The organism is Salinisphaera shabanensis E1L3A (assembly GCF_000215955.2).
Lineage (GTDB): Bacteria > Pseudomonadota > Gammaproteobacteria > Nevskiales > Salinisphaeraceae > Salinisphaera > Salinisphaera shabanensis.
In genome coordinates this window covers 1-115343 of the sequence record NZ_AFNV02000006.1, presented here as the reverse complement: position 1 = coordinate 115343, position 115343 = coordinate 1, and the positions used below count along the sequence as shown (strand labels likewise).

The window sequence follows — 115343 nt, the reverse complement described above, 5'->3', positions numbered from 1 at the left end:
ACTTCCACAGAATCGAGGCACAGCCTTCCGGTGAGATAACCGAGTAAATGCTGTACTGAAGCATCATCAGATGATCGCCCACGCCCACGGCAAGCGCGCCGCCGGAGCCGCCTTCACCAACCACGGTGCAAAGAATCGGCACCCGCAGGCGCGCCATCTCGAACAGATTGCGTGCAATGGCTTCCGACTGGTTGCGCTCTTCGGCACCGATGCCCGGATAGGCACCGGGTGTGTCGATGAAGGTCAGCACCGGCATGTTGAATCGTTCGGCGAGCTTCATCAGGCGCAGCGCCTTGCGATAGCCTTCCGGGCGCGGCATGCCGAAGTTGCGGTAGATTTTTTCCTTGGTGTCGCGCCCCTTTTGATGGCCGATCACCATGACTGACTGGCCGCCCAGACGTGCGGTACCGCCAATGATGGCCGGATCGTCCGCATAGGCACGGTCACCGTGCAGCTCGACGAAATCCGTGAACATGCCGTCGATGTAGTCCTGCATGTACGGACGCAGCGGATGGCGCGCCATCTGTGCGACCTGCCAGGTCGAGAGCTTGGAAAAGATCTGCTCGGTGAGGTTGCGACGCTTGCCCTCGAGCTTGGTGATCTCTTCGCTTAGATTGACCTCGCTGCCGTCGGCGACGAAACGCAGCTCCTCGATCTTTTCTTGCAACTCCGCAATCGGCTGTTCGAAATCGAGATAGTCGAGGTTTTTCTGCGCCATCGTGTATTGCTGCTGCGACCGCTGCGCGGTTTACTGGGAAAGAGACTGCCCGCGACGATAACGTACTTGCACGTGATCCGCACCCACCAGGTGCTTTAGATCGGCCAGCAATTCGTCGCACAGGCGCACCCGCGTCTCTCCTAGGGTGAGTACCGCGCGTGCCTGATCGTTGCTATAGCGCACGACGACATCGCAGCCGGCTTCTTCTGCGCGGTGGCGATCCACGCAACCGACGAGCGCATCGACATCCACATTCGGCGTCGCCCGCAACAGCACGCGATGGGCAAAGCGCGCCTGCGCGGTGTCGAAGTCCATCACGGTTTCGGCGTTCAGGCGAAAGCCGTCGCTGAAATCGTCGTACTGCAGCTTGCCTTCCACGACCACCAGCTTGTCGGCGGCGAGCAGATGGCCGTATTCCGCCGCCTTTTCTTCGAACAACGGACATTCGATCCGGGCACTGCCGTCGTCGAGCACGACGATAATGCGCCGGCCTTTCTTCATCCGGCGGACTTCGACTACGAGACCGGCCACGACGGCGCTACGCTTGTTACCACGCCGGCCGCGTCCGCCGCCCTCCTCCGGGCGTGGCATGGCCGCGACCTGTTCGGCGATCTTGCCATGGGTCATGAGCGCCAGCTCATCTTCCCAGGCCCGGATAGGATGACCGGTGAGATACAGGCCGAGGGTGTCGCGCTCGGCTCGGAGGCGCTCATCCTCGGGCCATTCCGGGCGTTCTTCGAGCGGCGGGCCCATGTTGTCGCTCGCATCTTCGGCCAGACCGAACATATCGTTCTGGCCGGCGCTGGCCGCGCTGCGATCCTGTTCCGCGGCGGCCAGTGCGCGCGTAAGCCCTTGCATGAGGCTGGCGCGGTTCGGCCCCAGCGCATCGAGTGCGCCGGCATTGATCAACGCTTCCAGTGCGCGCCGATTGGCCTTGGAGGTATCGATACGCCGACAGAAATCATAGAGGTTGGCATAGACGCCGTTCTGGCGACGTTCTTCGATCACGGTTTCGATCGCGCCGCGACCCAGGCCCTTGATCGCGCCCAGGCCGTAGCGGATCGCCGTATCATCGACCACCGAGAAGTTGTATTCCGAGGCGTTGACGTCCGGCGGCACTACGTCGATGCCCAGGCGGTGACATTCGTCGATCATGATCACCACCTTGTCGGTGTGATCCATATCCGCCGAGAGCACCGCCGACATGAAATCGGCCGGGTAATACGCCTTGAGCCAGGCGGTCTGATACGACACCAGCGCGTAGGCGGCCGAGTGCGACTTGTTGAACCCGTAGCCGGCGAATTTCTCGACCAGGTCGAAGATATAGGCGGCCGTATCCTCTTCGATGCCGTTGGCGACCGCGCCCTTGACGAAGCCATCGCGCTGCTTGGCCATCTCCTCGGGCTTCTTCTTGCCCATGGCACGGCGCAGCAGATCGGCGTTGCCGAGGCTGTAGCCGGCCAGTACCTGGGCAATCTGCATCACCTGTTCCTGATACAGAATCACGCCGTAGGTCGGCTCCAGCACTTCAGCCAGGCTGTCGTGCGGATACACCACCCGCGCCTTGCCGTGCTTGCGGTCGATGAAGTCTTCGACCATGCCGGACTCGAGCGGGCCCGGCCGATAGAGCGCCACGAGTGCAACGATATCCTCGAGTTCGTCAGGCTTGAGCTGTTTGACTAGCCGACGCATGCCGGACGATTCGAGCTGAAACACGGCGGTGGTATCGCCGGCCTTGAGCAGTTCGTAGGGTTTCTTGTCGTCGAGCGGGATCGAGCGGATATCGATCGGATCCTTGCCCGATTTTGCCAGTCGATCGTTGGCCACCTGCACCGCGCGATCGATGATGGTGAGCGTACGCAGCCCCAGAAAGTCGAACTTGACCAGGCCGACCGCCTCGACATCGTCTTTGTCGAACTGCGTTACGCGGTTGCCGCCGCCGGCTTCGCAATAGAGCGGCGTGAAGTCGATCAGGTTCGACGGCGCAATGACCACGCCGCCGGCGTGCTTGCCGGGGTTACGCGACAGGCCTTCGAGCGCGAGCGCGAGCTCGAGCAGATAGCCGACCTCTTCGTCCTCACGCGACTGGCGCAGTTCTTCCGACTCTTCCAGCGCCCGCGTGAGCGTCATGTCCGGCGCAAACGGCACCTGCTTGGCGATGCGATCGACCATACCGTAGGGATGACCCAGCACACGGCCGACGTCACGCACCACAGCCTTCGCGGCCATGGTGCCGTAGGTGATGATCTGGCTGACCTTTTCCTGGCCATAACGCTGCGCGACGTATTCGATCACACGGTCGCGCCCATCCATGCAGAAGTCGACGTCAAAGTCGGGCATGGACACACGTTCGGGGTTCAGGAAACGCTCGAACAATAGATCGTAGGCCAGCGGATCGAGATCGGTAATACCGAGCACGTAAGCTACCAGCGAACCCGCGCCCGAACCACGGCCCGGGCCGACCGGCACGCCGTTCTCGCGTGCCCAGCGTATGAAGTCGGCAACGATCAGGAAGTAGCCCGGAAAGCCCATCGACTTGATCACGTCGAGCTCGTGATCGAGACGCGCATCGTATTCCGGCTTGCGCCGTTCGCGTTCGTCTTCGTCCGGGTACAGTAATTCGAGGCGCTCGGCGAGCCCGGATTCCGACTCCGACCGCAGAAACGATGCCGCGTCGTGGCCGTCCGGCACCGGGAATTCAGGCAACACGTTTTCGCCAAGTGTGAGTTCGAGATTGCAACGGCGTGCGATCTCGACGCTGTTCTCGAGCGCTTCCGGCAAATCCGCGAACAGCTCGGCCATCTGTTCGGGCGTCTTGAGATATTGCTCTGGCGTGTAATTCTTCGGCCGGCGCGGGTCGGCCAGCGTATAACCGCCGTGAATAGCGACTCGTGCCTCGTGGGCATCGAAGTCGTCGGCATGCGGGAAACGCACATCATTAGTCGCCACGATCGGAATATCGCGCCGCAGGGCCAGCCCCACCGTTTCCGACAGCCAGGCGGCCTCGCCACTACGTTCGCAACGCGTGACTTCGAGATAATAGCGATCGCCAAAGATCTGTTGCCACTCCGCGGCGCGGGCATCCGCGATCTCGGGCTTGCCGGCCATGAGCGCAATGCCCGTATCGCCGACCATGCCGCCGGAGAGCGCGATCAGCCCGTCGGCCTTGTCGGCGACCCACTCGCGCTGGCATAGCACCTGCCCCCGATGCTGGCCATGTAGATATGCCTGGGTCAGCAGATCGCAAAGATTGCGATAACCTTCGCGGTGTTGTGCCAGCAGCGTGAGCCGCGACGGCGTTTCCTGCGGGCCTTCGTCAATCTGCAGATCCACGCCCACGATCGGCTTGATGCCGGCGCCCAGCGCAGTCTTGTAGAACTTGACCATGCCGAAGAGATTGACGTTATCGGTAACCGCCACGGCCGGCATGCCCGCCTCACGCGTCTGCGACAGCAACGGTTTGATCCGCACGATGCCGTCGGACAACGAGTATTCGGTATGGACGCGCAGATGGACGAATTCGGCAGGCATAGGCTCTTCGGTCGGTCAGTTTCGCCAGTATGGGCACCGGCAGAACGAGGCGTATCACAACGAGCGCGCGGCAGACCGTGCGTGTTGGATGCGGCCCTCAAAGGATCATTCTAACGACCAACACCCGGCGATTGTCAGACCGCTCGGGCACGAAACATTCACTTACCGCAGGAATGCCCGAGGCGCGGGCCTCTACTGGCTTACGTGGTCGATGAAATCGATCTGGCGGGCCTGTAATGCACGCGCGATGGGCGCGAAACTGCGCCGATGGATCGGGGTCACGCCATAGGCCTCGATCGCGTCGCGATGCGCGCGCGTGCCGTAGCCCTTGTGCTGAGCAAATCCATAGCCCGGATAGCGCGCGTCCAGTGCCTGCATCTGCCGATCGCGCGATACCTTGGCAATGATCGACGCGGCACTGATCGCCGGCACGCTGCCATCACCACCGACGACCGTACGCAGCGGCATGTTCAACGGCGGCGGCTGGTTGCCATCGACCCATGCCGCGAACGGGGTCAGCCGAAGTGCGGCGACCGCGCGCTGCATGGCGAGCAAGCTTGCTTGCAGGATATTGAGACTATCGATCTCGGCCGCCGACGCCTCGGCGATCGCATAGGCAAGGGCGCGCTGGCGGATACGCTCATCCATACGCTCGCGCTCGGCTTCGCCGATCGCCTTCGAATCGGTCAGACCGCGCAGCAACGGCTTTGCCGGCAGAATCACCGCGGCTGCCACAACCGGCCCCGCGAGTGGCCCACGGCCGACCTCGTCCACCCCGGCCACGAAGGGACAGGCGAAACGGCGTTCCTTGCGCCTCATCAACGCGCCTCGAGCAGTTGTGCGACAGCGTCGGCCGCCCGCTCGTCCGCATCGAGTGCGAGCTGTTGATGAATGCCAGCAAATGCATCGGTCTGGGCTGCACGCGCGGCTTGCGATTCGAGTAGTCGATCCACTTCGGGCCCGATCACCGATACGCGCGCCTGTTGCTGAAGACATTCAGGTACAAGCGCGCGCTTCGCGAGCAGGTTGGGCATGCTGACGTGTTCGGTCTTGATGAGATTGAACACACGCGCGATCGCGTAATTCATGGGCGAGAGCTTGTACGCCACCACCATCGGCGTCTTTGCCAGTAGCGCTTCCAGCGTGGCCGTGCCCGAGGCGAGCAGCAACACGTCGGCCGCTCGCATTATCTCGCGCGAACGTCCATCGACCAGGCGGATGTCCATATCCGCGCCCGCCCGCGCAATCTGTGCTTCAAACAGCGCGCGCACCGCCGGCGTCGCCATGGGTGCTACAAACCGAAGTTCGGGGTGGCGGGCACGCAGCCAGCGCGCTGTTTCTATGAACACCGGGCCCAAACGGCTGACTTCAGATCGCCGACTGCCCGGCAGCAGCCCCAACAGCGGCGCGTCGCCATCAAGCTCCAGCGCACGCCGCGCGCTCGCGCTGTCCGGATGCAGCGGCAGCTCGTTGGCCAACGGGTGGCCGACGAAGGTGACCGGAATATCGAAACGCCGAAAAAACGCTTCTTCGAACGGAAAGATCGCCAGCAACAGATCCACGGCCTTGCGGATGTTTTTCGTGCGTCCCTGACGCCAAGCCCAGGCGGTGGGACATACGTAGTGCACCGTGGTAATGCCGCGCGCGCGAACCCGCATTTCCAGGCCGGTATTGAACGCCGGCGCATCGATACCGATGAACGCATCGGGTGCGTTCTCGACAACGCGCTCGAACAGACGCCGACGCAGGCGCAACAGGCGCGGTATCTCGCCGATCACTTCGCTGATGCCGAACAGCGACAATTCTTCGATATCGGCCCGCGTTTCACAGCCGGCCTCGCGCATGAGCGGCCCGGTCACGCCCTCGAAACGCGCCTGCGGATAGCGTTTTGTCAGCGCGCGGATCAGCCCCGCGCCGAGCACGTCGCCGGACTGTTCGCCGGCGACGATGAAGAATCGCCTCGGGGCATCTGTCACGTGCTAGCGGATAATGCCGCGCTCGGCCTGTTCGAGCGATTCGAGCATCAAGCGTACCGCCTCGCTCGACTGGGCCGGCTCGCGAAGCGCTTCGCGCGCCTGTTCCAGACGTAGCTTGGAACGATAGATGGTGCGATACGCGCGCTTGGCCGCAGTCACTTCTTCTTCCGTATAGCCACGCCGGCGCATGCCGACGGAATTCACCCCGTGCGGCACTGCCGGCGCGCCCGCACTACGGACGAAGGCCGGTACGTCCTGCTGCACGCCGCTGCAATACGCCAGAAACGCCATCGTGCCCACGCGCCGGAACTGGTAGACCAACGCGAAGCCGGCGAGAATGCAGAAATCGCCGATGCGCACATGGCCGGCGAGACTCGCGCCATTGGCCATGGTGATGCCATTGCCCAGCACGCAATCGTGGGCGACATGTGTATACGCCATCAACAGATTGTCGTCGCCAATGATGGTTTCGCTCTGATCGATCACCGTGCCGCGGTGCACGCTGCAATATTCACGAAACGTATTGCGGTCGCCGATCGTAAGCCGTGTTGGCTCGCCCGCATAAACACGATGCTGCGGCTCGGCACCGAGCGATACGAACTGGAAAATCTGGTTATCGCGCCCGATCGTCGTATGGCCCGAGATGACCACATGCGGACCCACGCGCGTGCCCGCGCCGATCTTGACGTGCGGCCCGATAACGCTGAACGGGCCGATATCGACATCGTCGGCGACGTCGGCTTCGGGATGAACTTGTGCACTGGGATCAATTGGCATCGGGCTTCCCCGGCACCGCCATCATCTGTGCGCGACAGGCCAGTTCGTCGCCGACCCAGGCTTCGGCGTCGAAGCGCCAAATGCGCTTCTTGGCAGAGCCGACCACGAGCTTGAGCAACAATTGGTCACCCGGGACAACGCGGCGCTTGAACCGTGCCTTGTCGATGCCGGCAAAGTATACGATCGTGCCCTCTTCCGATTCCACCGTACGCATACCCAGAATCAGACCGGCCTGCGCCAGCGCTTCGAGGATGAGAACGCCCGGCATGACCGGCTCACTCGGAAAATGCCCCGGAAAGAACGGCTCATTGATGGTGACGTTCTTGATCGCGGTGATCGACTTGCCCGGTTCGCAGGAGAGTACGCGGTCCACCAAGAGAAAAGGAAACCTGTGCGGTAATTGCCGCATGATGGCTTTGATGTCGTCTTGATCGCTCATTCGTTGTTCTCCGATGATGGGCCGGCGCGCTCAACTCGCCGCAGGCGACGCTCGATCTTGTCGAGCTGTCGAAAAAGGGCAAGGCGCTTGCGCCAGCCGGTGGCCGGCATGGCGCGAAAAGTCGAGGAGTATACGCCGCCCCGGTCGATGTTCTTGGGGACCTGGCTTGCCGCGGTGATGATCACACCGTCTGCGATCGTGACGTGATCGCCGATACCCACGCCACCGCCGATCATGCAGTTCGAACCGATCGTGCAGGAACCAGCAATACCGGTGCAGCCGGCAATAACGGTGTGTTCGCCGATAACGCAGTTGTGAGCAATATGCACCTGATTATCGATCTTCACACCGCGCGCGATGACGGTGTCGTCGAGCGCGCCACGGTCGATCGTCGTGCCGGCGCCGATTTCCACATCGTCGGCAATCCGTACGCGCCCCATCTGTGGAATCGGCTCCCAGCCGCTGCCGTTGTGCACCAGCCCGAACCCACGCCCACCGATGACGGCATTCGCTTCGATCGACACACGGGCGCCGATACTCACATCGTCGCCAATGCTGCAGTTGCTCGCGATACGCGTATCCACGCCAACATGCACGCGGTCGCCGAGTACAGTATTCGCTCCGATAACCGCGCCGGCGGCCACCACGGCGTTTTCACCAATAACGGCGTTGCTAGCGATGCTCGCCTGGGGATCGACGGTTGCGGATGCCGCGACTACCGCACGTTCGTCTATGCCAGCGTCTGGCTTCGGCCGGTCGAAAAGTGCTGCAATACGGGCAAAAGCCAGCCGCGGCTGCTTTACAACAAGCGCGCTGATATTGACTTCATCGGCAACCGGTGCCGGGCAGACGACAGCCGTCGCTTGCGTATGACGAATTGCGTTCAGCTGCGAGGCGTTCTCGGCGAACGCGATACACCCCGGCAGGCCGGGGTCGAGCGCACAAACGCCGCTGATCTGCGTTTGCGGATCGCCGCGCGTAACAAGATCGAAACGATCGGCCAGCATCGCGAGCGTGACCGCAGGCGCCGTGCTCGCAGCCATGACTAGCGGTCCCCGAGTTCGGCCAGGATCTCGTCGGTCACATCGACCGCTTCGCTGCTATACAACACGCCGTCGCCCAGAATGAGGTCGTAGCCGTTGTCGTCCGCGTACTGGTCGATAATGTCCAGAATATCCGCGCGCATCTGCTCGAACTCTTTGTGTTCGGCATCGGACACATCGTCGTTGTATTTGCTGCGCTCAAGCTGCAATTCGCGCTGGCGATCACGGATCGCGCTTTGCAGCTTATCGCGATCGCCATCGCTCATGACCGCCCCATCCTGGGCAAGCCGATCCATATCCTGGCGCAAGGCGTTCGACTTGGCTTCGAGATCATTCTTGCGCTTGGCAAACTGCGTCGCCATGCTCGATTTGGCACGCGCGGCCTGGGGCGATTCGTTGACGACCCGCGAGACGTCCACCACCCCGATACGCAGGATTTCGCTGCCGGTTTCTGCGCTCGTGCCCGCCGCCCGCAGCGGCGCGGCGAACGCAAGCGCAAATGCCACGACGATCGTGACCGGTACTAGCCGTATCGAATACATGTCAGCCATCTCCTGAATCGCCTTCGTCCTGACTAGAGCCCGACGCCGAAGGAGAACTGGAAGCGATCGACATCGTCGTTGTCCGGATCGTCGACGTAAGCAGCGTAGCTTACGCGCAACAGCCCGAAGAACGGCGTGAACCAGTAAAAGGCAACGCCGGCAGACTTGCGCAGCTCCGAGGCTTCGAAATCGCTGGCGTCTTCATAGACGTTACCGATGTCGTAGAACGCTGTCAGACGCGTCGACTTGTTATCCGATTCGAGGAAGGTCGGGATGACCAGTTCGCTCTGCAACGTGGTCAGGAATTGACCACCGAACGGGTTGTCGAGCGAATCCCGCGGGCCAAGGCCGCCGTTGGAGTAACCGCGCACCGAACGCGCGCCGCCGGCAAAGAAGTTGTCATAGGGCGGGACATCCTCACCCTCGCCCCAGACGTCGGTCTGGGCCACACGACCATCCATCGATAGAACCATCTTATCGGACAAGCCCGGTACCCAGGCGCCCACTCGGAAATAGCGCTCGTGCTCGAAACTGGTGTCGTAATACTCCAGATCCGAACCCGGCCCCTTAATATTGAATTCGAACTGGGTATTGCTGCCACGAGTCGCGAAGAACGTGCGGTTACGCGTATCCCGCGACCAGCCCGTCTGCAGTTCATAGGTCGTGGCTTCCTTGCCGTTCTCGTCGATGAAGTCGGCCAGCTCGTCGGACAGCTGTTCCTCGCCGTCGCGGTTGACCGCCGAGTTGATCTCGTTGCGCTCCACGCCGAGACCGGCACGCAGCTGGGAGTACTCGGTGATCGGTAGGCCAAACGTCACCGCACCGCCGACCGAATTCAGATCGAACCCGGAGCCGATACGAATCAGCTGATCGGTATTGCGGTAGAAAGCCGAAATCGTGCGTGACACGCCTTCGTCGGTGAAATATGGGTCGGTCCAGCTGGCGCCCACGCTCTTGGCGTAGTCGTTGGTTTCTGCACGCAGGCTCAGGCGATTGCCCGTGCCACGGAAGTTGCTATGCGAAACGCTGCCGTTGATGAGAAAGCCCTGCGCGTCCGAGAAGCCGACACCGAATTGCAATGTGCCTGCGGCGCGCTCGGTGAGATCGTAGTCGACATCGACCAGATCTTCGCTGCCCGCCACTTTCTCGGTGTTGACCTGTACATCCTGCATATAGGGCAGACGTGCCAGTCGTGTACGTGAGCGTTCCACGCCGCGACGCGAGAACGGCGCGCCTTCGAACTGACGCATCTCACGACGCAGGGTTTCGTCGTTGGTCTTTTCGTTGCCGTTGAACGTGATCTGACGCACGTAGGCGCGCTTGCCGGGGTCGATAAAGAAGGTCAGATCGACGGTCTTGTCTTCGTCATTGATACGGGTCAGCGGATCCACATCGGCGAACGCATAGCCGAAATCGGCCAGACCGGAGCTGATGCTGTTGGCCGAGGCGTCGACATCGCCGCGCGAAAATATCTCGCCCGGCTCGACCGTCACCAGCCGCTGCAGGCTGGTCTGCGGCACGATCATGTCGCCGGCGAACTCGTAATCGCTGATCGTGTACTGATCGCCTTCATCGACGTTGATCGTCAAGAAGATATTGCGATTGTCCGGCGACAGCGACACCTGAATCGAGGACACGTTGAAACGGATATAACCGCGGTTCTGATAGAACGAGTTCAGTGACTCCAGATCGCCGAGCAATTTCTCGCGCGAATACCGGTCGCGGCTGCGCCAGAATGTCAGCGGACGGGTATAGGCCGGCGAACTGGCTTCCAGCTCAAACACATCGCGCAGTTCATCGTCGCTGAAATGCTCGTTACCGATGATGTTGATGTCCTTGATCGAGGCGACCTCGCCTTCGGTGACATCGATATCGATGGCGACACGGTTATTGTCGAGTTCCTTGACCTGCGTATCGATGTCTACGCTGTAATAACCGTTGGCGTAATACTGACGACGCAGCTCCTGCTCGAGCTGGTCAACGAGCGAGCGCTTGTAAAGCTCGCCCTGGGCCAGACCTTGCTGAGCTAGTGCATCCTTGAGTTCGTCACCACCGATGTTCTTGTTGCCTTCGATCGAGAAACTCGCGATCTCGGGGCGCTCGGTGACGTCGACGATCAGCGTATTGCCTTCGCGCTGCAGGGCAACGTTCTCGAACAGGCCGGTGTCGTAAAGCGCACGGATCGATTGCTGGGCGCGCGCTTCGCTAAGCCGATCGCCGACAGACAGCGGCAGGTACGTCAGCACCGTACCCGGTTCGAGTCGCTGCACGCCGACCACCCGGACATCGTCCACTCGAAAGTCGTAACCGGAATCCGGCGATTGCGCCTGCGCCCACGCGCTCGCAGCAAAAAGACACAGGAGCACGGCAAACGCGCGCGTCACACATACAGGCATATTTTAAGAACCTTACTTACCCGAGCAAGCGCAGGATATCGTTGTAGAAAGCCAGGGTCATCAGCATCAGGAGAGCGACCATGCCGACCTGCTGCCCCGCGACCTGTACCGCCTCCGAAAGAGGTCGGCCCCTTATCCATTCGATCGAATAATACAGAAGATGCCCCCCGTCTAACACCGGAATCGGCAGGAGGTTGAGCACGGCCAGACTGACGCTCACCAGGGCCAGAAAGCCGACGAACGCTTCGAGACCGATACTGGCCGTCTGTCCAGCATAGCTGGCGATCTGAATCGGACCGCTAACGTTTCGCAACGACACCTCGCCGGTGACCATGCGCGCCATGAGCCGAACCGTCAGTGCCGACACTTCCCATGTCTTTGCCACGGCCGCAGGAATCGCGGCAACGGGTCCGAGCTGGCGCGTGGTGCGCATGCTCTGCCAGGCTTCGGCGTCGACACCGATCTGGGCGCCAAGCCGTCCTTCGGCTTCGCCCGCGTCATTGTCGACCGATGCCAGGGACACGGGGATATCGCGAGTCTGTCCATCGCGTGCAACCGACAGAACGACCTGTTCACCGGGGCGGGATTTGATGCGCTCGACCAACGCCTGGGGCGTGTCGACCGTTTCGCCATCGACCGCCTTTATTTCATCGCCCTTTTCCAGTCCGGCCCGGCTGGCCGGACTATCCGCAAGCACATCCGCGATGAGCGGCGTGGCCGGCGGCTGATAAGGCATGAGCCCGAGTCGATCGAACATCTTTTCCGGGTCGGCCGGCACATCGGTAAGATCAAGTGTGACCTGGCGAACGTCCCCGTCTTCGGCGCGTACGCTCAACGCGATCGAATCGCCGTCGAGGCCGCGCTCGATCAGACCGAGGCGCAGGTCTTCCCAGTTTTCGATCTTACGGTCGTCGATCGCCACGATCTGTTCGCCAGCGCCCAAGCCCGCCTCGGCCGCGAGACTGGATTCGGGCGCGGCACCGATCATGGGCTTGATGCCCGCGACGCCGATCATGAATACGAGCCAGTAAGCCGCTACCGCGAACAGGAAATTCACGCCCGGGCCGGCGGCGACGATCGCGATACGGCGCGCCGGGTGCTGGCGATTGAACGCATAGGGCTTGTCCGCCTCCGCGACTTCACCTTCGCGCTCGTCAAGCATCTTGACGTAGCCGCCCAACGGGATCGCCGACAACCAGTATTCGATGCCGCTTTTTCGACCGGTAAAGCCCCAGACTCGGTTGCCGAACCCGATCGAATAGCGCAACACCTTCACGCCCATACGACGCGCAACCCAGAAATGGCCGTATTCATGTACCGCCACGAGCAGGCCGATTGCCACGATGAACGCCGGAACCGACATCAGCCAGTCAGACATGTAATTCACTTCTCCTGCGCGCCGGAATTGCGACCGGCTAGGATTGGATCACTGGATGGAACGCACGCTCGCGACCCGAGGATGCCTGCATAGTAGTCTACCTGTGCAGACCCAAGACCTGGCTAACGCTTCAAATTGCGCTCGGCAGCCAATGCAGGCCCGCAACAAACCAGGGCGCCGCCGCGAGCACACTATCCAGTCGATCGAGTACGCCGCCATGACCGGGAAACAGCGTCCCGCTGTCCTTGATACCCGCATGACGCTTGAACATGCTGATCGTCAGATCGCCCACGATGGAAATAACCGCCACCCAGGCGCCCAGCACGACGAAGCCGACCAGGCGGTCTCCACCATAACCCAACGCCCACGCGCCGGCGCCTGCGAAAACCATGGCCGCAACGATACCGCCGATGGCGCCCTCCCGCGTCTTGCCCGGACTGACCGCGGGCACTAGCTTGTGCCGGCCCATCGTGCGACCTGCGATATAAGCGCCGGTATCGGCCGCCCATACCAGAAAGAAGAAAGCCAGCAGTAACAGTGCACCTTGATCGCTCTGATGCAGATAGGTCACGGCTGCGACTGCTGCCACGAGCGTTAGAACGCCGGTCGCGGCGCCGATGTCGGTGCGCCCCATTACCCGCGCCCAGCCGTTCGGGTAACGCACGATCCACCCGATCGCGATCAGCCACCAGATACACGCCGCGCCGATGAGCAGGTTGTCGACAGCGACCAGCCACAACTGGCTACGAACGAGCGCGAACAGAAAAATCAGTAGCGCTGTAGCGAGCACCAGCAATACGTGTCCGGTATCGCCAAGGCGCAGCAGACCGGCCCACTCCCAGGCGCCGAGCAGCATCAACGTGGCGAACACCAACGTGATCGCAAACGTTGGCAAATACAACATGCCCAGTACGGCCAGAGGTACAAGAACCAGGGCCGTCGCAATGCGCGTGACGAGCATACGCCTTAAAGACCCGTCGCCGCAGCTTGCGGCAAACGCCCGAACCGACGCTGGCGCTGTCCGAACCAATCGATCGCACAGGCGAGGCTGTTGCCATCAAAATCCGGCCAAAGCTCGTCCGAGAAGTACAGTTCGCTGTACGCAAGATCCCAGAGCAAAAAATTGCTGACCCGACGTTCGCCGCCCGTCCGGATAAACAGATCGGGGGCCGGAAACTCGGCAAGCGCCAGGCGCGCGCCCAGGCTGTGCTCATCGATTTCGTCGGGATCGAGCTGATTGTCGCGGCAAGCGCATGCCAGCCGTCGCGCGGCCTGAACCAGATCCCAGCGGCCTCCGTAGTCGATCGCGATCACGAGATTGAGGGCCGCGTTGTCGCGCGTACGCATCTCCGCCTGGGCCATTTCGTGCCGAAGGGCTTCCGAGAAATGCGCACGCTCGCCAATGAAGCTCAGGCGTACGCCGGACTCGTTCATGGAATCGATTTCACGACGGATCGTGCGTCGGAACAGATCCAGCAGCACACGCACTTCAGTTTTTGGCCGCTGCCAGTTTTCGCTCGAAAATGCGAACAGCGTCAATGTTTTAACTGACTGTTCTCTAGCGCTTTCCACGATCGCGCGTACCGCCTGGGCGCCCGACCGGTGGCCAGCCGCACGCGGCATGCCGCGTCGACTCGCCCAGCGGCCATTGCCGTCCATAATGATTGCGACGTGGTCGGGCACACTCATATTCGCACCTGGCGCTCGAATCCGATCGACGGTCTGCTAAACCGTCATGATCTCCTTTTCTTTCTCGTCGAGCAGTCCGTCGATACGTTCGATGTGCTGGTCGGTGAGCTTCTGAATACGCGCTTCGCCGCCATGCTGGTCGTCGGCGCTGATCTCTTTTTCGCTGACCAGTTCCTTGAGCGTGGAATTCGCATCGCGACGGATGTTGCGAATCGCCACACGCCCGTCTTCAGCTTCAGCGCGAATCACTTTCACCAGATCCTTACGGCGATCTTCGGTCAGCGGCGGCAGCACCACGCGGATGACCTGCCCGGCGGTCGACGGGTTCAAGCCGAGGTCGGCTTTCATGATCGCCTTTTCGACGGGTTGGACCATGCTCTTTTCCCAGGGCTGGATCGTGATCGTGCGCGCATCTTCAAGCGAGATATTCGCTGCCTGATTGAGCGGCACTTCAGAGCCGTAGTAGTCCACGGTTACGTGATCCAGCAGACTGGTGCTCGCGCGCCCGGTGCGAATCTTGCTGAAATTGTCGCGCATGACGTTGATCGTCTTGTCCATGCGCTGCTGTGCGTCGCTGTATATCTCGTCAATCATCCGTTGCTTCTCGTCGTGTCGTTGTCGACCAGCGTACCCACGTCCTCGCCGGCGACGATACGGGCCAAATCGCCGGCCCGGTTGATATCGAATACCCGCAGCGGCATGCCGTTGTCCCGGCATAGCACGATGGCGGTGGTATCCATCACACTCAGGCGCTGGTCTATGACTTCATCGTACGTCAGATGCGTATACCGTTTGGCGCTACTGTCGCGCATCGGGTCCGCACTATAGATGCCGTCGACCTTGGTTGCCTTGAGCATTAGGTCGGCATTGATCTCGACCGCCCGCAGGCTCGCTGCCGAATCCGTGGTGAAAAAAGGATTGCCGGTACCGGCCGCAAAAATCACCACCCGACCTTTTTCGAGGTGGCGGATTGCGCGGCGTCGAATATAGTCCTCGCACACCTGATTGATGCGAATCGCCGACATCACACGCGCCGTCATGCCGGCATGCTCGATGGCGTCCTGCAGTCCGAGCGCATTGATCACCGTGGCGAGCATGCCCATCTGATCGCCGGTAACCCGGTCCATGCCGCGCCCGGCTAGGCCGACTCCGCGAAAGATGTTGCCGCCGCCCACCACGAGCGCGACTTGCACCCCCGACTCGATGAGTTCTTTTATTTCGGCAGCAAGCCGCTCCACGACATCAGCGGAAATTCCGTAATCGGCCTGCCCCATGAGGGCTTCGCCGCTGAGTTTTAGCAATATGCGTTTGCGGGTCGGCTTGTTCTTGCTCATCGGCTGGCGTGGCAGTACGACAACATGAAGCGGCTCCTGGCCGGCAACGATAATTTACGGCCCGATCATGCGATACGGGCCGGGTCAAAAAAAGCCGGCTGCCTAAGCAGCCGGCCGTTTGCCCTTAGGCTGTCTTTTCGGCTTGCGCCTTGACCTCGGCAGCGAAGTCTTCCTGTTTCTTCTCGATGCCCTCGCCGACTTCCACGCGCGCGTAGTCGGTCACGGTCGCGTTCTGCTGTTTGCACAGCTTTTCGACCGTCATATCGGGATCCTTCACGAACGGCTGACCCATGAGCGTGATTTCGCTCAGGTACTTGCGCAGACGGCCTTCGACCATCTTTTCGATGATGTCTTCCGGCTTGCCGCTATCACGCGCCTGCGCCATCAACAGTTCTTTTTCAGCATCGCGACGTTCTTGCGGCACATCGTCGGCCGACAGATGCGCGGGCGCGGTCGCCGCGACATGCATAGCCAGATCGCGGGCCAGCTCGCTTTCGCCACCGAGAACCGCCACAGCGCTACCAATACGCGCGCCGTGCATGTAGACGTCGAGCTTGCCTTCGCCTGCTTCGATTCGACGGAAGCGACGAATGGTGATGTTCTCACCCAGCTTCGCCACGAGCGCACGACGCTTGGCGTCGAGGCTCTCCCCGTCGACTTCGATCGCCGCCAACGCATCGGCATCGGCCGGCGCATTGTCGAGAGCGGCCTGAGCCGCCATTTCGGCGAAGTTCACGAAATCGTCGTTCTTGCCGACAAAGTCGGTTTCGCAGTTCGCCTCGAGCAGCACTGCAACCGTCTTGTCATCGGATACTGCGGTGGCGATACGCCCTTCCGCAGCCACGCGTCCGGCTTTCTTGTCGGCCTTGGCCAGGCCTTCGCGACGCATGTTGTCTGCCGCGGCGTCAATATCGCCATCCGTCGCCGTGAGTGCCTTCTTGCACTCCATCATGCCGGCGCCGGTACGTTCCCGCAGCTCTTTAACCAGAGCAGCACTAATTGCCATGATTCATTCTCCGCAAAGATTGGGTAGCGACCGAGCCGGCGTGCGCCTCGCACACCGGCTCGCCCGCGATTACTTGTCGGCCTGCTTCGGGTCCGCCTGCTCAGGCTTTTCCGACGGCACGGAAGCCACGTCGCCGAGCGACGCAGTCGCGGTCGGCTCGGCTTCACCCTGGGACTCCTGAATAACGGAGTTCTGGGTGGCTTCACTCGCGGCCTGTGCCTCGGCCGGCTTGCCCGGCTCGTGGTCGGCGCCCTGCGCCTGAACTTCCACGGTGCCGTCTTCCTGGCCGGTGAAGTCGCCCTTGCTACCACGGCCCGTGAGAACGGCGTCGGCTACCATCTCGGTGTAAATACGAATCGCGCGGATCGCGTCGTCGTTACCCGGGATGACCACGTCGATGTTTTCCGGCGAGCAGTTGGTATCGACCACGGCGATTACCGGAATGCCGAGCTTGCGCGCTTCGTCAACGGCGATCTTTTCGAAGCCGACGTCGATGATGAACAGCGCATCGGGCAGGCTGGTCATTTCCTTGATGCCGCCGATGCCGCGCTCCAGCTTGTCGCGCTCACGATAGAGATCGAGCGCTTCACGCTTATTGAGCTTGCGAATCGAGCCGTCCTCGATCATCTGCTCGAGATCGTGCAGACGCTGGATCGAGTTCTTGACCGTCTTGAAGTTGGTGAGCATGCCACCAAGCCAACGATGGTTGACGAACGGCATGCCGCAGCGCTGTGCCTGCTTGCCGACGGCTTCACGCGCGGCACGCTTGGTGCCGACGAACATGACGTTGCCGCCGTTGGCGGACAGACGGCTGATATAGTTGTATGCATCCTTGAAGAGCGGAAGCGTCTCTTCGAGGTTGATGATATGGATCTTGTTGCGATGGCCGAAAATATAGGGGGCCATCTTGGGGTTCCAGTAACGGGTACGGTGGCCGAAATGAACCCCCGCCTCAAGCAACTGGCGCATGCTGATCTGACTCATGGATTGTCTCCGGGTTGTGGCTTACGCGCATCCCATGAAACAACCGATCTGCATTTTGCAGACAGGCACCCCGTTTCATGTGTCGACACGCGTGCGGATTTTCGATGTCGAATACGGCCGTAAAATCGACCGCTTTTATAAGCGTTCTCGGCGTCACGTTGCCGCGAACGCGAGCGGTTTATACCATAGCGGCCCTTCCCAGGCTAGCACCGGCCGCAATTCGGCCGACTTTCATTGACGACTTTTCAAGGACCTATAACGCATGAGCGTGACCATCAAAACGCCCGAGGAACAGGACAAGATGCGCGAAGCCGGCCGGCTCGCCGCGCAGGTTCTGGATATGATCACGCCGCATGTTCAGCCGGGCGTGACCACCGACGAACTCAATACGCTGTGTCACGACTACATGGTCGATGAGCTGGGCACCACACCTGCGCCGCTCAACTACCACGGTTTCCCCAAATCGATCTGCACATCGATCAACCATGTGGTGTGCCATGGCATACCCGGCGAAAAGGCGCTCAAGAAAGGCGACGCGTTGAATATTGACGTCACCCTGATCAAGGACGGCTACCACGGCGACAGTTCGCGTATGTATTTCGCCGGCACGCCCTCAATCAAGGCGCGTCGCCTATCCGATATCGCCGAAGCCGCGCTCTACAAGGGCATTGAAGTGGTCCGCCCGGGCGCGACGCTGGGTGACATCGGCGCGACTATCCAGACGTTCGTCGAGTCTCAGCGCGCGTCGGTCGTACGTGAATATTGCGGCCACGGGATCGGGCTGGGCTTCCACGAGGAGCCGCAGGTGCTCCATTACGGCAAGGCCGGCCAGGGGCTGCGCCTGGAAGCCGGCATGACGTTCACCATTGAACCGATGGTCAACGCCGGCAAACGCCACGTCAAAGTGTTGCCGGACGGCTGGACCGTCGTCACCAAGGATCATTCGTTGTCCGCCCAGTGGGAACATACGATCCTGGTGACGGACGACGGCGTTGAAATCCTTACGCCCAGCCAGCTGAGCGCATAAGTGGGTTACACGGTCGAGATGCGCCGTCGCGCCCAGGCCGAACTCGGCGACTGGGACGATTTCATTGCCCGCGCGGCCAATAGCGAAGGCGCGTCGATCGCCCAGGCCCGCGAATATCTGGATACGGGTCGTGAACGTATTGAACGTGCCTTTCGTGCCGGCGCACACGTAGACGTTCTCGTTGGCGCACGCAGCATGCTGGTCGACGCGGTTCTGGCCAGCGCGTGGCGCGCGCTTGCCGACTCGTCGAATGCCTGCCTAGTCGCGGTCGGCGGATATGGCCGTGGCGAATTACTGCCGCACTCGGATATCGACCTGCTCATTCTCTATCGCCAAGACACGCTCGATAGCGTCGGCCCCGCGCTGGAGCGGTTTCTGACACACCTATGGGATATCGGTCTCGAAGTCGGCCACAGCGTACGCTCACCCACCGAGTGTGCCGAACAGGCAGAGTCCGATATCACGATAATGACCAATCTCATGGAGTCGCGCGCACTCGCTGGCGATTCGGCCTTGTTCGCCGCCATGCGCGCAGCGACATCGGTCGAACACATCTGGCCATCGGCCGCTTTCTTCAAGGCCAAGATCGAAGAGCAGCAGGCGCGTCACGCCCGTTATGACGAAACCGCCTACAAGCTCGAGCCGAATACCAAGGAATCCCCGGGCGGCCTGCGCGATATCCAGACCATCGCCTGGGTCGCCAAACGGCAATTCGCGGCGCAGACACTGGACGGGCTCGTCGACTACGGATTCCTGAGCGATCGCGAATTCACCGAACTCAAACGCGGCCAGGCGTTTCTTTGGCGCGTGCGCTTTGCGCTGCACACGTTGACCGACCGGCCCGAAGACCGGTTGCTGTTCGATCATCAGATACAGATTGCTCAGATGCTCGGCTACGAGGACGAGAAGAATAATCTCGCCGTCGAGCAGTTCATGCAGCGATATTATCGAAATATCAAGGCGTTGACTGCGCTAAACGATATTCTTCTTCAACTTTTTTCAGAAGCGATACTCCATTTCGGCGATGACGAGCGTGCCCGCTCCATAAACGAGCGGTTTCAGTCGCGTCACGGGTTCATCGAAGTGACCGCCGACGACGTGTTCGTCAACCACCCGAGTGCACTGCTTGAAATCTTCTATCTCATGCAGACCCGGCCGCGACTGACGGGTATTCGTGCACATACACTGCGCTTGATGCGCCGCGATCGGCATCTGATCGATAAAACGTTCCGCACGTCAATACATTGCAGGCGCCTCTTCACTGAAATTCTCAGGCAGCGCAGCGGTGTAACACGCGCGCTACGGCGTATGAACCGGTACGGCATCCTCGGCCGCTATCTGCCCAACTTCGGCAAGATCATCGGTCGCATGCAGTACGACCTGTTCCATACGCTCACCGTCGATGAACATACCCTGTTCGTCATCCGTAATCTTCGGCGCCTGGTGCTACCGCGTTTTCAGCACGAGCTCCCGTTTGCGAGCGAGCTCATGCAATCCCTCAACAAGCCCCAGATTCTGTATATCGCAGGGCTGATGCACGACATCGCCAAAGGCCGTGGCGGCGATCACTCAGAGCTGGGCGCGGTCGACGCGCGCAAGTTCTGCGCAGACCACGGTATTTCGTCGGACGATACTGAACTCGTTTGCTGGCTCGTACGCCAGCACCTGCTTATGTCGATGACGGCACAGCGTCGCGATATCAACGATGTACAGGTGGTTAATGAGTTCGCACGTGAAGTCGGCAACAGAGAGCGTCTGGACCGGCTGTTCCTGCTGACCGTGTGCGATATACGCGCTACTAATCCGAATCTCTGGAATTCATGGAAGGAAAGCCTGCTGGTCGATCTTTACACCAGCACGCGTCGAGCGCTCGAGCGTGGCCTGGACGATCCGCTCAACGAAGCCGAGCTGGTGGCCGAGACGCGCAGCGCCGCTGCAGCCATGCTGACGCGGACGCGCGTAAACACACCTAGATTCAAGGCGGTATGGGAACGTTTTGAACCGGATTACTTTCTGCGTCACAGTCCGGAGGAAATCGCGCGCCAGACACGCGCCATCGCGACCCACGATGGTGACGGTCCACTGGTATCGGTCGCCGAGATTTCCGATCAGGGCAGCACGCTGTTCGTTTACACCCGGGATCGAAATTATCTATTTGGCGTGGCCACCGGCGTGCTCGCGCAGCTGGGACTATCGATCCTCGATGCGCGTATCAACACCACCAACGACGACTACACCCTCGATACTTATGTGATCTGCGAAAGCGATGGCCATCCCATCAAGGACGCCTATCGCCGCCGCGAAATCGAAGACACGGTGCGGGCCGCTATTGCCAACCCCGAAGTCGAAAGCATCGATGTAACCCGGCGCGCGTCGCGGCGCAGCCGCTATTTCAACGTGCCAACACAGATCTATTTCAGCGAAACGCCGGAGCGTGCCTGTACGATCATGGAGGTCGTAACAGCCGACCGCCCCGGGCTGCTGTCGTTGATCGGCGATACCTTCTACCGCTTCGGCATTCTTTTAGAAACCGCCAAGATCGCGACCATTGGCGAACGGGCCGAAGACGTATTTTTCATTACCGACCGCGAGCATACGCCGATTCGCGATCGCGAAACGCGCTCCCGTCTTCGCGAAACCCTAACCAACGAACTGGACAAGAACGGCCCATGAATCCTCGTCTCGATACATTGCAGCCGTACCCGTTCGAACGGCTGGCGGCCCTGCTGGTCGATACACGCGCCAACACCCGCCAGCCGCCTATTTCACTTGCCATTGGCGAACCGCAGCATCCGCCGGCAGAAGTCGCGCGCACCGCATTAATCGAAGCGCTCGACGGAATCGCTCACTATCCGCCGACGAAAGGCAGTGATGCACTACGTGAAGCGATCGGTGACTGGCTGGCACGACGCTTTAATATAGCCCGCCAATCGATTGACGATAAACGACATATTCTGCCCGCAGCGGGCACACGCGAGGCCTTGTTTTCGTTTGCCCAGGCGCTCGTCGACCCCAGCCGCCCGGGCGCGGCGGTGGCCATGCCCAATCCCGGCTACCAGATCTACGAAGGCGCGGCCCTGTTGGCGGGCGCGGAACCGTTGTATTTGCCGTGCCTGCCCGATACCGATTTCCTGGCCGATCTCGATGCGTTGAGTTCGGCCGACTGGGATCGAGTGCAACTGTTGTATATATGCTCGCCCGGCAATCCGACCGGGGCTGTCGCCGATCGCGCCTATCTCGAGCGCGCCCTCGAACTCGCAGACAAACACGACTTCGTGATCGCGTCCGACGAATGCTATAGCGAGATCTATGCAGACGAGACAGCACCGCCACCCGGCCTGCTCGACATCGCCCATGCCCAGGGGCGCGACGATTTCGCGCGATGCGTGGTCTTTCATAGTCTGTCGAAACGTTCCAATCTGCCCGGCCTTCGCTCCGGCTTTGTGGCCGGCGACGGCGCATTGCTCGGCGAATACCTGCGTTATCGGACCTATCACGGCGCCACGCTGGGCCATCACGTACAGGCTGCAAGCATTGCGGCATGGCGGGACGAAATTCATGTGCGCGAAAATCGTGATCGATATCGGGCCAAATACGCGGCCGTCATGCCATTGATCGAACCGCTGTGCGAGGTGACACGCCCGCCAGGTTCTTTCTATCTCTGGCCGGCATTCGATGCCAGCGACGAAGCACTCACGATCGCCGCATTGCGCGACGAAAACCTGCGCGTTGTGCCGGGCCGATATCTCGCGCGCGAGATCGACGGTTTCAATCCGGGGGCCGGCCGACTGCGGCTTTCCCTCGTCGCTTCGACGGACGACTGTGTCGAAGCAGTGACGCGCCTGGCTCGCGTCTGCGAAGCGTTGACGGTCTAGGTTAAACTCTCGCGCCCGAACACCCACTCAATCGCGCGCTCGTCGACCGCGCAGCAAGGAGTCGTAATGGCCGATATGCAGCAAATTATCGAAGACGCTTTCGAGAACCGCGCCGAGATCTCCCCGGACAATGCACAGTCTGCCGTGCGCGACGCCGTGCAAGGCGCACTCGCCCTGCTCGACTCCGGCGAGGCGCGTGTCGCTGAGCCCACCGCGAATGGCTGGGTCGTCAACGAATGGCTCAAGAAAGCGGTGCTGCTGTCATTCCGATTGCACGATAACGTACCGATCGACGGCGGGCATACCCGCTATTTCGACAAGGTGCCGTCCAAGTACGCGCAGTACGACGCCGAGGACTTCAAAAAACAAGGCGCACGCATCGTACCGCCGGCAATGGTCCGCCGGGGTGCGCATATCGCCCCCAATGCCGTGGTGATGCCGAGCTACGTAAACATCGGCGCCTATGTCGGCAGCGGCGCGATGATCGACACCTGGGCCACGGTTGGCTCCTGTGCACAGGTGGGCGAAAACGTGCATCTGTCCGGCGGTGCCGGCCTCGGTGGCGTGCTCGAACCGCTGCAGGCGGCTCCTACCATCATCGAAGACAATTGCTTCATCGGCGCGCGTTCCGAGATCGTCGAAGGCGTACGTATCGGCAAGGGCTCGGTAATCTCCATGGGCGTGTTCATCGGCGCCTCGACGCCGATCTACGATCGCGAAGCCGACCAGATCCTGCATGGCGAAGTCCCGGCCGGCTCCGTCGTTGTGGCCGGCAGCCTGCCGCGCGACAACGGCCGCTACAGCATCAATGCGGCGATCATCGTTAAGAAAGTGGACGAAGGCACGCGTGCCAAGGTCGGCATCAACGAGCTGCTGCGCAGCGCCTGAGCCGGATGATTCGTATCTACGGCATCGCGAGCTGCGACACCTGCCGCAAGGCGCGGCAGTGGTTGACGAGCGCGGGCATCGAACACGCGTGGATTGATCTGCGCACCGACGGCATCACCCGCGAGCGTCTCGAGCAGTGGCGCGAGGTATTGGGCGATGCCGCCCTTATCAACAAACGCAGCAAGACCTGGCGTGATTTCGATACCAAGCAACGGCAAGCCACCGAGGCCGACCCGTTGCCCGTGCTCGTCGACCATCCGACGCTGATCAAACGGCCGATTCTGGAAACACCGACCACGACGCTGGCCGGTTTCTCGGCCGCGCGGTATGAAGCGGCCCTCGCGGGTGCGGACTGATGGCTGGCGACGCGCTTGCGTTGGCACGCACGCTGATCGAGCGTGAGTCGGTCACCCCGGCCGACGCCGGTTGCCAGGAACTCATCGGCGAACGTCTCTCGGCTGCCGGCTTCGCGGTAGAACGGCTGCGGTTTGGCGAAGTGGACAATCTTTGGGCGGTGGCCGGCGACAGCGGGCCGTTGCTCTGCTTTGCCGGGCATACCGATGTGGTCCCGACCGGCCCGCTCGAAGACTGGTCGCATCCGCCCTTCACCGCCACGATCGAGAACGACTGGCTGATCGGCCGCGGCGCTTCGGATATGAAATCCAGCGTTGCCGCGATGGTCTGCGCGGCCGAACGATTCCGTGCGAACTACCCGGAGCACGGCGGACGGGTGGCGTTCTTGCTCACCAGCGACGAGGAAGGCCCGGCCGTCGACGGCACGCGTGCGGTCATGGAATGGCTGGCCGCTCGCGGCATTGCGATCGACTACTGTTTGGTTGGCGAACCCTCCTCAACCGATACGCTCGGCGATACCGTCAAGAACGGACGACGTGGCAGCCTTAATGGCCATGCACGGGTGCGCGGGCGCCAGGGTCACGTGGCTTACCCGCACAAGGCCGATAACGCCCTGCACCGTCTACTGGCGCTGCTCGCAGATCTGGCGGCCCATCACTGGGACGACGGCGACGAATTCTTTCCGCCAACGTCGTTTCAGGTGTCGAATCTCGAAGCGGGCACCGGCGCCGAGAACGTCATTCCCGGCGTTGCCGAGGCGCGCTTCAACTGGCGCTTCAATCCCACTCAGAATGAAGCCAGTATCCGTGCCCATGTGGAGGAGCGCTGCGAAGCCCACGGCATCGCAACCGACGCGATCCAATGGCGATTGTCTGGCGCGCCGTTCATCACCCGCGAAGGCGCGTTGATCGATGCCACGCGCGCGGCGATTCGCGAACATGCCGGCATAGACACGCTTCTGTCGACCGCTGGCGGGACGTCCGATGGACGCTTCATAGCCCCGACTGGCGCTCAGGTACTGGAACTCGGCCCGTTGAACGATACGATTCATCAAGCCAACGAAAAGATCGCGGCTGCCGATGTCGAGCATTTGAGCCGTATCTACGAAGGTATCGTGCGACGCCTGCTGGTCTAGTCGATTCGGTTGGCCACCACACGCGCTCGAAACGCATCACGGCGCGTGCCGAGCCATTCGTCGAGCTTCTGATCAGCATGGTGATAGGCACGAAAAACGATCTCGTCGAGTTCGTCCCAGTCGAACATGCTGATACCACCGACCGGCATGTGCAGCACCAGATCCGCCCGCGCATCGATATCGCGGCTTTCCCGCTCGCTTGTGAGCGTGGCGGTATGAAACAGAATCTTGAACATGTTCAGATGGCGTGCGCTGGAGCCCAAAGCCAGTAACGAGGTGGTTTCGGCATCTTCGGCCATCTCGACGCGCAGGTCCGTGGCGCGGCTGACGTCGGAAACAATCACCTGCCCGCGCCCCATCGCGGCCATCACGTCGAACGGAATGGCGTTGAGCAAGCCGCCATCGACCAGTAGATCACCACGATGCACCATGGGCGGTGCAATGCCCGGAACGGCCATGCTCGCCCCGACCCAGGTGGCAAGCTCGCCCTGGTCGTGCACGACCGGCACCCCGCGGGTGAGGTTCGTACTCAAACAGTAGAACGGTATATCCAGCTCTTCGATATGCCGCTCGCCGAACAGGGTCTTCAACTGCCGCCGGAACTTCTCGGCGCTGATCAGCGAGATACGCGACAGCGAATAGTCGTTGAGAAAGCGCCCGGTCACGAATGTTTCGCGCATGCGCGCCAGCATCTGTTGCGCGTCCGAGCCCATGGCAACCATGGCCGCGACCATGGCGCCCATACTGGTACCGCCCACGGCATCGATGGGAATGCCTTTTTCCTGCATCGCGCGAATCAGGCCCAGATGCGCAAAACCACGCGCGCCGCCACCACCCAGCACAAGACACACAGCCCGGCCCGAGATCATGCGTGCCAGCCGCGCCATTTGCGCTGCGGGCAAGTCGATACCAACACGGTGCTGCGCCACTGCACCGGCCGTATCGCGCCATGCGCGGGCCGAGTAGCCGCCGCCTTCAGGCACCAGCATCACCATCTCCTGCGGCGCACGCAAAGCCTGCTCTCGAATCCAGGTCAGGTTGCGCGATGCAAACGGGCGCTGATCACCATGCGCGACGAGAATCACCCGATCCGCCTGACGCAGACAGCGCCGCGTCCAGGCATCGGGCTGCGTACTGGCTTCGTAGACGATATAACGATACCGATCCTCGAGTTGAGTCAGCCAGCCCGATACCGTGCGGTTGCGTTCACCGATATTGAAGTCCACCGAGGCCGCGCCGCTTCCGAGCGCCGTATCGACACGCTCGGCGTCCAGTCGCAATGTCGACGCGGCCTGACCCAGTTCGCGGCTCAAGGCACGCGAAAACGCCGCGACATCAATACCCGGATGGGCCGGCACTACTGCATAGGTACGCGCGCTGCGAACGCTCTCGCGTTGCGGCGCCGGCTTGATCGCACGCAGTCGTTCGACGATCTGGCGCGTGACGCGCAGCATCGCCTTGGGATAGCGCTCGACGAGTTTTTCGAACACATCGCGCGAGATACGTATGAGCGCCGTATCGCGTAACGCGAAAGCGTCCGACGAATGCGCCTCCGCCGTGATCAGCGTTATCTCACCGACGGTTTCGCCGGCGCTGCTCTCCCCGAGCAGCAATGGGGCCGCATTCTCTTCCGGCTGCACCACACGAATACGTCCGGACACCACGAGATAAAGCGAATCGCTGGCTTCGCCAACGCGAAACAGATACTGGCCGCCCCCGAGTTCCAGCCATTCGGCACTTGCGGCAACCGAACGTAGCGCACGCCGGTCCAGCTCACGAAACAGTGTGCTCGCCTTGAGTGCGGAAACGATATCCATACGATGCGTGTCAGCGCGCGGCGCACAAAAAAGCCCGGGCAAGCCCGGGCTTTCAAGATGCGCTTACATTACGCCTCAGGCGGCCTGTTCCATATCCGCGCTGTATTCGCCACGTGCAGCAGCGCCGTTATTGCGCGCACGCTTGAGATACGCCTGCTGCGCGGCCGCGATATTCTCGTCCTTGCCGCCCCAGGCAGCCAGCGCCGGCGCCTGCAGCGCGCGACCATAGGAAAAGCTGAGCTTCCACGGCTGCGGGCCCATGCGGTTCATCGCATCCAGATGGGCGGTGGCAAGCTCATCGCTTTGCCCGCCGGACAGAAATACGATGCCCGGCACCGCGGACGGCACACGACGCTTGAGGCAGCGCAACGTGGCCTGGGCTACCTGCTCGACACCTGCCTGTTGCGGGCACTGCTTGCCGGCGATGACCATGTTCGGCTTGAGCAGCATGCCTTCGAGCATGACATTCTGCTTCTTGAGTTCGGCAAACACTGCATCGAGTACACGATCGGTGACTTCCTCGCAGCGTTCGATCGAGTTGGCGCCGTCCATCAGCACTTCCGGCTCCACGATCGGAACGATGCCCGCTTCCTGACACAGCGCGGCATAGCGCGCCAAGGCATGTGCGTTGACGTGAATGCAGTAGTCGGTGGGCTGGTCGTCCGCGATATCGATCACGCCACGCCACTTCGCAAACCGCGCACCGGCGGCGGCGTACTCGGCCAGACGTTCACGCAGGCCGTCGAGACCTTCGGTCACTTTTTCTTCCGGGCTACCGGCCAGCGGCTTGGCGCCCTTGTCGACCTTGATCCCCGGGATGACACCCTGGTCGGCCAGCAACTTCGGAAACGGCGTACCGTCGTCGGCCTGCTGGAACAACGTCTCCTCGAACAGGATGACGCCGCTGATGAAGTCCTGCGCACCGTCGGCAGTGAACAGCAAATTGCGATACGTCTGCCGAGTCTTTTCTGTCGACTCGACACCGATGCTGTCGAGACGCTTCTTGATGGTACCTGTCGATTCGTCGGCGGCGAGAATCCCCTTGCCGTCGACAACGAGCGCGTTCGCCGTATCGATAAGTGCTTGTTCGTGCATGCGCGAGTCCTGGTTGGGCCAATTTTTCCGGGATTTTACCGCAAATCATCGCGGAGAGAGAAACCCCAAATCGCACGCGGTCGGATCGTGGCCGCAAGACACGCAATAGCAGCCAGGAATGGCGGAGAGGGTGGGATTCGAACCCACGAGGGGCGTGAACCCCTGCCGGTTTTCAAGACCGGTGCATTCAACCGCTCTGCCACCTCTCCGGCGTGCTCGGCGCAGCGCATTGTCCGAGACACGCCCTGCCCAGCGCAAGCCCGGCATCGAAAACTGCATGGGACACGCAATGGCATCGCTTTTGCTTTAACCGCTTTCAGGGGATGCCGGCACGACCGTATGCACCGCTTTGGCACACGTTTTCCGACGCCCGCCATGTGCTCGAGCACGAGTGCATCCATTCACTTTTTTGGGGACATCATGAAATCAAGGCTCACAGTCAGCCTGCTGTTACTGGCAGCGCTATTGTCTGGGTGTAACGATTCCGACAGCGACGACACTGTCGGCGTAAATGACGGCGACACGTCAACGCCGGCGGAACCGGCAACCTTCAATTTCGTCGAGGGCACGATCGCCCAGGCCCATGCGGCGATGCGCGCGGGTACGCTAACCTGCGAAGCGCTCGTACAAGGCTATATCGATCGCATCGAAGCCTACGACGACACCGGCCCGACGCTGCACGCCGTTATCAATCTCAACCCGCGTGCCCTGGACCGCGCCCGCACACTCGATCGCAACTATGCGGTCGAGGGCCCGAGCGGACCACTGCACTGCGTGCCGGTGCTTCTCAAGGACAATTTCGATACCGCCGAAGTCACCACCACAGCCGGCGGCACGGCGTTGCAATATAACCGCACGCCCGACGACGCATTCTCGGTAGCCGGGATCGTCGACGCCGGTGGCATCGTGCTCGGCAAGGCCAATCTCGATGAATTCGCTTTCGGCTTCCAGGGCAGCAGCTCGATCGAGGGGCAGGTCAAAAATGCTTACGATCAGAGCAAGGGGCCGGGTGGTTCGTCCTCCGGAACGGGCGCTGCCATTGCCGCAAGCTTCGCAATGACCGGTACCGGCAGCGATACCGGTGGTTCGGTTCGTGTGCCTTCCAGTCTGGAAGGGCTGGTCGGCATTCGACCGAGCCTGCGCCTTGTCAGCCAGGATGGCATCGTGCCGCTGGCGGCATCTCAGGATACCGGCGGGCCGATGTGCCGTACCGTCGAAGACTGCGCCCTCATGCTCGACGCGATGGTCGGTTTCGACGACGGCCCCTATGCGAATCAGCGCGCGGCGTTTGCTTATGATTCCGCGGCCATCGAAACTGTCGATGAGTACGAGGCGATCACCAACGTGCCCGCCACCTATACGGATTACCTGAACGCGGATGGTCTTCAGGGTGCCCGTATCGCGGCCCTGCAGCCGCTGTTCGGCAACGGCAACGGCGAAAACGCCCACGTTCAAGCCAGGCTCATGGAAGCCATCGAAGCCATGCGCGCTGCCGGCGCCACGGTGGACATACTCAGTGAAGACGACCTGGCCGAGCGCAACGTCTCGCTCGATGCCCTGACCGACTTTGCCAGCAATTCGCGCTTCGAGTTCCGGAACGACCTCACCAGTTACCTGATGAGTTGGCCCTCAAATCTGGACGGACACCTGCGCAGTTTCGATGCGGTAGAAACCAACGGCGGCTATGAAGCACGCAATATCGGCACCTTCGCCTTCTACGGTGCAATCGGCCGCGCGATCGAGGACGAAAGCGATACCAGCGACGAGGCGATTGGTTATCGCCAGGCCTACCAGCGCAACCTGGAAGAGCGTCCGGCGATTGTGCGCAATGGCCTCATGCGCATCCTCGATAACCGCGACGGCAACGACACGAGCGCCGCTGCCCTGGGCGCACCATACGATGCGCTGTTGTATCCGTCGGTGCTCAGTCTGGCGCCCGCGCTCGGTAGTTCGCCGAGTACCGGCAGCAACAATCGCTTGAGCCCGTTCTCGGGCTTTCCGGCACTCAGCATGCCGGCCGGCATGGTGCAGCCGGCAGGTAACGACAGCGCCCCCGCGCTGCCGGTCGGTATGGAGCTTCTGGCTCGCGAATTCGACGAACCCATGCTTATCAAGATCGCCTACGGCTATCAGGAGACGGTTCAACCGCGCGCCGCGCCCACCTTTACACCGGAGCTCGCGGCCAACGACGACTAAGCTCACACCCGCCTGAAAAGCGGCCCGCCCTCGCGGCGGGCCGCACTCGATCGCTTTCGACGCCCGCCGCCTCGACAAGATCGCAAGCAATCATTGTTTGCTGCGACACGTTTCTCTATAATCCGCGCCTTGCCGAATCCGGAGCCGGGGTAGCTCAGTCGGTAGAGCAACTGATTCGTAATTAGTAGGTCGGAGGTTCGATTCCTCTCCCCGGCACCACTTGGCATTTATAATCAGGCAGTTAGGGGTTAATTGTTGGCTTACCCAACATTCCACCCAACACCCGATTCAGGCTCATACCTGGGCGGATCGCAGAGCGATCTGGTCCCGATAGCCGCTTAACTCTCCTCCTTGACCCGCCTAGGCGCGGCCATTGCCGCCCGACGCTGTAGCCTGATGCCGGGATTCAGACGAACCCGCTACAACCTTGTGCGGTAGTCCGAGTCTGCACGAGCAATCCGGAGATATTCTAGCGGGCAAACCGGCGGCGGCGCGCAGAATCGGTCGGATGCGGTCCCTGCGGCCGGGTTACCTAACCTAGCGCGCGCAGATTAACTCTTGCACCGAAAAGATAGGTTAGGTTCCTAATATACCGCGCGTCATTGCTGCGCGAGTATCTCGCCAACAGGGTCGGCAAATAGCTCAGTATCGAGGATAGCGATGTCTGCCAATTGCTTTTGCTATCGGACATAGTCCGTTTCGTTTATCGCGAGCGGTACCGGAAAGACTACGATGGCGCATAAATCGCGAGCGAAACCGAAGGGCTTGGACCGGCCATTGAATGGGATGGCCCCTAGCTCGTGCGAACATTGCCCGAGGCTAAGGCTTGAGCGTTAAGCGAGGCCCTAGACCCGCATTCTTTTATCGGCCAGCGAAGAAGACGTGTAAAACCGACGTCGCAAAGTCGCTAGTCCAACGGATTCGTGAAGTGCTAGCGTTACGGCATCGTGATGGGGGCGTCGGATGCTAGTCGATAATCGTAAGCACGGAAATGTCGGGGACCTGATCTCCGACCACCTTAGTGCGGGTTCAAGCTTACTGATGCTTTCGTCGTCCCTTTCAGCGTTTGCGTTCGACGCACTACGCAACTCACTAATACAGATCGAATCAGCGCGCGTCCTTGTCCCTGCGCTTGACGAAGATAGTTCGGTGGCCGATACGCTCAAGCTCGCCGGCGACGCCCATGAACGATCGCTGCGAAATCGATTGATCCTGCCTGCCGTGGCTCGCGAGTTCAGCGACTGGATTGAATCGAAGTCTTTAGTTCGATCAATGAAGCGGCCGGCTGGTCATAATCTCTTCGTTACCGAACGAGATGACCGTTCTCTATTTGCCCTGCATGGCAGCTCTTCCTTTGACGCTGTAGGTATCGGTCGTATCCCGGGTGACGGTTACGACCTGAACAATGCGAGCGACAACGCGGATGAAGCAGCTGCGCTGGCAGAGAGCTTTCAAACGATGTGGGCTGACGCTGGTGCTGCTCGCGACGCGAAATATGGCGTGCTGCAAGCACTCGAAAACCTTTACGCAGACAAATCCCCCGAGCAGATCTACTTCTTGATGCTGCACGCCCTCTTCGAGGACTACCTCGGCGAGCTGGATGAAGAAAACATCATCAAGACCCGTACGGGCATCAAGGACACGGTCGTCTGGAACAAGCTGTACCGCTTCCAGCGCGACGGGGTGCTGGGCGCGATCGACAAGATCGAGCGCTTCAACGGCTGCATCCTGGCGGACAGCGTGGGCTTGGGGAAAACATTCGAAGCGCTGGCGGTGATCAAGTATTACGAGCTGCGCAACGACCGCGTGCTCGTGCTCGCACCCAAGAAGCTGCGCGAGAACTGGACCCTCTATACCGTCAACGACACGCGCAATCTGCTCGCCGATGACCGCTTCAATTTCGATGTGCTCAACCACACGGATCTGACGCGCGAAGGCGGATATTCCGGCGAAATCAACCTCGAGACGGTCAACTGGGGCAATTACGACCTCATCGTCATCGACGAGTCGCACAACTTCCGCAACAACCCGCCCCGCAAGGATGGGCTCACGCGGTACGGCCGGCTCATGCGCGACATTATCCGCGCCGGCGTGAAAACCAAGGTGCTCATGTTGTCGGCCACGCCGGTCAACAACCGCATGAACGACCTGAAGAACCAGATCGCCTTTATCACCGAAGGCCGCGACGATGCGCTATACAACGAAGGCGTAGCTAGCATCGACGCCACGCTGCGCGGTGCGCAAAAACGCTTCAACGCCTGGCTTCGCGAGGACGAAGAGACCCGCTCCTCTGCCAGTTTGCTGGATGCGCTCAACTTCGACTACTTCAGCCTGCTCGATCGCCTGACCATCGCGCGCTCGCGAAAACACGTCGAAAAATACTACGACATGAGCGAGATCGGCAGCTTCCCGCGCCGTCTTTCGCCGCACAATCTCTACCCCGCCATCGACAGCGAAAACCAGTTCCCCGAGCTGCGGGAAATCAACCGCGATATCCGGCGCCTGAACTTGAGCGCCTACGCGCCGCTGAAATACGTGTTGGCCGAGAAATTGCCCGAGTACAGCCGTAAGTACGACATGACCATGGCCAGCGGCTCGGTTTTCAAGCAGATCGACCGCGAGGAAAGCCTGATCCACCTCATGCGCGTGAACTTGCTCAAGCGCATGGAGAGCTCGATCCACGCCTTCGCGCTGACCGTGAATAAGCTGTTGGAGGGCGTACGCGAACTCAAAGAACGCCTCGACAACCACGACGCCTCCGATATCGAGGAATGGAGCATCGAGGACATCGCCGTCGAAGACAACGCGTTTGATCCCTACCTGGTCGGCAACAAAATCAAGGTGCTGATTCGCGACGTGGACCGCATCCGCTGGCGCCAGGAGCTGGAAGAAGACGAAGCGCTGTTGGTGAAACTCGTACGCGAAGCGCGAGACATCGGCCCCGCCCGCGACGCCAAACTCGCCGCCCTGCGCGCGTTGATTGCGGATAAAGCCGGCAACCCGATTAACGCCTGCAACCATAAAGCGCTCGTCTTCACGGCCTTTGCCGACACGGCAGAATATCTCTACACCCAGATCGCGGATTGGGCGCAGAATGAACTGGGCCTGCACGTCGGCAAAGTCACTGGCCAGTCCAGCGGCAACCGCAGCACGGTCCCCGGCCTGCGGCGAGATATTCCGTCAATACTTGCCGCTTTCTCGCCCATATCCAAGGAGCGCGGTGGCAATCCGAATGACGACGCCATCGATATCCTCATTGCCACCGACTGTATCTCCGAAGGTCAGAACCTGCAGGACTGCGACCTGCTGGTGAATTACGACATCCACTGGAACCCCGTACGCATCATCCAGCGTTTCGGCCGCATCGACCGGCTGGGCTCGACCAACGACGTCATCCAGCTCGTGAACTTCTGGCCGAACATGGAGCTGGACGAATATATCGACCTCGAAGCACGCGTGGCCGGGCGCATGGTGCTGCTCGACATCTCGGCCACCGGCGAAGAGAACGTCATCGAAACCGCCGAAGGCGACGTGATGAACGATCTCGAATACCGCCGCCGGCAGATGCACCAGCTACAACACGACGTGCCGACCATCGAAGACCTGTCCGACGGCATTTCGATCACCGATCTCACGCTCAACGACTATCGGATGGACCTGGGCGAATACTTGAAAGAGCACGGCGATACGCTCGCCCGAATGCCGCTTGGCGCCTATGCGGTCACCGCCACCGACGACCTCATCGCCGACGAAGGCCTGGCACCCGGCGTGATCTTTTGCCTGCGTAACATGAATGCGCGTGTCCAGGGCGACCCGACCTATGCGCTGGCGCCGCACTATCTTGTCTACGTGGGCGATGACGGCAGTGTGCGGCGCAACTTCACCCATGTGCGGCCCATACTCGATGCGCTGAAGCGCTTATCGCTCGGCCGCGGGCGGCCGGACCGCCCCGCCGTCGCCCGCTTTAACGACGCCACGAATCACGGCTGGGAGATGGCGTGCTACCGCGAGCAGCTGGCGCGAGCGGTCACCGCTATAACGGGCAAGGCCGAAGAACAAGGCGTAGCCAGCCTGTTCCGGCCCGGCGGCACGGTGATCAGCCGCGATACATTCCAGGGCATCGACGATTTCGAAGTGGTGGCGTATCTCATCGTTCAAAACGAACCGCAAGCGGCCTGATGGCATTCGACTACGCCCCATTCGGCCTGCCCGACGCCGCCTGGCTGGGCAAGCGCGTTTACAAGAAGCTGTTTCTGGACAACGCCGACTTGTCGGCCGCTGATCGCCGCGCCTTTACCGAGGACGTGGATACCGTCACCTGGCAATACACGCTCAAACCCAGCACGATTAACGTCAACGCCTACCGCGACGACGAACGCGATTACGGCGAACTCGCCGTAGTACAAGCCACGCTCAAGAGCGCGAAGCACGCCGCGCGATTGGCCGAACGGATTCACCGCGCCATTCCGTATCCGCTGTTGCTGGTGCTGAACTACAATGCCCAATGGGCGTTAAGCACCGCGCACAAACGCGCCAGTCGAGCCGAAGCCGGCGTGACGATAGCCGAAGACATCCGCACCACGCGCTGGTTCGAGGGGGACACGCCCACGGAAGTCGAACAGGCGTTTGTCGCCAGCCTGGCACTTGACGAACTGCCGCAGACCGACTTCTATGCGCTCTACTCGGCCTGGCACCAGCGCCTGATCGCGCTCGCCTGTGCCCGGTTGAGCGGTCGGTTTCATCTACCGACAGAACACGAGACACTCAGCGCGCAACGCGAGCGGCTGGCCGAATGCCACCAGCTTGAGAACGACATCGCGCGGCTGCGAGCAGAGATCAGGAAAGAGACCCGCTTCAACCGACAGGTGGAGCTCAATACACGCATCAAGGGGCTGGAAGCGACGCTACGCGATACCGCCACCGCCCTGTAACGCCCGATAAGACACCCCATGGAAAAGCTGGACTCCAAAACCGACGGTGCTTCGCAAGACATCGTCGCCGACAACATCGACAAACTCCGCGAGCTCTTCCCGGACGCGTTCACCGAAAGCTCGGACGCCGACGGCCCCCGCTGGAAAGTGGACTTCGACGCGCTCAAGGCTTGTCTCGGCGAGTATGTAGAAGACGAGCGCGAGCGCTACAGCTTTACCTGGAACGGCAAGGCCCGCGCCCGGCGCATCGCCCAAACGCCGTCGACCGGCACGCTACGCCCCTGCCCAGAAGAATCCGTCAACTGGGATACGACCCAAAACCTGTTCATCGAAGGCGACAACCTGGAGGTGCTCAAACTCCTGCAGAAGCCGTATCACAAGCAGGTGAAGATGATTTATATCGACCCGCCCTATAACACCGGCGGCGAATTCATCTACCCGGATCGGTTTCAGGACAATCTGGACACCTACCTGCGGTATACCGGCCAAGTAGACGGCAACGGTTTTAAAACATCCTCCAACTCGGAATCTGCCGGCCGGTATCACACCAACTGGCTGAACATGATGTATCCGCGCCTTCGGCTCGCGCGGAACCTACTGAAGGACGACGGCGTGATCTTCGTCTCGATTGACGATCACGAAGTGCAGAATCTTCGTCAGATCATGGATGACATTTTTGGGCCTGAGAACTTCATCGCTACCGCAATCTGGCAAAAGGTTTACGCCCCTAAAAGTAGCGCCAGACATTTTTCCGAAGACCATGACTACATCATGATCTACGCGCGGAGCCACGACGAATGGATGCCGGAATTACTGCCTAGAACTGAAGAACAGAACTCCGTCTATAAAAACCCAGACGATGACCCACGTGGGAGATGGCGTCCAAATAACTTGGCAGCACGGAATTATTACAGTAAAGGTAGCTACCCAATAACTTGTCCCAGCGGCAGAGTTATTGAAGGTCCGCCATCCGGATCGTATTGGCGAATATCAAAAGAAAAACTGATAGATCTTGATAACGACAACCGAATTTATTGGGGAAAGGACGGAAATAATGTCCCCGCCCCTAAGATTTTCCTATCAGAAGTTCGCCAAGGTCGCGTACCACAAACACTTTGGTCGTACAGCGAAGTTGGTCATACCCAGAAAGCAAAAAGAGAGCTTTTAGAGCGGCTCAAGTTTCAGTCTTCAGAAACAGTGTTCGACACGCCTAAGCCGACAAACTTGATAAAACAGATGCTTCGCATCGGAACAAAGTCAGGCGAGCAGGCGATTGTCCTTGATTTCTTTGCAGGATCGGCAACACTCGGCGACGCAACGATGCAGTTGAACGCCGAAGATGAGGGCGACCGGCGCTATATCCTCGTACAGCTTCCCGAACAAACCGACGCCGAGGACTACGCGACGATTGCCGATATGGGCAAGGCGCGGCTACGCGCAGCGATGGAGAGCATCGGGAAGGACGACGATAAACCGCACGCCACGACAACGGATCTCGGTTTCAAGGCTTTTAAACTGAGCGACAGCAATATCGTGCCTTGGGCGCCTGGCACAGATGACCTTAAAACATCGCTGTTCGACAGCGTCGACAACATCCGTCATGACCGCAGCGAGGCCGATGTTCTAAGCGAGCTGTTGCTAAAATACGGTCTCGATCTGGCGGTGCCGATAGAGGAACGTGATATCAACGGCAAAACCGTGCACATCATCGGCGCCGGCGCGCTCGTTGTTTGCCTGGCTGATGCGGTCGATCTCGAACTCGTCAACGGTATCGCCGCACTCAAGACTGAGCTTACCCCGGAAGTCATGCGCGTGGTGTTCAAGGACAACGGCTTTGCCAACGATGTGGTCAAGACCAACGCCGTGCAGATTCTTCGCCAGGCCGGCGTTGAAGACGTGAAGAGCCTCTAGCCTTAGGCGAAGCCATGCAGTCCAACGACGAACAAGACGACGGTAACGCCGACGACGATATCCGCGCCGCCTCGGGCGAAGTGCTGTTCTATCAAACCGCGGACGGCGAGACACGGATCGAATGCCGCTTCGAGGACGATACCGTTTGGCTAACGCAGGCGTTGATGGCGGATCTGTACCAGGTGACGGTTGCAACGATCAACGCGCACCTGCGTTCGTGCTTCGAGTCCGGTGAGCTGGATCGCGATCGAACTATTAGACAATTTCTAATAGTTCGCGAAGAAGGCGGGCGCGAAGTCTCGCGCGAGATCCGCCATTACAACCTGGATGCCGTGCTCGCCGTCGGCTACCGCGTGCGCAGCCAGCGCGGCACGCAATTCCGCCGCTGGGCCACCGAGCGGCTGCGGGAATATCTAGTCAAGGGCTTCGTCATGGACGACGAGCGCCTGAAGAACCCGCCCGGCCCCGGCGTGCCCGACTATTTCGACGAGCTGCTGGAACGCATCCGCGATATTCGCGCCAGCGAGCGGCGCATGTATCTACGGGTGAAAGAGATCTTCACGCTGGCCGCGGACTATGATCCGGGCGATGCCGAAACCACGCGATTCTTCCAGCATATCCAGAACAAGCTGCACTATGCGGCCACGGGCCACACGGCAGCCGAACTGATCTATCAGCGCGCCGATCATACCCAAGCGAACATGGGGTTAACGAATTGGGAGGGTGAGACGGTGCGTGCGCGAGACGTGCCGGTCGCCAAGAACTACCTGAGCGCCGGCGAGATCGACGACCTGAACCGTATGGTCGTCATGTGGCTCGATTTTGCCGATAACCAGGCCCGCCGCCGCCAGCAGATATTCATGCAGAACTGGCAGGACAAGCTCGACCAGTTTCTCGAATTCAACGACTGGCCGGTGCTTGATGGCGATGGCCGTATGCGCAAGCGCTCGGCCGACGACAAGGCCAAGAACGAGTACCGCCAATTCGATACACGTCGTCGCGCGCTCAAGGAAGCCGAGGGCGAAGCGGATACGCTACGCGCGCTCGAAGACATCGCGCGCCAGGCGCCGCAGCGCGACGACGATAACGGGGACAACCAGGGATGAAGTTTCAGTTCGACGCCGAGCTCGATTATCAGCGCGAGGCCATAGACGCCGTTGCCGATCTGTTCGAAGGCCAGGAGATCTGCAGCACGAATTTCACTGTCGCACCGCTGAAAGACGATCCGCAGATGGGTTTGAGCCTTGGCCAGTCCAGCGGCGATCTGGGGATGGGTAACCGACTGCGCTTGCTGGACGAAGACCTGCTCGAAAACCTACAGGCCATTCAGCTGCGCAACGGCCTGGCCCCGGCCAGCGAGCTGGCCTCGCGCGATTTCACGGTGGAGATGGAGACGGGCACCGGCAAGACGTATGTCTACCTGCGCACGCTGTTCGAGCTGAACCAGCGTTATGGCTTCACCAAGTTCATCATCGTGGTGCCGTCGGTGGCCATCAAAGAGGGCGTGTACAAATCCCTCCAGATGACAGAGCCGCACTTCAAGGGGCTGTACGACAACACGCCGTTCGATTACTTCGTCTACGACTCGCAAAAACTCGGGCAGGTTCGCAACTTCGCGACCAGCGACACCATTCAGATCATGGTGATCAATATCGATGCGTTTCGTAAAAGCTTCGATGACCCGGACAAGGCCGACAAGGCCAATATCATCCACCGCCCACATGACCGGATGACGGGCAATAAGCCCATCGAGTTCATTCAGGCCACGCACCCGGTCGTGATCATCGACGAACCCCAGAGCGTTGCGAATACCGAGAAAAGCCGCGAGGCGATCGCCCAGCTCAACCCGCTGTGCACGCTGCGCTACTCTGCCACCCATCTCGACAAACACCACATGGTGTATCGGCTCGATTCCATCGACGCCTACGAACGCAAGCTCGTCAAACAGATCGAGGTGACGGGTGTCGAGGTGCGCGACAGCCATAACAAGGCGTACATCAAGCTGCTCCAGACCGATAATCGAAACGGCCATCGAGCGCAACTCGAGATAGACGTTTTACAGAAAGGGATAGTCAAACGTAAGAGGAAGTGGGTTCGGCAATCCGACGACCTACTGGAAAGGACTGGTGGGAGGTCTGTCTATGACGGCTACCTCATCGACGATATTCACTGCGAGGCCGGCAACGAGTACATCAGCTTCACCAGCAAGCCGGAAGTCATCCGCCGCGGCGAAGTGATCGGCCAGGTGGATGAAGACGAATACAAGCGGCTGCAGATTCGCAAGACCATCGAAGAGCATCTGGACAAGGAGCTTCAGCTCACGCCGATGGGCATCAAGGTCTTGAGCCTGTTCTTCATCGATCGCGTGGCCAATTACCGCGACTACGACGCCGACGGCGAGCCGCAGCCCGGCAAGTACGCGCGTATGTTCGAGGAAGAGTATATCCGCGCCGCACGGTTGCCGAAGTATCAATCGCTTTTCGGCGAAGTGGATATCGCGACCGAGGCGCATGCCGTCCATAACGGCTACTTCGCAGCCGACAAGAAGAAAGACGCGCGCGGCAACGTACGCCTGAAGGATTCGAAAGGTGAAGGCAAGACACAGGCCGACGAGAGCGCCTATCAGCTGATCATGCAGGACAAGGAGCGGCTGCTGAGCTTCGAATCCCGGCTTAAGTTCATCTTCTCGCACTCCGCACTACGCGAAGGCTGGGACAACCCGAACGTGTTCCAGATCTGCACGCTCAACGAGACTGCCTCGGTGATGAAAAAGCGCCAGGAGATCGGCCGCGGACTGCGCCTGGCGGTAAACCAGAGCGGCCAGCGTGTGCACGGTTTCGAGGTGAATCGCCTGACGGTGATGGCCAACGAATCCTACGAGGATTTCGCGCGCCAGCTACAGAAAGAGATCGAGCAGGACGAAGGCATCCGCTTCGGCGTGGTGGAGAAACATCTGTTCGCCAGCATTCCGATCACCGATGACAACGGTGAGACGGGGTATTTCGGCACCGAACTGTCCGAGACGGTCTGGCAGCATCTGCGCGAACACGACTATATCGACGCCAAGGGCAAGGTGCAGGACGCACTCCGGGCCAATCTCAAGGCCAACACGGTGTCCCTGCCGGACGAAGCCGCCGAACACGCGGGCGCCATCAATGCCGTGCTGCGCAAGGTGGCCGGCCGCTTGAATATCCAGAATCGAGACGACCGCCAGGAGGTCAAGCTCAACAAAGCCGTCTACCTGAGCCCGGAGTTCGAAGCGCTCTGGAACCGGATCAAATACAAGACCACTTACCGCGTGGACTTCGATGTGGAGAAACTCATCGAATGCTGTGCGACGGAAATGCGCGATCAGCTGCGGGTGGGCAAGGCCAAGTTCATCACGCGTACCGCGCGGCTGGACGTGAATCGCGGTGGCGTCGAAGCCACCGAAGTCAACGAAACACCGGCCACCTATGACCAACGCGACTTCGCCCTGCCCGACATCCTGAGCTTTCTACAGAACGAGACGAACCTCACTCGCCGCACGCTGGCCCGTATTCTCGTCGACAGCGGCCGGCTCGAGGCTTTCAAGAACAACCCGCAGAAATTCATCGAACAGACGTTACAGATCATCCGCAATCAGATGCGCCTGTTCATCGTCGACGGGATCCAGTACCACCGCATCGGCGACGACAGCTTCTATGCGCAGGAACTGTTCGACTTCGACGATGAAGACGTGGCACCGCTAGCCGGTTATCTATCGAGCAACATGCTTGAAGCCGAGAAGTCAGTCTACGACTATGTCATCTACGATTCGGATGTCGAAAAAGACTTCGCCCAGGCCTTCGAGCGCAACGACGACATCAAGCTGTACGCCAAGCTCCCGCCGTGGTTCCAGATCGACACGCCGCTCGGCTCATACAACCCGGATTGGGCCGTGCTCGTCGAAACGAACGGCGCCGAGAAACTCTATTTTGTCGTCGAAACCAAGGGCAGTCTTTTTAACGATGCTTTACGCCCAATCGAGAAAGCCAAAATCGATTGTGGCAAAGCCCACTTCGATGCGCTCAGCGAGGACGTTGAATTCCGTGTCGATAACGGATACGCGAGCTTCATGGACGCTTTCTAACGTTTAGACAAACCACTTAAAACCAAGATCCGGCGATCGTCTATGGCTTCCGCGTTGAGTTGGCTCGATTTCGACCATGCCGCACGAGAGCGTAGCCAAGCGCTTCTCGCTTTCTTCAACGAGCCGGGTACACGGGACGAGCTGGGGATCGGCAATATTCGGAACGCGCTAGCTGATCAGCTGTTCCCCGGAACGTCGACGGTCTAGACACGGCTGCGATACATGCTGCTTTTACCTTGAGTTTACCAACGGTGCGAAACGGAACGCGTTCCGGCGGCTCGATTTGCCGATTGGGCACGACAAATCGAAATTGAACTCATCGGCATGCTCATCGCCAACGCGCGCCAACAGGATGGATCCGATCACAGCATCATCGGGTCCGAATCGCGGGCGAACCTGCGGCATTTGCCGAGTTCAGCCTATTTTGCGGAGCTCGGACGATGAGGTATCTGCCAGTTCGCCGGCTCCCAGCACGACTATCATCAGGCAATCGATCATATTTATACGGCCCGCCGCACGGTCGGCCGAAAAAATAAGGGCGAGCTGGACGGCCGTGACGCCAAGACATGGCATCCCGAGTTGCCGAAATCTGCTTCCAAGGGTATTACGGAGAAAAGGGTTGGAAATGAAAAGACAAACAATAAGAATCTCGAGCGACCTGGCTTCCCAAGCTCAACATAGTAGTCAGGGGTCCTCGATCTCGAGAAACGATCAACTCGAACGTTGGATCCGAACCGGTCGTGCGATCGAGCGGATACCTGACTTTGGCGCTCACCGAGTGGAATCTACTCTTCGGGGGCAATTGAACCCGTCCGAGCTTGACCGTTTCGAACGTGCAGTTTACGAGGCACAGTTCGAGGCTCTGCTAAACCGGGTAAGCGATGATCAAAAGTTGTACTACCAGCATCTTCGGGAGCATGCTGCGAAACTCTAGAGCGTTTCGAGGCGACGACTACTAAAGCCTGATCTTATCTTTCTGGCTTTTTAGGCCCCGCGCCGACCACAAACGTGCTCGTGGGCTGGGCCTGCCTCTGTCTTTAAGCATTGGTCATACCACTGCGTTAGGCATGATGTAATACGTCACATATATGATCGCGATCGCAATCTATGCACCATAACCCGAATTATGGCGCGTAGAGGGATGCCGCTAAGGATGCGGCGGGTGGTGGTCGTCGCTGAGGCGAATGGACAGACAACTAAAGTTGCTCAATTCACACAACTAAAAGTGCGGAATTTGGTAGCAATACTGCTCAATTTTTGTTCCATCGGCCGTGACTGCACTTCGCTGGACGTTATGTTGGTAATCGTCGCTCGGTAGCGCGATACATGTGGCCTACCAGTAACGCTGCGATTTCGCGCAGCCGCGCGGTCAATCGAATGAACTATCCTCGGCATCCGATAGACGATGTCGTTCCATCGCCTTCGACCAGTCGGCGTCATCCGCGTGCAGGTAGAGGCCCGTGGTCTCGAGCTTTGCGTGGCGCGCGCTCTTGTTTAGAAACCGCAGCTCGATCGCCCGGTCCGCCTGATGAGTAATGGCGGTATGCCGTAGCCAGTGCGTGGTGGCCTGATCGAGTTTCGCAGCTTGTGCGCTGTTGGTCTGGGCCAAGCGCAACGCTGCATTACGGCACGTCTTTTTGACAACGCGATACACCATGTCGGCGCTGATGCCGCGGTCTCCTTTCAAGTTCAATACCAGTGGTGTTTGTTCGCCGAACGCCGGCGTCGCGCTCAAGCCGTTGAATTCGCGATAGCGTGCGAGTGCCGTCATCGTATCTGTATTCGCCGGAATTCGTGCGGAAACACCACCCTTGCCGCGGACATGCCACCACCAGTGACCGCGTCGCACTTCGAACGCGCCCATGGTGCTGTTGGCAAACTCGCTAACTCGGGCCCCCAGCAGGTAAAGCATTGAAAAGATATACCGGGTACGCGCCCGCCGCGCGGCCTGCGTTGTCGTACGCGTCGGCATCGCCTCGATATACGCCAACACGTGTCGCCATAAGTCGGCCTCCAGGAAACGTTCCACCTGTGTCTTCGATGAGCGGCTCTTTTTTAACCGGTGCGCATCTCCCCGGGCCAGCGCGAGTGGATTGCCGGACAAGTAACTCGCCGCCACCAGATAGGAAAACATGGCATTGAGGATTGTGAGCGCCTGCGCCTGGCTGTTGGGTTGCAACGGACCACGAAACGGTCGCCAGTCGGCGCTGGTTCGCGCCGCGCGGCCGCCGCACCACGTCGCCGCCGGCGTCGGTTGCGCGAGAAACGCTTGATAAGCGCGCAGGTCTTCGCGCGTGAGATCCGATACCGCGCACTGGCGCTGATGGGCTGACCACAGCACGAGCCGCTCAGCCTCTTTGCGATAGCTGCGAAACGTCGCCGGCGTATCGGCGAACTCGGCCAGCCAGACGGCTATTGCTTCGAGGTCGTTGACCGCCGCAATCTGGACACGATCAAGCGACGCCCGGTTGCGCCCGTACTCGCCGGCCAAATGCATCGGTACCGACCAGCTCCGATTGTGTTCCGCAGGCGCTAAAACCCCTGTGTCAAACATCGTGCCAACCGCCCTATTTCACGCTTTTAGACATTCGTGATTATAGGCGTAATCACGAACGGTGTCGCAAGTTTACGAGCATGGGTAGCGCTCGGTTTCCGCGGTTGCAGGAACACGCAATAGGTGAAATACTTACGGGGTTTCTCGTTGCTAACAACGCGAATGAAAGAAGTCACTGCCATCCAATTTACGCAAGATCAGATGCGCACCCTCACTGGCGTATCAGCCGAAACTATGCGTCATTGGAGAAAGACGATCCCTTACCTATCTTCAAAGACGGGAAAGGCAGCTCGCTTTAGCTTTACCGATCTAGTTGCGCTCGCGGTTACGAGCGAGTTGGTGAATTCGTTTGGTATTCAGATAGCTAAAATGAACGCTGGAGTAAATTCGCTGTTCGTGTTGCTGGGTAGTCAGGGTGTTGGTTCGATAAATGGCATGGTTGCCTTCATTACTCCGACGGAAGTGACGTTAAGTGACGTAGACTCATTCGATCCCAGCCCCAGCCGGACACCGAAAACCCCAACGATCGCGATCCCATTAGCGCCTCACGCCAAGAAAATTCAGCAACAAGTACTACCTATCGTAATTCCTGCCCAGCAGACTGAGTTGCCATTTGCGCTCCAAGCCGTACGGAGCAAGCCTTGAGTGCTACAACTCTCGAAGAAGTTTTGGCCGGTACTGGATACTTCCCTGATGGCGAGCCGGTAGCGGCATTGCAGCTCGGCGCAGATGCGCGAAATTTCCGCCGTGGTCGCGTATTCATGCCCGATGCCCTGTGGCGCAGCCCTTCTTCACTCACCGTCTATTTCAAGTTCGAGCAATCTCCGCCAAGTGACGACTTAGTAAGTCAGTGGCGACGCGAGGTTTGGAACGAAGGATTCGCCCCGCTACTCTGGGTTATCTCTCCCGAGCGCGTTGACTTGTATAACGGTTTCAGCGCGCCTGTAGAGGAAGGAGATGCACAGAGGCATTTAATTCGCAGCTTTGAGAATATCGACGCATCGTTGTGTGCGCTCGACGCGTTCGCTGGCCGACTTGCCATTGAGACAGGCCAATTCTGGGCTCAAGCACCGACGATCAATCGCAAATCCAGTGTTGATCAGAAACTCTTGTCGGATTTGTTATTTCTCGAACGTAATCTAATTGCCAGCAATCTCGCACAAGGCACGGCTCAAGCTATCATTGGGCGCGTTATTTTCACTCAGTATCTGATCGACCGCGAAATTGTTAGCGTACCGCGCTTAAAAAAGTTGTGTGGGCATACTTCCCTACCGTCTATTTTGCGTGATCCCATAGCCACGGGACAGCTTTTTTCTTGGCTCGCGCACACTTTCAACGGCGACATGTTCCCGCAGTCGTCCGTGGCGACAATGCCAGCACAGCATCACTTAGTGCGCGTTGCTGAATTCCTCGAAGCCGTCGACCCAGAAAGTGGTCAGCGGAGTTTGTTTCCCTATCAGTTTGATGTGATTCCAGTCGAGCTCATCAGCTCCATCTACGAACAATTCGCCCATTCCGATCCAAGTGCCAGAACCAGCGGTGCGACAGACGCTGTAAAGAACGGTGTTCATTACACTCGTTTGTCTGTAGTGTCGCTCGTCCTCGATGAGGTGATGAATGGATTGACAGGTAGGGAGACTGTCCTTGATTTGACCTGTGGTTCAGGTGTCTTTCTTGTGGAAGCGTTGCGTCGCCTAGTTTACTTACGTGCCGATGGTCGGCCGTTAACACGCACGCTAATCCGTTCGACACTCTACAAACAGGTTTACGGCGTTGATCTTAGCGAAGCCGCTGTTCGCGTAGCGGCCTTTAGCCTTTATCTAGCAGCTCTAGAACTTGATCCGGACCCACAACCTCCCCTTGCGTTGAGATTCAAGCCTTTGATCGGCAGGACTTTGCTAATTGGAGACGCTCGGACTGTAGAACAAAGCGAACACGGCAAACCAATCCTGACTTCGCCAGCCGGCCTGAAACAGTTCGACCTTATTGTTGGCAATCCACCTTGGAGTTTCAAGGGCCGTATCGGGACCGAAGCGCGACGCAAGACACGTAAAGCTAATATCCCCGCCCAACCGCGTGGCGAAGGCCTGGATTTCGTTGTCCGCGCGATGGAATTTTCACATGAAAACACGCGGTTTGGCGTAATTCTCAGTGCCATGCCATTTTTCAGTCGAAGCGGCACTGGCATAGCGGCAGCTCAGCACGTAATGCGGGCGCTTGCCCCCATTACGCTCGTCAATCTCTCAAGTCTTTGTGAATGGCTTTTTGCGACCGCCACTATGCCAGCGGTTGTGCTGTTAGCACGGCATCGTCCGGAGCAGCGCCCGGATTGTGTCACTGTCGTGCAAATTCCATGGACGCCAAGCGGCTCCAGAACGCATTCGTTCGAGGTGGCTCCAAGCGATGTGATTCAACTTTCGATGCGTGAGATTGAAGCGCAGCCTATTAAATTGAAGGCAGCTTCAGTCGGGCGCAGGCGAGATATCGCATTGGTCGATTCACTGACTTCGTCTTATGCGAACTTAGGTACTCAATTCGCGAAATTGAATACCGAAATGAATGTTGGTCTGATTCGCGGACTAGAGGTCAATCAAACGCGGGATGCAAGTCGACTGAAAGGCTTAGGGCTACTTCAAACCCAAAACATTAAACCTTTTCATATACCGGATGACCTGCCATTGTTCAATCTGTCCAAAGCCGAACGGCCGCGGTCACGTGACATTTACCGGGCCCCCATTCTGATTGTTAAAGAAACGCTCAGCGCAGGAGCTCGGCCCTTAGTAGCTGTAGCAGATCGTGATTTAGTATTCACTAATGCGTATTTTGGCGCCAGACTACCTGCTGCCGCCCGTCAGTCAGCGCATTTGCTGGCTACTATTTTGAGTTCATCGTTTGCGGCTTGGTTTTTCCTGATGGCTGGTTCGGAGTTCGGTATTTGGAAAAGACGTTTGCTGCAAAACGATATCGCGCTCTTACCTGTTCCAGAATTAGCGCCCGCATGCGATTCAGATGCGGGCAAACGACTGCTGAAAATCGAGAGGACGTTGCAGCGTAGGACCGCGACACTCGAAGACTTCACAGCTCTCGACGAAGCCGTTTTTGAGCTCTACGACCTCGACGAGGCCGACCGCGTAGTGATCCGTGATGGTTTGTTTCGTGCAAGCTGGCAATGGCGAGCCGGGCGGGAGTTTTCAGTTGGCCAGGCGAATGTGCATGAAGAGGTATGTAGGTACACCGAAGTTTTTCTTGGCGTCATGGATGGATGGCTATCCGCACGAAATGAGCGCCACATGCGTGCCGAAATTTTTGATCTACCGTCACGTTCACCGCTACGGGTTGTGCGCTTTGTTCTAGAAAAACGCCGTGGCGACGCGAATATCGAATTCCTACCTGTTTTCGAAGAACTGGGTGGCGTTCTTGCTCGGATTGGCGAGCGAATGAAAGTGAAAATTGCTACGGCGCTCAGTGCCGAGCGAGAGTTACGGGTCCATGGACGCGACGAAGTCGTTATTATCAAACCCGCGGCCCGCCGCTATTGGATGGGCATTTCTGCATTGGAGGATGCCGATGCGGTGGTCGCGGAAAGCATTAAGGGGGCGCGCGCTTGAGGATTCCATACGAAGCCCCGGCTCCCTTAGGTAAGGAGCCTATTGAACTCGCGCCGGAAATCGCTTCAGCAATATTACTTACACTAGCTGCAGGATGGCGAAGGGCTCAAGCGTTCAGCGATGTCAGCCCGCTAGCCGGCGAAGTACTAATGACCGAACGCTTGCGTGATGGCATGCGCAGCGCACTGAAGTCCCAGAAGTATCCTTGGCGAAAGACTTTAATCGTATTACCTGGAACAGAGTCTCGGTCCAGTAAACAGGTACGCATACCCGACGGTCGTACCGATATACCGCTTATGCTGATTGAGGTTTTTTTAAGGACTGAAGAGCATGACCCGCATGCGATTATCGAATGCAAGCGTATAGCCGCGTCGGATACAGACTTGTGTAGACAGTACGTTGTCGAAGGTATGGACAGATTTGCGACTGGCAAATACGCAATTAACCACGCAATCGGTTTTATGGTCGGCTACGTCCTCGCCGGCACCGCAGACGAGTCGGCGGACGGCATCAACGCATACTTATCTCGTAAAAGCAGAAAAACGGACTCGCTAGTATCGGCGGATATGAGTGTCGAGGCAAAGAGTTGGATAAGTCGACATCGACGCCCAATACCTTCTAAGCCGATTCAACTACATCATGCACTTTTAACATTTGCAGGCGGAGAAAATTGAACTAGCAAACACCAGCTAACGGGACACTTAATGGCTCCGACCACCCCCAACCATCGCCATTCACGTGCCGCACAAGCACCCGCCAACTGAGCTGGACCCCGGAATTCGGACAGAGCGTTAAGTGATGATCTGCCCCACAATGGCCGAACACGGCCAAGGAGTATTTATGCGACGCAAACGCCGCAATCACTCATCGATCTTCAAGGCCAAGGTAGCGCTGGCCGCCGTTTAGGGCGATCGCACGCTCGCCGAACTGGCTCAGGAATTCGATGTCCATCCGAACCAGATCACACAGTGGAAGCGCCAGCTGCTCGAAGGGCAACCGAGACGTTCGACAAGGGGTCAACGAGTTCGGATAGCCAAGCGCAGATCGACGCGCTGCATGCCAAAATCGGCGAACTGTCGATGGAGAACGTTTTTTGGAGCGTGGGCTCGCGCGCTTCGACCCGAAGCGCGGCGGGCCATGATCGATCATCAACGCAAGAAATACAGTGCCGAGTTGAAGGCGCAACCCCGGCTATGACGGTGTCGTCAAACGCTCGGATTGGTGCCCGTTACACTGGTGTTAGCGCGCGCGCGTCGGCGACTTGATCTCTTCGGCGAATCTGGCGGCTGTTGCCCCTCAGATAGACCTTCAATGATGGGACAATCCGGCCGATGATCGCCGCGGCAATGTTCAGCGAGATGCTGCAACGTCTCCCGCATAGAATTCAGCGCTTCGATCTTGTTTTCGAGTTCCGTAATGTGCTCTAGGGCCACAGCCTTGACGTTGGCGCTGCTGCGACTACGGTCCCGCCAGAGCGATACTAGCCCGTGCATCTGCTTGACGGAAAAACCCAGGCCTCGCGCCCGCTGGATAAACTTCAGGGTCTGGATGTCGGCATCGGCATAGACGCGATAGCCAGATTCGGTACGGGCCACGGGCGGGATCAGGTCCACCCGCTCGTAGTAGCGGATCATCTTCGCGGATAGTCCGGATGCTTCGGCGGCTTGTCCTATGTTCATGATCGCCTCCTATCTCGGATATGGCTCGTCCGGTCAGGCTTCGACAGCTGACCAGTTTCCGCGGTGGGAAACACGTCAGTGTGCAGTTTGTTGGCCCCAAACCATGTCGGCTCAGCAGGCCCTGCGCCAGCATCATCCATGGCGGGCTGCCCGGCGACATAGGCTTTCTAACCGTCGAGATCGGCCGAACCCTGGGCGATGGACATCCGTTACCAAGCCGGTACGCCACCCGCGAGTGTCTTGCGTCTCGGACAGCGCCCGCGTGACTCCACGTTAGCACGGCTTAGGTTACGCTCGGCATACGCGATGTCACGCTCTGCAAACTACGCTTTCAGAGCGTGACAGTCAGGACAGTTCGGGACCGTGTAGACGGTCACGGCGGGTGACGATCCAGCGGATGGACGGAGCATAATGGCCACCTCCTCGTTCGGCCGCGGCTACCGGGCAGCCGCGTTCGTGGTGGCGGGGCTTTGCGATGCCGGGGCTTCCTCGAGGCCCATGGGCGGCGCGAACCGACGTAGGCGCAACGCATTGCCGAGCACGAAGATGCTGGACAGCGCCATCGCCGCCGCCGCGAAGATCGGCGACATCAATACCCCGTAAGCCGGGTACAACGCGCCGGCGGCCACCGGAATCAGGCTCGCGTTGTAGGCGAACGCCCAGAACAGGTTCTCCTTGATATTGCGGATCACCGCCCGCGACAGGCCGATGGCGTTGGGCACGTTGCGCAGGTCGCCGGACATCAGCACCACGTCGGCGCTTTCAATGGCTACATCGGTGCCGGTGCCGATCGCCAGGCCGACATCGGCCTCGGCCAGCGCTGGCGCGTCGTTGATGCCATCGCCGACGAACGCCAGCTTGCGGTCGCTCCCCCGCAGGCGCTTGACCGCTTCGACCTTGCCGTCCGGCAGAACCTCGGCGATCACCTCGTCGATACCCAACCGCCGCGCGATGGCGTTGGCGGTGCGCTGGTTGTCGCCGGTGATCATGGCCACGCGCAGGCCCAGACCGTGCAAGGCCTCGATGGCGCCGGGTGTCGATTCCTTGATCGGATCGGCGACTGCGATGATCGCGGCCAGACGGCCGTCGATCGCGGCGTAGAGCGGCGTCTTGCCCTCGTCGGCCAGGCGGCTCGCGGTATCCGCGAACGCGGTCACGTCCAGATCCATCTGGCGCATGAAACGGTCCGCGCCGATGGCGACAGTACGCGCATCGACGCTGGCGGATACACCGTAGCCGGGTGTGGCCTCGAAGTCCGCGGCCTTGGCGCGCTTAACGCCCGATGCGCGCGCGGCCTCCACGATCGCCTCGGCGACCGGGTGCTCCGAATGGGCCTCCACGGCGGCAACGGTTTGCAGCACGTCGTCACGTTCGAAACCTTCGGCGGTCACCAGATCGGTGAGCTCCGGGCGCCCCTTGGTCAGGGTGCCGGTCTTGTCCAAAGCGATGGTGTCGATACCGCGCAGGCTTTGTAGCGCCTCGCCCTTGCGAAACAGCACGCCCATTTCCGCGGCCCGGCCGGTACCGACCATGATCGAGGTCGGCGTGGCCAGCCCCATGGCACAGGGGCAGGCGATGATCAGCACGGCGACCGCGTTCACCAGGGCGAACGTCAATGCGGGCGTGGGCCCGAATAGCAGCCAGATCCCGAAGGTCAACGCCGCGGCCGCGAGCACCACCGGCACGAAGACGCCGGTCACGCGGTCGACCAGCGCCTGGATCGGCAACTTGGCGCCCTGCGCGGCTTCGACCATGCGGATGATCTGGGCCAGCATGGTGTCGCCGCCGACCTTGGTAGCGGTAAACGAGAAACTGCCGGTCTTGTTGAGCGTACCGCCCACGACTTCGGCGCCCGCGTTCTTCTGAACCGGCACCGGTTCGCCGGTGATCATGGACTCGTCGACATAGGACGTGCCCTCGGCCACCTCGCCGTCCACCGGCACCTTCTCGCCGGGGCGGACCTGTACGATATCGCCGACCTGCACGTCTTCGAGCGCCACTTCCACGGGCTCGCCGTCACGGATCACCCGGGCCGTCTTGGCCTGCAGCGTCATCAAGCGCTTGATGGCCTCGCTGGTACGCCCCTTGCTCAGCGCCTCCATATACCGCCCGATCAAGATCAGCGTCACGATCATGGCCGAGGCTTCATAGTAGACGTTGACCGTGCCCTCGGGCAGCACGCTGGGCAGAAAGGTCGCCACCAGCGAATAGCCGTAGGCCGCACTCGTGCCCAGCATGACCAGCGAGTTCATGTCGGGGCCACCGCGCATCAAGGCCGGCCAGCCCTTCTTGTAGAAGCGCAGACCCGGCCCGAACTGCACGAAGCTGGCGAGCACGAAGAACAGATAGAACAGATTCTGCTGACCGAGCGTGGCCATCAGCCCGTCGTGCAGGCCCGTGAACACATGGCTACCCATCTCGAGCACGAAGATCGGCAACGTCGCCGCGCCCGCGAACAGGATGCTGCGCTTGAGCGCGCCGATCTCCTCGGCCCGCGCCTGGGCTTGCTGATCGCCGCTATCGTTGTCCGCCACCGTGCGGGCCGCATAGCCGGCGTCGCCGACCGCGGCTTCCAAGGCTTTCGCATCGACCATGCCGGCGACGTGGCGCACCTGCGCCTTCTCGGTGGCCAGATTCACGTGGGCTTCCAGCACACCGGGCACGGCCGCCAGGGCTTTCTCGATACGGCCGACGCAGGACGCGCAGCTCATGCCTTCGACGGCCAGCTCGATCGTATCTTCCACGATCGAATAACCGGCCTGCTGGATCGCGGTCTGGATGGCAGCCGGATCCGGCGCGGATGAAAACGTGACCTCGGCCCGTTCGGTGGCCAGATTCACGTTCGCGGACTCGACCCGATCGACGGCTCGCAGGGCTTTTTCCACGCGGCTGACACAGGAAGCACAGCTCATACCAGCGATACCGACACGCAGGGTCTGCTCCGCCGGACGCGAGCCCGATGGATCGTTTGCGGATAGAGGTTCTACAGAAGCCATGGCGATTTCTCCGGTGCTTTTGGGTGCCATGGCGACGGAGTATCAACGTTGCCACTATGGGAAGGTCAAGTGGTTATTTTCATCCGGTCCGGTCATTCGTTCCAATCGTCGGTAGGACACTTTTCAGGCCTTAACCTTCCGAGCGTGGCAAGGCCCGATGTCTGCACAACGTCAATTTATCGCTCATGTCGAGGCGATCGATGAGGCGATCTTTCAAAGGAGGCCACCCGATGGCACAAAAGCCCCCGCTCCCGCCGTTCACGCTGGAGTCCGCTCGGCGCAAGGTCCGAATGGCCGAAGACGCCTGGAATACGCGCGATCCGGAGAAGGTCTCGCTGGCCTATGCCCCGGAAAGCATCTGGCGCAATCGCTCGAACTTCATCGAAGGCCGGGACGCCATCGTTCGGTTCTTGGCGCAGAAGTGGCAGCGAGAGCTGGATTATCGCCTGATCAAGGAATTATGGGCGTACCACGAGCGCCGCATCACTGTGCGCTTCCAATATGAATGCCACGACACCGCCGGCCAGTGGTTTCGCTGCTACGGCAACGAGCAGTGGGCGACGACAGAGACATCGGGGTTCTATGCCCTTTAGGAGGTCTAGCTTCTAAGGGACGGATGTCTACGGACGTATATACGCAGAGTGCGGCGACGGCAGGCCATGCCTCCGCCGCACAGCGTTACTACATTCGTTCCAACGCTTTTCTAATAGTCTAGCGTGAGGCGAATCGAATACTTAACTCATGATGATTGTCACCAGAACATTACGCATACATCACTAATCATTTTTGGGAAGCAGAAATAGCCTCTTGGCCATGCACCAGACGATACAAGGCCGGCAGAACCAGCAATGTCAGTAGCGTCGACGACACAATTCCGCCAATGACCACGGTAGCCAGTGGACGTTGGACTTCGGCGCCTGTACCGACGTTCAGGGCCATAGGGACGAATCCTACGCTGGCCACCAATGCGGTCATGAGCACTGGCCGCAGGCGCGTGAGTGCGCCCTCAGTGATCGCGCTGTCTAATGCGTGGCCGTCATGCCGCAGGCTGCGGATGAATGACACCATGACTAGGCCATTCAACACAGCAATGCCGGACAACGCGATAAAGCCCACGCCGGCCGAGATCGATAAGGGCATGCCGCGCAGCCACAACAGCAGGACCCCGCCGGTCAACGCCAACGGTACGCCACTGAAGATGATCAAGGCGTCCTTGAGCGAACCGAAAGCCATCAGCAGCAATGCGAGGATCAATACGAGAGTGACGGGCACGACAATAGTCAGCCGCTGGCTCGCGGATTCCAGCTGCTCGAAGGTGCCGCCATATTCCACCCAGTAGCCGGTTGGCAGATCGACATCTTGCGCTACTTTACGACGAGCCTCTGCCACAAACGAGCCCAAGTCACGGCCACGCATATTGGCCGTCACCACCACCCGGCGTTTACCGTTTTCGCGGCTGATCTGATTGGGCTGGGGCGCGCGTTCGATGTCGGCCACTTCCGCCAGAGGGACATAGCCGCCATCGGGTAGCGGCACCGGCAGCGTCTGCCATGCATCGGGGCGCTGCCGCAACGATTCCGGAAGACGAACCATGACGGCAAAGCGCCGATCGCCGTCGTAAATCAGGCCCGCCTGCTGCCCGCCAACGCCGGCCGCAACCAATTCCTGAATATCAGACACGTTGAGGCCGTAGCGGGCCAGTGCGGTTCGATCCGGCTCGACCGATAAGACCGGTAGGCCAGTAATCTGTTCGACAGCGATATCTTGTGCGCCTTCAATATCGCTTAACACGCCACGAACCTCGTTCGCGCTTTGCAGCAAGATATCGAGATCGTCTCCAAATACCTTCACCGCCAGGTCCGCGCGTACGCCGGACAGCAGCTCGTTGAAGCGCATCTCGATCGGCTGGGTGAACTCGTATTTGTTACCGGGCAGTTCAGATACCGCAGCAACGATTTCGTCCACCAGTTCCGCCTTGGGTTTATCCGGGTTCGGCCATTCTTCACGGGGCTTCATGATCACGAAGTTGTCGGCCACGGCGGGCGCCACGGCATCGGTCGCGATCTCGGGTGTACCGACCTTGGCGAAGACCAGTTTGACTTCCGGAAATTCGCGCAGCCGATCCTCGAGTTCTTCCTGCATGGTCAGTGCCTGCTCGAGGCCGGTCCCCGGGATACGCAACGCATGCAACGCGATATCGCCTTCGTTGAGCTGGGGCACGAATTCACTGCCCATAGTCGTGGCGAGCCAGGCCGCGCCGGCCACGAGCACGATCGCCACCGCCATCAATGGCCAACGCAGCAGCATGGCACCGCGCAGTAGCGGAGCATAGCCTGCCTTCGCCGCCCGCATGAGCCAGTTTTCATGCTCCGACACGCGGCCGTTCATGGTCAGCGCGATGGCGGCGGGCACGAAAGTCAGCGACAGCACCATGGCCGCCATCAACGCCATGACAACGGTCGCCGCCATCGGGTGAAACATCTTGCCCTCGACGCCGGTCAAGGTGAAGATCGGAATATAGACGGCGGTGATGATCCCCACACCAAACAGGCTGGGCCGGATCACTTCCTTGGCAGCATTGTAGGTCACCGCCAGACGTTCGTCGCGGGGCAGGACACGGCCATGTATGCGTTGCGCCTCGGCTAGACGCCGGACCGCGTTTTCGACCACAATGACAGCGCCATCCACGATCAAGCCGAAATCGAGCGCGCCCAGACTCATCAAATTGGCGGACACGCCAGTGCGGACCATGCCGGTGATCGTCGCGAGCATCGCCAGCGGAATCACCGCCGCCGTGATCAAAGCGGCCCGGACATTGCCCAGCAGCAGGAACAGGATCGCGATCACCAGCAGCGCGCCTTCGAGCAGGTTCTTGCGAACCGTAGCTACAGCTTTGTCGACCAGTGTGGTGCGATTGTAGACCGCTTCCGCGTTGACGCCATCCGGCAACGACGCCTGTATTTCCTTCAGACGCTCGGCCGTGGCCGCGGCCACCTCCCGCGAATTCTCGCCCACCAGCATGAACGCGGTCCCAAGCACCGTTTCGCGTCCGTCACGCGTCGCCGCGCCGGTACGCAACTGCTTGCCAATGGCGACGTCGGCGACGTCGGCGACGTGCACTGGAGCACCACTACGCTGGGCCAGTACGATCTGTTCCAGTCCGCTGATCGCCTTGACCTGCCCGGGTGAGCGTACCAGAAGCCGTCGACCGTTCTCTTCGATATACCCTGCGCCGACATTACTGTTGTTGCGTCGCAGTGCCTCGACTACGTCGTCGAATGTCAGGTCGTAAGCCAGCAGCTTCGCCGGATCCGGGGTGACATGAAACTGTTTTTCATAGCCACCGATCGTATTGACTTCGGTAATACCCGGGACCTGGACAAGCTGCGGACGGATGATCCAGTCCTGCACCGTACGCAATGCCATCGCATCATAAGGACTACCGTCGGGCTGCGTCGCACCCGGTTCGGCGGTCACCGTATACATGAAGATTTCGCCCAGACCGGTTGCGATCGGCCCCATCTCGGGTTCCAACTCGGGCGGCAGTTGGCTCTTGATTTGCGCCAGCCGCTCGTTGATTCGGTTGCGCGCCGCGTACAGGTCCGCACCGTCTTCGAAAACAGCCGTGACCTGTGACAGGCCATAGCGCGAAATCGAACGCGTATAGGCCAGCTTGGGCAACCCGGCGAGCGCGGTTTCCACCACGAAGGTGATGCGCTGTTCCGCCTCGAGCGGCGAATAGCCCGGCGCTTGGGTGTTCACCTGAACCTGTACGTTGGTGATGTCCGGCACCGCATCGATCGGCAGCCGCTGATAATTCCATACACCGAGGGCGGCCACGGCCAGTACCAAAAACAGCACCAACCAACGGCGTTCCACCGCGAATTTGAGAATCCCATCAATCATCGGGTGCTCCGGTTAGTGGCCGTGGACCGCGCCGGACTTCTCGATGTCCGCCTTGATCAAATAGCTGTTGTCGACCACATAGCGCTCATCGGGCTTGAGCCCCGAGATCACCTCGACATACTCGCCGTCACCGGCACCGAGTTCCAGTGGCCGAACCTGATAGGCCTCGCCCACTTTGATGAACACCACGTCCCAGTCACGAAAGGTTTGCAGCGCGCGACGCTCGACCGCGATCGGCACTTCGCGTTCCGTGATCTCGACCGTGGCTTGCACAAAGTGTCCTGGGGTCCAGTGCCCTTGCCGATTGGCAAGCACGGCGCGGGCGACGGTGCTCTGGCCGTTTCCCGCCGCTCGGGGGGCGCGATAACTGACGGTGGTTTTCGCCTGTGGGTCATCGCTGGCGCCTACCACGACCGGTTGGCCCACTTGGACGCGTTGGGCGTGACCCGGGAATACTTGAAGTTCGGCCCAGACCTCGTCGTAGTCAGCCACCGTAAGCAAGGGCTCGGTGCCGGCCATTTCACCGGGCTCGACTCGACGCTCGGTCACGACGCCGGCGATGGGCGAGGTCACTGCGTAGCGCCGCAGGCTGTCGTTGGCCTCCACAGAAGCCAGCCGCTCACCTTTGGCTACGGTATCGCCCACGGCCTTGTCAACGGCCACAACAACGCCAGGGAAACGGGCTCCGACACGCCGCACGCGGCTCGGATCGGGCACGATATTGCCGTACAGCTTCACCGTCTCTCGAATCGTCCCAGGCCCGGCCAGGGTTGTGGTGATCCCGGCCCGCTTGGCGGCCTCAGCGCCGATGCTGACCCGCCCTTCATAGGAGCTGTACTCCCAGCGGTAGGTATTGCCTTCGTATTCGGCCGCGACCATGACTTCAAACGAGTGGGGTTCGGTCACGACGCCGTCACCCAGCAGATAGTCGTTTTTCGGTTTGAAGTCGAAGCGGTCTACGCGTCCACCGAGGCGTTCCAGCTCGACTTCCAGATCGACTTGCTTTAGATCGACCGGCTCGCCGCCCTGGTACGCATAGATTCGAAATTCGGGGGGCACGTTATCCTCGAAGATCGTGACCTCCACCGAGAAGTCGCCGTCCTTGAGAAGACGCCCCCCGTGTGGGCCTTCAGCCGGCGTTTCGGCCGCGCCCCCGGTCTCGGCTTTCGACGCTGCTTTCGCCGTGCCGAATTGCGTGACATCACATGCGCTCAAAAACAGGGCGGCCGCCAAAGCCGCCACGATCGCTATAAAACGGATGCTCATGGCGACTCCGGATATTGGATATTGCTGTTGAATTCGATGCGACCGTCACCGCCGGGCAGCGGTTCGGCGGTCAGGCTTTCGATATCGGCACGCAGGCGATGCGCGCGCTCGGCGGCATCAATCAATGCGCGCTCGGCATCGATGAGTTCACCACGGGCGGTTACGCGCTCGAGATAGCTATAACGACCTCGGTCGTAGCCTCGACGAATTTCGCTCAGTGCCTGTTCCTGCTGCGGAATAATCTGGTCTTGCAGGGTGGCGACTGTTTCTATCGCCTGCGCCCGGGCCTGATAAAGCGAGAACAGCCGCGCCCGCGTATCCAACAGCATGGCGCGTCGCTCCGCGCCCACGGCCTCGCCTCGGGCCTCGGCTTCAGCGATGGCGCCCTGGGCACGACTGGCCGAAAACAGCGGCACACTCGCGCCGAAGATCAAGGCGGTGTCGCCGGTATCTTCCAGGCGCTTTACACCAGCGCGCAGGCGAATATTGCTGTGGGCTTGCGACTGGGCGAGACGCAGTTCGGCCTGGCGTATTCGGCTTTCTGCGGTGAACTGCAGGAAGTCCGGATTGGCTTGAATACGCTCGGCCAGGACGTCAAAATCGCCTGGCGCGCCCACCGCGTAGAGATCAGCGCGAACTTTTTTGAAGTCCGGCTCGGGCATGTTCCAGAGCGCGGCCAGCCGTAACCGGGCGATCTCGAGTTCGCGCTCGGCGTTGGCCCTATTGAGCTGCGCGCGCGCCAAAGCCGCCTTGGCGCGCGCGGCTTCAGCGCGCGGTGCGCGCGCCGCATTGACACGTCGATTCACGCCCGTCATAGCGTCGCGGGCAAGTTCGGACGCACGCTTGGCGACCGCTAGGCGCTCATCAGCTGCCGCAACCGCGTAGAAGCGGCGCGCGACAGCGGCCAAGACGTCAAGCTCCTGCGCTTTTTCTTGAATCGCAACCGCTCGCTGGCGCGCATCCACAACGCCGACTCGCGCATCGCCTTTACCGCCAAGTTCGATTACCTGCGAAAGCGCCAAGGTCGCTTCCGCGCGATCAAAGCCTCTCGCACTGCCTGTGCCGCCGAAGTCCTGTAGCTCGAACTGCAACTCGGGCGCCGGCCTTAGCGCGGCCGTATCGCGGCGACCACCGAGCGCGCGCTGGCGGTAGGCAAAAACGCGCAGGCCCGGATTGCGGTCCAGCGCCCTCGAGATCGCGTCGGAAAAAGTAAGCGGCCTTGCCGACGGATTGGCGTCCGGCGCGGCTGAAGCCGACACGCACCAAAACACGAGACCCATCACGCAAGTGATGCGTCGAATACCAATATTCATTTGGAAACTCCTGCTAACGGCGCATACGCGCCGATGTGCCGCTGATAGAAAGCGGCAACGATTGCCTTCGATCAGGCCCTTCGATCAGGCAATAGCAGGCGGGCCACGGGAAGGCGGCCGCTGGTAGTAAGCGGCAGGGTGAGGCGTTTCCTGCCCGTCTGGGAAATCGGGCTTAACCGAGGAGGCGGGGTCATCCAGCAGCACGCAGGCCAGAAAGACCGGAAGAACCCAGCCCATGCTGCTCTGATACTTGGCCGAGGTAGCTTGGGTTAGATGATTGGACGCGTCGTCAGACGATTCGCTGTCTGATGCATGGCTGTCTGCGTGCGATTCGGCCGCCTGCAAATGGCTCTGGATCGAGGTGTCATTGGCGTCGATGCTGATATGGGCATGCAGGCCTGCTGCCTGCATCATGAGCATCATGACCGCGGCCAGTTGCAACCAGTATGTCTTTTTGAGCTGCATGGAAAGCCTAGATCAAACCCCGGTCATAGCATTAATGCTTAGCAGAACATCCTCGTTGCGGCCGCTAAGGCGTCACACGGTTTTTGCAAACCGAACCCTATCAGTAGGGTGGCACATATTGACTGTATCCTATCCGGGGGGATAGGATCAAGGGCATGAGTACCCATACCACACACCCCGAAATCATCCGGCGTCTCAAACGCGCTGACGGCCACCTGCAAAGCGTCATTAAGATGCTGGAAGACGGCCGCGGCTGTCTTGAAACCACCCAGCAGCTTCACGCCGTCGAACGAGCGATCACGAATGCGAAAAACACCTTGGTTCATGACCATATCGATCACTGCTTTGATGAAAGCTTGTTCGAAAAAGGCGCTATAGAGGCACGCGTTTTGATGGAAGAGTTCAAAGCGATCACCAAGTACCTATGAAAAAACCAGCATCGATTATCAAAGCGACTCTGAGCTGGCTGGGCTTCGGCGGTCCGGAAGATCATGCGCATGGCGCTCATGATCACGATCACGATAGCGAGCATGGCCACACGCACGGCGTGATCGACCCGAGCATCACCGCTACAGAACGCGGTATCTGGGCGATCAAATGGTCGTTCGTAATCCTCGCAATCACTTTCCTAGGTCAGCTCGGGATCGTGTTGATCTCCGGCAGCGTGGCGCTACTTGCCGATACGATCCACAACCTGGGTGATGCAGCAACCGCAATTCCGCTCTGGGTCGCGTTTCGCCTGATCCAACGCGGCACCAGTAAGCGGTTCACCTACGGTTATGGACGTGTCGAAGATCTGGCCGGTGTACTGATCGTGCTGATTATCTTGTTCAGTGCGCTTGTCGCCGGCTATCAGGCGATCGACCGTTTGTTGGATCCGCAACCTATCCAGCACCTGCTCTGGATGGCTGTGGCGGGGGTCATCGGTTTTATCGGTAACGAATTAGTGGCCGTTTTTCGGATCCGAGTCGGTCGCCAGATGAATAGCGCCGCCCTGATCGCCGACGGCTATCACGCCCGTACCGATGGGCTTACGAGCCTTGCGGTGGTCGTTGGCGCGGCCGGGGTATGGCTGGGCTTTCCGTTGGCCGACCCAATCATCGGCCTGCTGATTACGGCCGCGATCTTCGCTATTGTCTGGCAATCCGGCAAAGCGATTTTTACGCGCTTGCTCGATGGCGTCGATCCGCAGGTAATAGACGATATCCGGCATGCCGCTGCGCACGTCGACAACATCCATGATGTGTCTAACGTTCGCGCGCGGTGGCTCGGGCATCAGTTGGTTGCTGAACTCGATATAACATTGGTAGGCAATGCCACGATAGATCAAGCAAATACCGTGGCGAGTGAGGTGGAACACGAACTGGTGAGTCATCTGCCGGCGCTACAGTCTGCGCACATCCGCATCCGACCACGGAATACAAACGACGCGGCTAGACTAGCCGTAACACCCGGCGCATTGGTGTCCTCGCGTCATTGAGGGTCTAGGTAATCGGCACGCGTCAAAGCGCGTGGGACGGTCTCTTATGCCGGTGGACAGTACCGCCGACGATAAAAGCCCGCGCCAAGCGATGCGATCGGCCGGATGTAAGGCAGAGCCGATCGCCTAGCGCTACGAGCACCACCCGTTTCGTTCGCCCCGGTGCTGCCAGCCGGCGCCAAGGGTAAACTTTCAAGAATCGATCCGCCTAAGCAACGACCGAACCCCACAACGCACGCGTCGGCGTTCACCCGTAGATGAGGAGCGCTCCATGCACACCAAGGACATCAGCCACTGGGAACACGCTCCCAGCTTCTCCCAAGATCGATCCCGGGCGGCTACTGCTGGCGATCTTTCCGCGGTCATGGTTTGAGCAGAGTGTCGAATGGGCCCTGAGCCCGGTGGCGATTCAATCTACTTTCGACGCCCTCAACACAAGATGCTACTCAGCACATCACGCTCTTGATTTTTAGCCTAACCGCATCTACGTTCGATCACATGCGTTTCATATTCGCACTATTGCTTTTATTGGCCGCGTTTGCCACACAGGCTAGCGGACAAACGGCACCGAGCATTTCGATCCAATTCGGCGGTGCTCACGCACAATCCACAATCGGCAGCGAACCGACAAAGGCCGCATCTACCGCCGACGATGAACATCACGATGGCTCAGAGGATCAGACCCACCATGAATGCGCATCTGTCGGCCATTGCGCAGCGAGTGCCATAGGCGCTAGCAATTTCTTGTTCAAAACGGATTATTATTTTGCGGTAAAGCCTGCTGCCCTTAATCAAAGTGAGGTTGGCAGCGGATTTACTTTACCACCATACCGTCCTCCCGCCAGAGCGTCGTAGCCTTTTCGCATTGGCAGCGGCTCAAACGCGCCTGGATTAAGCAGACTCTAATCAAATCTGCTTGTGTCCGCAGACGTACGCCGCGCTCCGAGCTATAAAAGCAAATTGGTAGCTTGAGGCTAGACGAACTGGTCAATTGCGATCGCGTTTTGCAGCTTTATCGTTGATATGAATTACGGGAGTGAACTCATGCACATCTCAAATGTTAATCCGTCTACATCACATTGGTTTATCGCGACTTCTCTGTTCCTCAGTAGCGCGATATTTATGACCGCAAGCGCTGGGGCAGGCCATGAAGCCGAATCGGCTGACACCACAGCTTCAGGGAATACTCAGGCGGTGGTAAGAGTCGAAGGCAGTTCCGAGACAGCCCCGTCGCCTAGCCGAGGCAACACCGGTCCGAGAGGCGCCGACGATTACGACGTCATTGAACACTCGGGCGAGCCTGGGTGGGCGTCCGAGAATGTCCCCAAACGTGGTGCGGAAAAGGAAAATCAGGAAGGCGAGGACCATACTGATCCGCAGTCGCATATTCACGCTGGCCCTCACACTCGCGACTAAATTTCGATTGGAGAAAATAGCGTAACGTCGCTTAAGCAAGGGGACAGCGATGAGCTGTCCCCTTCCCGTGCCTCGCAGCTTAGACGACCCAGCGAATTCGGACAGCTTAGGAAGACGGCTTGGAATTCAATTTAGCATTCCGATAGCGAACGTAGACCGTGCGAGGTTAAGGCTTTTTATGGCCTTCGTAATGAGGGTGTAGACAAACCTTGTAAGCCGCTGAATAAACGCGTGTTTCTCGAACTGGGCTTTTGAAGCCGATTTCGGAAAAAGGGAATAAAGTCAGAAGGTTACTACGGCGCTTCCTTTGAATTTATCTACACCCTCAATGTATATAAGGATCTATTCACACACTTACACATGAGCCTTAAGAGGTGATTCCTATCTCTGGCATCGGTGAAACTGCCCGGCAAGTCGGAATGTCCGTCGATACGCTGCGTTATTACGAGAAAATTGGGCTGTTGTCCCCCGTTGCGCGGGATAGCCGAGGGCGAAGGCGCTATGTCGCGCGGGATCTCGCCCGTCTACATTTCATCCAGCGCGCCCAACGCTGTGATTTTTCGCTCGACGAAATCCGGGTACTACTCGAATCCCGGAGCTGCCGTGATGCCGCTCGGCCGGAAGTCGCGCGGTTGACTGAACAAAAACTGCAAGATATTCGAACCCGTATGGCCGATCTGGATCGGCTGCAACAGGAGCTCGGGAACCTTTTACAGCTATGCCGCGGCAGCGACCAGGGTTGCCCGATCATCGACGGACTCGACGCGTCGGCTGAATAGTCAAAAGTGCAAAAGCGCCAAGGTCGAAAATAATTCTTGACCTGGAGTCAACTCCAGGTACTACGCTCCTTTAAACACCATGCGGCTTGACCGAAGCTGGTTGAGCTTGGCTAAAAAAAGGAGCACCTCATGCAAACCACCACACTCAGTATCGACGGGATGCACTGCCAAGGCTGTGTGCAGATCGTACAAAACGTGATCGAACAGCAGGCCGGCGTCAAAGGCGTCTCGGTGTCACTGGACGCGAAGCAGGCGCGTATCGCGCACGACGCCAATCAAGTGTCGCCCGAAACGTTGGCCAAAGCCGTTCGGGATGCCGGTTATCCGGCCGAGCCGGCCTAAGCCTTGGAGATCGCACAGGCCGGGGTACTGGCCGCCGGCCTTGGACTGCTGGCTTTCGTGGAGCCGTGCTCGGTGGGCAGCCACCTGTTGTTCCTGAAATTCTTGGATCGGCTGCCGGAGCGTCAGCGTTTGTATCAAACGCTGGTTTTCACGGTGGCCCGGGCCGGACTCATGGCCGGACTGGGCGTGTTTGCGGCGGCGATCGGCGCCCGATTCCTGGGCATCCAGCACGGCTTGTGGATGGTGCTGGGCAGCTTGTATGTCGCGCTCGGGCTGGCCTATCTGGTCGGCGGCGCGCCGTGGCTGATTCGCCAGAGCGATCGGCTGCTGCCGCGCGTACCGGCGACCTCCGGGGGCGCCGCGCTCGGCGTGTTGTTCGGCTTCAATATCCCGGCCTGCGCGGCGCCGCTGCTCGCGGTATTGCTCGGCGGCGCAGCCGCCCAGGCCGCCGCCGGCGGCGGAATGGCCTATGGCGGCGTGTCCCTGCTGATCTTTGGACTCGCATTGTCCAGCCCGCTCGTGCTCGCGGTGTTTACCCAACGTGGAAGGCGGCTATTGAATGCGATCGCCCGTTTCGCCGCCCGCATGCCGCGCGTCACCGGCGCAGTGCTCGTACTACTCGGGGTCTGGTCCATCGGGCTGGCGTTGTGAGGCCGTGTCTGGCGAGCGCACAGCCGGGCAGTTCCTTTTCGATATGCGTATCGGCACGCGGAGTGACCTATGAATACTGTGACGCTGGAAACCACGCTCGTTTGTCCAGCCTGCGGGCATGAAGCCCCGGAGACCATGCCGACCGATGCCTGCCAGTACTTCTACGAGTGCGGCGGCTGCGGTGCCTTGCTGCGCCCCGAAGCTGGTGACTGTTGCGTGTACTGCTCTTATGGATCGGTGCCCTGTCCACCAGTGCAGCAGGACGGCAACTGCTCATGTTGAGACGAACACACATCGCACCGCGCATTCTCCATTAAAAGGTGATGCCATGAACGACACAACCGCAAACCCCGACGAGCTTCACCCGTGGAGCGAGGAAACCACCGGCGATTCCGGCATCCGCCGCGTGCGCGCCCATATCGGCGGCATGCACTGCTCTTTGTGCACCGGCACCATCGAACGGGCGCTGGGCGCCAAACCCGGCGTGCAGCGGGTGGCGGTCAGTCTGACCCACGAGCAGGCATTGGTCGAATACGACGATGGCCAGACCGACGCCGCAACCCTGATGGGCACCCTCCAGCAGATCGGCTATACCTTGAGCGATCCGCGCAAGGTCGAACCCTTCGAACGGCAGGAACAGGCGCTGGCGGTGGAGCGCAACCGCTTCCTGGCAGCCCTGGCGATGAGTCTCGCCGCGGTCGGGCTCATCGTGGATACCGCCAGCCTTTGGACCCTGGGCCTGTCGGTGGTGGTCTACCTCAGCCTGGTCGTCTTCGGCTACGCCGTGCTGCGCGGCCGCGGCCAAGCCGCCGCCGCGACCGGCAGCGCCGGCCTGGCCGCCGGCGGGCTGGTCCTGTTCGGGTTACGTGCGAGTGGGGTGCTGGCCGGCTATGAGCCGCTGCTGGTGGGTGCGCTCGGGCTCGCCATGATATTCGGGCTGGCCCGGCATATGGGGGTCATGGCCTTTCAGGCGCTACGCCGCGGCATTCTCAACCAGCACGTGCTGGTCGAGATCGGCGCCTTCGCCGGTTTGATCGGCGGCGCGATCGGGCTGGTGGCGCAACCGTCGGGCTATCCAACGGCGGCGTTTTTCGCGGTGTCGGTGATGGTGCTGACCTACCACCTGTTTTCCGAATGGCTGTCGCTGATCGTCAAGACGCGCAGCGCGCAGTCGGTCAAGCGGCTGCTGGATCTACAGCCCGAGACCGCGCATGTGATCACCGACGGCAACGAACGGGATATGTCAGTCGAACAGGTCGAGGCGGGCATGCAGGTGCGCGTGCGCCCCGGCGAGCGTATTCCGGTCGACGGCGAAGTGATCGACGGCGGCTCGGCCGTGGACGAGGCGCTGATCACCGGTGAGCCGCTACCGGTGGAAAAAACCACCGGCGACAGCGTCGTCGGCGGCGCCATCAACGGCAACGGCACCCTGCTGATCCGGGTCACCGCGGTCGGCGACGACAGTTTTTTGCATCAAGTGATATCCAGTGTCGAAGACGCCCGCGCGCTCAAGCCCGGCCTGCTGCACATCGTCGATCGGGTGTTGCAAGTCTATACGCCGACGGTGCTCGCGATTTCCGCGCTCGCTTTTCTGGGGTGGGCCCTCGGGCCGCTGGCCTTCGGCGCCGACCCCGAATTCCAGCGGGCGGTGTTCGCCGCGCTGACGGTGCTGGTAATGGGCTATCCCTGCGCGGTCGGCATCTCCGCGCCGTTGTCGATCGTGCGCGGTGCCGGCGAGGCCGCGGACAAGGGCGTGCTGATGCGCACCGGCGAAGCCTTCCAGGCGTTGCGCAAAATCGACACCGTGGTGTTCGACAAGACCGGCACGCTCACCGAAGGCCGGCCGGCGGTGCGCGCAATCCATGGCATCGATAGCAATGACGACACGCTGTTGGCGCTGGCCGCCGCCGTGGAAGCGGCCTCGGAGCATCCGCTGGGCCGGGCCGTGGTCGAAGCCGCGCTGGAACGCGGGCTGGACTTCCCCGAAGTCGCCGATTTTCAGGCCGAATCCGGGCGCGGCGTGACGGCGCAAGTCGACGGCGAGACCGTGCGGGTCGGCAGCCCGGCGTTCCTGAGTGCGGCCGGCATCGCGTTGGATGCCTTGCAGGAACGCATCGACGCTGCCGAACAACAGGGCCACACGGTGATTGTCGTGGCCCGCGGCGATCGCTTGCTCGGCGCAATCGCGCTTGGCGATGCGCTGCGCGCCGACACCGTCGATACCATATCCCGATTGCACGAGTTGGGCATCCGCACTGCCATGCTCACCGGCGACAACAAGCGCACTGCGACCCATATCGCCAAACGTGCCGGCATCGACGACGTGTATGCCGGCGTGCTCCCCGATCAGAAAGCCGAACGTCTGCGTGACATGCAGCACAACGTGCGTCTTGCGATGGTCGGCGACGGCATCAATGACGCCCCGGCGCTGATGCAGGCCGATATCGGCATCGCCATGGGCTCAGGCACCGACATCGCCATCGACGCGGCCGATATCATCATCCTCAACGGACAGCTCGGTGCGGTCATCACGGCCTGGCAGATCAGCCGCTGGGGCTATCGCAAGATGTTGCAGAACGTGGGCCTGGCTTTTTTGTTCAACGGCATCGGTATTCCGCTGGCAGCCACGGGCCTGATTTACCCGGTGTGGGCCATGGTCGCCATGGCGGCCAGCGTGACCGCGATCTTCGTCAACTCGCTGTGGCAGCGGCCAACGATGTTTTTCGATGCGGTGGCGAGTGTGGCCGACTGAACGAAAAAGCTCGCCGTTTATCGATTTTGACATGGAGCCGAGCCAATGAGAGTGGAACGACAAGTGTGGTCGCTTAATCGATGGCAGACCATTACGCTGATTGTATTGCAACTTTTATTGGGTATCCGGATTATCTGGTTGGTATGCGAGAGCTAAAGGTGGCCGACAAACTCAACCCACAACGGATTAGCTGGTTGATGGCTCGCTGAGTACGCTCACTTGCTAGAGAGCAGATACTTCACCAAACAGGCGATGCCCAGGACCAGTAGCAATAGTAGGGCAATTCCGATCACTGGCATTATCCAGCCCATCGCCCCCATCATCCCGCAATCTGGTAGTGTCGTGTTCATCGTGACAGGGCTCCCTGTGGTGTCCATGCCCAAAACCCGTGGTGCCGCCGCCCAGTGGCACCACGGTCGCGCTCATATCGTTCACCCGGCACAGCAGGACAACTGCGTCACATCCTTGGTGAAAGTCTGGGCACAGAGCTTGAGCCCTTCCACCATGGTCAGGTAGGGAAACAGCTCATTGGCGATGTCGTGTACGGTCATGCGTGCGCGTAGCGCCATCACCGCCGTCTGGATCAGCTCACCGGCTTCCCCCGCCACCGCCTGCACCCCCAGCAACCGGCCCGAGTCGCGTTCGGCCACCAGCTTGATGAAACCACCGGTGTCGAAATTCACCAGCGCACGCGGCACGTTTTCCAGGTCCAGCTCACGGGTATCGACGCTGAAGCCTTGCTCGATGGCCTCGGCTTCCGTCAGGCCGACGGTGGCCACCTGGGGGTCGGTGAAGATCACCGCCGGCATGGCGCTCAGGTCCAGGGTGGCTTCGCCCCCGGTCATGTTGACGGCAGCCCGGCTGCCCCCGGCGGCGGCGACATAGACGAACTCCGGCTGATCGGTGCAGTCACCGGCGGCATAGAGCCCCGGCACCGTGGTGTGCAGATGCTCATCGACCAGAATAGCCCCATGTGCGGTTTCCACGCCGAGGCTCGCCAGGTTCAGGGCCTCGGTATTGGGTGTCCGTCCGGTGGCCACCAGCAGTTGATCCGCCCGCAAGGTGCCGGCGTTGGTGTCGACAATGAATTCATTGTCGGTGTAGTCCACACGGCTCGCCTGGGTCTGCTTGAGGACCTCGATGCCCTCGCGGCGAAACGCCGCCTCCACCGCATCCCCTACCGCCGGGTCTTCCTGGGAGAGCAGGCGGCTGCGGGCCAGCACCGTGACCCGGCTGCCCAGCCTGGCGAAGGCCTGGGCCAGTTCCAGGGCCACCACCGAGGCGCCGATCACAATCAGCCGCTCGGGAAGAGTGTCCAGGGCCAGAGCACTGGTAGAGGTCAGGTAGGGGGTGTCGGCAAGACCCGGGATCGGCGGTACTGCCGGTCGGGCGCCAGTACCGATGAAGGCGCGGTCGAAGTGGACGACCTGCTCGCCGCCCTCGTTCAGCTTGACCATCAGGCTATGGGCATCGATAAACCGGGCCTCGCCGTGCAGGACAGTGATGGCCGGGTGGTCGCGCAGAATCCCCTCGTACTTGGCGTCACGCAGTTCCTCGACACGTCGCTGCTGCTGCTCGAGCAGCTTGGCCCGATCCACCACCGGCGCCTGGGCGCTCAGGCCTGCATCGAAGGGACTTTCCGTACGCAAGTGGGCAATATGGGCCGCGCGAATCATGATCTTCGAAGGCACACAGCCTGTATTGACACAGGTACCGCCGACGGTGCCGCGTTCGATCAGGGTGATCCGGGCGCCGCGCTCGGCGGCCTTCAGGGCCGCCGCCATGGCGGCGCCGCCGCTGCCGATCACCGCGATGTGCGGGGCGTCTTCATCACGGCCCTTGGACACCGATGCGCCTGCCGGGGAAGTGGGCCCACTGTTGGCCAGTCGAGCTTGGTAGCCAAGTCGGGTCACGGCAAACGTCAACGCCGAGGCCGGTGTCCCCGGATCAACGGCTACCGATGCCGTCCTCTGAGGATAGGATACCTCCACCGACTGCACGCCGGGCAGCTTCTCCAAGGCTTCCCTGACATGATCCGCACAGCGGTCACAGGTCATGCCGCTCACGTTGAGTTCAATCATCACGTTTCTCCGAGTCTTCATTAGTAAAGCCGGCATCCTGCTTCCGCTTGTGGTATCGCGCGTAGAGAGGTAAGCCGATGACGATGGCCAGGACGGCAAACAGCAGGTAATCGAGATAGCCTGCCAACGCGGCCAGGCCCGCCGTACCGAATAGCACCAGGGCGATTGGCCCGGCGCAACACAGCACCATCAACCCGGTGCCAAGCACGACGCTTAAAAATTTCTGCGAATCTTTCACGCTTATTCCTTCACCGTGACGGACAAGCTCGTAAACAACTCACCCGATGACCGCGATGTGCAGCTGCTTGATGTCACTCAGGGGGCGTATTCCTTGATTTGATAGAGCAGTTGTCACAACAGGCGTCGAACTGCTTCTTACGCCAAATCGCATAAATGGTCAGGCCGATGAAGAAGGCCAGGGCCGGCAATAACACAACGTCGAGATAGCCCGTCAGCGCCGCCAGGCCCACCGTGCCAAGCAGGATCACCAGGATCGGCGTAAAGCAGCACAATGCCACCAGGACGGTGCCGATCACGCTCACGCGCAGCAGGGTCTTGGGATTCTTCATGATCACTCTCGATCCGCTTGCGAGGATGTCGGGGTTGATGGATACCCAGCGTTGGTGGTGGCCTCGGTCAATGCCTCCACCGACGTTCGGGCGTCGTCAAAGGTGACCACGGCCTCGAGATCCGCGTAGCTCACGTCGACTTGCGAGACGCCGTCCACCTTGTTGAGGGCGGCCTTGACGGTGATCGGGCAGGCGGCACAGGTCATGCCCGGCACCGACAGCTTCACGGTCTGCAAGGCCGCTAAGGCGGGCGTGCTGAGCAGGGCGAGTAGCGCGATGAAGGCGAAACGAGCTTTCATGGTAGATCTCCTTTTAATAGAACAAGGGCAAGACGTAGGGGAATACCAGGGCGATTAGCACCAGCAGCGATACGAGCCAGAAGATCGCCTTGTAGCCCGTCCTGACCCGTGGCACGGCACACACCTCTCCCGGCTGGCACTTTTCCACTGGCCGAAAGACGCGACGCCAGGCGAAGAACATCGCCACCAGCGCGACGCCGATAAAGAGCGGGCGATAGCGCTCCAGCGACGCCAGATTGCTGATCCAGGCGCCGGAAACGCCCAGCGTGATCAGAACCAGCGGGCCGAGGCAACACGCCGAGGCCAGGAGGGCCGCGACTCCTCCGGCGGCCAGGGGCCCTCGCCCCGTTTTAGATGTCCGCATTGACGATTCTCCTTTCGGGATGGGGGGAGCTACGATAAGGTTACTTCCGTAGCTTGGTACGGAGTCAAGCATCATGAAGAGACATGCAGATAAAGTGGCGGACACCATGACCATTGGCGGCCTGGCCAAGGCGGCCGGCGTCAATGTCGAGACAATCCGCTATTACCAGCGACGAGGGCTATTATCGGAGCCCGAACGACCTCCCGGAGGTATTCGACGCTATAGTGCCGCCGATATCGACAGGTTGACGTTCGTGAAAACGGCGCAGCAGCTAGGCTTTAGTCTGGATGAGATCAGTGACCTACTTCGGCTGGAAGATGGCGCCCACTGTCAAGAAGCCAGTGCTCTCGCAGAGCACAAGTTAGGGGACGTTCGCGAGAAGATCGACAGGCTTGAAAGAATTGAGAAGGTGCTGAGCGAAATGGTCGACCGATGCCATGCACAACAAGGCAATATCACTTGCCCGCTAATTGCGTCATTGCATGAAGGGCTCAGAGAAGCAGAAGACCCAAGGGAGTAACTCACCTTCAGTTCGTAGAAAACAACGCGGTCAAAGAGTCGCGATCATCTATAGACCATGTCGACAAGGAAAGTTTGCATGACCAGCTTGCCTGACAACATCCTTCACCTTCCCGAGTACCACGTCCTAGCCACCAAGATGGAAGAGCATGATCTCCACTACCAGGTTGAAGCTCCTGAGCCTCTAGCTTGCGAGGAATGCGACGTTGAGAGTGAGTTTGTCAGGTTCGGTAAGCGCGATGTGGCCTATCGCGACCTACACATCCACGGAAAGCGGGTCACCCTCTGGGTGGTCCGTCGCCGCTACACCTGCCGGGCGTGTGGAAGGACGTTCCGGCCAGCTCTTCCGGAAATGGTAGACGATCACCGCATGACGCGGAGGCTTTACAACCACGTCGAGAAGGAAGCCTTCAATCACCCCTACGCCTACGTGGCTGATACCACGGGCCTCGACGAGAAGACTGTCCGCGAGATATTCAAGAAGAAGGCTGAGTTCCTGGCAGCCTGGCATCGCTTCGAGACACCCCGCTGCCTGGGGATCGACGAGCTGTACCTGAACCGCCGCTACCGCTGCATCCTGACCAACCTGGAGGAGCGTACCCTACTGGACCTGCTGCCCGGTCGCCAGCAGGACGCGGTGACGAGGCGCCTCATGAGCATGACCGAGCGCCACCAGGTCGAGATCGTCAGCATGGATATGTGGAAACCGTACCGCCGTGCTGTCCAGGCGGTGCTGCCGCAGGCTCGCATTGTGGTCGATAAGTTCCACGTCGTGCGAATGGCCAACGAGGCCTTGGAAAAGGTCCGCAAGGGGCTCAGGAAAAAGCTGACGTCCAACCAGCGCCGAACCCTCAAGGGTGACCGGAAGATCCTGCTGAAGCGCGCTCACGATGTCTCAGATCGCGAACGGCTCATCATGGAGACCTGGACAGGGGCATTCCCCCAGCTCTTGGCGGCCTACGAGCACAAGGAGCGGTTCTTCCACATCTGGGACGCCACAACCCGGCGTGACGCCGAGAAGGCGCTGACTGCCTGGATTGACGACATCCCACAGGGGCAAAAGGAGGTCTGGAAAGATCTCGTCAGTGCTATCAGTGGCTGGCATGAGGAGATGCTGACCTACTTCGAGACCGACATCCCGATCACCAACGCCTTCACGGAGTCAATCAACCGGCTGGCCAAGGATAAGAACCGCGATGGCCGTGGCTACTCATTCGAGGTGATGCGGGCCCGGATGCTCTACACCACCAAGCACAAGAAGAAGGTGCCGCAGACCAAGGAATCCCCCTTCCTGGGCAAGGCCACCATGACCTACAGCATGGGTCTTCCCGAGCCTGAGATAAACTACGGCGTCGATCTATCAACCTTCTGGGAGAGTTAAGGGTTCGAAGGAGCAAGGGGGCTCCATCTACCACTTAATCCGAATACCCCTTTTATTCGCCGCCTGCGCGACCAGCGTTCTGATTTACCGCGCCCAAGGCTGGGCGCCGGAGGTGATCAATTTCGGGTGGCTATCGTATCGCGCCTGCAACATCTATATCTCCCTTGCTTTGGTCGCGTACTTCGTCGTTGGTTTGTGGCGAGGGCATCGTTATATCGCACCGCTGCTTACGCTGTTCGTGCTGTTTCATTTGGTTGAGGGGGCGATCATCGGCTTCTGGACCAAGGCGATCCTGCAACTCGCGGCGCTCGGTGTGTTGAGTTGGAGTATCTGGCCCGCACTTCGCAACCCCGCGGCGCTGAAAAGCAGTTCAACCAACAGGACGAGATGATCGGGCTTGAAATCAACACCGAAAACAGGCGGAAGCGACGCTGCAAACCCATGGCCTCAACCGTCGCCGCTGCCTCCGGCGGAGCCCCTGCCGCCGCATTGCCGTTACCCATTACCGCTCCCCTTACCGTTGTTGCCATCGCCAGTAACCGGGCACCACGGATTGTCAGGCTCGTCGGCGCAGGGATCGGGCCTGGGCGGCTGGTCGGGTAACGGCAGCAGTTAGGCCCCGACGGCGCGTTCGTGCGCACATGGGGCGGGGGCCGTTCGGGGTCAATATCTTTGGCCCGTTCAAGGGTTGGTTCACCACCGTCAACTCGGTCGCCGTCGGCCCGCAGGGCAACGTGTTCGCCGCCGACTTCTATAACGATCGTATCCAGAAGTTCGATGCCGAAGGCGACTATTTGACGGCCTTCGCGCCGGATAACGTCGGCGGGCCCGGCCATACCGAAACCACGGTGGCCGTGGCCGCCGACGGAACCGTATTTTCCGCCAACTTCAAGGGCAACCGGGTGGAAAGATGGCAGCGCCCATGACTTGCACCATCTGCGATTAACTTACCCCGACGGCTGCTGCGTTGCCCGGCCCTCTTAATCTGTTCGAGGAATAACCAAGCCGAATCCGTCACGACAGCCACACCGGCAACGTGCTCGGCTGCCGGGCTCAGGCGCCTGGGAGAAAAACTTGACTCCGTACCACAGTCCGGACTTAATGTTTACGCTTGTGGCATGAATAGGTCGTTATCTTGAAATCTCCGGTTGCCTTTCGTCTATGGGTGTTCGTACTGGCGGTACTTACCGTGCTGCCCGCGCTCGCCTTGGCGACAAGTGTTAATGCGCAATCGCTGGATCAGAAAACGGCCCAGGCTTCGGTGGTTCCCGTCACCGATACCGCGGTCATGGCCGATAGCCATTGTAACGGCGAGATCTTTTGCCAGGCGCCTTGCGCCGTCGGCTGTGTTGCCTTGGTCGACATGCAAAAACCATTGCCGGTTACGGTGACAGCCAGGCAGCGCCCGGATGCCCAACCGGGCCATCCCACACCGCCCCACGACCACGAATTGATTCGCCCCCCGCTCATCTCCCGGATCTAGCTCTTTTCCAGGGCGCGCGCATTGGCATGCGCGGCTCTTGTTCAGCATTTTCCGGAGATGACACATGTCCCCTGGCATATTCACGCGCTATCGGCGCGCGCATGGCGGCGCCCGCGAGTGGGCGTTCGCGACAATACAAGAAATCGCCTGCGTCGGCGTGCTGCTGGCCGCCGTCCTGTTGCCCGCCACGCAGGCGCTGGCGCAAGACACCGCGTATGACTCGGCGCGCCTCGAACCCGACACGCTGGTCGCGTCGGTTCTCGATCGCAACGCCGGTCTGGCCGCGATGCGCTCGGCGGTCGACGCCGCCGAAGCGCGTATCGAACCCGCCGGGGCGCTGCCTGACCCGCAACTTTCGGGTGCGGTGGCGCCGGAGACCATTGGCGGCTTTGAAACGCCGTCCGGACGTGAGCGCAGTACCAATATTCGTTTCGAGGTCAGCCAGGATTTTCCCTGGCCCGGCACCTTGGGTCTGCGCGCGGACGCTGCGCGTAAAGAAGCGCTCGCGGCCGACGATAACGTCGCGGCGGTGCGGCTGCGCCTAGCCTCGGCCACCCGCTCGGCTTATGCCGAATGGTATTACGTACACCAGGCGCTGGAGATCAATGTCGCCAATCAAGACTTGGTGGATGAGCTGCGCCGGATAGCGGAAAATCGCTACGCTGCGGGATTGACCGGCCAGCAGGATGTGTTGCAGGCCGAGGTTGAACTCCAGCGCCTGAAACACCAGGCCATCAAGCTGCGACGCATCAAGCGCAGCGTGCGGGCCAAAATCAACAACCTGCTCAATCGAAAGGCCACCGCGCCCGTTGCCGGGCCGGCAGGGTTGCCCCTCCCCGGAAGCTTGCCGCCCTATAGCCGCTTACGCCGCAGCGCCCTGTCCAGTCATCCCGAACTGGCGCAAATCCAAAAGCGCATTGCCGCCGATGAGGACCGCGAAGCGCTGGCCAGAAAAGCGTTCTATCCCGACTTCAAGGTCTTCGGCGGCTATAACAGCCTGTGGGACGCCGGCGAGAAACGCTGGATCGCCGGTGTCGGTATCAGCCTCCCGCTGGACCGCAGCAAATACCGCGCTCGCCTCGACGAGGCCAAAGCCGAGACCATGCGCACGGAATACGAGCTGGCAGACCGCCGGACCACGCTGCTGAGCCAATTGGAACAGGCCCACGCCGCGGTGGAGGAAGCCAAGCACGCCATCGCCTTGTACGAGAACGAGCTGATCCCGCGCACGCTGGAAAACCTGGGCGCCGCCCGATCCGAATACGGCGCCGGCGGTGGCGCGTTCCTGGATGTGATTACCGCCGAGCAACGCAAGCTCAACGCGGAACTGGAACTGGAAAGCGCCCGCGCGGACTACTTCACCGCGCTGGCTGAATTGAGGCGCTGGAGCGGCGGCGAGCTGACAGGCATCACGGTGCCGGCCGCCATGAATTCCGAGGAGTTTATGCATGAATAAGAGATTAGTGATCAGCGCCCTGATCGCGATCCTGGCGGCGGCCGGCATCGGCGGCTGGCTGCTGTTGCGCGACGCGGGTGGCGCCGACGCCGGCCCGGCATCCCTGGCCCAGGCCCCGACCTACCAATCGGGACCGTTTCGACTCGCAATTGCGGTCTCCCCCGAAACGCCGGTGGTCGGTAAAAACCGGCTGGCCATCCGGCTAGAAGACAGCGACGGCAATCCAGTCTCCGGTGCCAGCATCAAGGCGGTGGCCACCATGCCGGCGATGGGGGGCATGGCGGCCATGCAGGCCCCAGCCGAGCTCGAAGAGACCGAGCCGGGGCGCTACGCGGGTCCGTTCAACCTGAAAATGAGTGGTGCCTGGCCGCTAACCCTGCAGATCAAGAAGGCCGGCCTCGGCAAAACCCGGATCAGCTTCGACCTGGCGACCGGTCGACAGGGCTTACAGCTCGCCACCGGCGGCCGTCGCCTCGGCGGCGGAGCCAAGGGGGAAATGGATTCAGGCGGGCAAGTCGCCGACGCAGCTTCGGACATGCCCACGATCAACCTCGATAACCGCCGGCGGCAGCTCATCGGCCTCGAGACCGGCAAAGTCGAACGTCGCCAGCTGGTGCGCGAGATTCGCGCCGTGGGCGAGGTGGTCTACGACGAAACCGAGTTGAGTGATGTCACGCTCAAGTACGACGGCTGGGTCGGCAACCTGAAGATCGACTACGTCGGCGCGCCGGTCGAGCGCGGCCAGATGCTGTTCGGCATCTATAGCCCCGAGTTGTTCTCGGCCCAGCAGGAGTATCTGCAGACCCTGCAGCGGCTGTCCCGCCGCGGCCCGGACGACAGCCTGGTTCAGGCCGCCCGCCAGCGGTTGATGCTGTGGGATATCGCCCCGGCGCAGGTGCGCGCGATCGAGCGGCGCGGTGAGCCGATCAAGTACCTGCCGATCCATGCGCCGGCGACCGGCACAGTGGTAGAGAAGAACGTGGTCGAGGGCTCGGCCGTCAAGAAAGGCCAGATCTTGATGCGCATTGCCGATCTGTCCACGGTCTGGATCGATGCCCAGGTCTACGACAGCGAGCTGCCGCTGATCGATGCGGGCATGACCGCCGAGGTCACCCTGCCCTATCTGCCCGACGCCCACTACGAGGCCGAGGTCGACTACGTCTACCCCTACTTCCAGGGGCAGACTCGCACCGGCCAGATCCGCCTGTCGTTGCCCAACCCGGACGGGCGGCTCAAGCCAAACATGTACGCCGAGGTCGAGCTGCAGGCCGATCTCGGGAAGCGTCTGTCTGTACCCGAGTCGGCGGTCCTGTTCTCCGGCGACGCGCGCGTGGTGTTCGTGGACCTTGGCGACGGCCGCCTGCAGCCGCGCTACATCGAGACCGGCCAGCGCAACGAGGACTACATCGAAGTCACCTCCGGGCTGGAGGCCGGCGAGACGGTCGTGACCTCCGGTAACTTCCTGATCGACGCCGAAACACGCCTGAAGACGGGGATCAAGCAATGGTGAGCGAAAAAATGCACGGCGCCGGCGACCGGCCGGACTGGATCCAGCGGCTGATCGCGTACTGCGCGCGTAACTGGCTACTCACCCTGATCGTGGTAGCCGCGGCCACAGCCTGGGGCTGGCGCTCGCTGGACGGCGCGCCGCTGGACGCGATCCCCGATCTGTCCCCTGTGCAAGTGATCGTGTTCACGGACTGGCCCGGCCGCAGCCCGGACCTGGTCGAGGACCAGATCACCTATCCGCTGGTCACCTCCATGCTCGCCGCGCCCAACGTTGAATCGGTCCGCGGCCAGAGCTTCATGGGCCTGTCGTTCGTCTACGTAGTCTTCGAGGGCGGAACCGACATCTACTGGGCGCGTTCGCGAGTACTGGAATACCTCAACTCGGCGAGCAAGGACCTGCCGGAGGGCGTCAATCCCACCCTGGGCCCGGACGCCACCGGCGTCGGCTGGGTATACCAGTATGCCTTGAAGGATACATCCGGTAACCAGAATCTGGCCGAGCTGCGCAGCATCCAGGACTTCAACATCCGCTATGCCCTGGAGGCGGTCGACGGCGTCGCCGAGGTGGCCTCGGTCGGCGGCTACGAGAAGGAATATCAGGTCAACGTCGACCCCAACAAGCTGGCGTCTCAAGGCTTCTCGCTGGACCAGGTGATCGAGGCGGTGCGCGAGTCCAACAACGATGTCGGCGGCCGGGTGCTGGAGGTCTCCGGCCACGAGCACTTCATCCGGGGCCGCGGCTACGTGAAATCCGTCGATGATTTGAAGCATGTCGTGCTGGGCACCGGGCCCGGCGGCACACCCGTCACCCTGGACCAGGTCGCCGACATCCACCTCGGGCCGGCCATGCGCCGCGGCCAGGCCGACCTCAACGGCGACGGCCTGACCGTAGGCGGCACCGTGGTGATGCGCTACGGCGAGAACGCGCTGGACGTGATCGACCGCGTCAAGCAGCGCCTGGACGAGGTCCGGGCCTCGCTGCCCGAGGGCGTGGAGATCGTGCCCGTCTACGACCGCTCCTCGCTGATCGAGCGTGCCATCGACACGCTCAAGCGGATTCTGACCGAGGAGATGCTCATCGTCTCCGTGGTGCTCCTGGTGTTCCTGCTGCACCTGCGCTCGGCGCTGGTGGCCGTGATCACCCTGCCGATTGCGGTGCTGCTGGCCTTCATCCCGATGTACTACCAGGGCCTGACCGCCAACATCATGTCGCTGGGGGGCATCGCCGTGGCCATCGGCGCCATGGTGGACGCCGCTATCGTCATCATCGACAACATCCACAAGCGGTTGGCCGCCTGGCAGTCTGGCGAAGCGCCGCCCGAAGAGCTCGCCAAATCGCGCACGGCGGTGATCATCGAAGGCATGCAGGAGGTGGGACCGTCCATCTTCTTCTCGCTGCTGATCATCGCGGTGTCGTTCCTGCCGGTGTTTGCCCTGGAAGGCAGCGAAGGGCGTCTGTTCAAACCGCTGGCCTATACCAAGACCTATTCCATGTTCTTCGCCGCGCTGCTGTCGGTCACGCTGGTGCCGGCCCTGGCCGTGCTGCTGATTCGCGGCAAGATCCGCGGCGACAAGAGCCGACTGAACCGTGGCCTGCAGCGGGCCTACATGCCGGTGGTTCGGGCCGCGGTCCATGCCCGTTGGCTCGTCATCGGCCTGGCCGCGGCGGCCCTGGTGGCCACAGTGCCGGTGTATCAGCAGCTCGGCAGCGAGTTCATGCCGCCGCTCAACGAGGGCTCGATCCTGTACATGCCCACCGCCCTGCCCGGCATGTCCATCGAGCAGGCCAATCAAACGATTCAGACCATGGACCGCCGGTTGAAGGAATTCCCCGAGGTCAAGCGTGTGTTCGGCAAGGTCGGGCGCGCCTCCACGGCCACCGACCCGGCCCCGCTGAACATGTTCGAGATCAACATCATGCTCGAGCCCAAGGACCGGTGGCGCGAGGGCATGACCTGGGACAAGCTGATCCAGGAGATGGACCAGGCGATGGACTTCGCCGGCATGCCCAATATCTGGTGGATGCCGATCCAGACCCGCACCGAGATGCTGGCCACCGGCATCCGCTCCTCGCTGGGCATCAAGGTGCTCGGCCCGGATCTGAAGAAGATCGAATCCACCGGCATCGCCATCGAGCAGGCCCTGCAGGAAGACCCACGGACCGCACAGTACACGCGCAGCGCCTTTGCGGAGCGCACCACCGGCGGCTACTTCCTGGACTTCATCGTGGATCGGGCGGCGGCCGCCCGCTACGGGCTCAACGTCGGCGACGTCCAGGACGTGATCGTCGCCGCCATGGGCGGCCGTGCGGTGTCGCAGACGGTCGAGGGCCGCGAGCGCTACGACATCCTCGTGCGCTACGCGCGTGGCTTTCGGGATGACATCCAGTCGCTCAAGCGCACATTGGTCACCACCGCCGACGGTGCCCAGATCCCGATCTCCCAGGTGGCCGACATCGAGTTCACCACCGGGCCGCCGAGCATCCGCGACGAAAACGGCCAGCTCGCCGGCTACGTGAACGTGGATGTCAAATCCGAAATCGGCATCGTCGACTATGTGGCCAAGGCCAAACAGGTGGTCGCGGACCAGGTCGACATCCCGCCCGGCTATCGCCTGGAGTGGGCCGGCAAGTTCAAGTACTACCAACGGGCCGCGGCACGCCTGCAAATCCTGGTGCCGCTGACCATCGGTCTGATCTTCTTCATGCTGTTCATGCATCGGGGCTCGCTGGTCGAGACCGCGATCATCATGCTCAGCCTGCCGTTTTCGCTGGTCGGCAGCATCTGGCTGCTGTGGGCGCTGGGCTACAAGCTGTCCGTAGCAGTCGCCGTGGGCATTATCGCAGTCTCCGGCCTGGCCGTGGAGCTGGGCCTGCTCATGATGGTGTATCTGGATTTGTCCTGGCTGCGCTACCGCAACGAAGGACTGATCCACAGCCACACGGACCTGATCGCGGCCATCGAAGTCGGCGCTACCCACCGCATCCGGCCAATGTTGATGACAGGCCTGGCCCTGTTCATGGGGCTGATCCCCATCATGCTCAGCCACGGCTCGGGCGCTGAGATGATGAAGCGCATTGCCGCGCCCATGCTCGGCGGCGTGGCTTCGGCGCTGGTCATGGTGCTGATCGTGTTCCCTGTGATTTTCTCGTTCTGGCGGGGACGCGGTTTGTCGCGGGAGGCCGACACGGAGTCGGGCACAACCAGACCCGGAGGACATCGTGACGCTTGATCGCCGCCGATCAATACAGAGACTCGCGTGCCGGATAGAACGGCGGGTCACAGACCCTGGGCACAGCGCCAGGCCGCGGCATCCGTAGCTTCCACAAATCGAGGACCTCGTTTCAACCACGCTAAGGAGCAAGACCATGAAAATACTTGAAAGCATCTACCTCACTCTCTTCGCCGCGTTCGCCGGCATCGCCAACGCCGCGGAGCAAGCCGGGCCCGGCCGGATGGGCGAGGGCGGCATGATGGACGGAGGAATGATGAACGGCGGCATGATGATGGGCGGCCGATGATGTTCGCCTGCATGCTATTCGCGCTTCTTGTCCTCGTCGTGCTGGTGCTTGCCATCGTGGCGCTCGTCAAGTATCTGCGCAGCTAGACCGGTCATGGGGGCCGGAAACTACCGATCGTCGATGGCCCGTCAATATTCGCCATGAACGAGAGCGACCACACCCGTCGGCGGTGGATGGCGAGTGTAACGAGTATCGGCGCATTGTCGCCGGGATTCCTACTCGTCGGCGTTAAAAACGAAGCTGAGATTGATAACGATAGAGATGTTGGCACCATCGTGACAGCGCGAAAAGCCCATTTGACGTTGACGGGGTCATCTCACGAAACGGAAAAATCGTACGCTAACTGCGACGCTTGTCCGCAGCGTATCGGCAACGCTAGTGGTTATTCGCCAGGGCCTTGACGATGCGGCAATCTTCGATCCGCCCCCCATGGCAGGCATGGATCATATCGTCCAGTGAGTTTTCCAAAGCTTGCAAGGTCGCAAGCTTGTCACGCACGGCTTCAAGATGCTTTTCTGCGAGTCGAGCGACGTCTTCACAGGAAGCCTCACTCTGATCGGCATGTGTCAGGAGCGTGCGTACATCGTCTTGGCTGAAACCCAGTTCCCGGCAACGTTTGATGAATATGAGCCGTTCAAGGTGAGATGTATCGTAATAGCGCTGACCCCCCTCACTGCGGCCCGCTTCCGGTAGCAGACCTACATCGCCATAGTAGCGGATCGTGGCCACGCCTACGCCCGTGCGTCGGGCGAGATCGCCAATACGCAGATCGGATTGCGTCATGAATACCTCGTGCTTGAAGCTCTAGCAACTCGAGGATTTATCGTGGCGCTCCTATCGCCCGCTGGCAACTCAAGCGTAGGAATATCGTGTGTGCAAGCAAGCATTGATCAACCGCGTGCCGGCGCGCAACATAACAGTATTCCCGGGCCTGCTCGCGGTCTATAGCGTGGCTTTGCTTGCTGGCGCGCTTCTGCCGCTAGCTTTCGCGCCGTTGGGTTGGTATTGGCTCGCCGTGCTGTCGCCGGCTGCTCTATTCCTACTGGCCGCCCATCTACCGAAACGCCAAGCGCTCTGGACGAGCTATTTCTTCGGCCTGGGTTACTTCGGCGTAGGCGTGTCCTGGGTGTTTATCAGCATCAGTCGCTACGGCAGCGGGCCTGCGCTTGCCATGTTCCTCACTGCGGCCTTTGTGGCCTTGTTGGCCTTGTTCCCGTGGTCAGCGATATTTCTCGTGCGCACCTTATGCTCGCGGACGGGTGGTTTCGCACTGTGGCTTGGATTGCCGGCGGCATGGGTATTGAGCGAATGGGTCCGGCTCTGGTTCCTGACCGGCTTTCCTTGGCTTTTTCTAGGTTACAGCCAGATCGGCACACCGCTTGCCGCAATCGCACCGGTGTTTGGCGTGCTGGGCGTGAGCTTTGTTGTGGCCGTGATGGCAGGTGCTCTGGCGTGGACGATGCTTCGTTTCAGCTTGTGGCGCCTGGCAATCACAAGCGGCGCACTGGTGGCGCTATTGCTCGGCACATCACTGCTTGATCGTGAATGGACCGAGCCGGTCGCCAAACCCCTGTCCGTCGCGCTTGTGCAGGGGAATATGAAACAAGACAGGAAGTGGAAGCCGGAGGCGCTCGCGTTCACCTTGAGGCGCTATCGAGCGCTTACCCAACCCTACGCGGGAACCGACCTTATCGTCTGGCCGGAAACCGCCGTGCCGGCGTGGTTCGGTCAAGCCTCTGAATATTTAGACCGATTCCAAACACGCCTCGGCGCACGCGGATCGACCCTGATACTCGGGATTCCCGTGCGCACCGACCAAGGCCAGGCATACAATGCCGCCGTCAGTTTGGCTCGTCCGCGTCGGTTCTATTACAAGCGCCATCTGGTGCCCTTCGGTGAATACGTCCCACTGCGCGGACTCGTCGGCCCATGGCTCAATATCCTGGGCGCGCCGGTAGAAGACTTCAGTGCAGGCCAGCGACCGCGACTGCTATATGCCTCCGGCGTGCCCATCGGTGCATTGATTTGCTTTGATGTGGCGTTCGGCGCTGAAGTCGCCGACCTGCTCCCGGCCGCGCAGTTGTTGGTCAACCTGAGTAACGACGCCTGGTTCGGGGATTCCCTCGGGCCGCATCAACATCTGCAAATTGCGCAAATGCGCGCCATTGAGACTGGGCGTCCGCTCTTACGTTCAACCAACACCGGCCTCACGGCCATGATCGACCACAACGGTCAAGCGCTGGCCCGCGCGCCACAGTTCGAGTCGACTGTTTTGCCGGCAGAGGTTACACCGCGCACGGGGACCACGCCCTACGTCCGCTGGCGGGACAAGCCGGTACTGGCTTTCATTGGGATCGCGCTGAGCATGCTCGTTTGGGCAGGGAAAAGGCAAAGGGATTCTTCGCGCTGACTGCTTGACCCTTTAGTTGCTAGAGGTTTTATCGTCGCTATATGTTCAACAGAGTCGGTGCACGATTGCGCCGGTGGAGGTAACACGCGATGGCCGATTGCGGCTGTGAATTCGAGGCCGAAGACCAGGCCCAACAAAAGGCGCTCTACTGGCTGCTGGCGATCAATGGCGTCATGTTTCTGGCTGAATTCGGGATTGGTTTGCTGGGCGGCTCCACCGCGCTGATCGCCGATTCACTCGACAACTTCGCCGATGCGGCGGTTTATTCTGCCGGGCTGTATGCGGTGGGGCGCGCCGTCCATCACAAGGCGCGCGCGGCTTCCATTGGCGGCGTTGTGCAGATATTGCTCGCTTTGTTCGCCTTGGGCGAAGTGGTCCGGCGGACCGTTATGGGCAGCGATCCCGAGCCCGCCTACATGATAGCGATGGGCTTGGCGGCACTTGTCGCGAATATCACGTGTTTGCTCATCATCGCCCGCCATCGGGAAGGCGGCGTCCATATGCGCGCGAGTTGGATCTTTTCGGCCAACGATGTGATCGCCAATGTTGGCGTCATTGTCGGCGGCGCGCTTGTCTACTACTTCGACACGCGTTACCCCGACCTCATTATCGGTCTGGTCGTTGGTTTCATCGTCCTACGCGGCGGTGTCCGCATCCTGAAGGACGCGCGCAAAACGCGAGACGAACTTCAGGCATCGTCGCCCACGGGAGCCCTTTGACGTGGCGATATATACGTGCACTGCGAACAGGAGTCACAGCTCGTGTCTACGGGGTCGATAGGCGGCACGCTGAAAAGTGCTAGCCCGACCGACAAGCTGCGGTGGCTGGGGTTGTCTCTTGCGCTGCTGCTCGTAGATCAAGCAGCCAAGTACGCGGCCAGCACCTATCTTGACTATGGTGAGCGCAGAGCCGTCACAGAGTTTTTTAGCTGGACACATCTACATAATACGGGTGCCGCATTCAGCTTTCTGGCCGATGCGGGTGGGTGGCAACGGGCATTCCTGATCGGTGTCGCCGTTGTCATATCGGCCTTTCTGTTGCGCTGGCTGTGGCGCGGGGTGACTTCGCAAGGTCAAGGGATCGCGCTCAGTGCGATTTTAGGCGGTGCGCTGGGCAACTTGACGGATCGCCTGCTACGCGGCTACGTCGTGGACTTTCTCGATTTCCATTTCGCACAGTACCACTGGCCGGCATTCAACCTGGCCGACGTCTGGATCACAACCGGCGCTGCATCACTGATGTGGGCACATGCAAGATACCGCGAGTGAGCGTATCGGCCCGATCGCTGAGTCCCGGCTCGGGCTGCCCGAATCCCCACCGCTGGCCGGGCACGCTAGAGTATTTTGAATGACAAGTACGGCTCGATACCTGAATCTCTACCGACCAAAAGCATGGAAAACACCATGAAGCTATTCGTAGCATTGCTGTTGAGCCTGCTTGGCTCCATTATCGGGATCGCCCCTGCCGCGGGACAGACCGGCCCGGGCCGCATGGGCGACGGCGGTCTGATGAACGGATCAATGATGCAATGCGGCATGATGGGTGGCCCGATGATGGCCGCGTGGGTGCTGTTTGCACTTCTCGTGTTGAGCGTATTGGTGCTCGCCGTGGTGGCGCTGATCAAATACCTGCGTAGCTGATGACGACTATCGACCCCAGACGCCGCATGCTATTGCGTTGCGTGGGCGGCCTTGCGGGTATCACCGCTTTGACGCCCACAGCTCTGTTGACGGCGTGTAAAGACAACGCGGCCGCGGGTACGAAACGCGAAGGCGCGGGCCATTACGGCCTCGAAAATGGCCCCTTCGACGTCGACATTCGGCTGCGCGCGCGTCCGGATACCGTGCCCATTTTGCCCGGCACGCCAAGCGAAGTCTGGCGCTACACGGCCGAACTGCGTAATGGCCCCGCGGATACCATCACCCCGGTGGGCGACAGCTACACCGGGCCGCTGATCCGGCTGCGCCGCGGCCAGCGTTTCCACGCCCGGTTGGAGAACAGCCTGCCGGAGGACACCACCGTGCATTGGCACGGGCTGCACGTGCCGCCGGATGTGGACGGCCAGCCACGGCTGCCGATCAAGCCCGACGAAGCCATGACCGTAGCCTTCGATGTGCGCGACCGCGCCGGGCTGTATTGGTACCACCCGCACCCGCACGGACCGGACGGCGGCCGGGTGGGCTTTCAAAGCTATGCGGGTTTGGCCGGCCCGCTGGTCATCGAGGACGAGGCCGAGCGCGCCCTGGGGCTGCCGGCCGGGGATCAGGAAATGATCCTGGTTCTGCAAGACCGCCGCTTCGCCGGCGACAACGAGTTGACCTATATCGGCAGCGGCATGGGCACCATGATGACCCGCATGCGCGGCTTTCTCGGCGACCGCATCCTGGTCAACGGACAACCGGATAGCGCACGCGAAGTCGCCACCCGGCCGTACCGTCTACGAATACTCAATGGCTCCAACTCGCGCATCTACAAACTGGCCTGGAGCGACGGCCGGCCCATGACTGTGCTCGGCACCGACGGTGGCCTGCTGGCGGCGCCGCGCCAATATCCCTTCGTGGCCCTGGCGCCGGCCCAGCGCATCGATCTGTGGGTGGATTTATCCGCAAACGACCCCGGCGATGAACTGCGCCTGCTCAGCGACAGCTACCAGGCCGGGATGATGGACAACATGATGGCCGGCGGAATGATGGGTAGCGGCATGATGGGCGGCGCAGACCTCCCCGCAGGCACACGCGTCCCGTTACTCGCCTTGCGCGTAACACGGCGCGAACGCGGCAAGGAACGACTGCCTGAACGTCTCGCCGAGGATTTGCAGACGCCACCGGTCGAGCGCGACACCCCGTTGCGCCGCTTCAAGTTGGGCATGGTCATGATGCGCGGCTTCGCCATCAACGGCCGCCGGTTCGAAGGCGCCACCGTGGCCGACCACGAAATCGTGCCCCTGGGACACACCGAGGTCTGGGAATTTGTCAATGACTCCATGATGCCGCATCCCATGCACGTGCACGGGCTGCAGTTCGCGGTCGTCGGGCGAGAGCAAATCGGCGGCCGCCGGGGCTGGAGCGGTCTGGCGGCCGGACTGGTCGATTCCGGGCTACACGACACGGTGCTTGTGTTGCCGGGCGAACGCGTGCGTGTCGCGTTGACCTTCGCCGACTTCGAGGGGCTTTATTTGTATCACTGCCACAACATGGAACACGAGGATAACGGCATGATGCGTTACTACCGCGTTCGTTCATAAACCGAGTTACTATCGTGTATAAAAAACCTCGACTCCGTACCCGGCTTCAGTCTTGTAAAGATAAAATCCAAGCCCTATAGTTTTTATATGAAGCGGTTCATTGCCCAATTGCTCGTGATGATCGTTATGCTCGGCAGCGTACTGGCGAGCCCCGCGGTCATGGCATGGTCCATGGAGTCCGAGACCCGGATGGACGATTGCGCACTTTGCCAGAACGAGTTGTCGAATCAGCCGCATTCGGCATCGGCTACCGCCAGCTGTGCCGTGGCCGCCTGCGCGATGGTCGCCAGCATGAACCGTACCGATATGCCGGTTTTTCATCCGGCGCCCGCGGCGCTGTTTCCTTCCCCGTCCGCCCATCGCGGCCGGCTGCTGGATGGCCCCGATCCCTTCCCTCCGCGTGACCTCCACGCCTGATCCGACGGGCGCCTAACGCGCCACGTTCCTCGGATTCTTCCTGGCGGTCGCTCGGGCAATTTGTGCCCGACCGCAGCGCTCCGCAGCACACGATCGTCGTGACCCGACGAAATACGGGTAATGCGAAAACCGTGCCCCTGAGGATGAATCCGGACACATCGATTCAAGTCACGTGGAGTCATATTCCGATGAAGAACATTCTAATTCGCGCCATAGCGATGTGGTCGCTCCTGGCGTTTGCCTCGGCCTTTACCGGCATCGCTTTCGCGGCGCCGATCCAGGCCGCCCTGTATCACAACCCCGGCTGTATGTGCTGCGAGAAATACGCCGACTACCTCAATGAAAACGGTTTCGACGTCGAAGTGCTCGACACCAACGATATGGCCGGCATCAACCGTCAGCACGGCGTGCCCGCCAAGCTCTCCTCCTGCCACACCATGATGGTCGGCAACTATGTCGTCGTCGGCCATGTGCCGGCGCAAGTAATCAACAAACTGCTGGACGAACAGCCCGATATCCGTGGCATCTCGCTGCCCGGAATGCCGATGGGATCCCCCGGCATGGGTGGCGAAAAGCAGGAACCTTTCGTGATTCACACGCTGAGTGATGACGTTTACACGACGTATTAGGCCTGTCTTCAGGCAACCATCGAGGAAATCAATGGTGAAAAGCTGCAATTCCGAAGCATCGACTTCGTCGTCCGACTCGGGTCATCCGGCCCGGCGCTGGCTCGAGCCACGCAGCGTGCTCGTGGGCGGCTTGGTCGCCGCGGTAATCGGGCTCGTATTCAACTGGAACTGGGTCGTGGCCATCGGGGCCGTGCCGCTGCTGTTCATCCTGCCCTGCATGATCATGATGGGCTGGATGATGTGGAGCATGCGACCGAAAGCTACTGATGATTCAACGGCCCGACAGGAACCAAACACGCAAACCCGTTATTCACAGCAGACAGCGCCGTTGAGCGCGCCTTCTGCACAATCCAAAGAGGACTAGAACCATGCGTACAACAGTAAAAACGATTATTGCCGCCGCTCTGATCGCGGGCGCACCCGCCGTACTCGCCGCCACGCCAGGCGACGATACCCAGTCGGCACCCGCGGACAACATGGGGCAGATGATGCAAGACGATAGTGAAAAGGGTCATGGCATGGGCATGAACAACAAGGACATGCCGATGATGAAAATGATGACCCGGATGAACGACATGATGGAAACCTGCAACAAGATGATGCAGAGCAAGATGGAGAATATGAACGGCCCGGACGGTTCGACCGACAAGGGCTAGACACGAATGCGCCGGCGGCCCCAATCCCGGTGGCCGCCGGCCTCTTCTTGATCGAACAGGAGTATAGAAATGAGCTTACATCTAGGCGATACCGCCCCGAATTTCACCGCCGATACCACCGAAGGCGAGATCGATTTCCACGAATGGCTTGGCGACGGCTGGGGCATGTTGATGTCGCATCCGGCCGACTTCACACCGGTGTGCACCACCGAGCTGGGCGCGGTCGGCGGTCTCAAGGAAAGGTTCGCCCAGCGCAACGTGAAAGCCATCGTGGTCTCGGTGGATTCGGTGGACGATCACAAACGCTGGTCGGCCGATATCGAGGAAACTCAGGGCCAGGCCGTGAACTTCCCGATCATCGGCGACTCCGACCGCAAGGTCGCGGAACTCTACGACATGATCCACCCGAACGCCGGCGACACGTCGACCGTGCGCAGCGTGTTCATCATCGATTCCAACAAGAAGATCCGGATGACGCTGACCTATCCGAAGAGTGCCGGGCGTAATTTCGACGAGATTCTGCGGGTGATCGATTCGTTGCAGCTGACCGACAACTACAAGGTCACCACCCCGGCCAATTGGCAGGACGGCGACGACGTGATCGTGTCGCCGGCGTTGTCCAATGAAGAAGCCGAGAAGCTGTTCCCGCCGGCTGGAATGCGCATGACCAAGCAGCCGAACAAGTAACGACTGAGAGTGTGCTGCCCCGGATACAGGCGCGTCGCGTTGCTGTATCCGGGGCGTTACCGGCGATCACGTCATGAGCCGTCCGCGCTGGGTATGGACCCGATCGATGCATGACGTCGGCCATCCAATCAAAGGCTTGTTTCCGACATGCAAACCCAAGCTCCGTACCAAGAGGTTGTCGCGGAATACGCTCGGATTGCGGGCCGCTATGATCGGAAGTGGTCGTTCTATATCGAGGCGACGATGCAGGAGACGATCGCGCGTTTGCCGCTGGGCGAGGAGGATTCGATTACTCGATGTGGGCTGCGGAACGGGCGCCCTGCTTTATCGTCTTGCGACCGTTCATCCCCCAACTCGGCTCGTGGGCGTGGATCCGGTACCCGCCATGCTCAAAATCGCGCGCCGCAAACTCCCGTCTGATATAGCGCTTCATGAGGGATGGGCAGAGCAGCTCCCATTTGCCGACGCACAGTTCGACCTCGTCGTTTCCTGCAGCATGTTTCACTACGTCGCGCGGCCGCTCGACGCGTTGATCGAAATGCAGCGCGTGCTGCGACCCGGCGGCCAGCTCATGCTCACGGACTGGTGTGGCGATTATCTGATGTGCCGGCTGTTCGAGCGCTATCAACGGCTGCGCGCGCATGCGCACGCACGGACCTATCGAACGCATGAGTGCGCTCGAATGCTCAAAGAAAGCGGCTACGCCGCCGTGCAGATCGAAACCTACAAAATCAACTGGCTCTGGGGGCTCATGACCGCCCGTGGCACCCATGTTCAAGCTTAATTTTCTACCGAAACGAAAAGATCGGCGAGAAGCCCGATGGCGATGAACGCAGATTTGCTGTTCGTCTGCCTGGCGTTGGCCGCACTCGGCCTCGTGTTGTTAGCTGTGGTCTTCCGCACATTGCTACGCACCGCGCGCAGCGGGTGGCTGATAGCGGCTGTGGTGCTAACCGCGGCATTGCTTTGGATCGATATCGTTATCCTCTGGTGCTTGGTCGAATACAGCCTGTTTGCTGTCGATTTTAGTAGCGATGGTTTGCACGCGCTCCTTGAGCGCGCTGGTCCCTGGGCGCCTGCGGCTTCCATCGGCCTGATGACGGCTCACTCTTTCGTGCCGTTTCCGGCCGAGGTGATCGCAATCGCCAATGGCGTCGTCTTCGGCTCCGGGCTGGGTGTACTGCTCACCTGGGCGGGTGCAATGATCGGCGCAATACTGAGTTACGAAATCGCAAGGGCCCTGGGCCCGGCCGCACGGTCACGCTTGGTTCCGCTGCGTTACCAGGCGCGGTTGGATGCATTCGTGAGTGATAGCAGTATTACGACACTGCTGACCGCGCGCCTGATACCGATCATGTCCTTCAATCTGGTCAATTACGCCGCGGGACTCGCCGGCGTGCCGCGATGGACGTTCGTCTGGACCACCGGCGTGGGTATTTTGCCGCTGACCGTACTGAGCGTACTGCTCGGCAGTCAGGCGCTGCACCTGCCGGTCTATATCTGGATTCTGGGCGGGGGCGCCGCGCTGCTCCTGTTCGGCGCGGCGCACGTCATCCGATCGCGGGGCGCGCATGAGCGAAACCGCGAGCACGACCATTCCAGGGCGCGGGATCGCCGCCGCCAAAACGCCAGGCGATGACGATCTGGACGAATCTCCTGCTGGCGCTGTTCGCCGGCGTGCTGCTCAATCTCACGCCGTGTGTGCTACCCGCGTTGCCCATCAAGTTGCGCACGATCGCGCGTGTGGTGGGCAGCGGTAAGCGACAACGCTTTTTGGCAGCGATCGCGCTGCTGGCCGGCACGCTCACCTTCTTCGGCGCGCTCGCTTTGGCGACCGCCATGCTGAACTGGACCTGGGGCACCCTGTTCCAGGCGTTCTGGTTTCGCGCGGCACTGGCTTTCCTGCTCGCCGGCCTCGGCGTTTACAGTCTCGCGGGGCGCGGCGTGCAACCGCCCCAATGGGTTTATCGCGTCCAGGGCAACGGCTATGCCGAACCCTACTTGGCCGGTTTTCTGGCCGCGGTTTTGTCTGCGCCCTGCACCGGGCCTTTCCTGGGCGGCGTCATGGCGTTTGCCCTCACGCAGGCGCCAAGCACGATCTTTGCGCTGTTCATGGCGGTGGGCGTCGGGTTGGCCCTACCCTACCTCGTTCTCCTGGCCCGACCCGGACTGCTGACACGTATACCGCGCAGTGGCGTGTGGCTGTCACGTATCCAGCAGGTCATGGGCTTGATTCTCCTGGCCGGCGCGACGTTCTTTGCTACGACCGTCCTCGCCGAGCGTGTCGGCACCGTGCTGTGGACCGCCTGGCTTGGCGCCCTGGCTTTCTGGTTGATCCGCGCATTGGTGGTCGGCCCCGGATTCGGGGCACGTTTGGTGCCTGCGCTCGTCTTGGTGATTGGCCTGAGCGGCGCCGTCGCACTGGGCTTTGATGGGAACTCGCACAACCAGAACACGCTACCTTGGCAACCGTTGACCGAACACGCGCTGACTGACGCCCGCGCCGCCGGCGCGCCGGTGCTTGTCGAGTTCACGGCGGACTGGTGTATTAACTGCAAAGTTCTGGAACAAACCGTTTACGCCGACGCCACGATTGCGAAAGCCGTCGATGCAGCCCAGATGCGCGTGCTACGCGCCGATCTCACCCGGCCGGACGCTACGCTTGACGCCTACCTACGATCCTTCGGTGGCGCCGGCCTGCCCTTCGCCGTGGTCTTAAAGCCGGAGGGGACCGTCCACCGACGCCTACCCGATCTATTTACGGTGAGCACTTTGAAAACAGCCATCGAATCCAGTGGAGAGCAGACGCGTGTCGACCCGTAAGAGTTTTGTCCTCACTTGGCTGTTGCCAGCGACCATCGCGATCACGGTCAGCGGCCTTTTTCTTTTCTCGCAATGGACCGTGCCTGGTACGGAGCCCCAAGCGCGATCGACGACCGACCAGTCGACCGGTAATAACCGGGATGGCAAGTGGGACGTTGTTGACCTCTATACCGCGTCAGAGTCATCAACAGTCTCAAAGTCCGTCCCACCGCAAACACAGCGTTTTAGCGCGGCCCACGTGGATCTCGATGCAACGCGCGAAGGCGATACGATCCAAATAGAACTGGACATCGCATCGGAGTGGCATATCAACGCCAATCCCGCCTCCTTCGACTTTCTTATTCCGACCGACATCAAAATATTTGCGAACGGCGTGCTGTTATCGACCGAGCTTGAATACCCACCGGGCGATGAGCTCGACGTCGGCCTCGAAGACCCGATCCGGGTGTATTCGGGCAACGTTAAATTGATAGCGGCCCTGGATGAAGTTGCCGACAACGACATACCCACCGTAAAGGCGGTGGTGCAAGCCTGTAATGATTCGGGGCTTTGCCTCCCGCCCTCAACGCTTTCTACGTCGATTCCGAGCACCACGAACCCATCGCTACCTTAAGCTGCCTATAAGCTTCAAAAGCTCTAAGGTCTTCGATCGCTAATGTAAGCAGAGCCCAGAACATGTCCGACCTCGCATGCATGCGCCTCGCGCCTTAGAACCCGCCAACCTCGATTATTTACAAAAACTGTTTTTTGCTCGAGCAAAAAATTAGCCGACGGCCATTGCTAGCCTTGCCTATCCTGATATAGTTCGACTGATGCGTGCCTTCTTGGTTCTAATTTTGCTGTTGCAAGCCTTGGTCGCCCAAGCGGGCGTCCCGGGAATATCTTGCCTGCACGATTCCGAGCACGCCAACGCGGAAACATCCGCTGTTACGAACCCGGGTGCGACGGCCAGCGAGCACTCGCACGCGACGAAGCACGTACAGGGTAATGGCGACTCCCCATCCCATGAGCGGTGCTGCTGCACGTTCATGGGCCATTGCTCCTCGAGTGCAGTCGACACCAGCTTCCGAACTGATGCGCTGTTTCCCCCTGCGGCGCACTTGGTGAGCCGTGCGTCTGTTTCGGTCGCACCCGGGTTCGAACACCCTCCCTATCGACCGCCGTCTATTCGCGTCTAATTGAAGCTTTTGGTGCATCACGCATGCGCCGAACATCAATCAGAACGGTGGTTGCAGCTTTTGCATAGCGTTTCACTAGGAGATTGTTGAAAGTCGCCACTTGGCGGTTATCTCAGCAAAGTCCTAGAGCGCCGTGCTGCGTCACCGTTCCCACGGAGACGCATTGTGCGAACTTGGAAAATTGTCATAGCGACCCTACTCGTGAGCTTGCTCATCGTAGGCGGCGCAGCCGCCGGAGTCATTTATTCCGGTGTTTATAACGTCGCGGCGACCAGCGACCACTGGCCGATCACGCGCTGGGCATTACAGAAAACGGTCCATCGCTCGGTTGAACAACAGGCCTCCGGCATCGAAGCCCCGAAGCTGGGCTCTGAAGACCAGTTACTGGCAGGCGCTGCCAACTTCGACGCCATGTGCAGCGATTGTCATGCCCCGCCCGGCGGCCAACAGTCGGTCGCGGCGCGCGGCATGTATCCCAGACCACCCGAGCTCACCCACGCGGCCAAAGAGAAAAGCCCAAGCGAAATCTTCTGGGTGATCAAGCACGGCGTCAAGGCGTCCGGCATGCCCGAGTGGGGCTCGTCACACAGCGACGCAGACATGTGGGCTATGACCGCGTTCGTCGAGAAATTGCCGGGAATGTCAGCGGCCGACTATGACCAAATGCTGGCACGGGCCGAAGCGAGCGGCGTCGGACACCACGCCATTGGCGGCGCACCCGATCATGGTGGTGGAAACGCAACTCGCGAAGTGGATGCGACGACCGGCTCGAGTAAAGGCCATAACGACGCGCACAGCGCCGGCTCGAACGAGGAGCATCACGATGAGGGCACCAAGGGGCCAGAGAGCGGCGGCGACTCAACCGCGGGTCACGACGATGGGCACGCGCATTAGGCGTGCAATCGTCGAAACACGGCTCGCATGTCATCCGAACCAATTGAATAACGAGGATATTTAAATGACTCGACATACACACGATAGCGACCGGCGTCGCCTGTTGCGCGCCATGGGCGCGACCGGCGTGCTGGCCGGCTTCAATGCGTTGTTACCAGCCTATGCCCGCAACGGCCTGGCCGCTGGCGCGGCAAGATACCTCGACACCGCCGCCGCTCAGGTCCCGGGCGGCGCCGCACGCGATGTGGTGATGGACGTCCATGTCCGCCGCGAGATGATCGATATCGCCGGCGGTCGCGCGTCGGCCATTACGCTGAACCACACCACGCCCGGCCCGATCGTCGAACTCTGGGAAGGTCGCAACGCGCATCTGCGCGTGCACAACCATCTCGACGAGTCCACCTCGATCCACTGGCACGGCATCCTGCTGCCCTTCCAGTTCGACGGCGTACCGGGCGTAACTTTTCCCGGCATCGACCCGGGCGCCACCTTCGACGTCGAGTTTCCGGTTCGCCAGGCCGGCACCTACTGGTACCACAGCCATACCGGCATCCAGGAACAGATCGGCCAGACCGGCCCGATCGTCATCCATCCCGCGGGCGACGACGGCATAAACGCCGACCGCGAATACGTGCTCATGCTCAACGACTGGACGTTCGAGGATCCGCATCGCGTGATCGCCAAGCTCAAGGCAGTCAGCGACTACTACAACTTCAGCGAGCGCACGCTCGGTGATCTCGCCGAGGATTTTCGCAAGTCCGGTGTCGCGGCCACACTCAAGGATCGCCTGGCCTGGGGCGATATGCGCATGAGCCCGCGCGATATCGCGGACGTGACCGGCTACACCTACAGCTATCTGATGAACGGCGTGCACCCCGAAGCCAACTGGACCGGGTTGTTCACGCCCGGCGAGCGGGTCCGCCTGCGGGTGATCAACGCCTCGGCGATGACCTATTTCAATGTCCGTATCCCCGGTCTCGCGATGACCGTCGTGGCGGCCGACGGCAAGGAAGTTCAGCCGGTCGAGACCGACGAGTTCCAGATCGGCGTGGCGGAAACCTACGACGTGATCGTTGAACCGAAAGCCGAGCAGGCCTATACGATCATGGCCGAAAGTATGGATCGCAGCGGCTATGCCCGCGGCACGCTGGCGCCGCGTATGGGCATGGTCGCGCCGGTGCCCGCTCTGCGCGAGCAGCCCCAGCGCACCATGATCGATATGGGCATGGATATGTCCGATATGGACATGGGCGACATGACGATGTCGCACGAACCGGGTCAGATGAAGATGGGCCACGACAAGATGTCCATGGATCACGGCTCGATGCAAGAGATGGGCACGCCCAAAAAGGATTCCGGCATGGCCGGCATGGGTCACGATATGAAAAAGATGGCCCATGGCACGGGGCCGAACGCCGGCACCATGGGCACCGGCGCTATGATGGAGAAACACGGCCCGGTTATCGCCAAACACGGCCCAGATATGCACGGCGCCGGCAATATCAACGTGGCCAACGCCCAGCGTGATCGCCTGGCCGAGCGCGGTACCGGTCTCGAAGACGTCAACCATCGCGTGCTCACCTATAACCAGTTGCGCAACGTCACGGCCATGCAGGACCGGCGCGAGCCCTCGAAAACCGTCGAGGTCCACCTGACCGGCAATATGGACCGCTATATGTGGTCGTTCGACGGCGTGAAGTACGGTAATTCCACGCCTATCGAGTTCCCCTACGGCGAGCGCATCCGGCTGGTGCTGGTCAACGACACGATGATGGAGCACCCGATCCATCTGCACGGCATGTTCATGGAGCTGGAGAACGGCCAGGGCGATCACCTGCCGTTCAAGCACACCCTCAACGTGCTGCCGGGTTCGCGCGCGTCGCTGTTGATCACCGCCGACGAGCCGGGCCGCTGGGCCTTTCACTGCCATCTGCTTTATCACATGGAAATGGGCATGTTTCGCGTCGTGCGCGTGAGCGATCAATCGGGAGACGAGAATGTTTAAACAGGCGATAACAACGGCCGTGGGGGCCGCGACGCTGCTTTTCGGCGCCGCCCTGCCGATTCATGCAGCGCCCGAGGGCAAGGCCGAGCTCGATTCGATCGTACCCGACGGCCCGATCGATCCGGCCAGCGGTGCGCCGCTGGATTGGAACAAACCGGTGCCAGACCAGCAGATTCACAAAATGCTGCTCATCGACCGGCTCGAATACGGCGCCACCGACGGTACCGACAACTATCTCTGGGACACCCAGGGCCTGGTTCGGCGGCGACTGGAACAAGCTCTGGCTCAAAAGCGAGGGTGAAGGCCCGATCCACGGCGGTTCGCCGGAAGACACCGAGTTCCAGGCGCTCTATAGCCGCACCGTCACCCCGTTCTGGAACGTTCAGGCCGGTCTGCGCTACGACGTCAATCCGAACCCGGACCGTGGCTTTGCTGTGCTCGGCCTGCAGGGCCTGGCCCCATACTGGTTCGAGTCCGATACCGCACTGTTCGTCAGCGAAGACGGCGACGTGAGTTTCCGGGGCGAATTCGAGTACGAGTTGCTGCTCACCCAACGGCTGATCCTGCAGCCGCGCCTCGAGTTTAACGCCGCCGCCCAGGACGTGCCCGAATACGGTATCGGCAGCGGGCTGAACAATACGGAAATGGGTGTGCGGCTGCGCTATGAAATTCGGCGCGAGTTCGCGCCCTATATCGGCGTGCGCTGGGAGCAGACCTACGGTGACACCAAGGATATGGCACGGGCCGAGGGCGAGCCGACCTCGTCGACTGCTTTCGTGATCGGGCTGCGTGCCTGGTACTGAGACGTCATTAACGCTAGATCCCAGGCCGGTATCGCGCGGAGGCGATACCGGCCTGCGTGACGATTCTGTTGGGCGCGCCGATCCGAATCGGGTTGCGCACTCGTGATCGACAAAATCACCCATCGCCCCTGTTGACTCCGTACCTAACTACCGCCTTTAGAGTGGGCTAAACGACAAGGGATGACAAACATGACCTATTCCATAGGACAGCTTGCCAACGCCGCAGACACCCGGGTAGAAACCATTCGCTATTACGAGCGGCGCGGATTGATGCCCGAGCCGCCGCGTGCGAACAGCGGGTATCGCCGTTACCCGCGCGACGCAGAACAGCGGCTGCGCTTCATCCGGCGTGCCAAGCGGCTGGGATTCACGCTGAAAGAGATCATGGCACTACTGCGGCTGCAGGCGGGCGGCGAGCGCGCCGACATCAAGGCGATCGCCGAGGACAAGCTGGACGAAATCGAAACCCGCCTGGCGGATCTCGAGCGCATGCGCGTCACGTTGCACGACGTCAACCGCCGTTGCTCAGGCCGCGGACCGGTCACCGGCTGCCCCATTATCGAAACCCTCAACCACGAGCCAAAACAGCATACCCAGCGCGACACGGACGTATGCCGTGACGGCAACGGCCTTTGAAGGGACCCAGGCTCGGGTCGGTCGCTTGACGAAATGTTCCGTTGTGCCTAGCGCCGCGCAATGCCGGTATGTGGCGGGCCGGCAACCCAGCCGCCACTTGGTCTTACCAATATGACGACAAGGAAATACGTAATGAAAAAACTTGTAACCGCAACGACCCTGACATTTGCATTGGCCTTACCCATGGCCTATGCTGAGCAGGGGCATCACGACGCCGAGCAGGCCACGGGCTCGAAGATGGGTCAAAGCATGGGTGACATGGACAAAGGGGCCATGCACGAGCGCATGCAGAAGATGCATCAGACGATGCAGGAAATTCACGAAACCCAGGATTCGGAAGAACGTCAGCGCCTGATGCAAGAGCACATGCAGCAGATGCACAAGGCCATGGGCGGCATGCACAGCATGATGGGCGCCAACGGCATGGGCGAGAACATGACCATCGAACAGCGCCAGCAGATGATGCACAAGCGCATGGACATGATGCAGGAAATGATGGGCCAGATGATGGAGCAGATGCAGGCCCAGCAAGAGCCGACGCAGGACTAACCGTCATGGATTGCATCGCACGCCCCGGTGTCCGGGGAAGCCCCCTCCTTCGACCACCGAGTGTTGCGATGCAATCCACCTCAACAGTGGCCATACCCGTTATTCACCCAGCCAACCATCCCTATATCAGGAGGCGATATGAAGCGACAAAAAACCCGTACCTACGCATCAAGACCCGGTCTGCGGCATGGAGGTCAGCTACACCACGGCCGCTGATGAATTCATCTTCCGCGGCAAGACCTACTACTTCTGCTCCGGCGCCTGCCGGGAGGCGTTCGAGGTCGAGCCAGCGCGCTACATCCGGCCGCATCGGCAACACGGGGTCGGGCCGTCATAGGCCGCCCGGATGCCAAGGCCCGACGGATCCTATTGGCGCGCGTTAGCTCGTCAGCAAACTACCACTGTCAGCAGGAGCACCGGTCTATGAAACTCCGTTGTCAATCTTGTTCTTTCAGCCACGGCGAGAAATATGCCCGAGCAGTCCATACAGCGTCAGTCCACCATTACCTGCCCCATCTGCGGGCATCAGCGCACGGAAACCATGCCCACCGATTCCTGTTTGTATTTTTACGAGTGTGTCAGCTGTAAAACCTTGCTCAAACCCAGGTCGGGTGATTGCTGCGTGTTCTGCAGCTACGCCAGCGTGAAGTGCCCTCCCAAGCAGGATGAATCACATGCGTACTAGCTATGGGGCCCAAGCCGGCATCTTAATTGACTCGCCCGGCGCTGGCGCTTCGCGCCCTCCAGAACAGATTTTTATCCGCTCCGCCGGCAACCGGGCTCCGGCGATGGGCCTTTCGACTGCATCGCCTTACAGGAGGCCGAGTCATGAATGAATCATTCAACCACGCGGGCGCCTGGGGTATCGCACTGATCGTTATCGTGCTGATCTCCTGGTTCTTCTATCGCTATTTCGCACCGCAGAACTGGCGCGAATGGGCCGGCGCCGGCGTAGTACAGGCATTCATCATTGCACTGTACGCGGAGATGTACGGCTTTCCGCTCACGGTCTATTTGCTGGTGCGCTTCTTCGGCCTGGACAGCGACTATGCCAGCGCCAGCCTCTGGTCGACCCTGGTCGGGGTGGGCGAAACCGGCATGTTGATCTCGATGTTGCTTGGCTACGCGCTCGCCTTTATCGGCATCGGCCTGTTTATCCAGGGTTGGCGCCAGGTCCATAAGGCGCGGGGGCAAGACCAGCTGGTAACCGACGGACTGTACGCGTTCGTGCGACACCCCCAGTACACCGGGCTGTTCATCGCCTTGTTTGGCGAAGGCGTGGTGCACTGGCCCACGCTGTTCTCGGTCGGCCTGTTTCCGGTGGTCGTACTCGTCTACACCTGGCTAGCCTGGCGTGAGGAAAAGCAGGTCCTCGCCCAATTCGGCGACGCCTATCGCGATTATCAACGCCGCGTGCCGATGTTCATCCCGCGCTGGGGCCAGTGGCGCCGGCTCGCGTCCGCCTCGCGGGATCGCAGCAACGACGATTCAACGTGACGCACGCAGCCGTCTTGGCCGCACGTGGCGTTGACGAGTATGCAAACCAACCGCTCATTTGACGCCTTGGGCACTATTGAAAAGAAGGAATACAAGCATGGCTGACTTGAATACAAATACCAGTTCTTTACGCATCGGCCCGCTGGGCCACAGCTTGTCGCTGCTATTGAGCACAGGAGATAATCCATGAAGCAGAGTCATAGCGGCCACGCAGGTCACATGCCGTCCAGCGGACCCGGCATGGCAATCTCGGCCTGGCTGACGGGCATCTATTTCTTTATCGAGTTGGGAATCGGGTTGTGGACCGGTTCGATCGCGGTAATTTCGGATGCCTTCCATACCTTCTCGGCCGTGGGCGGTGTGTTGGTAGCCATCGTCGCCGCGCGGCTGGCGCATCGTCCGGCCGATGAAGATCGCAGCTTCGGTTGGTACCGGGCCGAGATTATCGGCGCGCTGGTCAATGGCGGCTTTCTGCTCGGCATGGCGCTGATCGTGATCGTCATGGGCGCGATGCGCCTGGCCGCACCGGTCGATCTGCCGACCGCGCCCATGCTGTGGGCGGCCGCCGGCGGCTTGTTCACCGAATTCGTCTCGCTGGGTCTGATCTGGAAGCAAAGCCGCACCGATCTCAACGTTCGCGGCGCGCTGTGGCATATCATCCAGACCTTCGTGGGCAGCATCCTGATCATCGTCACCGCCCTGGTAATTCGATACACGGGCTTCCTGCTGATCGACCCGCTGCTCGGCATCGCGTTCGGCTTTGTGCTGCTCTGGGCGAGCTGGGGCATTCTGCGCGACGCCGCGCATCTGTTGATGGAGGGCACGCCCGCCGATATCAGCCTAAGCGAGGTGATCGAGGCCCTGGAGACACTCGAGGGCGTTGCCAATGCCCATCATGTGCATGCCTGGGCGCTCACGAGCGGGCGCTATGTATTCTCCGGGCATTTGCGAGTCGCCGAGGGCGCCGATCCACAGGCCGTATTGAAGGCCGCCCACGGCATGCTCAAGGAAGAATACGGTTTCTTTTTCGCCACCCTGCAAGTCGAGGCGATTTGTCTTGACGAATCCGACGCAACCGCGATTGACGTGACGCGCGCAGCGCCGAGCAGGACAGAACCATGAAGACACTGCTGCTACTGGCATTGATCACGGTCTCCGAGGCGACCATCGGCGTGTTCGTCAAGCTCACCGATGGGCGGATTCCGATCCAGACGCTGACGTTTTATGCCATGGCCTGCGCGGCGGCCTTTCTGTTCGTCGCACGCGCTATAGCGAGCGGTGAATGGCCGCGGTTTCCCAGGGGCAACGTCAAGGATACGGCGCTGATCGGCGTACTGATCGCCGCCCAGGGCGGCGTATTCAACTACGCCATGTCGCTGGTGCCGATTGCCAACGCGGTGATCTTCTGGAGCATCGCGCCGTTTTTCGTGTTCATCTTCTCGGCGTTGTTTCTGGGCGAAAAGGCCAAGAAGAGCTATATCGTGATTTTCGCCATTGCCATGGCCGGTATCGCCCTCGCCAATCCGCTCGGCGGTGGCCACATGCTGGGCAATTTCGTCGCCCTGGCCACCGGGGTCATCTATGCCGCGATGGTCACCTACATGCGCTATGAGGGCAAGAGCGAAACCGGCAACGATATCGCCTGGTCGCTGCTGGTCGCCGCACTCGTGCTCTCGCCCTTTGTGTTGATCTCCGGTCCCGGCGCGATTACGGCGATGATTAGCTATCCGACACTGGGAATCGACCTGCCGGTGATGCTGTGGGCGCTCGGGCTTGGCGTTGTCTCCACGGGTTTCGCCTATTTCGGTATCTCGATCGTTTTGAAGACGATCAACGCCAACGTTTATGCCCTGGTCGACATCATCGTCTCGCCGGTCGTGGCTTCGACCCTGGGTTTCGTGATCTTCGCCGAGGTGCCGGGCCAGAGCATGGTCTATGGCGGCGCAATCCTGCTGGGTGCGGGCTTCTGGCTGACGCGCGAGATGTCGCAGGAAGACAAGAACCGGCCCGTGCACCCGTGTCAGGCCCACACACAGGCAGCGCAGGCGTAACAACGCAGCGGCACGCGCTCGAGAGGCAAACCAATGGCGGATTTCAGAACAACACAAAAGGACACGGCTCGCAGGCGTTTTCTGAGCACGGCGCTGGCCGTGACCGGCGCCACCGGTGCAGTCGCTGTGGCCGTTCCCTTTATGCGCTCGTGGCCCAGCGCCCGTGCCCGGGCCGCCGGCGCGCCGGTCGAGGTCGCGCTCGGCGCGATCGCGCCGGGCCAGCAAGTGCTGGTGACATGGCGGCAAAAGCCGGTGTGGGTGCTGCGCCGCACGCCCGACATGCTACAGCGACTGCGCAGTGGCGAGCTGGAGTCGCGCCTGCTGGATCCGGATTCTCAAGCGGACCAACAGCCCGAATATGCCGAAAACCCGGTGCGTTCCGTTCGTCCGGACATTTTCGTCGTGGTGGCCATCTGCACCCATCTCGGGTGCATACCGAACTTCCGCCCCGAAGTCGGCGAGACGCCGTTCGATCCACGATGGCCCGGGGGTTATTTTTGTCCGTGCCATGGCTCCAAGTTCGACTTTGCCGGGCGTGTATTCAAGGGCGTACCGGCGCCCCTGAATCTGGTGGTACCGCCCTATCGATATACACAGCGCGACACGGTAATCATCGGAGAAAACCCGACGATATAAGCGAAACATCGGAGAACACGCGTATTTTTATGCAACAGGAGAGCTTTCATGGAATGGTTGATCGATAACTGGTTCTGGGTACTGTTCGGCGGTTTATTTATCGGTATGCACCTGTTCGGGCACGGCGGCCACGGCCGGCATGGCGGCCACGGAAAAGACAGCGGCACCAAAGACCGATCGGCGGACCAGAAAGGCCCGGCCGATGAGCATTCGAATCACAAACATTAGACAATCGGCGGCTTCGCCCTCGATATGGCCTTAGGAGAGACGGAACATGCTTAATACCAAGCTGGTGAGCTGGGCGCTGGCCCTGTTTGGCGCCGTAAGCTTCATCATCTGCGTCATTTACGGACTCGTAACACCGCAAAGCCTGCATATGCATGCATTTCTCGAGCAGGTGCTACCGGCGTTCGAATGGTTGACCTGGTGGGGCTTTCTGCTCGGTCTGGTAGAAAGTTTCGTATTCGGCGCCTACGCCGGGCTCGTCTTCTGCCCTATTTACAACGGCCTCAATCGCCGATTCGGCAACGCTCGCGAGTCGTGATCTCGGCAAAGAAGATAGTGGCAACGGAGAAGATGGACGATGAAAAGACAAACCAATGAACGCACCCGAACGGATCCGGTTTGCGGCATGAAAGTCAGCTACACCGCCGCGGTCGAGGAATACCTGTATCAGGGCACGTTCTATTATTTCTGTTCGAGCGCCTGCCGCGAGGCGTTCGAGTTCAATCCCGTGCAATACGTGCGGCGTCATCGCCAACACGGAATGAAGACGCGGTGACTTTTCGGCTGCGTCACCAAGCCGGCACTTCGAGCACGTCTGTCGCCGGACAACTGTTCGCGCGGGCACGCCGGGACCGCTGCGAGCCAATCTTGTGGCCGGGCGATGAGTCTTTTGGCCTGTTCACCGAGGGCGATTCGCTCTATGCCGCCATGCAGGCGGCCATCCGCGCAGCCGAGCGCGAGGTCGTGCTGGAAAGCTATATCTTCGCCGATGACGAGGTCGGCCGCGCGCTTGCCGACGTCCTCGCCGAACGCGCACGCTCGGGCATCGACGTGCGCGTGCATCTGGACGCGGCCGGCTCGCTGTTCTGGGCCTCGCGCGACCTTGATCGTTTTTTGCGGGACAGCGGCGTGACGTTACGCTGGTTCCACCGCTGGCACTGGTCGCGCCCGTTACGCTACAACCAGCGTAATCACCGCAAGCTGCTGGTCGTGGATCGACGCCAGGCCTTCCTCGGCGGCTTCAATATCCACCGGGAGAACTCGCGCCGACACTATGGTGAACGCCGCTGGCGAGACACCCATGTCGCCATGACCGGGGATCTGGCAACGCAAGCACAGGCTGCATTCGAGGCTCTCTGGCAACGCTGCCTCTGGCGGGCGCTACCGCAGGCGCACTCTTCCAGCGCCGTGGTATTGCCGAACAAAACCGCTGACTGCGCGCACCGACTGCGCTGTGTCTTCGCCGCCATGTTCGCGTCGGCACAGCACCATATCGAACTGACCACCCCTTACTTCGTACCCGACGGATGGACCCAGCAGGCCCTCGGACAGGCGGCCGAACGCGGGGTGTCGGTCCGTTTGCTGGTCCCCAGGAAAAGCGACGTGGCCCCGATACGCTGGATCGCGCGGCGCATCTATGCGCGTTTGCAATGTCGAGGTGTGCGGGTGTTTGGCTATCACACACGTCTGTTGCACGCCAAAACGGTGACGATCGACGGCGACTGGGTCAGCGTAGGCACCGCGAATCTCGATTATCGTAGTCTGTTCGTCAATCACGAACTCAACCTGTGCGCGCGCAACCGCACGCTCGCATCGGCGTTGACAACGCAATTCGAGACAGATCTGGCCGATGCCGAGGAATTCACGACCACGTGGCCAAGACAGCGGACGATGGCCCGTGTCTTGGCACCCGTGGCCTGGGCAGCCCGGCGGTGGCTATGACCTGCGCCTGGTGTGTGCCGACCTGCAGCCGCAGTCGCACGCTCCGGCCGATACTGTCTCATAAGCACCGCTTGGCGCAGTGCAGGCTGCACGAGAACGAGTGCATCGGCCCTTCCTGGTGCGCCCATGCGCTCCGCGAACCGGCGCGAGCGGAACCTAGATCTCGCCCGTCCCCGTCGGTCTGAGCCATGGCGATCCGCAATGTCGTGCTTACGGTATTGGTTACCTTTCTCTGGGCGATCTGCTTTCCGCTTATCCAGGTCGGCCTGACCGACGCCCCGCCAATGGTCTTTGCGGCCCTGCGTGCAGCGCTGTCGGGGGTACTCGTTATTGTTCTGGCCGTCGGACTGGGCCGTCCCTGGCCCAGCGGCGTCGCCAATCTGGGACTGATCGTGGCCACCGGCCTGACTTTTACCGGCCTCGGCCTCGGTGGCATGTTCATCGGGGGCGGTAAAATACCGCCGGGCTTGGCCACGGTTGTCGCAAACACCCAGCCCTTGATTGCCGCCGTGCTAGCCGCGATCTTTTTGTCCGAGCGGCTGACTTTAGGTGTCGGCATCGGTCTGTTGCTCGGGTTTGTCGGCGTGCTGGTGATGTCCGTGCCCAGCCTTTTGGGGCCCAATTCCGTCGCTGACCTACAGGCTTTTGTATGGATTATTCTTGGCGCCGTAGGGACCGCGATGGGCAATGTCCTGCTCAAGGCGCTGACGGGCCGCGCCGACGTGCTGATGGTCACCGGGCTGCAGTTGCTCGTCGGCGCGATGGCGTTGGCAGTAGGTGCACAAGCCGTCGGCACAAGCTGGCACATCGCCTGGACATCACAGTTTATAGCCAGTCTAATCGGCCTCGTCGTGTTTGGCACCGCGCTCATGACGGCGCTCTGGCACTATCTGCTCACGCAGGCCTCGCTCAACCGGCTGAATACCTTCACCTTCCTGACACCGATCTTCGGCTTGCTACTGGGCGGCCTGTTCTTCGACGAGCGGTTCGGCTGGATTCAGGCTGTTGGTATCGGGGTGACCATACTGGCGATTCAATTGGTGGCGACCAAGCCGTCGCCGACCCGATAATGGGTACAGTAAACGCCGCATTCCAATGCCGTGGGCGGGCATTGATGCAGGCACAGGGTCAGGACAAGCACCCCTTGAACGGCCCCGGATGCCGCAGTGACGGGCACTTGTATGGCGTCCGAACAAAGAGGAATGAATCATGATGCACGAAACGATGTGGTCCGGCGGTTATGGTATGTGGTTCGGCGGTCACTGGCTGTTCATGCTGCTTTGGATCGCCATTATCCTGCCGCCGTTCTGGAAGATCTTTTCCAAGGCCGGCTTTTCCGGCTGGCTCAGCCTGCTGATATTCGTCCCGCTGGTCAATCTGGTGGTGCTGTATATCGTCGCCTTTACCGACTGGCCGGCCTTGAAGTCGACCGCCACCGGTGGAAATGGTCAGGCGCGCGATGAGTAGCCCACGCTTTGCCGGGTGCCATGGATAAACACGTGCTCGCGGCTCTATCCACTTCGCTGGCCGCCCTCATGCTGGGCTCGCTATGAGCCAGCCGCGCTGGCGAATCGCAGCGGGCATTGGCCTGTTCGGCGCTTTTGCCGTAGCGGCCCTGATGTTATGGCAAACGGGGCTGCTGGCGCAGGCGCTGGACGGCGAGACCCTCGAACGGCTGGTGATCGATCTGGGCCCGGCAGGCCCGGCCCTGATCGTCGGTCTGATGACGGTGGCCATCGTCATGAGCCCGATCCCGAGCGCGCCAATCGCGCTCGCCGCCGGCGCTGCCTACGGCCATGGCTGGGGTACGCTCTATGTCGCCGCCGGCGCCGAGACAGGGGCACTGATCGCCTTCGGCATCGCCCGCCTGGCCGGCTACGAAGCACTGCGCGCCCGGCTGGGCGAGCGCCTGGCCTCGGCCGGCATGCTAAATCGCGTCATCACCTCCCAGAATGTCCTGATGGCGTTCGTCTTCGCCACCCGGCTGCTGCCGTTTGTCTCCTTCGATGTGATCAGCTATGCGGCCGGGCTCACGCCGCTTGCGCTCTGGCGCTTTGCGGTCGCGACATTGCTGGGCATCCTGCCGGCCAGCTTCGTGCTGGCGCACTTCGGCGACGAACTGGCTACCGGCGATCTGCATGGCGCCGTCCTGACGGTGCTGGCGCTGGGGCTGCTCACCCTGTTGCCGCTGTTCTGGCGGGCGCTTCCGTTACGCTTTCGCACCGCCATCAAACATTGGTTTGGTTCCCGGTAAGGCTGCAACAGGAGGTAAACCCGCGATTCAAATGATTCTCCCGCTGTCAGCCATTCGAAACCGTCGTGCCCGTGTAGCTGTGGGCGACCTACCTGAGTGGCGTCTGTCGTCTCCGGTGGCGCATTGACCCCGGGTGGGGATTTCTGGCTATGCCGGGACATGTCGAAAATCGCCGGCGACGGAGCTCGCCGTCGTACCAGTCGGCATGAACATACCTCGGGATTTAACAGCTTCGCCAGGTTGTCAGCGGTGGCGTTGGTTCGCCGGTTTCCACAACGACATTTGCACAAGACGGAGGTTGACCATGAGCAATGCAACACAAACCACGCAGCGCCTGCGGATCGGCCCGTTGGGCAACAGCCTGTCGCTGTTGTTGCTGATCAGCTATCTGCTGTGCGTGGGCTTCGGCCTGATCGCACCCGGGAGCCTGCAGATGTACCAGGCGTGGGCGCCTTTGTTGCCAGGCTTCGAGTGGCTGAGTTTCTCTGGCTTCGTCATTGGGCTGATCGAGGCCTATCTGTACGGCTGGTATCTGGCGATTCTGTTCGTGCCGCTGTATCGCTGGTTCAGCTCCGGCGTCGCCTGATGCGGCAAACGATAGGCCGAGGCGGCCCGCGCCGCCCGACCGTCGCGTTGAACCACCCATACCAAGACCCACGCAATAACCAAGGAGCACCTCATGGCTGAAACGCCGCGTTCCACGACGACTGTGGAACCACCCGTGCGCATCAACCGCACGACCACCGCCGTGTCGCTACTGCTGATTCTGGTCTTTGTGGGTATCGGCGCGGTCTGGCCCGAGCAGTCTGCGGCCGTGTTCGATCGTATCCAGAATCAGGTGCTGCTGACCTTCCGATGGTATTTCGTGGCCATCGTCGGCTTCGTGCTGGTCTTCGTCCTCTGGCTCGGCTTCGGACGCTATCGCAATGTGCGCCTGGGCAGTGATGACGAAGCGCCGGAGTTCACCTATGCTTCCTGGTTTTCGATGCTGTTTGCCGCCGGCATGGGCATCGGGCTGATCTTCTGGAGCATCGCCGAGCCGCTCAACCATTACGCGGCCAATCCGTTCGTCGCCGAGGGCCAGACTCCGGCAGCGGCCTCGGCCGCCATGCGCCTGACCTTCTTCCACTGGGGCTTGAGCGCCTGGGGCGTCTATGCGCTGATGGCACTGGGGTTGGCATATTTCGCTTTCCGACGTGGCCGGCCGCTGGTGCCGCGCGCCATGCTCCACGAGGTCTTCGGCCGCCACGCCGACGGCCCGCTCGGGCAGATCGTGGACATCGCTACGGTGTTCGGCGCGGCCTTCGGCATCGCCACCTCGCTGGGCCTGGGGGTGCAGCAGATCGAAGGTGGGCTGACCTATCTTATCGGCGCCGAGGCGGGCGTCACGCGCGAACTGTGGATACTGGCGATCATCACGCTGATCGCCATGGGCTCCGCCATTTCCGGTGTGCGCCGCGGGGTGCGCCTGGTCAGTAATTTCAATCTTCTGCTCAGCGGCGTAATCCTGCTGTTCTTCCTGGCGTTCGGGCCCACGCTGCACGTACTCAACCTGCTGGTCGAGACCACCGGCGCCTATCTGCAGACGCTACCGGAACTCAGCACCTGGACCGACGCGCAGCAACACAGCGGCTGGCAGGAGGAGTGGACCCTGTTCTACTGGGGCTGGTGGATCGCCTGGTCGCCGTTCGTGGGCATGTTCATCGCCCGCATCTCGCGCGGGCGCACACTGCGGGAATTCGTGATGGGCGTGCTGCTGGTGCCGGTGCTGCTCACCTTCGCCTGGCTGGCCATTACCGGCGGCACCGCCCTGTACCTGGAGCTCTTCGAGGGCGCGAACCTGCTCGGGCCGTTACGCAACGATATGACGCAGCCACTCTACCGCACGGTGGAATTGATCGCCCCCGGCGGCTTCGCCCCCCTGGTCTCCGCGTTGCTGGTTCTGCTGGTCGCGACATTCTTCATCACCTCCTGCGACTCCGGCACGCTGGTGATCTCGACCATCCTCTCCGACGGTGCCAGCGAGCCGCCCCTGCCGCTACGGGCGGTCTGGGGCCTGACCCTCGGCGCGCTGGCCGGGGTACTGCTGCTGGCCGGCGGACTGGCGGCGCTGCAGACCGCGGCGATCGTGGCGGGCCTGCCGGTCGGGCTGCTGTTGCTCGTGGTGATGGTCGCGCTGGCGCGGGGACTGCGCAGCGAGCCGCAGGCACCGCGATCCGGCACGCTGACGCGCGAACATTGCGAACCCTGGACCGGCTTTCCCACGAACCCGCCCGGCCCGACTAAAAAGCAATCATGCGACTCGCCGAGCGCACAAACCACCACACGGTGATCGAGGTCACTGGCCGACGCTGTTCTCGGTAGGCCTATTCCCGGTGATCGTGCTGGTCTATCTCTGGCTGGCCCACTGCGAGGAACAGCAGATGCTGGCCCGGTTCGGCGAAGCCTACCGCGACTATCAACGCCAGAGCCGATGTTCAGCCCCCGCTGGGGGTCAGTGGCACCAGTTCGCGCAAGCCTCGCGCAACCGGCAGGAAAACGACTTGGGATAACGACCTGGAAACACGAGACATCTACTCATCGGCACTAATCGTCCAATCAGCAGGTTCAACAGCGCCCATACACAGCAATCGCGGGAACAGAGGATTCACTTGAAAAGGAGATCGTCATGAAACGACAAACAAACGAGCGCGCCCAAACGGACCCCGTTTGCGGTATGAAAGTCAGCTACACGGCTGCGGTGGAAGAATTCGCATACCAAGGCAAAGCCTATTATTTCTGCTCGAGCGCCTGCCGTGAGGCGTTCGAGTTCAACCCCGTGCAATACCTGCCGCGTCATCGCCAACACGGAATAAAGACCCGGTGACCTCTCAGTCGAGTTACGAGGCCAACGCTCCGCGCAAGACTGCCGCAAGGCGGCTATTAGCGCGGGTACGCCGTGATCGCTGTGAGCCAATCTTGTGGCCGGGGGATGACGCATTCCGCCTGTTCACCGAGGGTGACGAACTCTATGCTGCCATGCATGCAGCCATCAACGGTGCCAAACGCGAGATCGCGCTGGAAAGCTATATCTTTGCCGACGATGAGGTGGGCCGGGCGCTCGCCGACGTCCTTGCCGAGCGTGCGCGTGCGGGCATCGATGTGCGTGTGCATCTGGATGCGGCCGGCTCGCTGTTCTGGGCCTCCCGCAAGCTCGATCGCTTTTTGCGCGACAACGACGTGACGTTACGCTGGTACCACCGCTGGCACTGGTCGCAGCCGTTGCGCTACAACCAGCGCAATCACCGCAAGCTGCTGGTCGTGGATCAACGGCAGGCATTTCTCGGCGGCTTCAATATCCATCGGGAAAACTCGCGCCGGTATTACGGCGAACGGCGCTGGCGGGATACCCATGTCGCCATGGCCGGGAATCAGGCCAAGCAGGCGCAGGCCGCATTCGAGGCCCTATGGCAACGTTGCCACTGGCAGGCGGCGCCGGAAACGGACTCACCCAGCGCCGTGGTGCTGCCGAACAAAACCGCCGACTGCGCGCACCGCCTGCGCTGTATCTTCGCCGCGATGTTCGCCTCGGCGCAGCACCATATCGAAGTGACCACCCCCTACTTCGTACCCGACGGATGGACCCAGCGAGCGCTCGGACAGGCGGCCGAGCGCGGGGTCTCGGTCCGTTTGCTGGTCCCCCGGAAAAGTGACGTGGCCCCGATACGCTGGATCGCGCGGCGTATCTATGCGCGTCTTCAATGTCGCGGCGTGCGCGTATTTGGCTATCACGCACGCCTGCTCCACGCCAAAACGGTGACGGTCGACGGCGACTGGGCCAGCGTGGGTACCGCGAATCTTGACTATCGTAGCCTGTTTGTTAATCACGAACTTAACCTGTGTGCGCGCAACCGCAAGCTCGCATCGACGTTGACGAAGCAGTTCGAGACGGATCTGGCCAGCGCCGTGGAATTCAGTACCACATGGCCAAGGCAGCGGATGACGGCCCGTATGCTGGCGCCCCTGGCCTGGGCAGCCCGGAGATGGCTATGACTTGCGATTGGTGTGTGCCGGCCTGCAATCCCCGCCCCGCCGCGGTAGGGCCGATATTGCGCTACAGGCACCGCTTAGTGCGGCGTGAGTGGTGCGACAACGATTGCCTCCGCACGTCCTGGTGCGTCGATGCGCGCAGCGTGTATGCGCGAGTGCCGCATGCGCGTCAGCCAAGCCCGTGGGTCTGAGACATGGCAATCCGCGATGTCTTGCTCATGGTGCTGGTTACCTTTCTCTGGGCCATTTGCTTCCCGCTTATCCAGGTCGGGCTGGGCGCCGCCGCGCCTCTGGTCTTCGCCGCCATGCGCGCAGCGCTGTCGGGCGGACTCGTTCTTGTCCTGGCCGTCGGGCTCGGGCGAGCCTGGCCCAGTGGCTTCGCTAATCTGGGGCTGATCGGGGCCGCCGGCCTGGCCTTTACCGGCCTCGGCTTTGGGGGCATGTTCCTGGGTGGAGGCAATATCCCGCCGGGGTTGGCCACGGTCGTAGCGAATACCCAGCCCCTGATTGCCGCCGTGCTGGCCGCTATCTTCCTGTCCGAGCGTCTAACCGTACGCATCGGGATCGGTCTGTTACTCGGGTTTGTCGGCGTAGTGGTGATGTCGGCGCCCAGCCTATTGGGCCCGAACCACGTGGCGGACATACAGGCTTTCCTATGGATCATCCTCGGCGCTGTAGGCACTGCGGTGGGCATTGTTCTGCTCAAGGCGCTGGCTGGCCGCGCCGACGTGCTGATGGTTACCGGGCTGCAGTTGCTCATCGGTGCGGTGGCGCTGGCAGTCGGCGCCCAAGCCGTCGGCGAAAGCTGGGGCATCGCCTGGACCCCCCGGTTTGTCGCCAGTCTCGTCGGCCTTGTGGTGTTCGGCACCGCGCTGATGACCGGGCTGTGGTATTACCTGCTGGCACGAGCCCCGCTCAACCGGCTGAATACCTTCACCTTCCTGACGCCGGTCTTCGGTTTGCTGCTGGGCGGCCTGTTCTTCGACGAACGGCTTGGCTGGATTCAGGCGATCGGTATTGGAGTGACGATACTGGCCATTCAATTAGTGGCAACCAAGCCGCCGCCGGCCCGGTAAGGCACACTGTAAATGTCACCTCCCAATCACATGAATAGAGCTCCACACAACCAAGCGGGGCGGCCTATGCCGCCCCGCTATTACTCAAAGACTCAAGGCCCTTGTGCTATTCACTCACCGGTTATGCGGGCCCGCGTGGATATGGGATCGAGGATCGGAGTGGTCTTGAACGCTCTCCGACGTCCCCTGGTTAGATTTTGTTCCCGGATCACCTCTAGATTCATCGAGTTCGGATTGATCGGCAGAACTAGTACGCTTTTCGGGCCGGTCTGGGGCCACGTCATAGTCTTCGCCTCCTCTTACGCCTTCGGTTTCACCAGGTGTCGACGGCCCATTAATGTTGCCTCCGAGCCGACTTGCAGTCGCTTTACCGGTGGACGTGCGCCACGATTCGGGACTCTGGATTCGTCTAACCGAGTTCTCGGTTGCCACGAACTGTACGTCAGCGTTGTTCAACGCCCCATGGTTGTGATATCGGTCAAGGCTGCCAACCTGGGCAGAGGCGATGGTTGCCCCCCCAAGCGCGATGGCGCCGAGACAGAAGGATGAAATAATGGCCTGTGTTTTCTTTGGATAATACATGTCTAGTCTCCTGTACTACTGATCAGACGTCTGTTAATTGAAAAACAGACGATCATTGTTCCGTCGGGGAAATTCGTCTCGCCTGGGATGCTGATCCAAGCGTGCGAAATCGCCGATTAAGTAGTCGAGGTCGCGCCGGCGTGCTTATCGATCTCGACCGAGAATATCGATAAGCGGGTGCATGCCATGCACCGCTACGGCGGGCTAGACAGGAGACGGAGGGCGATAGGGAGGCGAAGCGAAGCCCGGCTCGGCCTCGCTGCTGATGTGACCCGCTGTGCGCGTAACCGGCGAGTATTGTGCATGATACAGCAACGGATCGGTATCGAGCGCGCTTGGCGAGCAGTGCCCGCCAGTGTGGCAGTGCTCTCGCGATGTGTCGCCGCCCTCGTGACCGTGATCAGACGCGGCGCTCGCAGAACTTGTTTTAGCCGACGACCCCTGCTGGGTCGCATTAGAGTCAATGGCCGATGCGAAATCATCGCTATGTGACGCCACGGGCGTGACGGCTTGTGCCGCTATCGCAACGACGAGCAATATTAAAGTAGCTATGACACGCATCTTATAAGTTTTGATATCTGCGCTCGTCATAAGTTCCGACAACGGCACAAACAAAACAACGCCTCTCTCGTGTAATCGATTAGCCTGTCTTCATCTCCGGCAAACTGCCCTTGCCCATCTCGTCTTCTTCTAGCTTTTCATCTTTATTCTTATCGGCCATATCAAAAATAGCTTCGTGCACATGCATGAACTCCTCTCTCGAAATAATGCCATCCGCGTTCACGTCCAGCATTTGCATGGTTTCTGCGTCCATCATTTCATTTTGATACATGGACTCATATTTTTGCAGATCGTCGACGGCTTCAGCCTGGGCTACCATCATGTTCCTGGCCGTCGTGTTCTCAGGCGCAACTGGCTCAGTTCCAGCCAGCGCTGCCGACGAACCGGCCAGACTCAGTGCAACGGCAAGGCCGAGTCTTGAACTTGCAGTTTTCATATTAATTACCTTTTCAATGATATATTTATCGTTGTGCTTTATATAATTCCATAGCACATTGCGAATACTACCACTATTACGCTTCATCAGTGCCCCTGTGCACTACCTAGCGACTCAAGATTCATGAACAAGTTGCAACAACTGCTTCGCTACGAGCAGACAGCGGGAGTGCTGATGATCGCAGCTATTGCGATCGGGCTGGGCGCGGCCAATTCACCGCTGGCGCCGCTGTATGAACTGATCCACGACACCGAGGTGCATTTGCGCTTCGGGGCGCTGATTGTGGAAGACGCATTGGCGGAATGGGTCAACCAGGGGTTGATGGTTATTTTCTTTCTGATCGTCGGCCTGGAGATCAAGCGCGAACTCCTGGAAGGCGATCTGGCCAGCCTGCGCTACGCCGCCCTGCCCGCTATCGCGGCCGTGGGCGGGATGCTCGCGCCGGCGCTGATTTATGCCGGGTTCAACTGGGACGACGCGGCCGCCCTGCGGGGCTGGGCGATTCCCACCGCGACCGATATCGTACTGGCCGTCAGCCTGCTTTCGCTGTTGGGCTCGCGGGTGCCAGCCGGGCTGAAGATTTTCCTCACGGCACTGGCCATATTTGACGATATTGGCGCGGTGCTGGTGATCGCCGTGTTCTACGGCGATGCGCTCGCGCTAACGCCACTGCTGGTCGCCGCACTGGCCGTGGCGGGTCTGATCGTGGTCAACCGCATGGGCATCACCCGCGAGGCAGCCTACGTCATTCCCGGCCTGATTCTGTGGGTGGCGCTGCTCAAGGCCGGCGTCGAGGCCGCACTTGCCGGTGTGCTCATTGCCGCGGCGGTGCCGCTGCGTATTCCCCGACGCGACGTGGCATCGCCGCTAAAGCGGACCGAGCGGCGGCTGCACCCCTGGAGTACGCTGGTGGTGGTGCCGCTGTTCGCCTTCTTCAATGCCGGCATCGTCATTGATGCCGCTTCGGCGGCCCAACTGCTCGATTCTGTTTCGCTCGGGATCATTGCCGGCCTGTTCCTGGGCAAGCAGTTGGGCATTCTAGTCGCCTGCTGGGCCGCCGTTGTCGTCGGCCTGGGTCAGTTGCCGAAAGGCGTGACCTGGGCACAGATCTACGGCGCCGCCGTGCTCGCGGGCATCGGCTTCACCATGAGCCTGTTCGTGGCCACGCTGGCCTTCAGCGATCCGGTGCTGGTGACTTCAGCCAAGCTGGCGATCCTGGTGGCCTCGTTGCTGGCGGGCGTCTTCGGCTTGAGCGTTATTGGAGTAAGCACTCGCGCACCGGCGCCGGCGGCGCAAGCCGCTTCGGGCAGCCGGACGTAGGTTCGCACGTCCCGGCGCACGGACGTGCGCTTCGCGGGCGCGACCGCTCAACCCGGCGGCGACACATCCGATGCGCGACGACTGAGCAAAATAGCCACCGGGCGCAGCGCCGGAATATGCTCGAACACGATGACCAGAGTCGCAGTAAGCAACACCCCGATCAGGGTGCCGACGAGGCCCCAGACCCAGCCCCAGAACACGATGGAAACCAGCACCACGATGGGTGAAATTTCCAGGCTGCGTCCAGCCAAACGGGGGTCCACGACATTGCCCAACAGCTGCTGGATGACAACCAGCCCAGAAATCGCGACCAGCGCATAGCCCAGCCCGAACTGCAGCAGAGCGATGACCGCCGCCGCGAACACTGCGATGGTCGAGCCAATATAGGGAATATAGTTGAGCAGAAAAATCAGGAGGCCCCACAGCAGCGCGAAATCCACCCCGAGCAGCCACAGCCAGAGGCCGCTGCTGGCTCCCGTCAGCGCACTGACCAGCGTCTTGACCACGAGAAAACGGCGCACCTTTTCCGAAGCAGTATAAACCGTTGCCATGATGGCTCGCGAGCGCGCCTCGCCAAGACCGACAGACATCTTGTCCCGCCATTCGCCGGCCTCGATCAGCATCAGCAGAACCAGGAAAAAGACCAGGAACAGCATAGCTATTAGCAGCCATAAATAGCCGATGCCCGAGGTCACCCAGCCCAGCGCCTGCCCGGTCAGATCACGCATGGGCTCGGCAAGCCTGCGCATATGCATGGCATGGGGCTCGGCCAGCGCCTGCAGTTGCTCCCAGAGTTGCCGCGCGGACTCGGCATAGGTCGGCGCCTTTGCCAGAATCATGCTCAGGCTCAGCCATACACTGGCCACGAGCACGCCGAGTATCGCGAGAAAGCTGACCATGCAAACGACAATGCTGAGCCAATGCAGCGGCTTGGGCAGCCAGGTATTCAGGCGTCGCTGCAGTGGCCGCAAGACCAGGGCGACGAAAAACGCCAGCGTCAACGGCATGGTGACCACGTAAGTCATCTTGAGCGTCCAGCCCACAAGAATGACGGTAATGATCGTCAACAGGGTGATTATCGCCTGGCGACCACGATTCGCGTTTGAAGCGGCGTCAATCATGCCGTTATCGTCGCATATCGCGGGGCAGACGAACGATTATCCATCGGCGACAAGCCCGCCCCGCGGCATAGCCGGCCCGCACCGATTAGCAGCGGCGTCGGCGGCCAGACGTCAGGCCGCGCGTTTGAAATCCTCGACGGCGGGCGCATCGGCATGATCGCGGCGCTGCGCTGCGGTATTGGCTGCGCGCGCCAGCGGCGCCCGGTGGCGGCGCAGGCGCAGCGAGTTGGTCAACACGAACACGCTGGACAGGCTCATCGCGCCCGCGGCTGCCATCGGGTTGAGCAGCCAGCCGGTCAACGGGTACAGCACGCCGGCGGCGACCGGGATCAGCAACACGTTGTAGCCGTAGGCCCAGACGAAATTGAGGTGGATCGTGCGCCGCGTGAGGCGCGCGAGATCGATCGCGTTGACGATCTCGCGCAAATCGTCGCGCATCAGCACCACATCGCCGGACTCGATCGCGATATCCGTGCCGGTGCCGATCGCGATGCCGACATCCGCCTGCGCCAGCGCGGGCGCATCGTTGATGCCGTCGCCGACGAAGGCGACCTTGCCCGAGCGCTGCTGAATGCGCTCGACCTCGCGGGCCTTCTGCTCCGGCATGACCTCGGCCATGACGCGATCCATGCCGATCTGCTTGGCGATCGCGCGCGCCGTTGTTTCATTGTCGCCGGTGAGCATGGCGACCTCCAGGCCCTGGTCGTGTAGAGCCTGCACGATCTGTGCGCTGCTCGTCTTGATCGGATCGGCCACGGCCATCACGGCCAGCAGCCGGCCGTCGACGGCCGCGTAGATCGGGGTCCGGGCCGCGTCGGCAAAGCGCTGCGCCGAGCCGGCCAGCGGGGCCGGATCGACACCGAGCTGCTGCATGTAGCGCGCGGAGCCGACGTGGACGGAGCGGCCCTCGACCTGTGCCTCGACGCCGAGGCCGTTGATCGCCTGGAATTGCTCGGCGGCAGGCACATCGAGACCACGTTCGTGGGCGGCCCGGGCGACGGCGTCGCCGATCGGATGCTCGCTGCGGGCCTCGACGGCGGCGACCAGACGCAGGGCGTCGTTGTCGCTGCCCTGGTTGTCGCTGTCCTGGGCGAGTTCAAAGTCGGTGAGCTCAGGGCGACCCTCAGTCAGCGTGCCCGTCTTGTCGAACACGACCGAGTGCACGCGGGCCAAACCCTCCAGCGCGGCGCCGCGGCGAAACAGCACGCCCATCTCGGCGCCCTTGCCCGTGGCGACCATCACGGCGGTGGGCGTTGCCAGGCCCATTGCGCAGGGGCAGGCAATCAGCAGCGTGCTGACGGCGGCCACGAAGGCGAACGACAGGGCCGGGGTTGGGCCGACGGCGAGCCACACGCCGAAGG

At 60.8% G+C, this 115343-nt stretch carries 105 protein-coding genes, 2 tRNA genes and 4 pseudogenes (1 of these 111 running past the window's edge); 76 read left to right on the top strand and 35 right to left on the bottom strand.

Annotated features, from left to right (window positions below; all coding sequences use genetic code 11):
- From SSPSH_RS05305 to rpsB, 16 genes are all read right to left on the bottom strand, one after another.
- Window positions 1–718 carry the 5' portion of an acetyl-CoA carboxylase carboxyltransferase subunit alpha gene (locus SSPSH_RS05305; protein WP_006911863.1) on the bottom strand. The gene continues 254 nt to the left of window position 1, outside the view, so the window shows 718 of its 972 coding nt (coding positions 1–718); its start codon is at window positions 716–718; its stop codon lies beyond the left edge, outside the window.
- 30 nt (window positions 719–748) lie between these two features.
- Window positions 749–4249 carry a DNA polymerase III subunit alpha gene (dnaE, locus tag SSPSH_RS05300; protein WP_006911864.1) on the bottom strand — a complete coding sequence of 1167 codons (3501 nt, stop codon included), beginning with the start codon at window positions 4247–4249 and terminating at the stop codon, window positions 749–751.
- A gap of 192 nt (window positions 4250–4441) precedes the next feature.
- Entirely contained in the window at window positions 4442–5068 is a 627-nt protein-coding gene (gene rnhB, locus SSPSH_RS05295; RefSeq protein ID WP_006911865.1) for a ribonuclease HII, read from the bottom strand.
- On the bottom strand, window positions 5068–6225 hold the full coding sequence (gene lpxB / locus SSPSH_RS05290; protein ID WP_006911866.1) for a lipid-A-disaccharide synthase: 1158 nt from the start codon (window positions 6223–6225) through the stop codon (window positions 5068–5070). Before lpxB ends, rnhB begins: the two co-directional genes overlap by 1 nt.
- 3 nt (window positions 6226–6228) lie before the next feature.
- A complete protein-coding gene (lpxA, locus tag SSPSH_RS05285) occupies window positions 6229–7002 on the bottom strand; it encodes an acyl-ACP--UDP-N-acetylglucosamine O-acyltransferase (protein ID WP_006911867.1) in 774 nt (257 codons plus the stop codon).
- Complete coding sequence (fabZ, locus tag SSPSH_RS05280; RefSeq protein WP_006911868.1) at window positions 6992–7441, bottom strand: 3-hydroxyacyl-ACP dehydratase FabZ; 450 nt, start codon at window positions 7439–7441, stop codon at window positions 6992–6994. The genes lpxA and fabZ overlap by 11 nt, the downstream gene beginning before the upstream one ends.
- On the bottom strand, window positions 7438–8484 hold the full coding sequence (gene lpxD / locus SSPSH_RS05275; protein ID WP_006911869.1) for a UDP-3-O-(3-hydroxymyristoyl)glucosamine N-acyltransferase: 1047 nt from the start codon (window positions 8482–8484) through the stop codon (window positions 7438–7440). The genes fabZ and lpxD overlap by 4 nt, the downstream gene beginning before the upstream one ends.
- A gap of 2 nt (window positions 8485–8486) precedes the next feature.
- The gene (locus SSPSH_RS05270) at window positions 8487–9035 is read right to left on the bottom strand and encodes an OmpH/Skp family outer membrane protein (RefSeq protein WP_084623436.1); all 549 of its coding nucleotides are present in this window, start codon (window positions 9033–9035) and stop codon (window positions 8487–8489) included.
- Window positions 9036–9058: 23 nt separating this feature from the next.
- Window positions 9059–11422 (bottom strand): outer membrane protein assembly factor BamA, encoded by a 2364-nt coding sequence (gene bamA, locus SSPSH_RS05265; protein ID WP_006911871.1) that lies wholly within the window; start codon window positions 11420–11422, stop codon window positions 9059–9061.
- A 16-nt stretch (window positions 11423–11438) separates the two neighbouring features.
- Complete coding sequence (gene rseP, locus SSPSH_RS05260; RefSeq protein ID WP_006911872.1) at window positions 11439–12800, bottom strand: RIP metalloprotease RseP; 1362 nt, start codon at window positions 12798–12800, stop codon at window positions 11439–11441.
- Between the two features lie 130 nt (window positions 12801–12930).
- Window positions 12931–13761: a phosphatidate cytidylyltransferase gene (locus tag SSPSH_RS05255; protein ID WP_006911873.1), complete on the bottom strand. Its 831-nt coding sequence runs from the start codon at window positions 13759–13761 to the stop codon at window positions 12931–12933.
- Between the two features lie 5 nt (window positions 13762–13766).
- Window positions 13767–14489 carry a polyprenyl diphosphate synthase gene (uppS, locus tag SSPSH_RS05250; RefSeq protein WP_006911874.1) on the bottom strand — a complete coding sequence of 241 codons (723 nt, stop codon included), beginning with the start codon at window positions 14487–14489 and terminating at the stop codon, window positions 13767–13769.
- Between the two features lie 36 nt (window positions 14490–14525).
- On the bottom strand, window positions 14526–15083 hold the full coding sequence (frr, locus tag SSPSH_RS05245) for a ribosome recycling factor (RefSeq protein WP_006911875.1): 558 nt from the start codon (window positions 15081–15083) through the stop codon (window positions 14526–14528).
- On the bottom strand, window positions 15080–15823 hold the full coding sequence (gene pyrH / locus SSPSH_RS05240) for a UMP kinase (RefSeq protein WP_006911876.1): 744 nt from the start codon (window positions 15821–15823) through the stop codon (window positions 15080–15082). The genes frr and pyrH overlap by 4 nt, the downstream gene beginning before the upstream one ends.
- A gap of 124 nt (window positions 15824–15947) precedes the next feature.
- Window positions 15948–16829, bottom strand: coding sequence for a translation elongation factor Ts (gene tsf / locus SSPSH_RS05235; protein ID WP_006911877.1), 882 nt, complete (start codon window positions 16827–16829; stop codon window positions 15948–15950).
- Between the two features lie 69 nt (window positions 16830–16898).
- Entirely contained in the window at window positions 16899–17813 is a 915-nt protein-coding gene (gene rpsB, locus SSPSH_RS05230) for a 30S ribosomal protein S2 (RefSeq protein ID WP_006911878.1), read from the bottom strand.
- A gap of 262 nt (window positions 17814–18075) precedes the next feature.
- On the opposite strand from rpsB, the gene map reads away from it, so the two are divergent.
- From map to dapE, 6 genes are all read left to right on the top strand, one after another.
- Window positions 18076–18840, top strand: a complete 765-nt coding sequence (map, locus tag SSPSH_RS05220; protein ID WP_006911880.1) for a type I methionyl aminopeptidase — start codon at window positions 18076–18078, stop codon at window positions 18838–18840.
- Between the two features lie 18 nt (window positions 18841–18858).
- On the top strand, window positions 18859–21513 hold the full coding sequence (gene glnD, locus SSPSH_RS05215; RefSeq protein WP_152522741.1) for a [protein-PII] uridylyltransferase: 2655 nt from the start codon (window positions 18859–18861) through the stop codon (window positions 21511–21513).
- Window positions 21510–22715, top strand: coding sequence for a succinyldiaminopimelate transaminase (gene dapC / locus SSPSH_RS05210; RefSeq protein ID WP_006911882.1), 1206 nt, complete (start codon window positions 21510–21512; stop codon window positions 22713–22715). The genes glnD and dapC overlap by 4 nt, the downstream gene beginning before the upstream one ends.
- A 66-nt stretch (window positions 22716–22781) precedes the next feature.
- Window positions 22782–23603: a 2,3,4,5-tetrahydropyridine-2,6-dicarboxylate N-succinyltransferase gene (gene dapD / locus SSPSH_RS05205; RefSeq protein ID WP_006911883.1), complete on the top strand. Its 822-nt coding sequence runs from the start codon at window positions 22782–22784 to the stop codon at window positions 23601–23603.
- Between the two features lie 5 nt (window positions 23604–23608).
- Window positions 23609–23959 (top strand): arsenate reductase family protein, encoded by a 351-nt coding sequence (locus tag SSPSH_RS05200; protein ID WP_006911884.1) that lies wholly within the window; start codon window positions 23609–23611, stop codon window positions 23957–23959.
- Window positions 23959–25092 carry a succinyl-diaminopimelate desuccinylase gene (gene dapE / locus SSPSH_RS05195; RefSeq protein WP_006911885.1) on the top strand — a complete coding sequence of 378 codons (1134 nt, stop codon included), beginning with the start codon at window positions 23959–23961 and terminating at the stop codon, window positions 25090–25092. The genes SSPSH_RS05200 and dapE overlap by 1 nt, the downstream gene beginning before the upstream one ends.
- Here the strand turns inward: dapE and SSPSH_RS05190 are convergent.
- The 3 genes from SSPSH_RS05190 to SSPSH_RS05180 all read right to left on the bottom strand — a co-directional run bounded on the left by SSPSH_RS05190 (window position 25089) and on the right by SSPSH_RS05180 (window position 28213).
- A complete protein-coding gene (locus SSPSH_RS05190) occupies window positions 25089–26909 on the bottom strand; it encodes a patatin-like phospholipase family protein (RefSeq protein ID WP_006911886.1) in 1821 nt (606 codons plus the stop codon). The genes dapE and SSPSH_RS05190 overlap by 4 nt on opposite strands.
- 75 nt (window positions 26910–26984) lie before the next feature.
- Window positions 26985–28004, bottom strand: coding sequence for a class I fructose-bisphosphate aldolase (locus tag SSPSH_RS05185; RefSeq protein WP_006911887.1), 1020 nt, complete (start codon window positions 28002–28004; stop codon window positions 26985–26987).
- A gap of 119 nt (window positions 28005–28123) precedes the next feature.
- A tRNA-Ser gene (locus tag SSPSH_RS05180) sits at window positions 28124–28213 on the bottom strand.
- A 211-nt stretch (window positions 28214–28424) separates the two neighbouring features.
- Between SSPSH_RS05180 and SSPSH_RS05175 the strand changes: the two genes are divergently transcribed.
- From SSPSH_RS05175 to SSPSH_RS19830, 9 genes are all read left to right on the top strand, one after another.
- Window positions 28425–30200 (top strand): amidase family protein, encoded by a 1776-nt coding sequence (locus SSPSH_RS05175; protein WP_006911888.1) that lies wholly within the window; start codon window positions 28425–28427, stop codon window positions 30198–30200.
- Between the two features lie 143 nt (window positions 30201–30343).
- A tRNA-Thr gene (locus SSPSH_RS05170) sits at window positions 30344–30419 on the top strand.
- A gap of 1239 nt (window positions 30420–31658) precedes the next feature.
- Complete coding sequence (locus tag SSPSH_RS05165) at window positions 31659–34379, top strand: DEAD/DEAH box helicase (protein ID WP_244263489.1); 2721 nt, start codon at window positions 31659–31661, stop codon at window positions 34377–34379.
- Complete coding sequence (locus tag SSPSH_RS05160; RefSeq protein ID WP_006911890.1) at window positions 34379–35131, top strand: DUF4391 domain-containing protein; 753 nt, start codon at window positions 34379–34381, stop codon at window positions 35129–35131. The genes SSPSH_RS05165 and SSPSH_RS05160 overlap by 1 nt, the downstream gene beginning before the upstream one ends.
- Window positions 35132–35149: 18 nt before the next feature.
- Window positions 35150–37042 (top strand): site-specific DNA-methyltransferase, encoded by a 1893-nt coding sequence (locus SSPSH_RS05155; protein WP_006911891.1) that lies wholly within the window; start codon window positions 35150–35152, stop codon window positions 37040–37042.
- Window positions 37043–37056: 14 nt separating this feature from the next.
- Window positions 37057–38148 (top strand): virulence RhuM family protein, encoded by a 1092-nt coding sequence (locus SSPSH_RS05150; protein ID WP_006911892.1) that lies wholly within the window; start codon window positions 37057–37059, stop codon window positions 38146–38148.
- Complete coding sequence (locus SSPSH_RS05145; RefSeq protein WP_006911893.1) at window positions 38145–41153, top strand: type III restriction-modification system endonuclease; 3009 nt, start codon at window positions 38145–38147, stop codon at window positions 41151–41153. Before SSPSH_RS05150 ends, SSPSH_RS05145 begins: the two co-directional genes overlap by 4 nt.
- 42 nt (window positions 41154–41195) lie before the next feature.
- On the top strand, window positions 41196–41360 hold the full coding sequence (locus SSPSH_RS18845) for a DUF6361 family protein (protein ID WP_006911894.1): 165 nt from the start codon (window positions 41196–41198) through the stop codon (window positions 41358–41360).
- 145 nt (window positions 41361–41505) lie between these two features.
- Entirely contained in the window at window positions 41506–42087 is a 582-nt protein-coding gene (locus tag SSPSH_RS19830; RefSeq protein ID WP_084623434.1) for a TA system antitoxin ParD family protein, read from the top strand.
- A 435-nt stretch (window positions 42088–42522) separates the two neighbouring features.
- Here the strand turns inward: SSPSH_RS19830 and SSPSH_RS05135 are convergent, their stop codons facing one another.
- Window positions 42523–43650, bottom strand: coding sequence for a tyrosine-type recombinase/integrase (locus tag SSPSH_RS05135; protein ID WP_006911896.1), 1128 nt, complete (start codon window positions 43648–43650; stop codon window positions 42523–42525).
- Between the two features lie 219 nt (window positions 43651–43869).
- Here SSPSH_RS05135 and SSPSH_RS05130 point away from each other — a divergent pair, with 219 nt between their 5' ends.
- The 4 genes and pseudogenes from SSPSH_RS05130 to SSPSH_RS19825 all read left to right on the top strand — a co-directional run.
- Window positions 43870–44352: a hypothetical protein gene (locus SSPSH_RS05130; protein ID WP_006911897.1), complete on the top strand. Its 483-nt coding sequence runs from the start codon at window positions 43870–43872 to the stop codon at window positions 44350–44352.
- Window positions 44349–47315 carry an HsdM family class I SAM-dependent methyltransferase gene (locus SSPSH_RS05125; RefSeq protein WP_021031455.1) on the top strand — a complete coding sequence of 989 codons (2967 nt, stop codon included), beginning with the start codon at window positions 44349–44351 and terminating at the stop codon, window positions 47313–47315. Before SSPSH_RS05130 ends, SSPSH_RS05125 begins: the two co-directional genes overlap by 4 nt.
- Window positions 47316–47464: 149 nt before the next feature.
- Window positions 47465–47989 carry a hypothetical protein gene (locus SSPSH_RS18350; protein WP_084623432.1) on the top strand — a complete coding sequence of 175 codons (525 nt, stop codon included), beginning with the start codon at window positions 47465–47467 and terminating at the stop codon, window positions 47987–47989.
- Window positions 47990–48155: 166 nt separating this feature from the next.
- Window positions 48156–48461, top strand: a pseudogene (locus tag SSPSH_RS19825) (transposase); the annotation flags it as partial.
- 59 nt (window positions 48462–48520) lie between these two features.
- On the opposite strand, the gene cueR reads toward SSPSH_RS19825, so the two are convergent.
- Both cueR and SSPSH_RS05115 read right to left on the bottom strand, forming a co-directional pair.
- Complete coding sequence (gene cueR / locus SSPSH_RS05120; protein ID WP_006911901.1) at window positions 48521–48994, bottom strand: Cu(I)-responsive transcriptional regulator; 474 nt, start codon at window positions 48992–48994, stop codon at window positions 48521–48523.
- Window positions 48995–49431: 437 nt separating this feature from the next.
- Window positions 49432–51990 (bottom strand): heavy metal translocating P-type ATPase, encoded by a 2559-nt coding sequence (locus SSPSH_RS05115; protein WP_021031453.1) that lies wholly within the window; start codon window positions 51988–51990, stop codon window positions 49432–49434.
- Window positions 51991–52220: 230 nt separating this feature from the next.
- Between SSPSH_RS05115 and SSPSH_RS05110 the strand changes: the two are divergent.
- A pseudogene (locus tag SSPSH_RS05110) lies at window positions 52221–52559 on the top strand (DUF1348 family protein); the annotation flags it as partial.
- 211 nt (window positions 52560–52770) lie between these two features.
- Here SSPSH_RS05110 and SSPSH_RS05105 read toward each other — a convergent pair.
- The 4 genes from SSPSH_RS05105 to SSPSH_RS05090 all read right to left on the bottom strand — a co-directional run bounded on the left by SSPSH_RS05105 (window position 52771) and on the right by SSPSH_RS05090 (window position 58940).
- Window positions 52771–55896 (bottom strand): efflux RND transporter permease subunit, encoded by a 3126-nt coding sequence (locus SSPSH_RS05105; protein WP_006911904.1) that lies wholly within the window; start codon window positions 55894–55896, stop codon window positions 52771–52773.
- A gap of 12 nt (window positions 55897–55908) precedes the next feature.
- A complete protein-coding gene (locus SSPSH_RS05100) occupies window positions 55909–57162 on the bottom strand; it encodes an efflux RND transporter periplasmic adaptor subunit (RefSeq protein ID WP_006911905.1) in 1254 nt (417 codons plus the stop codon).
- Complete coding sequence (locus tag SSPSH_RS05095; RefSeq protein WP_006911906.1) at window positions 57159–58475, bottom strand: TolC family protein; 1317 nt, start codon at window positions 58473–58475, stop codon at window positions 57159–57161. Before SSPSH_RS05095 ends, SSPSH_RS05100 begins: the two co-directional genes overlap by 4 nt.
- 84 nt (window positions 58476–58559) lie before the next feature.
- Window positions 58560–58940, bottom strand: a complete 381-nt coding sequence (locus SSPSH_RS05090) for a hypothetical protein (RefSeq protein WP_006911907.1) — start codon at window positions 58938–58940, stop codon at window positions 58560–58562.
- Window positions 58941–59095: 155 nt separating this feature from the next.
- Between SSPSH_RS05090 and SSPSH_RS05085 the strand changes: the two genes are divergently transcribed.
- From SSPSH_RS05085 to SSPSH_RS05055, 7 genes and pseudogenes are all read left to right on the top strand, one after another.
- Complete coding sequence (locus SSPSH_RS05085) at window positions 59096–59368, top strand: metal-sensing transcriptional repressor (RefSeq protein WP_006911908.1); 273 nt, start codon at window positions 59096–59098, stop codon at window positions 59366–59368.
- 14 nt (window positions 59369–59382) lie between these two features.
- Window positions 59383–60375, top strand: a pseudogene (locus SSPSH_RS05080) (cation diffusion facilitator family transporter); the annotation flags it as partial.
- Between the two features lie 1835 nt (window positions 60376–62210).
- Window positions 62211–62615, top strand: coding sequence for a MerR family DNA-binding protein (locus tag SSPSH_RS05070; protein ID WP_275450702.1), 405 nt, complete (start codon window positions 62211–62213; stop codon window positions 62613–62615).
- A 129-nt stretch (window positions 62616–62744) separates the two neighbouring features.
- On the top strand, window positions 62745–62957 hold the full coding sequence (locus SSPSH_RS05065; protein WP_006911911.1) for a heavy-metal-associated domain-containing protein: 213 nt from the start codon (window positions 62745–62747) through the stop codon (window positions 62955–62957).
- Window positions 62958–62960: 3 nt separating this feature from the next.
- The gene (locus tag SSPSH_RS05060; protein WP_006911912.1) at window positions 62961–63608 is read left to right on the top strand and encodes a cytochrome c biogenesis protein CcdA; all 648 of its coding nucleotides are present in this window, start codon (window positions 62961–62963) and stop codon (window positions 63606–63608) included.
- 69 nt (window positions 63609–63677) lie between these two features.
- The gene (locus SSPSH_RS19655) at window positions 63678–63890 is read left to right on the top strand and encodes a GDCCVxC domain-containing (seleno)protein (protein ID WP_021031451.1); all 213 of its coding nucleotides are present in this window, start codon (window positions 63678–63680) and stop codon (window positions 63888–63890) included.
- Between the two features lie 46 nt (window positions 63891–63936).
- Window positions 63937–66360 (top strand): heavy metal translocating P-type ATPase, encoded by a 2424-nt coding sequence (locus SSPSH_RS05055; protein ID WP_006911913.1) that lies wholly within the window; start codon window positions 63937–63939, stop codon window positions 66358–66360.
- Window positions 66361–66791: 431 nt separating this feature from the next.
- Here SSPSH_RS05055 and merA read toward each other — a convergent pair whose 3' ends face one another.
- The 5 genes from merA to merT form a co-directional block, all read right to left on the bottom strand.
- The gene (merA, locus tag SSPSH_RS05050) at window positions 66792–68441 is read right to left on the bottom strand and encodes a mercury(II) reductase (protein WP_008957401.1); all 1650 of its coding nucleotides are present in this window, start codon (window positions 68439–68441) and stop codon (window positions 66792–66794) included.
- Window positions 68434–68679, bottom strand: coding sequence for a mercury resistance system transport protein MerF (gene merF / locus SSPSH_RS05045; protein ID WP_006911916.1), 246 nt, complete (start codon window positions 68677–68679; stop codon window positions 68434–68436). Before merF (SSPSH_RS05045) ends, merA begins: the two co-directional genes overlap by 8 nt.
- A gap of 73 nt (window positions 68680–68752) precedes the next feature.
- Window positions 68753–69010, bottom strand: a complete 258-nt coding sequence (merF, locus tag SSPSH_RS05040; RefSeq protein WP_021031449.1) for a mercury resistance system transport protein MerF — start codon at window positions 69008–69010, stop codon at window positions 68753–68755.
- Between the two features lie 2 nt (window positions 69011–69012).
- On the bottom strand, window positions 69013–69309 hold the full coding sequence (gene merP / locus SSPSH_RS05035; RefSeq protein WP_006911918.1) for a mercury resistance system periplasmic binding protein MerP: 297 nt from the start codon (window positions 69307–69309) through the stop codon (window positions 69013–69015).
- 13 nt (window positions 69310–69322) lie between these two features.
- A complete protein-coding gene (gene merT, locus SSPSH_RS05030) occupies window positions 69323–69673 on the bottom strand; it encodes a mercuric ion transporter MerT (protein WP_006911919.1) in 351 nt (116 codons plus the stop codon).
- Between the two features lie 73 nt (window positions 69674–69746).
- Here merT and merR point away from each other — a divergent pair, with 73 nt between their 5' ends.
- From merR to SSPSH_RS19390, 9 genes are all read left to right on the top strand, one after another.
- A complete protein-coding gene (gene merR / locus SSPSH_RS05025) occupies window positions 69747–70193 on the top strand; it encodes an Hg(II)-responsive transcriptional regulator (protein WP_006911920.1) in 447 nt (148 codons plus the stop codon).
- A gap of 78 nt (window positions 70194–70271) precedes the next feature.
- The gene (locus SSPSH_RS05020) at window positions 70272–71573 is read left to right on the top strand and encodes an ISL3 family transposase (RefSeq protein WP_006911921.1); all 1302 of its coding nucleotides are present in this window, start codon (window positions 70272–70274) and stop codon (window positions 71571–71573) included.
- Window positions 71574–71685: 112 nt separating this feature from the next.
- On the top strand, window positions 71686–71964 hold the full coding sequence (locus tag SSPSH_RS05015; RefSeq protein ID WP_006911922.1) for a hypothetical protein: 279 nt from the start codon (window positions 71686–71688) through the stop codon (window positions 71962–71964).
- Window positions 71965–72214: 250 nt separating this feature from the next.
- Window positions 72215–72499 (top strand): NHL repeat-containing protein, encoded by a 285-nt coding sequence (locus SSPSH_RS05010; RefSeq protein ID WP_006911923.1) that lies wholly within the window; start codon window positions 72215–72217, stop codon window positions 72497–72499.
- A 209-nt stretch (window positions 72500–72708) separates the two neighbouring features.
- The gene (locus SSPSH_RS05005; RefSeq protein WP_006911924.1) at window positions 72709–73056 is read left to right on the top strand and encodes a hypothetical protein; all 348 of its coding nucleotides are present in this window, start codon (window positions 72709–72711) and stop codon (window positions 73054–73056) included.
- Window positions 73057–73120: 64 nt separating this feature from the next.
- Window positions 73121–74512, top strand: coding sequence for a TolC family protein (locus tag SSPSH_RS05000; protein ID WP_006911925.1), 1392 nt, complete (start codon window positions 73121–73123; stop codon window positions 74510–74512).
- Window positions 74505–76022 carry an efflux RND transporter periplasmic adaptor subunit gene (locus tag SSPSH_RS04995; protein ID WP_021031448.1) on the top strand — a complete coding sequence of 506 codons (1518 nt, stop codon included), beginning with the start codon at window positions 74505–74507 and terminating at the stop codon, window positions 76020–76022. The genes SSPSH_RS05000 and SSPSH_RS04995 overlap by 8 nt, the downstream gene beginning before the upstream one ends.
- On the top strand, window positions 76016–79252 hold the full coding sequence (locus tag SSPSH_RS04990; protein WP_006911927.1) for an efflux RND transporter permease subunit: 3237 nt from the start codon (window positions 76016–76018) through the stop codon (window positions 79250–79252). The genes SSPSH_RS04995 and SSPSH_RS04990 overlap by 7 nt, the downstream gene beginning before the upstream one ends.
- Before the next feature lie 136 nt (window positions 79253–79388).
- Window positions 79389–79541, top strand: coding sequence for a hypothetical protein (locus SSPSH_RS19390; protein WP_021031447.1), 153 nt, complete (start codon window positions 79389–79391; stop codon window positions 79539–79541).
- A 375-nt stretch (window positions 79542–79916) separates the two neighbouring features.
- Here SSPSH_RS19390 and SSPSH_RS04980 read toward each other — a convergent pair whose 3' ends face one another.
- Window positions 79917–80324: a MerR family transcriptional regulator gene (locus SSPSH_RS04980; RefSeq protein ID WP_006911929.1), complete on the bottom strand. Its 408-nt coding sequence runs from the start codon at window positions 80322–80324 to the stop codon at window positions 79917–79919.
- 88 nt (window positions 80325–80412) lie between these two features.
- Between SSPSH_RS04980 and lnt the strand changes: the two genes are divergently transcribed.
- The 39 genes and pseudogenes from lnt to SSPSH_RS04805 all read left to right on the top strand — a co-directional run bounded on the left by lnt (window position 80413) and on the right by SSPSH_RS04805 (window position 109962).
- Window positions 80413–81951, top strand: a complete 1539-nt coding sequence (gene lnt / locus SSPSH_RS04975; RefSeq protein WP_006911930.1) for an apolipoprotein N-acyltransferase — start codon at window positions 80413–80415, stop codon at window positions 81949–81951.
- A gap of 89 nt (window positions 81952–82040) precedes the next feature.
- Window positions 82041–82670, top strand: coding sequence for a cation diffusion facilitator family transporter (locus SSPSH_RS04970; RefSeq protein WP_006911931.1), 630 nt, complete (start codon window positions 82041–82043; stop codon window positions 82668–82670).
- Window positions 82671–82712: 42 nt separating this feature from the next.
- Window positions 82713–83219: a signal peptidase II gene (gene lspA, locus SSPSH_RS04965; protein WP_021031445.1), complete on the top strand. Its 507-nt coding sequence runs from the start codon at window positions 82713–82715 to the stop codon at window positions 83217–83219.
- Between the two features lie 135 nt (window positions 83220–83354).
- Complete coding sequence (locus SSPSH_RS19075; RefSeq protein ID WP_021031444.1) at window positions 83355–83591, top strand: hypothetical protein; 237 nt, start codon at window positions 83355–83357, stop codon at window positions 83589–83591.
- Window positions 83591–85195 carry a multicopper oxidase family protein gene (locus tag SSPSH_RS04955; protein WP_021031443.1) on the top strand — a complete coding sequence of 535 codons (1605 nt, stop codon included), beginning with the start codon at window positions 83591–83593 and terminating at the stop codon, window positions 85193–85195. The genes SSPSH_RS19075 and SSPSH_RS04955 overlap by 1 nt, the downstream gene beginning before the upstream one ends.
- Window positions 85196–85282: 87 nt before the next feature.
- The gene (locus tag SSPSH_RS04950; RefSeq protein WP_006911935.1) at window positions 85283–85612 is read left to right on the top strand and encodes a hypothetical protein; all 330 of its coding nucleotides are present in this window, start codon (window positions 85283–85285) and stop codon (window positions 85610–85612) included.
- Between the two features lie 218 nt (window positions 85613–85830).
- A complete protein-coding gene (locus SSPSH_RS04945) occupies window positions 85831–86241 on the top strand; it encodes a DUF411 domain-containing protein (protein WP_161627807.1) in 411 nt (136 codons plus the stop codon).
- A 31-nt stretch (window positions 86242–86272) separates the two neighbouring features.
- Window positions 86273–86605, top strand: coding sequence for a hypothetical protein (locus SSPSH_RS04940; RefSeq protein WP_006911937.1), 333 nt, complete (start codon window positions 86273–86275; stop codon window positions 86603–86605).
- Window positions 86606–86609: 4 nt separating this feature from the next.
- Complete coding sequence (locus tag SSPSH_RS19070) at window positions 86610–86897, top strand: hypothetical protein (protein WP_006911938.1); 288 nt, start codon at window positions 86610–86612, stop codon at window positions 86895–86897.
- Window positions 86898–86966: 69 nt separating this feature from the next.
- The gene (locus tag SSPSH_RS04930) at window positions 86967–87584 is read left to right on the top strand and encodes a peroxiredoxin (protein ID WP_021031442.1); all 618 of its coding nucleotides are present in this window, start codon (window positions 86967–86969) and stop codon (window positions 87582–87584) included.
- 73 nt (window positions 87585–87657) lie between these two features.
- Window positions 87658–88368 carry a class I SAM-dependent methyltransferase gene (locus tag SSPSH_RS18335; protein WP_338055880.1) on the top strand — a complete coding sequence of 237 codons (711 nt, stop codon included), beginning with the start codon at window positions 87658–87660 and terminating at the stop codon, window positions 88366–88368.
- A gap of 75 nt (window positions 88369–88443) precedes the next feature.
- Window positions 88444–89223 (top strand): TVP38/TMEM64 family protein, encoded by a 780-nt coding sequence (locus tag SSPSH_RS04920; RefSeq protein WP_161627805.1) that lies wholly within the window; start codon window positions 88444–88446, stop codon window positions 89221–89223.
- Window positions 89220–90407 (top strand): protein-disulfide reductase DsbD family protein, encoded by a 1188-nt coding sequence (locus SSPSH_RS04915; protein WP_006911942.1) that lies wholly within the window; start codon window positions 89220–89222, stop codon window positions 90405–90407. Before SSPSH_RS04920 ends, SSPSH_RS04915 begins: the two co-directional genes overlap by 4 nt.
- A complete protein-coding gene (locus SSPSH_RS17775; protein WP_006911943.1) occupies window positions 90394–91020 on the top strand; it encodes a protein-disulfide reductase DsbD domain-containing protein in 627 nt (208 codons plus the stop codon). The genes SSPSH_RS04915 and SSPSH_RS17775 overlap by 14 nt, the downstream gene beginning before the upstream one ends.
- 766 nt (window positions 91021–91786) lie before the next feature.
- Window positions 91787–92479 carry a c-type cytochrome gene (locus SSPSH_RS04905; RefSeq protein WP_006911944.1) on the top strand — a complete coding sequence of 231 codons (693 nt, stop codon included), beginning with the start codon at window positions 91787–91789 and terminating at the stop codon, window positions 92477–92479.
- A 64-nt stretch (window positions 92480–92543) separates the two neighbouring features.
- Window positions 92544–94484: a copper resistance system multicopper oxidase gene (locus SSPSH_RS04900; RefSeq protein WP_006911945.1), complete on the top strand. Its 1941-nt coding sequence runs from the start codon at window positions 92544–92546 to the stop codon at window positions 94482–94484.
- Window positions 94477–94785, top strand: a complete 309-nt coding sequence (locus tag SSPSH_RS19385) for a hypothetical protein (RefSeq protein WP_021031437.1) — start codon at window positions 94477–94479, stop codon at window positions 94783–94785. The genes SSPSH_RS04900 and SSPSH_RS19385 overlap by 8 nt, the downstream gene beginning before the upstream one ends.
- Complete coding sequence (locus SSPSH_RS18330; protein WP_244263491.1) at window positions 94718–95287, top strand: copper resistance protein B; 570 nt, start codon at window positions 94718–94720, stop codon at window positions 95285–95287. The genes SSPSH_RS19385 and SSPSH_RS18330 overlap by 68 nt, the downstream gene beginning before the upstream one ends.
- 189 nt (window positions 95288–95476) lie before the next feature.
- On the top strand, window positions 95477–95923 hold the full coding sequence (locus SSPSH_RS04890; protein ID WP_021031435.1) for a MerR family transcriptional regulator: 447 nt from the start codon (window positions 95477–95479) through the stop codon (window positions 95921–95923).
- A 132-nt stretch (window positions 95924–96055) separates the two neighbouring features.
- A complete protein-coding gene (locus SSPSH_RS17760; protein WP_006911948.1) occupies window positions 96056–96472 on the top strand; it encodes a hypothetical protein in 417 nt (138 codons plus the stop codon).
- Between the two features lie 178 nt (window positions 96473–96650).
- Window positions 96651–96809, top strand: a pseudogene (locus SSPSH_RS18325) (YHS domain-containing protein); the annotation flags it as partial.
- Between the two features lie 132 nt (window positions 96810–96941).
- Window positions 96942–97157: a GDCCVxC domain-containing (seleno)protein gene (locus SSPSH_RS19650; protein ID WP_084623428.1), complete on the top strand. Its 216-nt coding sequence runs from the start codon at window positions 96942–96944 to the stop codon at window positions 97155–97157.
- 143 nt (window positions 97158–97300) lie between these two features.
- Window positions 97301–97969, top strand: a complete 669-nt coding sequence (locus SSPSH_RS04880; RefSeq protein ID WP_006911950.1) for a methyltransferase family protein — start codon at window positions 97301–97303, stop codon at window positions 97967–97969.
- A 186-nt stretch (window positions 97970–98155) separates the two neighbouring features.
- Window positions 98156–99091 (top strand): cation diffusion facilitator family transporter, encoded by a 936-nt coding sequence (locus SSPSH_RS04875; protein WP_006911952.1) that lies wholly within the window; start codon window positions 98156–98158, stop codon window positions 99089–99091.
- Entirely contained in the window at window positions 99088–100020 is a 933-nt protein-coding gene (locus tag SSPSH_RS04870; RefSeq protein WP_006911953.1) for a DMT family transporter, read from the top strand. The genes SSPSH_RS04875 and SSPSH_RS04870 overlap by 4 nt, the downstream gene beginning before the upstream one ends.
- Before the next feature lie 33 nt (window positions 100021–100053).
- Window positions 100054–100656: a ubiquinol-cytochrome c reductase iron-sulfur subunit gene (gene petA, locus SSPSH_RS04865; protein ID WP_021031434.1), complete on the top strand. Its 603-nt coding sequence runs from the start codon at window positions 100054–100056 to the stop codon at window positions 100654–100656.
- A gap of 48 nt (window positions 100657–100704) precedes the next feature.
- Window positions 100705–100884 carry a DUF2933 domain-containing protein gene (locus SSPSH_RS04860; RefSeq protein ID WP_006911955.1) on the top strand — a complete coding sequence of 60 codons (180 nt, stop codon included), beginning with the start codon at window positions 100705–100707 and terminating at the stop codon, window positions 100882–100884.
- A gap of 46 nt (window positions 100885–100930) precedes the next feature.
- Window positions 100931–101200 carry a DUF5676 family membrane protein gene (locus SSPSH_RS04855; protein WP_006911956.1) on the top strand — a complete coding sequence of 90 codons (270 nt, stop codon included), beginning with the start codon at window positions 100931–100933 and terminating at the stop codon, window positions 101198–101200.
- Window positions 101201–101239: 39 nt separating this feature from the next.
- The gene (locus SSPSH_RS04850; protein WP_021031433.1) at window positions 101240–101437 is read left to right on the top strand and encodes a YHS domain-containing protein; all 198 of its coding nucleotides are present in this window, start codon (window positions 101240–101242) and stop codon (window positions 101435–101437) included.
- 92 nt (window positions 101438–101529) lie between these two features.
- Window positions 101530–102603, top strand: coding sequence for a phospholipase D-like domain-containing protein (locus SSPSH_RS04845; protein ID WP_021031432.1), 1074 nt, complete (start codon window positions 101530–101532; stop codon window positions 102601–102603).
- A 188-nt stretch (window positions 102604–102791) separates the two neighbouring features.
- Window positions 102792–103673 carry a DMT family transporter gene (locus SSPSH_RS04840; RefSeq protein ID WP_006911959.1) on the top strand — a complete coding sequence of 294 codons (882 nt, stop codon included), beginning with the start codon at window positions 102792–102794 and terminating at the stop codon, window positions 103671–103673.
- A 139-nt stretch (window positions 103674–103812) separates the two neighbouring features.
- The gene (locus SSPSH_RS04835; RefSeq protein ID WP_006911960.1) at window positions 103813–104070 is read left to right on the top strand and encodes a hypothetical protein; all 258 of its coding nucleotides are present in this window, start codon (window positions 103813–103815) and stop codon (window positions 104068–104070) included.
- 82 nt (window positions 104071–104152) lie between these two features.
- Window positions 104153–104857, top strand: a complete 705-nt coding sequence (locus tag SSPSH_RS04830; protein ID WP_006911961.1) for a TVP38/TMEM64 family protein — start codon at window positions 104153–104155, stop codon at window positions 104855–104857.
- A gap of 304 nt (window positions 104858–105161) precedes the next feature.
- The gene (locus tag SSPSH_RS04825; RefSeq protein ID WP_006911962.1) at window positions 105162–105443 is read left to right on the top strand and encodes a DUF5676 family membrane protein; all 282 of its coding nucleotides are present in this window, start codon (window positions 105162–105164) and stop codon (window positions 105441–105443) included.
- A 93-nt stretch (window positions 105444–105536) separates the two neighbouring features.
- Window positions 105537–107189: a BCCT family transporter gene (locus tag SSPSH_RS04820; RefSeq protein WP_021031431.1), complete on the top strand. Its 1653-nt coding sequence runs from the start codon at window positions 105537–105539 to the stop codon at window positions 107187–107189.
- A gap of 43 nt (window positions 107190–107232) precedes the next feature.
- Window positions 107233–107409, top strand: a complete 177-nt coding sequence (locus SSPSH_RS19095; RefSeq protein ID WP_006911964.1) for a hypothetical protein — start codon at window positions 107233–107235, stop codon at window positions 107407–107409.
- 116 nt (window positions 107410–107525) lie between these two features.
- Window positions 107526–107723: a YHS domain-containing protein gene (locus SSPSH_RS04815; protein WP_006911965.1), complete on the top strand. Its 198-nt coding sequence runs from the start codon at window positions 107526–107528 to the stop codon at window positions 107721–107723.
- Between the two features lie 92 nt (window positions 107724–107815).
- The gene (locus tag SSPSH_RS04810) at window positions 107816–108889 is read left to right on the top strand and encodes a phospholipase D-like domain-containing protein (RefSeq protein WP_006911966.1); all 1074 of its coding nucleotides are present in this window, start codon (window positions 107816–107818) and stop codon (window positions 108887–108889) included.
- A 191-nt stretch (window positions 108890–109080) separates the two neighbouring features.
- On the top strand, window positions 109081–109962 hold the full coding sequence (locus SSPSH_RS04805) for a DMT family transporter (RefSeq protein WP_006911967.1): 882 nt from the start codon (window positions 109081–109083) through the stop codon (window positions 109960–109962).
- Window positions 109963–111184: 1222 nt separating this feature from the next.
- Here the strand turns inward: SSPSH_RS04805 and SSPSH_RS04800 are convergent.
- On the bottom strand, window positions 111185–111628 hold the full coding sequence (locus SSPSH_RS04800) for a hypothetical protein (protein ID WP_084623419.1): 444 nt from the start codon (window positions 111626–111628) through the stop codon (window positions 111185–111187).
- A gap of 36 nt (window positions 111629–111664) precedes the next feature.
- On the opposite strand from SSPSH_RS04800, the gene nhaA reads away from it, so the two are divergent.
- Window positions 111665–112861 carry a Na+/H+ antiporter NhaA gene (gene nhaA, locus SSPSH_RS04795; protein ID WP_006911969.1) on the top strand — a complete coding sequence of 399 codons (1197 nt, stop codon included), beginning with the start codon at window positions 111665–111667 and terminating at the stop codon, window positions 112859–112861.
- A 47-nt stretch (window positions 112862–112908) separates the two neighbouring features.
- On the opposite strand, the gene SSPSH_RS17755 is transcribed toward nhaA, so the two are convergent.
- Both SSPSH_RS17755 and SSPSH_RS04785 read right to left on the bottom strand, forming a co-directional pair.
- The gene (locus SSPSH_RS17755; RefSeq protein WP_006911970.1) at window positions 112909–113982 is read right to left on the bottom strand and encodes an AI-2E family transporter; all 1074 of its coding nucleotides are present in this window, start codon (window positions 113980–113982) and stop codon (window positions 112909–112911) included.
- Window positions 113983–114093: 111 nt separating this feature from the next.
- On the bottom strand, window positions 114094–115343 hold a 1250-nt coding region (locus SSPSH_RS04785), incomplete at its 5' end, for a heavy metal translocating P-type ATPase (protein ID WP_021031428.1).

Excerpts from the sequence above, each read along its gene's own strand:
- dnaE (WP_006911864.1), bottom strand. The coding sequence starts at position 4,249 with ATGCCTGCCGAATTCGTCCATCTGCGCGTCCATACCGAATACTCGTTG.
- rnhB (WP_006911865.1), bottom strand. The coding sequence starts at position 5,068 with ATGAGGCGCAAGGAACGCCGTTTCGCCTGTCCCTTCGTGGCCGGGGTG.
- lpxA (WP_006911867.1), bottom strand. The coding sequence starts at position 7,002 with ATGCCAATTGATCCCAGTGCACAAGTTCATCCCGAAGCCGACGTCGCC.
- fabZ (WP_006911868.1), bottom strand. The coding sequence starts at position 7,441 with ATGAGCGATCAAGACGACATCAAAGCCATCATGCGGCAATTACCGCAC.
- lpxD (WP_006911869.1), bottom strand. The coding sequence starts at position 8,484 with ATGGCTGCGAGCACGGCGCCTGCGGTCACGCTCGCGATGCTGGCCGAT.
- SSPSH_RS05270 (WP_084623436.1), bottom strand. The coding sequence starts at position 9,035 with ATGGCTGACATGTATTCGATACGGCTAGTACCGGTCACGATCGTCGTG.
- bamA (WP_006911871.1), bottom strand. The coding sequence starts at position 11,422 with ATGCCTGTATGTGTGACGCGCGCGTTTGCCGTGCTCCTGTGTCTTTTT.
- rseP (WP_006911872.1), bottom strand. The coding sequence starts at position 12,800 with ATGTCTGACTGGCTGATGTCGGTTCCGGCGTTCATCGTGGCAATCGGC.
- SSPSH_RS05255 (WP_006911873.1), bottom strand. The coding sequence starts at position 13,761 with ATGCTCGTCACGCGCATTGCGACGGCCCTGGTTCTTGTACCTCTGGCC.
- uppS (WP_006911874.1), bottom strand. The coding sequence starts at position 14,489 with ATGAGTGTGCCCGACCACGTCGCAATCATTATGGACGGCAATGGCCGC.
- frr (WP_006911875.1), bottom strand. The coding sequence starts at position 15,083 with ATGATTGACGAGATATACAGCGACGCACAGCAGCGCATGGACAAGACG.
- pyrH (WP_006911876.1), bottom strand. The coding sequence starts at position 15,823 with ATGAGCAAGAACAAGCCGACCCGCAAACGCATATTGCTAAAACTCAGC.
- tsf (WP_006911877.1), bottom strand. The coding sequence starts at position 16,829 with ATGGCAATTAGTGCTGCTCTGGTTAAAGAGCTGCGGGAACGTACCGGC.
- rpsB (WP_006911878.1), bottom strand. The coding sequence starts at position 17,813 with ATGAGTCAGATCAGCATGCGCCAGTTGCTTGAGGCGGGGGTTCATTTC.
- map (WP_006911880.1), top strand. The coding sequence starts at position 18,076 with ATGAGCGTGACCATCAAAACGCCCGAGGAACAGGACAAGATGCGCGAA.
- glnD (WP_152522741.1), top strand. The coding sequence starts at position 18,859 with ATGCGCCGTCGCGCCCAGGCCGAACTCGGCGACTGGGACGATTTCATT.
- dapC (WP_006911882.1), top strand. The coding sequence starts at position 21,510 with ATGAATCCTCGTCTCGATACATTGCAGCCGTACCCGTTCGAACGGCTG.
- dapD (WP_006911883.1), top strand. The coding sequence starts at position 22,782 with ATGGCCGATATGCAGCAAATTATCGAAGACGCTTTCGAGAACCGCGCC.
- SSPSH_RS05200 (WP_006911884.1), top strand. The coding sequence starts at position 23,609 with ATGATTCGTATCTACGGCATCGCGAGCTGCGACACCTGCCGCAAGGCG.
- dapE (WP_006911885.1), top strand. The coding sequence starts at position 23,959 with ATGGCTGGCGACGCGCTTGCGTTGGCACGCACGCTGATCGAGCGTGAG.
- SSPSH_RS05190 (WP_006911886.1), bottom strand. The coding sequence starts at position 26,909 with ATGGATATCGTTTCCGCACTCAAGGCGAGCACACTGTTTCGTGAGCTG.
- SSPSH_RS05185 (WP_006911887.1), bottom strand. The coding sequence starts at position 28,004 with ATGCACGAACAAGCACTTATCGATACGGCGAACGCGCTCGTTGTCGAC.
- SSPSH_RS05175 (WP_006911888.1), top strand. The coding sequence starts at position 28,425 with ATGAAATCAAGGCTCACAGTCAGCCTGCTGTTACTGGCAGCGCTATTG.
- SSPSH_RS05165 (WP_244263489.1), top strand. The coding sequence starts at position 31,659 with ATGTGGGCTGACGCTGGTGCTGCTCGCGACGCGAAATATGGCGTGCTG.
- SSPSH_RS05160 (WP_006911890.1), top strand. The coding sequence starts at position 34,379 with ATGGCATTCGACTACGCCCCATTCGGCCTGCCCGACGCCGCCTGGCTG.
- SSPSH_RS05155 (WP_006911891.1), top strand. The coding sequence starts at position 35,150 with ATGGAAAAGCTGGACTCCAAAACCGACGGTGCTTCGCAAGACATCGTC.
- SSPSH_RS05150 (WP_006911892.1), top strand. The coding sequence starts at position 37,057 with ATGCAGTCCAACGACGAACAAGACGACGGTAACGCCGACGACGATATC.
- SSPSH_RS05145 (WP_006911893.1), top strand. The coding sequence starts at position 38,145 with ATGAAGTTTCAGTTCGACGCCGAGCTCGATTATCAGCGCGAGGCCATA.
- SSPSH_RS18845 (WP_006911894.1), top strand. The coding sequence starts at position 41,196 with ATGGCTTCCGCGTTGAGTTGGCTCGATTTCGACCATGCCGCACGAGAG.
- SSPSH_RS19830 (WP_084623434.1), top strand. The coding sequence starts at position 41,506 with ATGGATCCGATCACAGCATCATCGGGTCCGAATCGCGGGCGAACCTGC.
- SSPSH_RS05135 (WP_006911896.1), bottom strand. The coding sequence starts at position 43,650 with ATGCATTTGGCCGGCGAGTACGGGCGCAACCGGGCGTCGCTTGATCGT.
- SSPSH_RS05130 (WP_006911897.1), top strand. The coding sequence starts at position 43,870 with ATGAAAGAAGTCACTGCCATCCAATTTACGCAAGATCAGATGCGCACC.
- SSPSH_RS18350 (WP_084623432.1), top strand. The coding sequence starts at position 47,465 with ATGACCGAACGCTTGCGTGATGGCATGCGCAGCGCACTGAAGTCCCAG.
- cueR (WP_006911901.1), bottom strand. The coding sequence starts at position 48,994 with ATGAACATAGGACAAGCCGCCGAAGCATCCGGACTATCCGCGAAGATG.
- SSPSH_RS05115 (WP_021031453.1), bottom strand. The coding sequence starts at position 51,990 with ATGGCTTCTGTAGAACCTCTATCCGCAAACGATCCATCGGGCTCGCGT.
- SSPSH_RS05105 (WP_006911904.1), bottom strand. The coding sequence starts at position 55,896 with ATGATTGATGGGATTCTCAAATTCGCGGTGGAACGCCGTTGGTTGGTG.
- SSPSH_RS05100 (WP_006911905.1), bottom strand. The coding sequence starts at position 57,162 with ATGAGCATCCGTTTTATAGCGATCGTGGCGGCTTTGGCGGCCGCCCTG.
- SSPSH_RS05095 (WP_006911906.1), bottom strand. The coding sequence starts at position 58,475 with ATGAATATTGGTATTCGACGCATCACTTGCGTGATGGGTCTCGTGTTT.
- SSPSH_RS05090 (WP_006911907.1), bottom strand. The coding sequence starts at position 58,940 with ATGCAGCTCAAAAAGACATACTGGTTGCAACTGGCCGCGGTCATGATG.
- SSPSH_RS05085 (WP_006911908.1), top strand. The coding sequence starts at position 59,096 with ATGAGTACCCATACCACACACCCCGAAATCATCCGGCGTCTCAAACGC.
- SSPSH_RS05065 (WP_006911911.1), top strand. The coding sequence starts at position 62,745 with ATGCAAACCACCACACTCAGTATCGACGGGATGCACTGCCAAGGCTGT.
- SSPSH_RS19655 (WP_021031451.1), top strand. The coding sequence starts at position 63,678 with ATGAATACTGTGACGCTGGAAACCACGCTCGTTTGTCCAGCCTGCGGG.
- SSPSH_RS05055 (WP_006911913.1), top strand. The coding sequence starts at position 63,937 with ATGAACGACACAACCGCAAACCCCGACGAGCTTCACCCGTGGAGCGAG.
- merA (WP_008957401.1), bottom strand. The coding sequence starts at position 68,441 with ATGATTGAACTCAACGTGAGCGGCATGACCTGTGACCGCTGTGCGGAT.
- merF (WP_021031449.1), bottom strand. The coding sequence starts at position 69,010 with ATGAAGAATCCCAAGACCCTGCTGCGCGTGAGCGTGATCGGCACCGTC.
- merP (WP_006911918.1), bottom strand. The coding sequence starts at position 69,309 with ATGAAAGCTCGTTTCGCCTTCATCGCGCTACTCGCCCTGCTCAGCACG.
- merT (WP_006911919.1), bottom strand. The coding sequence starts at position 69,673 with ATGCGGACATCTAAAACGGGGCGAGGGCCCCTGGCCGCCGGAGGAGTC.
- merR (WP_006911920.1), top strand. The coding sequence starts at position 69,747 with ATGAAGAGACATGCAGATAAAGTGGCGGACACCATGACCATTGGCGGC.
- SSPSH_RS05020 (WP_006911921.1), top strand. The coding sequence starts at position 70,272 with ATGACCAGCTTGCCTGACAACATCCTTCACCTTCCCGAGTACCACGTC.
- SSPSH_RS05010 (WP_006911923.1), top strand. The coding sequence starts at position 72,215 with ATGGGGCGGGGGCCGTTCGGGGTCAATATCTTTGGCCCGTTCAAGGGT.
- SSPSH_RS05000 (WP_006911925.1), top strand. The coding sequence starts at position 73,121 with ATGTCCCCTGGCATATTCACGCGCTATCGGCGCGCGCATGGCGGCGCC.
- SSPSH_RS04995 (WP_021031448.1), top strand. The coding sequence starts at position 74,505 with ATGAATAAGAGATTAGTGATCAGCGCCCTGATCGCGATCCTGGCGGCG.
- SSPSH_RS04990 (WP_006911927.1), top strand. The coding sequence starts at position 76,016 with ATGGTGAGCGAAAAAATGCACGGCGCCGGCGACCGGCCGGACTGGATC.
- SSPSH_RS19390 (WP_021031447.1), top strand. The coding sequence starts at position 79,389 with ATGAAAATACTTGAAAGCATCTACCTCACTCTCTTCGCCGCGTTCGCC.
- SSPSH_RS04980 (WP_006911929.1), bottom strand. The coding sequence starts at position 80,324 with ATGACGCAATCCGATCTGCGTATTGGCGATCTCGCCCGACGCACGGGC.
- SSPSH_RS04970 (WP_006911931.1), top strand. The coding sequence starts at position 82,041 with ATGGCCGATTGCGGCTGTGAATTCGAGGCCGAAGACCAGGCCCAACAA.
- SSPSH_RS19075 (WP_021031444.1), top strand. The coding sequence starts at position 83,355 with ATGAAGCTATTCGTAGCATTGCTGTTGAGCCTGCTTGGCTCCATTATC.
- SSPSH_RS04955 (WP_021031443.1), top strand. The coding sequence starts at position 83,591 with ATGACGACTATCGACCCCAGACGCCGCATGCTATTGCGTTGCGTGGGC.
- SSPSH_RS04950 (WP_006911935.1), top strand. The coding sequence starts at position 85,283 with ATGAAGCGGTTCATTGCCCAATTGCTCGTGATGATCGTTATGCTCGGC.
- SSPSH_RS04945 (WP_161627807.1), top strand. The coding sequence starts at position 85,831 with ATGTGGTCGCTCCTGGCGTTTGCCTCGGCCTTTACCGGCATCGCTTTC.
- SSPSH_RS04940 (WP_006911937.1), top strand. The coding sequence starts at position 86,273 with ATGGTGAAAAGCTGCAATTCCGAAGCATCGACTTCGTCGTCCGACTCG.
- SSPSH_RS19070 (WP_006911938.1), top strand. The coding sequence starts at position 86,610 with ATGCGTACAACAGTAAAAACGATTATTGCCGCCGCTCTGATCGCGGGC.
- SSPSH_RS04930 (WP_021031442.1), top strand. The coding sequence starts at position 86,967 with ATGAGCTTACATCTAGGCGATACCGCCCCGAATTTCACCGCCGATACC.
- SSPSH_RS18335 (WP_338055880.1), top strand. The coding sequence starts at position 87,658 with ATGAGCCGTCCGCGCTGGGTATGGACCCGATCGATGCATGACGTCGGC.
- SSPSH_RS04915 (WP_006911942.1), top strand. The coding sequence starts at position 89,220 with ATGACGATCTGGACGAATCTCCTGCTGGCGCTGTTCGCCGGCGTGCTG.
- SSPSH_RS04900 (WP_006911945.1), top strand. The coding sequence starts at position 92,544 with ATGACTCGACATACACACGATAGCGACCGGCGTCGCCTGTTGCGCGCC.
- SSPSH_RS19385 (WP_021031437.1), top strand. The coding sequence starts at position 94,477 with ATGTTTAAACAGGCGATAACAACGGCCGTGGGGGCCGCGACGCTGCTT.
- SSPSH_RS04890 (WP_021031435.1), top strand. The coding sequence starts at position 95,477 with ATGACCTATTCCATAGGACAGCTTGCCAACGCCGCAGACACCCGGGTA.
- SSPSH_RS17760 (WP_006911948.1), top strand. The coding sequence starts at position 96,056 with ATGAAAAAACTTGTAACCGCAACGACCCTGACATTTGCATTGGCCTTA.
- SSPSH_RS19650 (WP_084623428.1), top strand. The coding sequence starts at position 96,942 with ATGCCCGAGCAGTCCATACAGCGTCAGTCCACCATTACCTGCCCCATC.
- SSPSH_RS04880 (WP_006911950.1), top strand. The coding sequence starts at position 97,301 with ATGAATGAATCATTCAACCACGCGGGCGCCTGGGGTATCGCACTGATC.
- SSPSH_RS04875 (WP_006911952.1), top strand. The coding sequence starts at position 98,156 with ATGAAGCAGAGTCATAGCGGCCACGCAGGTCACATGCCGTCCAGCGGA.
- SSPSH_RS04870 (WP_006911953.1), top strand. The coding sequence starts at position 99,088 with ATGAAGACACTGCTGCTACTGGCATTGATCACGGTCTCCGAGGCGACC.
- petA (WP_021031434.1), top strand. The coding sequence starts at position 100,054 with ATGGCGGATTTCAGAACAACACAAAAGGACACGGCTCGCAGGCGTTTT.
- SSPSH_RS04860 (WP_006911955.1), top strand. The coding sequence starts at position 100,705 with ATGGAATGGTTGATCGATAACTGGTTCTGGGTACTGTTCGGCGGTTTA.
- SSPSH_RS04855 (WP_006911956.1), top strand. The coding sequence starts at position 100,931 with ATGCTTAATACCAAGCTGGTGAGCTGGGCGCTGGCCCTGTTTGGCGCC.
- SSPSH_RS04850 (WP_021031433.1), top strand. The coding sequence starts at position 101,240 with ATGAAAAGACAAACCAATGAACGCACCCGAACGGATCCGGTTTGCGGC.
- SSPSH_RS04840 (WP_006911959.1), top strand. The coding sequence starts at position 102,792 with ATGGCGATCCGCAATGTCGTGCTTACGGTATTGGTTACCTTTCTCTGG.
- SSPSH_RS04835 (WP_006911960.1), top strand. The coding sequence starts at position 103,813 with ATGATGCACGAAACGATGTGGTCCGGCGGTTATGGTATGTGGTTCGGC.
- SSPSH_RS04830 (WP_006911961.1), top strand. The coding sequence starts at position 104,153 with ATGAGCCAGCCGCGCTGGCGAATCGCAGCGGGCATTGGCCTGTTCGGC.
- SSPSH_RS04825 (WP_006911962.1), top strand. The coding sequence starts at position 105,162 with ATGAGCAATGCAACACAAACCACGCAGCGCCTGCGGATCGGCCCGTTG.
- SSPSH_RS04820 (WP_021031431.1), top strand. The coding sequence starts at position 105,537 with ATGGCTGAAACGCCGCGTTCCACGACGACTGTGGAACCACCCGTGCGC.
- SSPSH_RS04815 (WP_006911965.1), top strand. The coding sequence starts at position 107,526 with ATGAAACGACAAACAAACGAGCGCGCCCAAACGGACCCCGTTTGCGGT.
- SSPSH_RS04805 (WP_006911967.1), top strand. The coding sequence starts at position 109,081 with ATGGCAATCCGCGATGTCTTGCTCATGGTGCTGGTTACCTTTCTCTGG.
- SSPSH_RS04800 (WP_084623419.1), bottom strand. The coding sequence starts at position 111,628 with ATGAAGCGTAATAGTGGTAGTATTCGCAATGTGCTATGGAATTATATA.
- nhaA (WP_006911969.1), top strand. The coding sequence starts at position 111,665 with ATGAACAAGTTGCAACAACTGCTTCGCTACGAGCAGACAGCGGGAGTG.
- SSPSH_RS17755 (WP_006911970.1), bottom strand. The coding sequence starts at position 113,982 with ATGATTGACGCCGCTTCAAACGCGAATCGTGGTCGCCAGGCGATAATC.